This is a genomic window from Streptomyces sp. NPDC016851 (assembly GCF_055562795.1).
The window spans coordinates 57,672-173,014 of the sequence record NZ_JBVHEP010000007.1; the positions used below are offsets into that span (position 1 = coordinate 57,672).

Consider the following 115,343-nt stretch of genomic DNA (forward strand, 5'->3'; position numbering starts at 1 on the left):
GCGACGAGGGGAGCCCAGGTCACCGGACCGGTGGGCGCCCCCGAACCCGGGCCGCCCACCGGTCCGTTCCCCGTCGCGGTCAGCCCTGGGTCAGAGTGACGGCCTGCCCCTGGGTGGCGTGGAAGCGGGGCAACGGGAGGCCGCTGAAGGTGCGCAGCTCCATCAGGGTGGCCTCGACGTGGGCCGCGCCGGGCACGAGCGCGCCGGGCATGGGGCGGCCCGTGTTCACCCAGCGGTGCACCGCGCCGTCGCACACGGCCCGGGTGCCGCCGATGCCGTGACGGGTCGTCGAGACGCCCTGGCTCACGGAGGAGCTGACGAAGACCGGGCCGCTGGAGCTCTGGCAGCGGTAGGTGCCGGAGAGGGTGACGGTGCCGTCGGCGGCGATCCGGCCCACCGAGTCGACCGTCACGGCCTCGTACGGGGTGGGCGCGGCGGTGGCGGGCGTCGCGGCGGTGCCGGTGAGCAGGAGCAGCACGGCACCGGCCGCCGCGCCGAGAAGGGGACGTAGACGCATGGGGGGAACCTCCCGAAAGGAGTGGAATTGCGGCTTCCACTCGTACCGGGCCTCCGGCCCGGCGCCCGTGACCCTCACCCCTTCGGTGGCGAGTCCGCACCGGGCGTCGTGGAACCGTCCGGGGAATGTCCGGGGCCTGTCACGCTTCGCCCCATGCCGTTCCGATGAGTTCCCGACGGGAGGATGGTCTGTCCGTAAGAGCCGTACGAACCGTTCGGACGGCCCTACCGACGTGGAGGTGCGCCATGTGTGCCCACCAGCCCCTGTGCCCCGCGACCGACTCCCCCGCCGCGCACGTCGTCGCCGCCCACCCCGAGCAGGGGTGGAGCCTGCTGTGCGACGGGGCGATCGTCTTCGACGACACCGGCGAACTGCTGCCGGACGGACGCGTGCTGGAGCCCCGCCGGGTGGCGGTGGAACGGCTGACCGTCGCGGCCTGACCGGAAGGCCGCCCCGCCCTACGGCAGTACCGCGAAGCCGTCCAGTTCCACCAGTGCCTCCTCGTCCCACAGCCGGACGACCTCGACGACGGCCATGGCCGGGTAGTCGCGGCCGGCCAGTTCGCGCCACAGGCGGCCCAGTTCACGCGCGTGCGCGCGGTACGCCTCGACCTCCGTGGCGTAGACGGTGACGCGGGCGAGGTCCGACGGGGTGCCGCCGGCCGCCGCGAGGGCGGACAGCAGGTTGGTGAGGGCCTTCTCGAACTGTTCCGGCAGGGTCGCGCCGACTACTTTGCCGTCGCCGTCGAGGGCGGTCTGCCCCGCCAGGAACACCACACGGGAGCCGGAGGCGACGACGGCGTGCGAGAAGCCGGCCGGCGGGGACAGCTCGGGCGGGTTGACGCGCTCGGTGGTCACTCGGCCCCCTTCCGGGCGTACAACTCCTTGGCGATGATGCCGCGTTGCACCTCGCTGGCGCCCTCGTAGATGCGAGGGGCGCGCACCTCCCGGTAGAGGTGTTCGAGCAGGTGACCGCGTTGCAGCGCGCGGGCGCCGTGCAGCTGGACGGCCGTGTCGACGACGTACTGCGCGGTCTCGGTGGCGAGCAGTTTCGCCATGGCGGACCGCTGGGGCACGTCCGGGGCGCCCTCGTCGTAGGCCGTCGCCGCCGCGTAGACCATCAGCCGGGCCGCCTCCGTGCGCAGGGCCATCTCGGCGACCTGGTGGGAGACGGCCTGCAGGTCCCGCAGCTTGCCGCCGAAGGCGTCCCGCCCGGCGGTGTGCGCGAGGGTCGCGTCGAGCGCCGCGCCGGCCATGCCGACGGCGAAGGCGCCGACGCTGGGGCGGAACAGGTTGAGCGTCCCCATGGCGACCCGGAATCCCCGGTCCACCTCGCCGAGCACGTCGTCGGCCGTCACCGGCACGGCGTCGAAGTCGAGGGCGCCGATGGGATGCGGGGAGAGCATGTCGAGCCCGGCGCCGGTCAGCCCCGGACGGTCGGCCGGCACGAGGAACGCCGTGACGCCACGCGCCCCCGCACCCGGGGTGGTCCGCGCGAAGACGGTGTAGAAGTCGGCCTCGGGCGCGTTGGAGATCCAGCACTTCGCACCGGTGAGACGCCAGCGGGCGGAGCCGTCGGGGTCGGCGGCGAGTTCGGCCGGAGCCGGTACGCCGTGGACCGAGCGCCCGGATCCCGGAGATCCGCCGGCAGGGGCCCGCATCCCCCGGGCACTGCCGTCGGGTGCCGCCGGGCCCGGTGAGCCACCGCCACCGGTCCGGGAGCCTTGAGCACCATCGGGCCCGGCCTGCTCCCGAGCACCGTCGGACGCGGCCCGCCCCCGGAAACGACCGTCGGCCGAAGCCCAAGCGCTCCCGCCGGAGGCCACCGCACCGCCGGAAGGCGCCCCGCCCGCGAAACCGCCGTCGACCACCGCCCCAGCACCGCCACCGGCGACCGGACGGCCCCGTGAGCCGGCACCGGACGCCTCTCCCGGTGAACCACCACCGGCTGCCGCCCCCAGCGAGCCGTCCCGCTCCGCGCGCAGGTCCAGCGCCGCCGCGTCCGACCCCGCCCCCGGCTCGCTCAGCGCGAACGCCGCCACCGCGCTGCCGTCAGCGACGCGGGGAAGCCAGCGGGCGCGTTGGCTCTGCGTGCCGTGGGCGTGGACCGGGTGGGCGCCCAGGCCCTGGAGGGCCAGGGCCGTTTCGGCTTCCGTGCAGGCGTAGGCGAGGGACTCGCGCATCAGGCACAGCTCGAGCGCGCCGGAGGTGAAGAGGCGGCCGAGCAGTCCGAGTCCGCCGAGTTCGGCGAGCAGGGCCCGGTTCACCCGGCCCGGATCGCCCTTCTCGGCCAGCGGGCGCAGCCGCTCCGCGGCGAGGGCGCGCAGCTCGGCGCACCAGGCGAGTTGTGCCGGTTCGAGCGAGAATGCGGTCATCGCCGGTCCCTTCTCCGCCACGCCTGCCTCCCGGCCGGGCCACTCCGAGGCTATCGCGGACCGTTGACTGCCGTCACCAACACGATACGCTCCTGGGGCGAGCCCACCACGCCAAGGGGGCGAATCGTATGAATCCACGGGGTACGGCCCACGTCGACACCTTCGCCCGTGACCATCTGCCACCCCCGGACCAATGGCCCGAGCTCCGTTTCGATCTGCCGGAGCTGCGCTACCCCGCACGGCTCAACTGCGCCGCCGAACTGCTCAGCGGCCCGCCCGGCGACCGCCCGGCGTTCCTCACCCCGGCCGGAAAGCCGTGGACGTACGCCGATCTTCGCGCCCGCGTCGACCGCATCGCGCACCTGCTCACCGGCGAACTCGGCGTCGTCCCCGGCAACCGCGTCCTGCTGCGCGGCCCCACCACACCGTGGCTCGCGGCCTGCTGGCTGGCCGTGCTGAAGGCGGGGGCCGTCGCGGTCACCGTGCTCGCCCAGCAGCGCCCGCACGAGCTGAGCACGATGTGCGAGATCGCCCGGGTCCGGCACGCGCTGTGCGACATCCGGGCCGTCGACGACCTCGCCAAGGCCGAGATCCCGGACCTGCGGATCACGGTCTACGGCGGTGACGCCCCGGACGACCTCCTCAACCGCCCGGCACCCGGCACCCCGTACGAGGCCGTCGACACGGCGGCCGACGACGTCGCGCTGATCGCCTTCACCTCCGGCACCACCGGCCGCCCCAAGGGCTGCATGCACCTCCACCGGGACGTCCTGGCCATCGCCGACACCTTCTCCCGGCACGTGCTGCGGCCGCGCCCCGACGACGTGTTCACGGGCAGCCCCCCGCTCGGCTTCACCTTCGGCCTCGGCGGGCTGGTGGTCTTCCCACTGCGGGCCGGGGCGAGTGCGCTGCTGCTCGAACAGGCCGGTCCGAAACAGTTACTGCCGGCCATCGCCCGGCACCGGGTATCCGTGCTGTTCACGGCCCCCACGGCGTACCGCGCGATGCTCGACGAGCTCGACGGGCACGACGTCTCGTCCCTGCGCCGCTGCGTCTCGGCGGGAGAGAACCTGCCGGCGGCCACCTGGGAGACCTGGCGCGGACGCACCGGCCTGCGTCTGATCAACGGCATCGGCGCCACCGAACTGCTGCACATCTTCATCTCGGCCGCCGACGAACGGATCCGGCCCGGCACGACGGGCGTGCCCGTGCCGGGCTGGCAGGCGCGTGTGCAGGACGAGCACGGCGAGCCGGTGCCCGACGGGGAGCCGGGGCTGCTCGCGGTGCGCGGACCGGTCGGCTGCCGCTACCTCGCCGACCCGCGGCAGCGGGAGTACGTACGCGGCGGCTGGAACGTCACCGGCGACACCTACGTCCGCGAACCCGACGGCTACTTCCGGTACGTCGCCCGCGCCGACGACGTGATCATCTCGGCCGGGTACAACATCGCCGGGCCGGAGGTCGAGGAGGCGCTGCTGCGGCACCCGGACGTGGTGGAGGCGGCGGTCGTGGGACGGCCCGACGAGGCCCGCGGGCAGGTCGTGGTCGCCTTCGCCGTACTCAAGGAGGGCGCGGAACGGGACGCCGGAGCGCTGCGCGCCTTCGTGAAGAGCGAGCTGGCGCCGTACAAGTGCCCGCGTGAGATCGTCTTCCTGGACGCGCTGCCGCGCACGGCCACCGGCAAGCTGCAGCGGTTCAGGCTGCGCACGGGAGAGCTCCTCCCGGGCGGCGGCACCGAAGACGACCGGGAGTGAACCGTACGACCTAAGATGATCAACGTGTCCGACCAGCATGCACCACGGTCTCTCATCGTCACGCTCTACGGCGCGTACGGCCGCTTCGCGACGGGTCCCGTGCCCGTCGCCGAACTGATCCGGCTGCTCGCCGCGGTCGGGGTCGACGCCCCGTCCGTACGCTCCTCGGTGTCGCGGCTGAAGAGACGCGGACTGCTCGTGCCCGCCCGCACCGCCCAGGGCGCGGCCGGGTACGAACTGTCCCCGGACGCCCGCCAGTTGCTCGACGACGGCGACCGGCGCATCTACGCCACGGCCCCTCCCGAGGACGAGGGCTGGGTACTCGCCGTCTTCTCCGTGCCGGAGTCGGAGCGGCAGAAGCGGCACGTGCTGCGCTCCCGGCTGGCCGGCCTCGGTTTCGGTACGGCCGCGCCGGGCGTGTGGATCGCACCCGCGCGGCTGTACGAGGAGACCCGGCACACTCTCCAGCGGCTGCGGCTGGACGCGTACGTCGACTTCTTCCGCGGCGACCACCTCGGCTTCGCCCCGACCGCTCAGGCCGTCGCCCGCTGGTGGGACCTGGCCGCCATCGCCAAGGAGCACGAGGCGTTCCTCGACCGCCACGAACGCGTGCTGCGCGCCTGGGAGAAACGCGAGGACACCCCGCCGGAGGAGGCCTACCGCGACTACCTCCTCGCCCTGGACTCCTGGCGCCACCTCCCCTACATCGACCCGGGCCTGCCGTCCGAACTGCTCCCGGAGGACTGGCCGGGCACCCGCTCGGCGGCGGTGTTCCAGGGCCTGCACGAACGGTTGCGGGACGCGGGCGCCGAGTTCGTGGGGCTGCTCAGCGTCCCAGAGTGAGGCGCGGCTTGGGCGCGTCCGTGCGGCCCGTCCGGGGGCGGCGGCTGCCCGCGCGGTACGGGGCCGGCCAGTCGGCTCCGGGGCCCGTGTAGCCCTGTTCGGCCGCCGCGTGCAGCGTCCAGTGCGGGTCGTAGAGGTGGGGGCGGGCCAGGGCGCACAGGTCGGTGCGGCCCGCCAGGATCAGGGAGTTGACGTCGTCCCAGGAGGAGATCGCGCCGACCGCGATCACCGGGATGCCGGTGGTGTGGCGGATCCGGTCGGCGAACGGCGTCTGGTACGAGCGCCCGAACTCGGGCCGTTCGTCCGCCACGACCTGCCCGGTCGACACGTCGATCGCGTCGGCGCCGTGCGCGGCGAAGGCCCGGGCGATCTCGACGGCGTCCTCGGCCGTGGTCCCGCCGTCGGCCCAGTCGGTGGCGGAGATCCGGACGGTCATGGGCCGCTCCCCGGGCCAGACGTTGCGTACGGCGTCGAACACCTCCAGCGGGAAGCGGAGCCGCTTGTCCAGCGAGCCGCCGTAGGCGTCGGTGCGGCGGTTGGTCAGCGGGGAGAGGAAGCCCGAGAGCAGATAGCCGTGGGCGCAGTGCAGTTCGAGCAGGTCGAATCCGGCGCGGGCGGCGCGGCAGGCGGCGGCCGCGAACTGCTCGCGGATGTCGGTGAGCTGGGCGCGCGACAGCTCGCGCGGAGTCTGGCTGAACGGCTTGTACGGGAGCGCGGAGGCGGCCACGAGCGGCCAGTTGCCCTCCTCCAGAGGCTCGTCCATGCCCTCCCACATCACCTTCGTGGAGCCCTTGCGGCCGCTGTGGCCGAGCTGCACGCCGATCGCCGTGCCGGGCGCCCGCTCGTGCACGAAGTTCGTGATCCGCTTCCAGGCCTCGGCCTGCCGGCCGGTGTAGAGGCCGGCGCAGCCGGGCGTGATCCTGCCCTCCTCGCTGACGCACACCATCTCGGTCATCACCAGCCCGGCCCCGCCCATCGCCCGCGCGCCCAGGTGGACGAGGTGGAAGTCGCCGGGGACGCCGTCGACCGCCGAGTACATGTCCATGGGCGAGACGACGACCCGGTTGCGCAGGGTCAGGCCGCGCAGCCGGAACGGGGTGAACATCGGGGGCGTGCCGGGCCGGCAGCCGAAGTCGCGCTCCACCGCCTCGGTGAAGCGGGCGTCGCGCAGCCGCAGGTTGTCGTGGGTGACGCGGCGGCTGCGGGTGAGCAGGTTGAAGGCGAACTGGCGGGACGGCTGGTCGAGGTACAGGGCGAGGTTCTCGAACCATTCCAGGCTGGCCCGGGCCGCGCGCTGCGTGGAGGCGACGACGGGCCGCCGCTCCGCCTCGTAGGCGGTCAGGGCCTCGTCCAGGGTGTCCTGTTCCTCCAGGCAGGCGGCGAGGGCCAGGGCGTCCTCGACGGCGAGCTTGGTGCCGGAGCCGATGGAGAAGTGGGCGGTGTGCGCGGCGTCGCCGAGGAGGACGACGTTGCCGTGCGACCAGCGGTCGTTGACGACCGTGCGGAAGGTCGTCCAGGTGGAGTTGTTCGACGTCAGGGGGCGGCCGCGGAGTGCCTCCGCGAAGATCTTGGCGCAGCGTTCGATGGACTCGGCTTCGCCGAGCTCGTCGAATCCGGCCGCGTGCCAGACCTCTTCGCGCATCTCGATGATCACGGTGGAGGCGTCGGGCGCGTAAGGGTAGCCGTGGAGCTGCATCACGCCGTGTTCGGTCTCGGCGATCTCGAAGCGGAAGGAGTCGAACGGGAAGTCGGCGGCGAGCCAGATGTAACGGCAGCGGTGGGTGGTGACGTGGGGGCGGAAGACGTCCGCGTGGGCCTCGCGGGTGCTGCTGTGGATGCCGTCCGCGGCGATGACCAGGTCGTGGGTTCGCGGGAGGTCGTGCGGGGCCTCGGTGTGGAAACGGAGGTCGACGCCGAGGTCGCGGCAGCGGGTGTGGAGGATCTCCAGGAGGCGTTTTCTGCCGAGTGCGGCGAATCCGTGGCCGCCCGAGGTGTGCCGTACGCCTCGGTGGACGATGTCGATGTCGTCCCAGCGGATGAAGTGTCTCCGGAGGGCCTCGTAGACGTGGGGGTCCGCGTGTTCTATGCCGCCGAGGGTTTCGTCGGAGAGGACGACTCCGAAGCCGAAGGTGTCGTCGGGGGCGTTGCGTTCCCAGACGGTGATGTCGCGGGTGGGGTCGAGGCGTTTGAGGAGGGCGGCGGCGTAGAGGCCGCCGGGGCCTCCGCCGATGATGGCCACGCGGAGGGGGTGGCTCTTGTCGTCGGGCGGCTGCGGGTGCGTTGTGGCTTGTCGCGCAGTTCCCCGCGCCCCTGAGGGCATTGCCGTCACCGTCCGCTCCATTTGGGAGGGCGCTTCTCCGTGAACGCGGCGTGGAACTCTGCGTAGTCCTCGCCTGTCATCAGGAGGGCCTGGGTCGAGGCGTCGAGTTCCACCGAGGCTGCGAGGGGCATGTCCAGTTCTGCCGTGAGGAGGGCCTTGGTCTGGGCGTAGGCCAGGGCCGGGCCGTTGGCCAGGCGGTGGGCCAGTTGGTGTGCTGCCTCGTCGGTCCGGCCCTCCTCCGTCAGTTCGCTGATCAGGCCGATGCGCTCCGCCTCGGGGGCGCGGACCGGGTCGCCCAGCATCAGGAGGCGGGTGGCGTGGCCGAGTCCCACGACTCTGGGCAGGAGGTAGGCCGCGCCCATGTCGCCGCCGGAGAGGCCGACGCGGGTGAAGAGGAAGGCGAAGCGGGCCGTGGGGTCGGCCACGCGGAAGTCGGCGGCCAGGGCCAGGACCGCTCCGGCGCCGGCCGCCACACCCTGGATCGCCGCGATCACGGGGAAGGGGCACTCCCGGAGGGCGCGGACCACCTGGCCGGTCATCCGGTTGAAGTCGAGGAGCTGGGCGGTGTCCATGGACAGCGTGGCGCCGATGATCTCGTCGACGTCGCCGCCGGAGCAGAAGCCGCGGCCCTCGCCGGCCAGCACCAGGGCCCGCACGGACCGCTCCCGGGACAGCTCCGCGAGCAGGTCGCGCAGGTCGGCGTAGGCGCCGAAGGTGAGCGCGTTGAGCTTCTCGGGGCGGGCCAGGGTGACGGTGGCGACGCCGTCGGCCACGTCGACGCGCAGGTGCTCCCAGCTCGGGGTGCGGGCGGCGGAGCCGGTGAAGGGACTCATGACGTGCGGCCTCCTCGGGCGGGCACTGCCTCACTGAGCTCTACCCCATGAAGTTATCACTCATCCGTGACTGTCGTCATGAGTGCGCGATAGGCCGTCCGGGTAGGACTTCCTGGGGAGCCGGGCGTGACCCGGGCAGGTCACATCCGTCACAGATCGTCCACACCGGCGTAACGGCGGGAGCAGCTGTGCGCGGCACCCCGTTCACCTGGGTAAGCCGTGCGGCAAGGGGGCCGCAGGGTTCCCGGCAGTGCCCCTCGGAGGCCACGGAAGAGTGGCCCCGTACCATTCATAAGGTTGAAAGCAGGATGTCCTGCTCCATGAACGGACCCGCCTTGTACGAACTCCCCTCAGCCCCCGCCTCCTGGCGCGTCGCGCTGCCGCACACCGCCGCGGCGGTGCCCGTGGCCCGTGCCCTGGTCCGTACGGCGCTGGCCGAGCTGGAGCACGCGGCCGACCGCGACACCGCGGAGCTGCTCACGGCGGAGCTGGTGGCGAACGCCGTGGAGCACACCTCCGGCGAGACGCCGATAGAGCTGGTGGTGGAGTTGATGCCGTCGGGCTGCCAGGTGGAGGTGCACGACACCGACCCGAAGCCGCCCGGCGACCTGACGTGCCCGTCCGGCGGGATGCCCGATCCCTGGCAGGAGCACGGGCGCGGCCTGCTGCTGATCCGCGCCCTGAGCTCGTCGTGCGGGCACCGGCCGACCGAGTCCGGCAAGGCGGTCTGGTTCAGGCTGCCGGTGATACCGGCACAGCGGCGCCCGTCGGCCTGACGCGCCTCAGCCGAGGGTCGCGACCAGCACCGCCTTGATGGTGTGCAGCCGGTTCTCCGCCTCGTCGAAGACCACGGAGTGCGCCGACTCGAAGACCTCGTCCGACACCTCCAGGTACTCCAGGCCGTGGGCGGCGTGGATCTCCTGGCCGACCTTGGTGCCGAGGTCGTGGAAGGCGGGCAGGCAGTGCAGGAACTTCACGTCCGGGTTACCGGTGGCGCGCAGGACGTCCATGGTCACGGCGTACGGGGCGAGGGCGGTGATGCGCTCGGCCCAGACCTCCTTCGGCTCGCCCATGGAGACCCAGACGTCGGTGGCGACGAAGTCGGCGCCCCGGACGCCCTCGTCCACGGTCTCGGTGAGGGTGATGCGGGCGCCGCTGGTCTCGGCGAGCGCACGGGCCCGGTCGACGACCTCCTCGGCCGGCCAGTACTCCTTCGGGGCGACGAGACGCACGTCCATGCCGAGCAGGGCGCCGGTGACCAGGTAGGAGTTGCCCATGTTGAAGCGGGCGTCGCCCAGGTAGGCGAAGGTGATCCCGGTCAGCGGCTTGGCGCAGTGCTCGGTCATGGTGAGCACGTCGGCGAGCATCTGGGTGGGGTGCCAGTCGTCGGTGAGCCCGTTGTAGACCGGCACGCCGGCGTGCGCCGCCAGCTCCTCCACCTTCTGCTGGCTGTCGCCCCGGTACTCGATCCCGTCGTACATCCGGCCCAGCACCCGCGCGGTGTCCCGCACCGACTCCTTGTGGCCGATCTGCGAGCCGGACGGGTCGAGGTACGTCGTCGAGGCGCCCTGGTCGGCGGCCGCGACCTCGAAGGCACAGCGGGTGCGGGTGGAGGTCTTCTCGAAGATCAGCGCGATGTTCCGGCCCCGCAGGTACTGCGTCTCGGTCCCGGCCTTCTTGGCGGCCTTCAGCTCGGCGGCCAGCTCGACCAGAGAGCGGAACTCCTCCTCGGTGAAGTCCAGCTCCTTGATGAAGTGACGGCCGGCGAGGGCGGTCGGGACTGTCGCCATGGGGAGCTCCAGGGATACGGCGGGACGGGGACGGGCAGGACTACTGGAATACTATACGAAACTCAGCATGCCTATACGGCAGGTGTCCGCACGGCAGTGGGTGCTATACGGCCTCCCGTTCGACCGGGCAGCTCATGCACCGCGGCCCGCCCCTGCCCCGCCCCAGCTCGCTGCCCGGGATCTCTATCACTTCGATGCCCTGTTTGCGCAGGTGGGTGTTGGTGGTGGCGTTCCGCTCGTAGGCGACCACCACGCCGGGTTCGACGGCCAGGACATTGCAGCCGTCGTCCCACTGCTCGCGTTCGGCCGCGTGCACGTCCTGGGTGGCGGTCAGCACCCGAATCTCGTTCAGGCCGAGCGCGGCGGCGATCGCGCGGTGCATGTGCTCCGGCGGATGGTCGGTGACCTTCAGCTCCTTCTCGCCGACGCCCGGTTCGATGGTGTACGAGCGAAGCATGCCGAGCCCCGCGTACTGGGTGAAGGTGTCGCCGTCGACCATCGTCATCACGGTGTCGAGGTGCATGAAGGCACGGCGCTTGGGCATGTCGAGGGCCACGATCGTCTCGGCGGAACCGGCGGCGAACAGCTTGTGCGCGAGCATCTCCACGGCCTGGGGCGTGGTGCGCTCGCTCATGCCGATGAGCACCGCCCCGTTGCCGATGACCAGGACGTCCCCGCCCTCGATGGTGGACGGGTAGTCGGCCTGCCCCTCGGACCAGAGGTGGAAGGTCTCGTCGCGGAACAGCGGGTGGTGCCGGTAGATCGCCTCGAAGTGCACGGTCTCGCGCTGCCGGGCGGGCCAGCGCATCGCGTTGATGGAGACGCCGTCGTAGATCCACGCGGAGGTGTCACGGGTGAAGAGGTGATTCGGCAGGGGGTCCAGCAGGAAGTCGTCCAGTTCCATGACGTGGAAGCGCACGGAGGTCGGCTCCGGGTGCACGTCGAGGAACTCGCGCTTGGTCATGCCGCCGACCAGGAGCTCGGCCAGCTCCGCCCCGGGCAGGTTCTCGAAGGCGGCTCTCAGGTGGTCGGTGGCCAGTGGGCCGTACTCCTTCTCGTCGAAGACCCGGTCCAGGACGAGGGCCCTGGCCGCCGGGGACTCGAGGGCCTCGGCCAGCAGGTCACCGAAGAGGTGGACGGCGACCCCCCGGTCGCGCAGCACGTCGGCGAACCCGTCGTGCTCGGCGCGGGCCCTGCGCACCCACAGCACGTCGTCGAAGAGCAGCGAGGTCTTGTTGCTGGGGGTGAGCCTTTTGAGCTCGAGATCGGGCCGGTGCAGGATGACGCGGCGCAGCCGCCCGGCCTCGGAGTGGACGTGGTAAGCCATGTCTCCATCCTGACCATCGGAGCGCCCCTTGACGCGCTGCTCGCGCGTTTCGGCGAACTCTTGTTTGCGTCTGCCTGACGACAACCAGCCCGGGCCGGGACGTCCCCGCTCGTCCCCCGGTCAGCCGCTGGGCAGCGGCTGGAGCAGCTCCGGCCGGGCCAGCATGCGCCGCGTCTCCCGGCCGGGGTCGAGCGCGGCCCGGGCGACGATCCAGCCGGCCAGGACGTGCGGCTCGGCGGGGTCGGCGGCGAGCTGTCCGGCGTACCGGGCGAGCGCGGCGGTCGCGTCCCCGGCGGCGAGGTGCTCGTCGGCGGTGCGCGGGGCGGCGGGGCGGGTGGCGAAGGCGTGGGTGCGGACGTCGGGCCAGGATGTGCGGTCGGGGCGGAAGCGGGGGCCGTCCGGCGGTATCTCCACCGCGGGGTCGACGTTGCGCAACCGCCACTCGGTGCGGTGCAGCGCGGCGGCCGTACGGGCCCGGTTGAGGGCGGCGTGTGGGACCGGCTCGCGCAGCCAGCCGTCCAGGGTGCGGGCGAGCCCCGACACGAGGGCCCGGCCCTGGACGGTCAGCCGGCCGCTGCTCAGCAGGGTGCGCACGGCCAGGCGGCTCTGCAGCCGGCGCAGGGCGAAGAAGTAGGCAGCCCGCTCGACCCCCTCGCCTCCCTGCGCACCGGCCAGCCGGTCCCGCCAGAAACCCGCGACGCCGGTGAAGGCGTACGCGCCGTGCAGCAGGCCGGTGAGGTGGCGCGGGTCGGTGCGCCAGGGGGCGTAGTAGCGCTCGGCCCGGTCGTCCTCCAGCAGCGGGAACAGGTGCAGGAGGGCGGCCAGTTTGCTGTGCTGGAGCTCGTGCACCAGCGTTTCGGCGAGGGCGAGCGCGGAGGCCGGACGGACGATGAGCATGCCGCCGAAGGAGTCACCGCTGGAGGCCGACACCTGCACGAAGGGGGGCGGGGGCGGGCCGGCGGAGGTGCGCCCGAAGGGCACGATCGCCCGGATCATGGCGGGGTCGACCCGCCCGGGGCCCGGTGTGCCCGGACGTGCCAGGATCCGCGCGGCCTCGCCGAACAACCGCTGCCATTCCTGTGCCTCGTCCTCGTCGAGCCGGGCGGGGGGCAGGTGGTCGTCGAGATCGCGGTAGGGGTCGAGGTCTTCGAGGACGACGGTGACGGGGGTCCCACCGCCGGGGCCGGTGTGGGTGAGGGTGCGCAGCGGGAGCCAGGTGCCCCCTTCGGCGTCGGCACGCTGTTTCAGCGGACGGCAGGTCACCCGCACCGAGCCGGTCGTGCGGCCCGGTCCGGTGACCGTCAGCTCTCCCCCGGCCGTCCTGGCCCGGCCGACCGACAGGCCCTCCTCGGCGTCGGGGAGCTGGACCATGCCGAGACCGGGCAGGGGCAGCCGCCCGTTGGTCAGGGGGACGTCGAGTGCCGTCTCCGTGCCCGCGTGCAAGGAGGCCGAGAGGGCCAGCGCGCTCAGGTGGCCCGTCTCCGCCCACAGGGGCGGACCGCTCGCCGTGCCGTGCACCCGGCGCAGCATGTGGGACATCCAGCCGCCGGTCGCCGGAGCCAGCAGCAGGCGTTCGACCGGCTCGGGCGACTTCTCGGCCGCCTCCTTGAGCACCCGCCAGGCCTCGGCGACCGGGGTGAGGGGGGTGGGCAGGGCGCGGAGGTCGTCGAGGAGGGTGCGCAGGAGCAGCAACCGCCGGGCGCGCTCCGCCCGTTCGAGGAAGGCGACGGCCGCCGCCGAGCCGCCGCCGGCGGCCAGCTCCGCGAAGAGCCGGTCCGGCATGCGGAGTGGAGCGAGGTGCTGCTCGCTGGTCATCGTCGCGGGCCTCCGGTCGGGTTGGCGGACATGCGGGGGCCCCGGTGCGCGTGCGGGTGTCGCACCGGGGCTCTGGCGTCGGGACGCGGTCGGCGGCTAGTCGGCTCGGGCGCCGCCCGGCCCCTCGCCGCTCCTCATACTGCTCCGGGCACGCAGCACTTCGGTCAGCAAGCGCGTGGTGGGGGGCAGGGTGGGGAGACCGTCCACGGCGCTCAGGGGCAGCGCCGCGAGATCCGCCAGATCGGACTCCCAGACATCGGTCTCCGCGGTGGCGACGACCGGTTCAGGTGCGGCGGCTCCGGCGTGGTGCAGAGCGGGTGGCTGGTCCAAGATGCTCCCCCTTCTCGCACGGTGGCACGCGATGCCCCGTGTCTTTCCATCATGGCCAATACCCCCCGGGGCGAAAACCGTACGATCACGCCACTGATCACCGCCGGTCGCGCCGACCCTCCGAAGTGGCCGCCAACTCGGCGAGCGCCGCAGCGAGTTCGGCCTTCAGTTTCGGGTCGTCGTCGATGGACACCACGGCGTCGAACAGGTCCCACAGTGCCTCCGGATTCCGCCGGGCGAGCCCGCCGAGGATGTTGACGACGTCGGTGCGTGCCTTGCTGTGACGGCGCAGTACGCCTGCGACACCGGGGTCCAGCGCGGCGACGACCGTCTGTCGCTCGTCGGGGTCGTACATCAGGGGGTAGGCGATGAGGGCCTCCACCGCCCGCTGCAACGCCGTGAGGGGGCGCGACGCGGCGGGCGGTCCGGCCGGGGGCAGGGTCTCGGTGCGGTCGGGGCCCTGGAGCCGGATCTCGGGGTGCTGAAGAGTACGGCCCTCTTCCCTGAGGGAGGCGATGCGCGCCCGAACGGCCGGAAACAGTTCCTCCGGATCGGGCGGCGCGGGCAGAACCTCCGCCCGGTCGGCCAGCAGACCGAGCAGGACGTCGGAGAACAGGCCGGTGCCACGGACGGGGTCGTTGGCCGCCGCCCTGCCCCGGCCGGCGGCGAGCAGCACGATCTGCCGGTGCGCGTGGTTGGGCCGGTCCACGGGCAGGGCGTCGGCGGGCAGCGCCTCCTGGAACGCCAGGTCCTCCTCGAAGGTCTCGCAGGCGTCCACGATCCACATCTGCTCGCGCAGACCGGGCACGGCGTCGCCCGCGTACCGGGCGAGCGCGGAGTCCAGGTCGATGCCCACCTTGTCGGTGACGCCCGCGTCCGCGCAGAACAGCCGGAGCCGCCCGGCCCGGTCCAGCACCCCGTGCCCGCCCCACCACACCCACAGCATGTCCCCCTGGGCCGGGGACAGTTCGCGGACGAGCACCCGGCGCAGGGTCGCCTGGTCCGCGCGCTGGAAGGGGACTTGTGGGTCGTAGGACGGCAAGGGCGCAAGGTGGAGCCGCAGTTGGGACTCCGGCACCCCGGCGTCCCGCAGCAGTCGCCAGAACCGTACGGCGTCCCGGGCGGGGCCGGGCAGCCGCCAGGCGTCCCCGGCCTCGTACGCCTCGATCCCGACGACCAGGGCATGCACGCGGGCCGGGTCGATGGACGGCATCCGCCCGGTCACGGCAGGTGGTCCGCGATGTGGCGGTACACGGCGGGGTTCGTCCAGTAGGCGCTGTGCGCGGCGGGGAACGGCTGACCGCTGTCGACGGGGACGTCGGTGACGCGGCCCGGGAAGAGTTCAGCCCCGAGATAGCCGAGCAGGTCGCGCGGGTCGTACAGGTTCAGCCAGGCGGGGACGTGCGGCGGCAGGGGCGCGGGGTGTTCGAGGGAGGGCAGGGAGCCCGACTCGTAGAGGAAGGGCCCCTGGGAGCCGGCCGTCACCAGGAGCCCGACCTGCGGTAGCGGGGCGGAGATCAGCGTGTCCAGGGCGATGATGCCGCCGAGGCTGTGGCCGACCACGACGACGGGCGGCTCCAGGCCGGCGACGAGGGTGCGCAGGCCGTCCCGGAAGGCCGCGCCCCGGCTCAGGTAGCGCAGGATGTCACCGGCGGCGGGGTGGGCTGCCTCGGTGAGGACACGCCGGCGGCGCTCGACGGCCCGCGCGGCCATGGCCCCGGCCGACCTCAGCAGGTAGGAGCGCAGGCCCCGCTCGCTGCCCCGGGTCGGTGCGCCGAGGGCCTCGGCGATCCGGTCGGTGACGGCGTCCCGCGTCTCACCGACCGGCACCAGCGGGGAGTCGGCGTCGAGGGCGTCGGCGATGAGGCGGGCGGTCAGGGAGCGGGCGGCGAGAACGGCGAGGTCCGCCGGGCCGAGGGCGTCGGCGGCGGGGCCGAGCAGGGGGTGGGCGGCCAGGTCGGTGGCGGCGCGGGCCAGTCCGGGGCCCACCTCGGCTCCTGGTTCGTCGCCTCGGGCTGCGAGGGCGGTGAGCAGCGACCGTATGCGCTGCTGCGGCGGTACGGTGCCGGGCGGGCGTTCGGCGACCGGGCCGGATGCGGCGGCGGCCGAGGCCAGTTCGGCGTACGGGTCGTCGTAGAGGACGGCCCACGCAACGGTCGTCTCGTCGCTCTGGTCCGGGCCGGCCGGGCCCGCACCGGGACCGCGCGTGGTGCCGGACAGGGGCGGCAGGCTCGCGCCGCCGGCCGCGAGGGTGGCACCGTGTGCCGCTCCCCAGTCGTAGGGCACGATGTCCAGCCCGCCCTGCTGTGCGGCCAGCCCGGCCGTCACCCGCCCCACCAGGGCGGAGAGGGCCGGTTCACGCACCCCGGTTCCGTGAACGAAGACGACCGCCGTCATGCGCCCCCCGTGACACGAACACCCTTGCGGTGTCAACCGCCCACTATGGCAAGGAAGTTGGAGCCAGGCAAACAGACGCGGCCCGTGTCACATGGGCATGGGAGCGATGTCGCACTCGATGCGGCGGCGCTGGCGGGCGGCCTGGAGCCAGGGGTGGTTGTTGCGCAGCACCGCGGCGAAGCCCTCCACCGCCTTGTGCTGGAGCGCGTCCGCCTCGTCGGCCCGCCCGAGTCCCCGCAGGTCGAGGGAGAGGTTGGCGGTGCAGGAGAGAGTGAGCGGGTGTTCCACGCCCGCCACCTCGGTCAGCAGCGGCAGATTGGCGGAATCGATCGCGTGCGCCTGCTCGAATTTGAGCCGGGCGTACGCGGTGTTGGCCCGGCCGATGCCGACGGTGAGGGTGATGACGTGGTGCGCCCCCACCGTGTCACCGAGCCGGCGCACGACGTCGTCCTCCAGCTCCTGCGCGGTGTCCAGGTCACCCTGGGCCCGCTTGGTGGCGGCCAGATTCGCCCGGGCCACCAGCGTGTGCGCGTGGTCCGGCCCGAGGAGCCGCACCAGCCTGTCCACGGTGGACTCCGCGATGCGCTGGGAGTCCTCCAGGCGCCCGGACAGACGCCGGTCGACACAGACGTTGGTCGCCGTGGTCAGCGAGTCGAGGTGCTCGTCGCCGTAGCGGGCCTTGAAACTGAGCAGGGTCTCCTCGGCGAGCTTGGCGCCCTCGGCGAGGTCTCCGTCCCGGCGGAGGCAGACGGCGAGGTCACGGGCGATACGCAGGGTCAGGTGGTGTTTCTCGCCGAGCGCGGTGAGCGCCCTGCGGTAGACGTCCTCCTGCCATTCGCGTGCCTCGGGGTACCGGCCCGCCTCCCGCTTGTCGATGGCGACGCAGTGCAGGGTGTTGAGCGTGAAGAAGCTGGAGTCGCCGAGCAGCATGTCGCGCTGGCGGGCGGTCTCCTCGTCCAGTGGCAGCGCCTCCCTGAACTCCCCGCACAGTCTCAGGTCGACCGCCCAGCTGTGAGCACCCCGCAAGGCGGCCTGGTCTTCCGGGCCGAACAGCGAACGGGCCAGTTCGGTGGCCTCCTTGCCCAGGTCCCGCGCCTCCTGGAACCGGCCCTGGTAGCGGCGGGCGTCGGACATCTGGCACAGGGAGTCGATGAGTTCCTCCGGCTCGACCTGCACCCGCCGGGAGACCTCCAGCGCCTTCTCGGTGAGCGGGATCGACTCGGCGATCTGGCCCACCTGGCGCAGCAGGAACGCGAGACCCTTGGTCATGCGGATGACATAGATGTCCTCCTCGCCGGAGGCGGCGAGCCAGGCGCTCCAAGCCTGCCGGCTGAAGGCCGCGGCGCCTTGGTGGTCGCCCCAGTAGTAGAGGAACCACATGGTGTCGTCGACCAGGTCACGCACATAGGAGTCGGTGCTGGTCACCGCCTGGGAGGCGAGCACGTGGGGCAGCAGCGCCTGGTAGTCGCGCCATTCCTGGGAGGATCCGAAGGGGCCCCGGTTGGCGGCGGACAGCAACTGGTGGGCGGCGTCCCGCATCCGCTCGCGTTCCTCCTCGCTCAGCTTGGCGAGGAGCACGGTCTGGAGCAGGCGGTGCATCTGCAGGGTGCCCGCACGCGGGTCGACCCTGATCAGGGAGAACTGGCTGAGGTCGCGGATGGCCCGGTTCAGTTTGATCGGCTCGCGCAGCATCGGGTCGATCTCGGGCGTGATGTTGACGCCTCGGCTGCTGCGCAGGATGGACCTCGGGATCGGCTCGGGAGCCATGCTGGCGCAGATGTCGAGGAGCTGACGGGCGCCCGGGTTGTTCTCCTTGATGCGCTCCAGGGAGATGTCCCAGGCGGCCGCGACGGAGACCGGGTAGTCGGGGCTCTGCTCGATCTCGAGGATCTCCGGGCTGCGCTGGGCGAGCAGTTCGAGGTACTCGTCGACCTCCATGCCGGTGACACCGAGCCAGGCGCCCGCTTGCTCCACGGCGAGCGGGAGGTCGCCGAGGGCTTCGGCCAGCCGGTCGGCGTCCTCGCGGGGCAGGTCCTTGGCGCGCTTCTGGAGCAGTTCGATGGACTCGTCGCGCTCGAAGACGTTCACCGGCAGGGAGGTCGCCACCCGTTCCCAGCCCCGGTTCCGGGAGGTGACGATGACCTTGCCCGGCCCGTTGTGCGGGAAGTAGCCGCGCACGGCCTCGATGTCCTCGGCGTTGTCGAAGACCAGCAGCCAGTTGTCGTACGGCGTCCCGGTGCGCAGGGCCTCCAGTACGGCCGGCACGGCGGTGTTGGCCGCGGCGGCGCCCAGGCTGTCCTGGTCGGCCGGTGCGACGCCCAGCTGGGAGGCGAGGGAGGACAGCGCCGCCAGGATGAGGCTCTCGCGTTCGGCGGGGATCCAGCAGATGATCCGGTAGTCGCGCTGGTGGGTGTAGATGTACTCCAGCGCCAGCTGGGACTTGCCCACACCACCGAGGCCGTGCAGGGCGTTGGGCAGCACGGCTGCGGTGTCCTGCGCGGCGAGCTGCTCCTCCACGGCCCTCAGCAGCGCCTGGCGGCCGACGAACGAGGTGTTACGCATGGGGACGTTCACCAGTAGGGCCGGCGTCGCGGTCGTGGTGCTCTGCATGAGCGGCTCTGCCTCCGGGGTCTCTTGTCGATGCACGCCGGCCGTCTCAGACGGCGCGGACTCTCCAGTCAGATCGGAAATTCCCGAATCCGGGTCACTGCCCGCTGGGCTGGATGGAGGCGTATCGTCCGGATTATTCACCTTTGGGGGTGGCTGGGCGGACGTACGGTTCTCCACCCGCGCGGAAGCGGCGGGCGGGTTCCTGGACAGATTCGGTTCGATGCGCCGGGCCCGCTCGGAGTAGGGCCCCGACAGGGCTCGCATCACGGCCAGTTCGCTGCGCGCCCAGCCGCGTTCGGCGGGGTCGGGCAGCCGGGTCCGCAGCGGGTCGTGCAGGGCGGCACGCAGGGCGACGCCCTGCTCCCCCGCGGCGGGCAGCTCGCCCACCACGCTGACGGTATGGGCGAGTTGGCTGCGCGTGGTGGTCGCGAGCAGCGCCTCCCGGACGCCCTCGGCGAATTCGGGGCGCCCCTCCCCTCCGCCCTCCCAGTCGATCAGCCCGCCCATGAGGATCTCGGCGAGGTGGTCCGGACCGGTCTCGGGCATGACGCGCCGCCGCAGCTGCTCGACGAGGTCGAAGTCGAAGGGAATGGCGGCGAGTTGGGCGGCGAGCCGACGGGCGGAGGGGGTGGCCAGGCTGAAGAAGCGCCGTACGGCGGCGGTGGCGGCGCGCGGGAGGCGCGGGGCGCGCAGACCGGGAGCGGGCGCGCCCTTGCTCAGGGCGCCCGCGAGCACCACGGGCAGCGAACGCCGGACGCCGCGCCCGCCGGTGACCAGGTCGGACCAGGCGGCGAGGGAGGCGGGTTTCAGGGAGAGCACCGGGACGGCGACGGAGCCGTCGCCCGCTTCGGGCAGGGGCCGCATCGGGTCGGGGCCTCCGGGTGGCGCCCAGTGCCCGAGGCTGCCGTTGGGAGCTCCGAACCCGCCGGCCTCCAGGACGGCCGGGTACGGGTAGAGCGAGGAGCGGTGGCGCAGATGCGGCGGCAGCAGGTGGACGAGGGCGGTGGGGCCGGAGTGCGCGAGCCGGCCGAGGAGTTCGTCGGCGGCGGGGGCGGCCCAGCCGTGGGCGAGTCCGTCGGTGACGACGAGGAAGATCCGGCTGCCCCGGCCGTCGAGCAGTTCGGCGGGGTCGGCGACGGCCCGTCCCGTGGTCCAGCGCAGGGTGGCGGTGCCGGTGCGGGGCACGGTCGCCCGGAGTGTGCGCACGCTCCGGAAGGCCCCGCTGTGTTCGGCTGCGCGGGCCAGGCGTGCGGCGCTCTCCTCCCAGATCCGCATCGTCGGCGCGTCGTCGAGCAGCAGCACCAGGTCGAAGGCGGAGACGCGGGCGGGCCGCAGAAACGGCATCCACAGCCCGTCGGCGAGGCCCTGCTCGGCCGTGGTCTCCTCGTCCAGCTCCATGCTGTCCCGGGACGGGATGCGGCGGGCCAGATGGTGCAGGGCGCGCGCGAGCAGGGCCGTGACGCGGCCGGGGCCGGACGGGTCGGGTGCGGCCTGGGGCAGCAGCGGCGGCCCGAGGCGCAGCGTGAAGCGGCCTTCGGGGTGGGGTAAGAAACGGCTGACGGCCGGGGCTGCGGCCCCGTCGGTGGAAGGGAGCGACGCGTCGGGGGCGCGGCTCGCCGGGGGCGGCTGGGGAGGAAGGTCCTTGCCGGCCGCGGGCAGACCGCGGAGTGCGTCGTCGTCGGCGGCCGCGGGCGAACCGAGGAGCGCGTCGTCGTCGTCGGCCGGCGGCCGGGCCGGCGGTTCGGCGCCGGCGTCCTGCGGGCGGGCCTCCTGCTCGGCCGGGGCCGGTGCCTGCGGAGCCGCGCTGCCGGGGCCCGCGTACCGGCTCCAGTGCGCGGCGAGCCATACCGCGTCGGCGAACTCCTGCCAGCGCGGTACAAAGGGTTCGGGAGCGGCCGGGACCCGGTCTCCGCGCTCGCTCGCACGCGCGAGCGGCTCGGGGGACACCGAAGGAGGCGGCGACGATCCCGATGCGGGATCCCCGTCGCCCGGTCCGGATGCACGCTCCCGGGTCATCAGCGGCCCTTCGCGAGGTCGCGGAGCAGCAGTTCGACGAGCTTACGCCCGTCACCGTCAGCCTGAAAACCACCCGCGGTAGTCATCTGGACAGCGTTGAGCAACTGGTCGAGGGAGTGGACGCCGCCCGCCTGGACCCGCTGAACGAACAGGTCGACGAGGTCTTCGGTGCCTCGCGGCCGGAGCCCCAAGTGTCCTTCCACCATGGCCAGTAGTTGCTCCCGGGTGGGGGTGTGCATCTCCATCGGCAGGCAGCGGCGGCGGAAGGCGGCGGGAAACTCCCGCTCCCCGTTGCTGGTGATCACCACGACCGGGAACTCCCGGCACTCGACGCGTCCGTCGCGCACCACGGCCCGGCCTCCCGGATCGCTGGTGTGCACGCTCGCCGCCTCGGCGGCGTCGCGCACCAGCTCGGGAACCTCATAGCTTCCATTCTCCAGAACGTGCAACAGGTCGTTCGGCAGGTCGATGTCGCTCTTGTCGAGTTCGTCGACGAGAAGCACCCGGGGCCGTTCGTAGGGCAGCAGGGCGGTACCCAGCGGCCCCAGTGTAATGAACTCGCCTATAACCGGCGCAAGTTGACGATCTTTTGACATGGTCGTGGGGTTGACGGTCTGTTCGCCTTCTTCGAACACCGGCTCCGCCCGTGCCGCGTCACGCAGTCCCGCCTGCCAGGCGGCGATGGCCTGGGCCCGGCCCATGGCGTCGTGGACGTACAGGCCGTCACGCAGGCTGGTACGGCTCACGATGTTCCATTCGAGTACCCGGCCGAGGCCCAACTCACGCGAGATCAGGTAGGCGAGCGTCGACTTGCCGACGCCGGGAGGGCCGGTGATCAGCAGGGGGCGGCGCAGCAGCAGGGCGGCGTTGACCGTGTCGATCTGCTCCTCGTCGAGCTGCGGTGTGAGGCCGCCGGGCCCCAGACGGCGCAGCGCGGCCTCGGCGTCGTCCGGGGGCGGGGTCTCGACGGGACCGCCGCGGAACCTCCGCCAGGGCGGCGGGTCCGGCAGCACGGGTGGGGCGTCCTGCGGGCGCCCGGTGGCGTGGAAGACCTTCCAGTCGTCCGGTGCCGTCCGTTCCTGTGCGCTCATGCCGAAGCCTCCTAGCTCAGCTGGCGAGATCGCCGGGGTCGGTGGTCTGGATGTCGACGACTCGGGTGGGGTCGTCCCACAGGAATCCGACGTTCCGGGCCAGATACTGGACCGCGTCCTCCGCGCCGCTCTCGGCGTTCCGGCGCATGCGGTGAATGACGGAAGGAAGCTGGACGGGCAGCGTGACGGCCGCGAAGACCGCGGTCACCACTTCGCGCCTCTCCTCCATGAACACACCTCTGCGGTCCCAGACGGCCAGCCCGATCCCCTCCGCGATCGCCGCTTTGAGTGCCTCCAGGGCCGACGCCCCGGTCGGCGCGTCCAACAGCACTGCCGTACTCCTTGATTCCCCGGCGAGCGCGATCTGCCACGCGCGCAGCCGCCGGGCGTCCGCTTCTCTCCAGGCGTGCACCGAGATCCCATGGTGCTTCAGAGCCGCCCAGCGCCGCTTCCACTGCTGCCGGACCACGGCGTTGTCCGTACGCATGCGTTCGAGGCTGCGTAGGTGTACCCCGTACCGCAGGCCGAGCGGAGTGGGCTCACCGTCGCCGATGGCGAACGTCAACCCCGCCACATCGTGGTTCAGCAGGTCGTACGGAAGGATGAACTCTATGTACGCAGGCGGCTCCTGGAGTCCGCCCGAGTCCGGTTCGCGCGGCACCAGCCAGAGTCGGGTGCCGCTGCGGAGCGCTCTGTCGACCGCTCGGCCGAGGTCGTCCAAGGGGATCGTGTCCGGCTCGCCGGGGCGTGGGTCCCACCGGCCCGGGGTGGCGTTCGTCCAGGTGCGTACGACCACGTCCGTGCTGCCGTCCCGGGCCGGTTCGACGGCGACGACGAGGGTGCGGGGGATGTCGGGCGACCACACCACCGCGACGCGTCTCTCCCGGCGCCTCGCCAGCTCCGCGGTCAGGCCCTCACGTCCGGCCCAGTCGTCGACCCACGCCTTCAGCGCGAGGCGGTGTTCGAGGGTCCGGGCGAGCCGGGCCGCGTGATCGAGGAGGACGACGACGGGCGGCAGGCCGTCCTCCTGCGCGTTCCATTCGAGAAGGTGCGTGAAGAGCTGCTCGGGGGTGAGTCCGTCGGGGAGGTCGACGCCGACGAGCTCCTCGGCCAGACCGTCCCGTAATCGTGCGGCGGGCAGGTCGCCGCGGGTGAGTGCGACGCGGGCGCTCTTCTCGTCCTCCTTGGACAACGGCCCGGCCAGGGCGGGGGCGGGAGCGATCAGCCGTGCGAGTTCGTCTCCGGCCGAGGCCCCTTCGAGGATGCGGACCACTCCGACAAGTACGTGTTCCCCGCCCGCCACGCTCAGCGCGGCGGTCACCAGAGTCGCCACGTCCTCACGGAGCCTGACGCCGCGTACGTCGACCTGCCGGCCGAGCTGCCCTCCCAGCAGACCGGCGAACTGCACCCGGCTCGGCGCGTCTTCCACGCAGCCCAGCTCGCAGAGGACCTCGGTGAGCTGTAACAGCAGCTCGAAGTCCGGCTGATGTCCGCCATCGCCGCCCGGCTCGCCGGGCGTCGCACCTGTCCGCACCGACTTTCCCCCTGAGTCGGTTCACCTGCCTGACCGACCAGCGAAGTTAGCACGGCAACCAGCGGTTAACCAGGGACAGTTGGGGTCCGGATCACGACTTCCGGCCAGGTCGCGCCGCGGTGGCGCATCCCGGCCGGAAATCGGCTCCACGGCTCACAGCCTCGGGTCCACCGGCTCCGACTCCAGCGCCAGCACCCCGAACACCGCCTCGTGCACCCGCCACAGCGGCTCGCCCTCGGCCAGCCGGTCCAGTGCCTCCAGGCCGAGCGCGTACTCGCGGATCGCAAGGGACCGCTTGTGGTTGAGGAACCGCGAGCGCAGGCGGGCCAGGTTCTCCGGGCGCGTGTACTCCGGGCCGTAGATGATCCGCAGGTACTCGCGGCCGCGGCACTTGATGCCGGGCTGCACCAGGCGGCCCTGGCCGTCGCGGACCAGTGCGCCGACCGGCTTGACGACCATGCCCTCGCCGCCGCGGCCGGTCATCTCCAGCCACCAGTCGACACCGGCCCGGACGGACTCGGGATCGCCCGTGTCGACGTACAGCCGCCGGGTGGTCTGGAGCAGGCCGCTGCCGTCGTGCTCGACGAGCCGGTCGAGCAGGGTGAGCTGCTCGTCGTGCGGCAGTCCGGCGAGGCTGCGGCCCTGGACCGCGAGGATCTGGAACGGTGCCAGGCGGACGCCGCCCAGGCCGTCCGTGGTCCAGCAGTAGCGGCGGTAGGCCTCCGTGAACGCGGCGGCGTCGGCGGACCGTTCCCGGGTGCGGGACAGCAGTCCGGTCACGTCGACACCCCGTGCCGCCGCGCCCTCCAGCGCGGCCAGCGCGCCCGGGAGCACCGCGCCGGACGCGGCACCCACGGCGGCGTACTGCGACCGCAGCAGACCCGACGCCTTCAGGGACCAGGGCATCAGCTCGGCGTCGAGCAGCAGCCAGTCCGTCTCGAGGTGGTCCCAGAGGCCGGCCTCGCCGATCGCCGCGCGCAGCCGGTCGAGGATCTCCTCGGTGAGGGCGCCGTCGTCGAGGAACGGGCGGCCGGTGCGGGTGTACAGGGACCCGGTGGGGCCGTCCACGCCGAAGCGCTTGCGGGCCGTCTCCGCGTCCCGGCACACCAGGGCCACCGCACGCGAGCCCATGTGCTTCTCCTCGCACACGACCCGGGCGGCACCGTCCGCCGCGTACTGCGCGAAGGCCTCGGCCGGGTGCTCCAGGTAGCCGTCGACGTGGCTCGTGGCCGTCGGGGCCATCGTCGGCGGGAGGTACGGCAGCAGCCGCGGGTCCACCGCGAAGCGGCTCATGACCTCCAGGGCGGCGGCCGCGTTCTCCTCACGGACGGAGATCCGGCCCTGGTGCCGGGTCTCCACGACCCGGCGGCCCTGCACGTCCGCCAGGTCCAGCGGGCGCCCGTCCTGCCCGCCGGGGGCCTCGGAGCGCAGCGGCCTGGCCGGCTCGTACCAGACCCGCTCGGCGGGGACGTCGACCAGCTCGCGCTCCGGCCAGCGCAGCGCGGTGAGCTTGCCGCCGAAGACGGCGCCGGTGTCCAGGCAGATGGTGTTGTTGAGCCAGGTGGCCTCCGGGACCGGGGTGTGGCCGTAGACGACGGCCGCCCGGCCCCGGTACTCCTCCGCCCACGGATAGCGCACCGGCAGGCCGAACTCGTCGGTCTCCCCGGTCGTGTCGCCGTACAGGGCGTGGCTGCGGACCCGGCCGGAGGTGCGGCCGTGGTACCGCTCGGGCAGCCCGGCGTGGCAGACGACCAGCCGGCCGCCGTCGAGGACGTAGTGGCTGACGAGGCCGTCGATGAACTCCCGTACCTCGGCGGCGAACTCCCCGCTCTCGCCCGCCATCTGCTCGATGGTCTCGGCGAGGCCGTGGGTGTCCTGGACCTTGCGGCCGCGCAGGTAACGGCCGTACTTGTTCTCGTGGTTGCCGGGCACGCACAGGGCGTTGCCCGACTTCACCATCGCCATCACGCGGCGCAGCACGCCCGGGCTGTCGGGGCCGCGGTCGACCAGGTCGCCGACGAAGACGGCCGTCCGGCCCTCCGGGTGGACGCCGTCCGTGTAGCCCAACTTGTCCAGCAGCGACTCGAGTTCGGCGGAGCAGCCGTGGATGTCGCCGATGATGTCGAAGGGGCCGGTGAGGTGGGTCAGGTCGTTGAAGCGCTTCTCGGTGACGACGGTGGCGTGCTCGACGTCCTCCACGCCCCGCAGGACGTGCACCTTGCGGAAGCCCTCGCGCTCCAGCTGCCTGAGGGAGCGGCGGAGTTCGCGGATGTGGCGCTGGATGACCCGGCGAGGCATGTCCGCGCGGTCGGTGCGGGCCGCGTTGCGCTCGGCGCACACGTTCTCGGGCACGTCGAGCACGATGGCTATCGGCAGGACGTCGTACCGCCGGGCCAGGTCGATCAGCTGACGGCGCGCGTCCGACTGCACGCTGGTCGCGTCCACGACCGTGCGGCGGCCTGCCGCGAGGCGCTTGCCCGCGATGTAGTGCAGGACGTCGAAGGCGTCCTTCGTGGCGCTCTGGTCGTTCTCGTCGTCCGAGACGAGACCGCGGCAGAAGTCGGACGAGATGATCTCGGTCGGCTTGAAGTGCCTGCGCGCGAACGTGGACTTGCCGGAGCCGGAGGCGCCGACGAGGACCACCAGGGAGAGGTCGGTGACGGGCAGAACGCGCCCCTCGCGTACGTCGGTCATGCCGCCTTCGCCTCCTTCGGGGTGGTCAGTGTGAACACGGCCATCTGGGTGGGCGGTCCCACCTCCGGGTCGTCCGGGCCGACGGGTATGAACTCGGCCCCGTAGCCGTGCCGTTCGGCCACCGCCTCCGCCCAGGCCCGGAACTCCGAGCGGGTCCACTCGAAGCGGTGGTCGCCGTGCCGGACGTGGCCGGCCGGGAGGCTCTCCCAGCGCACGTTGTACTCGACGTTCGGGGTCGTCACGAGGACCGTCCGGGGCCGTGCGGCACCGAACACGGCGTACTCCAGGGCCGGCAGCCGGGGCAGGTCGAGGTGCTCGATCACCTCGCTGAGCACGGCGGCGTCGTACCCCTTGAGCCGCTGGTCGGTGTAGGCGAGCGAGCCCTGGAGGAGCTTGACGCGCGCGGCCTGCCGCTCCCCCATGCGGTCCAGCTTCAGCCGCCGGGAGGCGATGGTGAGCGCGCGCATCGACACGTCCAGTCCCACGATCTCCGTGAACGCCGGGTCCTTGAGCAGCGCCTGCACCAACTGGCCCTGGCCGCAGCCGAGATCGAGCACCCGGGCGGCCCCCGACGCCTTGAGGGCGGCGGTGATCGCCTCCCGGCGCTGCACGGCCAGCGGGGTCGGCCGCTCCTCCGTCTCGGTCTCCGCCTCGACCGCGTTGTCGATCTCCTCGACCTCGCTGTCGTCGGCCTCGGCCAGCCGCACCAGCTCCAGCCGCTCCGTCGCCTGCCGGGTCAGCGACCGGCGGCGCGAGAGGTAGCGGCTGGTGATCAGCTTCTGCTCCGGGTGGCCGGGCAGCCAGCCCTCCCCGGCGCGCAGCAGCTTGTCCACCTCGTCGGAGGCGACCCAGTAGTGCTTGGCGTCGTCCAGGACCGGGAGCAGGACGTACAGGTGGCGCAGGGCCTCGGCGAGGGTGCGGTCCGCGGACTCCAGTTCGAGCCGGACGTAGCGCGAGTCGCCCCACTGCGGGAACTCGGTGTCCAGCGGCACGGGCTCGGCCGTGACCGTCCAGCCCAGCGGCTCGAAGAGCCGTCGGACGAGGGCAGGGCCGCCGCGGGCGGGGAGCGCCGGCACCTCGATGCGCAACGGCCGGGGTACGCCGGGCAGTTCGGGCCTCGCGTTGCAGACGCCCTTCATCGCGCTGGAGAACACTCCGCTCAGCGCCACGGCGAGGAGGGAGGAGGCGGCGTACGGGCGGTCGTTGACGTACTGCGCGAGTGCCGCGTCCGGGGCGCCGCCCCGGCCCTTGCCCTTGCCGCGCCGGACCAGGGCCACCGCGTCGACCTCCAGCAGCAGCGCCGCCGTGCAGCGCTGGTCGTCCGCCTCGGGGTAGAGGACGTGGGCCGTGCCGTAGGACGTGGAGAACGCCTGCGCCTTCTCGGGATGCTTGTGCAGCAGGAAGCCGAGATCGGTGGCGGGACGCTCTGGGGTGCCGGTGGTCGTGATGGTCAGGAACACGGTGGGTCGACCTTTGATCAGTGGTCTGAACTGCGGATACGCCCCACCGTACAGAGCCGGCACCGGCGGCACCCGGGAATTTTCGCTAGCCTCACGATCGACCGGGCGTTCGAGGGGGATTCGGGGAGAGCGCCCACGCACGCGGAGATGCGGAGGCCTCACGTGACAGACGCCGGGACCAGCGGGGGACAGATCGACACCGGCAAACCCCACTCGGCACGCATGTACGACTACTACCTCGGCGGGAAGGACAACTACCCGGTCGACGCGGAAGCCGCCGAGCAGGTGATATCCCTCTTCCCCGCCACCAGGGAAATGGCGCGGACCAACCGCCTGTTCATGCACCGCGCCTCCCGGCTGCTGGCCGGGCGAGGCGTCCGGCAGTTCCTCGACATCGGAACCGGCATTCCGACCGAGCCGAACCTCCACCAGATCGTCCAGGGGATCGTCCCGCGGGCCCGGGTCGTGTACGCGGACAACGATCCGATCGTCCTCCGGCACGCCCAGGCCCTGCTGCACAGCACGCCGGAGGGAAAGACCGCCTACGTCCACGGCGACGTACGGGAACCGGGAAAGATCATCGCGGCGGCACGGGAGACCCTGGACTTCACCCGGCCGATCGCGCTGTCCCTCGTGGCCCTGCTGCACCTGGTGGGCGACGAGGACGAGCCCGTCCGGATCGTCCGCGAGCTGCTCGAACCCCTGCCGTCCGGAAGCTACTTGACGCTCTCGCACGCCACGGGCGACTTCGACCCGGAGACCTGGGAGCGCGTCGTCGAGGTGTACCGCAAGGGCGGGACGACGGCGCAGGTGCGTACCCGTGACGAGTTCGCGGCGTTCTTCACGGGCCTTGAGCTGGTGGAGCCCGGGGTGGTGCTGGCCGCTCGGTGGCATCCCGAGCTCGGTGAACAGCGCGGGGGCGGCGACGGGGACGACGAGATCCCCCTCTATGTGGGGGTGGGCCGCAAGCCGTGACGGACAGCTGTCCGGCGGATCGCGCTCCACGTCGATCCGCCGGACGTTCGTCCTGCGTACGGGTCCTACGACAGCTGGGACTGCACCTGCGACGAGATCAGCTCCAGGTGGTCGAGGTCGTCCAGGTCGAGGACCTGGAGGTAGATGCGGCTCGCGCCGACCTCGGCGTAGCGGCCGATCTTGTCGACGACCTCGGCCGGGGAACCGGCCAGGCCGTTGAGCTTCAGCTCGTCGACCTCGCGGCCGATCGCGGCAGCCCGGCGGGCGACCTCCTGGTCGTCCCGGCCGACGCACACGACGAGGGCGTTGGAGTAGGTCAGGTCGTCGCCCTTGCGGCCGGCCTCCTCGGCGGCGGCACGCACCCGGCCGAACTGGCGCTCACTGTCCTCGACGGAGGCGAACGGCATGTTGAACTCGTCGGCGTGCTTGGCGGCCAGCCGCGGGGTGCGGGTCGGGCCGTGGCCGCCGACGAGCACGGGGATCTTCTTCTGCGCGGGCTTGGGCAGTGCGGGAGAGTCCGTGAGGTCGTAGTAGGTGCCGTGGAAGTCGTAGGTCTTGCCGAGCTCCGTCGACCACAGGCCGGTGACGATCTCCAGCTGTTCCTCGAGGCGGGCGAACTTCTCCTTGGGGAACGGGATGCCGTAGGCCTTGTGCTCCTCCTCGAACCAGCCCGTGCCGAGGCCGAGTTCGATCCGGCCGCCGGACATCTGGTCGACCTGCGCGACCTGGATGGCGAGCACGCCGGGGAGGCGGAACGTGCCGGCGGTCATCAAGGTGCCGAGCCGGATGCGCTTGGTCTCGCGGGCGAGTCCGGCCAGCGTGATCCAGGCGTCGGTGGGGCCGGGCAGGCCGTCCACGGAGCCCATGCGGAGGTAGTGGTCGGAACGGAAAAATGCGTCGAAGCCGAGCTCTTCCGTGGCCTTGGCCACGGTGAGCAGAGTGTCGTAGGTGGCCCCCTGCTGGGGCTCGGTGAAGATGCGAAGGTCCATGCTTCCCATCCTGCACGCCCGGTCGTGGGACGACGCGATCGGACCCCCGTGCCGCCCGGTCCCCGGTCGGGTGAAATTACGTCAATACCGCGAGTCCCGCGTGACCGGGCCAGTGACCGGCCCCGTTGATGATCGTTGGCTCGGGCGGAGCCGGAGCCCCCGGCTTCCGCACCGGCCGTGCGCGCCGGGGCGTCACCCGCGTCGGCCTCCCCGGGGGGCCAGGGGCCGAGGAGGCCGTCATGTCCGAAGAGACCGTGCCGCAGCAGGGCGGGACCGGACAGCCGAAAGGGCTGTTGCAGCAGATGGAGGAGCTGATGGCGGCGTTGAACGCGGACCTGTCGGCACTGGACGCGGACCTCCAGGCGGCGGGGGACACCGACCGGAGGTCGAGCGAGGAGGAGCAGGTCGGCTGAGGCCCGCGGGGAGCGGGCCGGGGTCCGCCTTCGGCGGCCGCTACCCCGCCTCCCGCTCCGGTAACGCCTGTTCCCGGTCCGCGAGTCTGCGGAGCATTTCCAGGACGCGGTCCCGGGACTCGTCCGCCGCGTCGATGGCCTCCATGCACTGCCAGTACGTGCCCTCGTCGTCCGCGGCGCAGGCGAGGCCCACGAGGGCGATGCCGACCTCGCCGAGGAGGCCGCCGAGGTACATCAGGGTGTGGCGGGCGTCGCCCAACTCGGTGAGCTGGCCCGCCCGCAGCTCACCGGGGGCCAGTTCGGGCGGGTCGAGGACACCGCAGCCGCGGCCCGCCAGCTCCGTCAACCCCAGTGCCTCGCCCCGCAGTTCGGGCGGCCCCGCGACCGCGAGGCGGCTTCCTATCGCCTGTGCGAGGGCCTGCGCCTGCCACACCTCGGCCAGGATCCCCGGCACGTCGCCGCCCGCGGCCAGGGACCGCCTGCTCGTCACGATGAGCCGCACCGCGTCCATGCGCTGCCCCCGTCCTGTCCGACGCGCTCCGCGCGTCCGTCCGCCCGACTCCCTTGTTCACTACCCAGAGTGAAGGGGTGTGAGACGAAAAGCCAGAGGAAGACGGAAATCTGCGGACAACAATTCGGATTCGGGCCGCATTTTGATTACGCAGCGTACAAGTGGACTGTGGGACTCCTAGATCGGGAACCTCCGTTCGTTCCGGTCGATCTTCGCGTCCAGCGCGGCCAGCGGGTCGATGCCGAGCACCTCGCACAGCTGGAGCAGGTACGCGAGCACGTCGGCGACCTCGTCCGTGACCCGGTGCGCGGTGTCCGGATCGGTCATGACACCGGCCGACTCCTCGGGCGTCAGCCACTGGAAGATCTCGACCAGTTCGGACGCCTCCACGCTGAGCGCGGCGACCAGGTTCTTGGGGGTGTGGTACTGCTGCCAGTTCCGCGCGGCCGCGAACTCGGCCAGCCGGCGTTGCAGTTTCGCCACGTCGAGAGGTTCTGTCACGGCTCCAGGTGTACCACCGTGACCCCGTCGGTCCCGGCGGCCCACGACACGTCGCTCACCGCGCCGACCAGCCGGATGTGACCGCGCTCGCACATACGGACCGCGAGCCGCAGCAGTTCCCGCCGTTGCCGTACGTCCAGGTTCCGGTCGAAGCCGTCGGCGAGGACGGTGAGTGTCTGGAGCGCGGCGGGCACCTCGCTGGCGGGGTCGATCTCCAGCACGCCGGGGCCGGTGAGCAGCACCAACGCCAGCGCGATGTACCGCAGTTCGCCGTCACCGAGGCGCCGCAGCCCGGTCCGGACGCCGTCGCCCCGGTCGAGCACGGCCCGCACGGTCCCGTCGGCCGGCACCTCGGCGAGCACGTCCGCCACCGGCCCCGCGCAGCCGGCCCGTACCGCGGCGACGAACTGCGCGTGCCGGTGCCCGCACTCGGCGCGGGTGCGCGACAGCACGTCGGCGAGGTTCCCGCAGTCGCTCAGGAGCCGCCCGGAGCCGGCCGGTACGGGGCCGCGCATCCGGCCGGGGCCGGGATCGCAGGCGAAGGCGGAGCGCAGGGCGACGACCATCTGCTCGGCGGCGGCCAGCACGCTGCGCTGCCCGGGTGTCCGGCCGGCCACGCGCAGCGGCAGCAGGGCGGTGCCGAGCCGGTCGTCCGGCAGCGGGCCACGGGTCACCGGCGTCGGCCCGGCCGTGTGCCAGGCGGCCTGCACGGCCCGCTTCCCGGGGTCGCGCAGGGCGGTCTCCAGCAGCACCAGTCCGCCGGCCGTCAACCGCTCGCCGGCGACGCGCAGGTGAGGCTCGGCCTGCACGGCGACATCGAGCCGGACCGGGCCGGCGGGCCCGTCGGCCGTGCAGCCGATGCGGAAGCCGCGGCGGCGCTGCGCGTCGGGCCGGGCCCGCTCCGGGACACAGGCGGCAGGGTCCGGGAACGCCTCGCCGAGCGTCGCCCCTCCCCCGAGCCGGGCGAGCGCCTCGTACGCCCGCAGCGCGCTGGACTTGCCGCAGCCGCTGGGACCGGCGAGGAGGGTGAGCGGTCCGAGCGGGAGTGCGGCGCGGCGGTGGCCGGCGAAGGCGGAGAGCCGCAGCTCGGTGATGCGCGGCCGCACGAGTGAGGCGAGAGGAGCGGGGGGCGTGGGAGCGGGGGGCTGGGTCATGTCCGGACCGTAGGACTCCGCTCGCGGGACGAACCGTTCCGTCTCTCAGGGCTTCCTACGATCGGGCGACCCGCCCCTCAGGGGACACACCACACGCCCGGCGACATCACACCCCGGGAACCCCGATCCCCTCCATCAGCCCCGTCACCTCGGTCCCGGCCGGCGTCAGCAGGAACACGTTGCGGTCCACCCGGTGCATTCCGCTCGCCAGGCCGAAGACGACGCCGGTGCTGAAGTCGAGGACGCGCTTGGCGACGTCCGTCTCGGCGCCGGTCAGGTCGAGCAGCACCGGCACGCCCGCCATCAGGGTTTCGGCGACGTCACGGGCGTCGGCGAAGACGTTCACGCGCAGGACGACGAAGCGGCGCCGCGCCTCGGTCTCGGCCTCGGGTATGGACCGGTGGCCGACGGACGACGGCCAGGCGTCCCGGCCCCGCAGCGGCACGACCTGGGCGAGCCCCTCCCACTGTTCGTCGGTGACATCGTGGCTGTTCACCGGCATGCTCCGTCCTGGCTCGCGCTGGCTGTCTCCATCGGCCAATTCTTGCGCACGGTCACCCGTTCGGCCCAACTGCGACACGCTCCGCCACCTCGATGCACCTCACAACGTCCGGAATGGGGCTGTGTGACGGGCGTAACTCCTCGTGATCAAGCAATGTGACACCTGCGTAACGGGACATTCGTACCGTCGAGGCATGACCACGACGCCAGGGCCGCAGCAGGGGACGGATCAGGTACGCACCGTCTGCTCGTACTGCGGGGTGGGCTGCGGTCTCGTGCTCGACGTCGGCATGGGGCCGGACGGGCGGCGCACGGTCCTGAAGGCGTCCGGCGACAAGGCGCACCCGGCGAACGCGGGCCGGCTGTGCACCAAGGGCGCGACCACCGCCGACATGCTCGCCGCGCCCGGGCGGCTGACCACCGCGCTGGTCCGCGACGACCGGGGCGAGGAGCCGCTGCCCTCGCCCGTCGCCGACGCGATCGCCGAGACCGCCGCGCGGCTGCGGGCGATCGTCGACGCGCACGGGCCGGATTCGGTCGCCTTCTACGTGTCCGGGCAGATGAGCATGGAGGCGCAGTACCTGGCGAACAAGCTGGCCAAGGGGTTCGTGCGGACGAACGCGATCGAGTCGAACTCGCGGCTGTGCATGGCGAGCGCGGGCACCGGCTACAAGCTGTCGCTGGGCGCGGACGGGCCGCCCGGCTCGTACGAGGACTTCGATCAGGCGGACGTCTTCCTCGTCATCGGCTCCAACATGGCCGACTGCCATCCGATCCTCTACCTGCGGATGATGGAACGGGTCAAGGCGGGCGCCAAGCTGATCGTCGTCGATCCGCGGCGGACCGCGACCGCCTCCAAGGCCGACCTGTTCCTCCAGGTCCGGCCGGGGACCGACCTCGCGCTGCTGAACGGCCTGCTGCACCTGCTGCACGAGGAGGGGCACACCGACCCGGAGTTCGTCGCGGCCCACACCGAGGGCTGGGAGGCCCTGCCCGGGTTCCTCGCCGACTACAGCCCGGCTGCGGTCGCGGAGATCACGGGGCTCGCCGAGGACGACATCCGCCGGGCCGCCCGGCTGATCGGCGAGGCCGGCAAGCAGTGGATGAGCTGCTGGACCATGGGTCTGAACCAGTCCACGCACGGCACCTGGAACACCAACGCCCTGGTCAACCTGCATCTGGCGACGGGTGCGATCTGCCGTCCGGGCGCCGGGCCGTTCTCGCTCACCGGGCAGCCCAACGCCATGGGCGGGCGCGAGATGGGCTACATGGGCCCGGGGCTGCCGGGGCAGCGGTCGGTGCTCGTGGACGAGGAGCGGGCGTTCACCGAGGAGGTGTGGGAGCTGCCGCCGGGGACGCTGCGGGCCGACGGGGTCGGGCAGGGCACCGTCGAGATGTTCCGGAAGATGGCCGACGGGGAGATCAAGGCCTGCTGGATCATCTGCACCAACCCCGTCGCCTCGGTCGCCAACCGCCGTACGGTCATCGAGGGCCTGGAGGCCGCCGAGTTCGTCGTCACGCAGGACGTGTTCGCGGACACCGAGACCAACGCGTACGCCGATGTCGTCCTGCCCGGCGCGATGTGGACCGAGGCGGAGGGCGTCTTCGTCAACAGCGAGCGCAACCTCACGCTGACCTCGGCCGCCGCGGACCCGCCCGGGGAGGCGATGGCCGACTGGCGGATCATCGCGGAGGTCGCGTGCGCGATGGGGTACGAGAAGGGGTTCTCGTACGACAGCGCCGAGCAGGTCTTCGAGGAGATCCGGCGGTTCCACAATCCGAAGACGCAGTGGGATCTGCGCGGTGTCTCCTACGAGCGGCTGCGGCGGACGCCCGTGCAGTGGCCGGCGGCGCGGGAGGACGGTCCGGAGCGCAATCCCGTCCGGTACGTGGGTGAGGACGGGCTGCGGTTCCCGACGGCGAGCGGTCGTGCCGTCTTCTTCGCCCGGCCGCATCTGCCCGCCGCCGAGATGCCGGACGACGACTATCCGTTCGTCCTCAACACCGGGCGGGTGCAGCACCAGTGGCACACGCTCACCAAGACCGGGAAGGTCGCCAAGCTCAACAAGCTGAACGCCGGGCCCTTCGTGGAGCTCCATCCGCAGGACGCGGAGGCGCTCGGGGTCGCGGAGGGCGATCTGGTCGAGGTCGCCTCGCGGCGCGGGCGGGCCGTGCTGCCGGCGGTGGTGACGGACCGGGTGCGGCCGGGCTGCTGTTTCGCGCCCTTCCACTGGAACGACCTGTTCGGCGAGTACCTGAGCATCAACGCGGTGACGAGCGACGCGGTCGATCCGCTGTCGTTCCAGCCCGAGTTCAAGGTGTGCGCGGTGTCGCTGGCGAAGGTGGCGACACCGTTGCGAGAGGCGTCCGCGCAAGAGGCCGCGAGTGCCGTGGGCGAGAAACCGGGCGGGGCTCTGACGCCGACGGCCGTCACCCCCGCCGGGACCGACCCCTTCGGCCTCCAGCCCTCCCCTCCCCCGGTCCTGTCCGCGCAGGAACGCCAGTACCTCACCGGCTTCCTCGCCGGGCTCGGCTCGGGCGCCCCGGGCGTTCCGGTGCTCCCGCCCGACGCGCCCTTCGCCCCCGAGCACGCCCTGTGGGTCAACGGGGTCCTCGCCGGCATGTACTCGCGCTCGGCGCCACCGGCCGCCCCCGGGACGGAGCCGTCCGGTCGTGAGGTCGTGGTGCTGTGGGCCTCGCAGACGGGGAACGCCGAGGAGTTCGCCGCCGCCACCGCCGAGCGGCTGACCGCGACCGGGCACCGTACGACCCTCGTCGGCATGGACGAGGCGGACGTCACCGCGCTCGCCCGCACGGCGGACCTGCTCTTCATCACCAGCACCTTCGGGGACGGCGACGCGCCCGACAACGGCACCGGCCTGTGGGACGCGCTCTCCGGCGAAGGGGCCCCGCGGCTGGAGGGGGTGCGGTACGCCGTGCTGGCCTTCGGCGACTCCTCCTACGACGACTTCTGCGGGCACGGGCGCCGGCTGGACGCACGGCTCGACGAGCTGGGCGGGGTGCGGCTGGCTCCGCGCACGGACTGCGAGCCGGACTACGGGGACTCCGCGGGGGCCTGGCTCGACCACGTGCTCTCGGCGCTGGGCGGTCCGTCCGCCGCGCCGGCCGACTCCCCCGCCTCGCGCCCTGAACCGGCACCGAGGCCGAAACCGAAGCCCGCCGCCAGCATCGCCCGGCTCGTCGGCAACCGGCTGCTCAGCGGGCCGGGCGCGGTCAAGGAGGTCCGGCGGTTCACCTTCGACACCAGCGGGACGGACCTGGCGTACGAGGCCGGGGACGCGCTCGGCGTGCGGCCGGTCAACGCGCCGGACCTCGTGACGGAGTGGCTGGCGGTGACCGGGCTGGACGGCGGGACGGCCGTCGAGGTGGCCGGTGCCGGCCAGGTGCCGTTCGCCGAGGCGCTCAGCCGGCACCTCGACATCACGAAGATCACCCCGGACCTGCTGCGGTTCGTCGCCGAACGCGCCCGGGACAAGCACGAGTTGCGCAGGCTGCTGCGGCCCGACAACAAGGACGGGCTGGCGCAGTGGTGCTGGGGACGGCAGGCCGTGGACGTGATCGCCGAGTACGCGGTGCGGGCGGGCGCCGAGGAGTGGGCCGGGGTGCTGCGCAAGCTCCAGCCTCGGCAGTACTCCATATCGTCCAGCCCGCTGGTCGACCCGCACCAGGTGTCGCTGACGGTCTCCGTGGTGCGCTACGAGAACCTGCGGGGGCGTCAGCGCGGCGGGGTGTGCTCGCCGTTCCTCGCCGACGCCGGGGCGGACACCGAGGTGCCGGTGTTCGTGCAGCGTTCGCCGCACTTCCGGCCCCCGGCCGACGCGTCGACGCCGATGGTCATGGTCGGCCCCGGCACCGGCATCGCGCCGTTCATCGGTTTCCTCCAGGAGCGGCGGGCCCTCGGGCACCGGGCGCCCAACTGGCTGTTCTTCGGCGAGCAGCACCGCGCGACGGACTTCTACTACGAGGACGAGCTGACGGCTCTGCTCGACGAGGGCACGCTCACTCGTCTGGACACCGCCTTCTCCCGCGACCAGCGCAACAAGGTGTACGTGCAGGACCGGATGCGCGAGCACGGGCCGGAGCTGTGGCACTGGCTGCGCGACGGCGCCCGCTTCTACGTCTGCGGCGACGCCTCCCGCATGGCCAAGGACGTGGACCGGGCCCTGCGGGACATCGCGATGGCACACGGCGGGCTGAGCGAGGGCGAGGCCGCCGCGTACGTGAAACAACTCGCGGCGGACAAGCGGTACGCGCGGGACGTGTACTGAGCGCCCGTCGGGCCCTTACTCGCCTCACACCCGTCTCTTCACCGCCGCCCGGGCGGCGCTCACCGGCGGCGATTAGCGTCCTGCGGCGTGTACTCGGCAGAAACCACGCTTCTGGTGCCCGGCCCGCGCACGCAGTCGGCGCCGGCCGGGCCGCCGTCCCCGGCCCAGTGGCACCGCGTCCTGACCCTGCTCGCCGACATCAGTCTGCTGATCGGCACCCGTGCGGTGTGGGCGACGGCGGCCGGTCACCGGCCGGCCGTGGCCGCGGTGATCTCGGTCTGCTACGCCTCGGTCCTGGCGTGCGGGGTGCTGGCCCTGGCCGTCCGCCGGGAGCGGTCGCTGGCGCGGGTGGACCTGTGCGTACTGGTGACGGGCGTGACACTCACCCTGTGCGCGTGGATCATGCTCCACCACGGCTCCGACGAGGCGCTGCTCACGACCCAGGCGGCGCGGGAAGTGGCCGCGGGGCACCCGGTGTACGGACAGCCGTGGCGCTGGCTCTTCGGCCACGGCGTGGCCCTCACACCGACGGTGACCGGCGGCTACGACCTGACCTACGGGTATCCGCCGCTGGCCCCGCTGCTGGCCGTGCCGCTGCTGTGGCTGGGGCACGGCGGTGCTCCCGCGACGGCGGTGAGCACGGGCGCGCTGGTCACCGGCACGGTCGTGCTGTGGCGGATGCTGCCGGCGCCGTGGCGGTCGGCGGCGACCATGGTGTGCCTGGGGTTCGGGATGCTGCCGTCGTACGCGCGGCTCGGCTACCCGGCGATCGTGGCCCTGGCCCTGCTGGTGCCGGTGGTGGTGCGCTGGCCGCGTATCGGGGCGGGCGGGCGGCTCGGGGCCGCCGGTCTGGCGCGGGCCGCGTGTCTGGGGACGGCGTGCGCGGCGCAGCAACTCCCCTGGTTCCTGGCGCCGTTCCTGCTGGCCGGGATCTACGCCGTGCGGCGCGGCGAACTGGGCGGCCGGGCCGCGGCGCTGGTGGTACTGCGCCTCGCGGGGGCCGCGGCGACCGCGTGGCTGCTGATCAACACCTACTTCGTCGTCAGCGAGCCGGGCCCCTGGCTGACGGGGATCGCCCTGCCGCTGACGCAGGGCGCCGTGCTGCACGGGCAGGGTGTGGTCGGCATCTCGCTGTACCTGACGAACGGCAGCGACCGCCTCGACTGGTACTCCTCCGCGAGCCTGCTGCTGCTCGCCGGCCTGCTCGTGCTGTTCGTGCTCTTCGTACGGCGGCTGGGGCCGGCCGCGACCGTCCTGCCCTGGTGCGCCTTCTATCTGGCGACCCGCTCCCAGGACGGCTACTACCTGCTGATGACGCCGCTGTGGCTGGCGGCGGCCGTCACCGCTCCCGCGTCGGCGTTCGCCGGGGCGTGGCAGCCCCGGGTGCGCCTGCTGTCCGGGCCGCGGCGCCGTCCGGCCCGGATCGCCCTTGCGGTGCTGCTGCTCATGCCCGCGCTGGGCGGCGCCGCCGTCGCGGCGACGGGCACGCCGCCCCTGCGCATGCGGGTCGTCGCGGCCCGCCATTCCACCGCGGCGACCGTCTCCCGCCTCACCCTGCAGGTCAGCAACACGGACGGCACGGCCCTCGCCCCGCACTTCACCCTGACCATGGGCCAGGGCATGGACCCGTACTGGCGGATCGTCCGGGGCCCGCGCACCCTGCCCGCGCATGCCACCGCCCGCTACGAACTGCGGCCGCCGTCGGGCCGGTTCAGGCTGCCCCGGCCGGGTGTCCGGATCCGCCTGCGCGCGTTCACGGCGTCGCCGCAGACCCTGTCGAGCGCCGATGTGCAGCAGGCGCTGCGCCGGTCGGGCTGACACCGCCCGGGGGCCGGGTCAGCCGGTGGTCCGGACGAAGCGCAGGGCGGCGGTGACCGTGGTCCGGCCGCGGATCATGCCGAGCTGGTTCCAGCCCATGCCGAACTGGTCCCGGTCCACGGTGAACTCCGTCTCCAGCGTGAGTCCCGTGGCGCCCCCGTCCGTCAGGCGGGCGGTGAGGGACAGCGGCCTGCTGACGCCGCGCGCGGTGAGCTGGCCGGCGACGTGCACCTGGTCGCCGTCGCGCAGCTCGGCGCTGCGGGCCACGAAGGTGATCTCGGGGTGGTGGTCGGCGTCGAAGAAGTCGGCGGACCTGAGGTGCGTGTCGCGCTTGGCGTTCTTGGTGTCGAGGGAGGCGACGCCGAAGGCCAGGGTGCCGACCGCGGACCCGTCGGGCCGGACCTCACCCGAACCGCCGATCGCGCCGAAGGTGCCCTTCACGGTGACCAGGCCCCACATGGTCTTGTGCTGGATGCCCACGGTCGAGGCGGTCGTGTCGAGCTGCCACAGTCCGGTTTCCACGGCGACGGTCATGATCTTTCTCCACTCGGGTCGGCTTTCAAAACGCGTCTCGTCCAAATTTGGATGACTTCACGCTAGCGGCTCGTCCAAAATTGAACAACCCCTGTTCCAAAATTGGACAACAGGTAGGCTGGATGCATGGCCGACCCCCAGGAGCACCCCGCCGAGCTGCCTGAATGCCCGTTCGCCGAGGGCAGCGGGCTGCTGCCGGCCGAACTGCGCGCCTGGATGCTGGTGCTCGCCGCGACCGGGGCGGTGGAGCAGCGGCTGCGCTCGGTCGTGAAGGAGAAGCTGGACGTCTCGCACGACGAGTTCCTGATCCTGTGCCTGCTCGCGGAGCAGCCCGAGGGCGGCCTGCGCATGACGCGCGTCGCGGAGCTCCTGGGCCGTCCGAAGACCCGCCTCACCTACCAGATCGCCTGCCTCCAGCACGCCGGCCTCGTCACCCGCAGCTCGGTGTGCGGCGACAAGCGCGGCGTCGAGGTCACCCTCACCGACAAGGCCCGCCGCCTCCTGACCGAGGCCTCCGGCCCGCTCGCCGGGACGGTGACCCAGTCCCTCGCCCGTTTCATGGGCCCGGACCAGCGGGAAGCGCTGCGCGCACTGGTGCCGGACCTCGCCGAGGGCTCCCGCACGGAGTCCCCCACGGGCTGAGGCTCTCTCTACACCGTCGTAGAATCCGGGAACACGGGCGCGACGGCGAACGTTGACCCCGATACACCCCACCCATGAGGAGCCACTTCTTGTCCGCCAGACCGACGGACCCTCCGGGACACAGTCCTCGACCATCCCGCCACGAGATCAATGATCGCGGCACACGACGGGATGGTGTTCGGTGAGTGCCGCGAACGCCCTGCTGGGCCTGCTCGCCGTGTTCGTGCTGACCGCCGGCACCGGCTACTTCGTCGCCCAGGAATTCGCCTACGTCTCCGCAGACCGGCTCACGCTCGCGCGCGAGGCCGAAGCCGGGGACAAGAAGGCCGCCCGTGCCCTGCGGGTGCTGGAGCGGCTGTCGTTCATGCTGTCGGGCGCGCAGCTCGGCATCACCGTCACCGGCCTGGTCGTCGGCTTCATCGCCGAGCCCTCGGTGTCCGCGCTGCTCAGACCCGCCCTGTCCGGGCTCGGCCTGCCCGACGCGGCCGTGAGCGGTGTCTCCGTGACGCTGGCCTTCACCCTGGCCACGGTCGTGCAGATGGTGCTGGGCGAGCTGGCCCCGAAGAACCTCGCCATCGCCGTTCCGGAGCGGCTGGCCAAGGCGCTGGCCCCCTCGACGCTGGCGTATCTGAAGGTCGTCGGCCCTGTCGTACGCGTCTTCGACAGCGCCGCGAACAAGCTGCTGCGCACGGCCGGCATCGAACCGGTGGAAGAGCTGCATCACGGCGCCACGCTGGAGGAGCTGGGCCATGTGATCGGCGAGTCGCACGAGCGGGGCGCGCTGCCCAAGGACACCGCCGCGCTGCTGGACCACGCGCTGGAGTTCTCGGAGCGGACCCTCGACGAGGTGATGGTGCCGCGCGCCGACGCCGTCTTCGTCCGCACGGACGCCGGCGCCGACGAGGCGGTCGGCCTGATCGCCGAGCACGGCCACTCCAACTACCCGGTCCTCGGCGACCACCCGGACGACATCGTGGGCGTGCTGGGTGTGCGCGAGCTGATGGCGCTGCCCGCCGCGCGCTTCGCCGGCGCGCCGGCCGGTGAGGTGGCCCGGCGGCCGCTGCTGCTGCCGGACACGCTCGGGCTGCCGGACGCGGTGACGCGTATGCGGGAGCAGGACGACGAGTTCGCGGTCGTCCTCGACGAGCACGGCGGCGTGGCGGGCATCGTCACGTACGAGGACATCGCCGAGGAGCTGGTCGGCGACATCGCCGACGAGTCCGACAAGGTCACCGTGCTCGCCGTCGCGGACGGCGACGGCTGGCTGGTGGACGCCGGCCGCCGGCTGGACGAGGTGGCCGAGGCCACCGGTGTCCGGCTGCCGGAGGACGACGACTACGACACCGTGGCCGGCCTGGTCGTGGACCGGCTCGGCCGCTTCCCGACGGTCGGCGACCGGGTCACGGTCGAGCTGCCCGACGGCGCCCGTGCCGTCATCGACGTCCGCACGCTCGACCGGCACGTGGCCGACCGGGTCCGGATCAGCCCGGTCGTGCAGGCCGTGGAAGCCGAGGAGATGGCGTGAGTTTCCCGATGGCGGTCTTCGTGACCGTGCTGCTGCTGATCGGCAGCGGCTTCTTCGTGGCGGCCGAGTTCGCGCTGGTCGCCGCCAAGCGGCACCGCATGGAGAAGGCGGCGGCCGAGGGGCGGCGCGGCGCCGGGGCGGCCCTGGCCGGCATGCGCGAACTGTCGCTGATGCTGGCCGGCGCCCAGCTGGGCATCACCGTGTGCACGCTGGGCCTGGGCTCGGTGTCCAAGCCGGCGATCTCGCACGAACTCGACCCGCTGCTGCACACGCTGGGCCTGCCCAGTGCCGTGAGCTACGGCGTGGCGTTCGCCGTGGCGATGGTCGTGGTGGTGTTCCTGCACATGGTGGTCGGTGAGATGGCCCCCAAGTCGTGGGCGATCGCCCACCCCGAGCGTTCGGCGATGCTGCTCTCCCCGCCGTTCCGGGCCGTGGTGCGGGCCGTACGGCCGCTGATCCGGCTGCTCGACGCCGTGAGCAACGCGCTGGTACGGCTGTGCCGGGTGGCCCCGCGCGACGAGCTGGCCTCGGTGCACAACCGGGAGCAGCTGACGCACCTGGTGGCGGAGTCCGAGCGGCTGGGCCTGATCAGCGCGACCGACTCGGAGCTGCTGACCCGCTCGCTGACCGAGCCGGAGACGCCGGTCGCGGCGCTGCGGATCCCGGCTGCCGAGCTCACCTGGATCGAGGGCGGCACGGACGTCGATGCACTGCTGCGACTGGCCGCCGCGCACGACCGCACCCGGCTGCTGGTCCGGGAGAACGGCACGGTCCTCGGCTCGGTCCACGCCCGTGACGCCCTGGTCGCCCGGGCCCGGGGGCGGGCCACGACCGCCCGGGAACTGGCCCGTCCGGTGCCCGAGCTGACGGAGGCCACCACGGTCGCCGACGCGATCGAGGTGCTGCGCCGCCGCCGGTCCTCCCTGGCCGTGGTCCGTGACACCGCGGGCCGGCTCACCGGCCTGGTCACCCTGGACGATCTGCTGGCCCGGCTCATGCAGCCGGCCGCGGCGGCCTGACGAAGCGGAATCCGAACCTCCAGCACATCTGCACATGGTTCGCCAGGACGCCGTGGAGCGGCAGGCCGGGCGCCAAGTCACTGTCTCGGCACGAGAACTTGGCGGCGAAGTGCCCGCTTCGGAAATCGGGGCGCAATACACGTGCGTGCCGCAGGGCGACGGAAAGCGTGAAGGAGTGGGCACATTTCGGTGCGTCCACGGTCACGGTGGTGAAGACGGTCGCCGCAGTGCCCGTTTCGGCGCCGGGAGGCGGCTGGATCTTTCCTCCCACCGAGTGCTTTGATCCTGCGCACGGCGGAGCCGTCGGTGCGGAATCTCGGTTCTGGATCCGGCGACCCCCACGCGCGCCGCCATTGCGAGACATTCACGCGAAGGGAAACACCTCCAATGAACCTCACCTCTCGGGTCGACATCGCCGAGCTGTCCGACGCCGACCTGGAGAACATCTCCGGCGGTATGGCGGGCGGTGCCTCCGCGAGCCTCGTGGGCGGCCTCTCCACCGGCCTGGTGGAGCCCCTGACCGCCGAGCTCTGCGGCAGCCTCCAGGGATCCCTGTCGTCGGAGGGCGCCGCGGCCGGCGGCAGCGCGGGCGTTCACACCACGTCACTCTGACGCATCCGCGTAAAGGGCCCCGGGAGGCGATTCCCGGGGCCCTTCGCTGTGCCCGGATGTTTTCCCACGGTCGCAAGTTTGAGGAATTCGCGAAGCTCGTGACGGAATTCTGGACACCACGGGGGTGGGTAACACCGCGGCACGGGATGACGCAGACTTACACGGGCCCCTCAGACCCGGCCGCAAAGCGATAGGACAGACCCTGTGAAACCCGACTCGACCCGGACCGAAGAACTCCCGATCTACGAAAGCCTCATACGCGAACGCGGTGACGTCGTCGAGGAGGCTCGCGTCGTCGCAGAAGAGACGCAGCACCAGATGACCCAGGCCCTGAACGGCCACGCGCCGGTGCAGCAGGAAGCCGGCACCCAGCAGTAGGCGTCACCCGCGGGCATCGCCCGGCCGCGGGACCGCGTCCCCTCTGCCGAAGGCCCACGCCATCCCCGGTTCGGTCACACAGCGGAACACGCGCCGCACGGTCGGCGTGCACAGCGCCGTGACCACCACGGCCGCGACCAGCGTGGCGGCGATCGCGCCCGCAGGCCCGTGGACCCAGGCCGGCTCGTACCAGCCCCCGTACTTGGCGGCCTGCGCGACGAAACCGTGCAGCAGGTAGCCGGACAGCGTGCCCGCGCCCAGGGCGGTGAACCACGTCCGGCGCCCGGGCACCCAGGCGAGGAAGCAGGCGACCAGGACGGCCGAGCAGCCGAAGGCCGCCAGCGTCATCACGGGCCCGTACCAGGACGGGGCCGCCAGTTCCCGGGCGCTGTCGGCGTGGAAGAACCAGGCGTAGTTCATGCGCGGCACCGCCCAGTACGCCACTCCCAGGGCGCATCCGGCCACCGGCACGGCGAGGATCCGCGCCCCGCGCCGGCGCACCAGCCGGAAGTGCTCCGGCCGCAGCAGCAGGCCGAGCACGAAGTACGGCAGGAACTGAAGGGTGCGCTGGAGGTCGAGGTCGTGGCCGACGGAGGGTGAGAGCGTCGCCAGCATCGCGACGGCGAGGGCCGTCGGCAGCGGCCACCGCACATGCCGCCACACGGGCGTCGTCAGCCGCCAGACGAACAGCGCCGCCAGGAACCAGGTCAGATACAGCGGGTCCAGCAGGCTGACCGGGCGGTCGGGGTCCTGGCTGGTCCACCGGGTGAACAGGGTGTACGCCGTCTCGAACACCACGTACGGCACGGCGACACCGGTGACCAGGCGTTTGAGGCGCGCCGGGCTCCCGTCGAAGGTGCGCGAGAAGTAGCCGGAGATGACGATGAACGCCGGCATGTGGAACGCGTAGACGACCATGTAGAGCGCGGTGACGGCCCTGCTGTCCGGCCGCAGCGGCTCCCAGGCGTGTCCCACGGCCACCAGCACGATCGCCAGGTACTTGGCGTTGTCGAAGAACGCGTCCCGCTGCCTCGACGGGCGGGCCACGGCGCCCTGTTCCGTTCCCCTCGGCGCCCGGGTCTCCTCGGCCACCGGGCGGGCCGTCGTCACCGTGTCACTCACGGGCCCTCCCGGAACGACGCGAAGCGGCTGTGCCTCTTCCTGCCCGGGATAAGGGGGTGGCGTCTGCGCAGAACATCGCCCGCACCCTAATCACAGGGCCGTGCCCCGGTTCAACTCGTAACGGGGGTGACTCGCTTCGGTTCATGTCCGGGTATACGTGCCGGGACGGGCGATCGTCTCCGCGAGGGCGATGGTGAAGGGGTGCCGGGGCTCGGTCAGGATCCGCCGGGACGGGCCCTGTTCGACGATCTCGCCGGCGTCGAGCACGGCGATGCGGTGGGCGGCCGACGCCGTGTCCAGGTCGTGGGTGATGAGGACGAGGGCGAGGTCGTCGCGGTCGCGGACCAGTGCGGCGAGCAGGTCGAGGATGGCCCGGCGGGTGACGGTGTCGAGGCCGGAGGTGATCTCGTCGCAGACCAGGACGCGGGGGTGGGCGAGGAGGGCGCGGGCGAGGGCGGCCCGCTGGAGTTCACCGCCGGAGAGTGCGCCGGGGCGGCGGTGGGCCAGTTCCTCCGGCAGGCCGAGCCGGGCCAGGGTGGCCGACGCCTCGTCCGTCGCCGCCCGTTCGCCGGCACCCCGCAGCCGCACCGCCGTGCGGGCCACCTGGGGCAGGACGGGCCGGTGCTCGTCGAAGGCGGCTCGGGCGTCCTGGAAGACGTACTGCACGGCGGCGAGCCGGTCACGGCCGCGGTGGCGCAGGCTGCGCGGGAGCGGCGTGCCGTCGAGCAGGATCTCGCCGTCGTGTTCGCGGTGGAGGCCGGCGAGGCAGCGGGCGAGCGTGGTCTTGCCGCTGCCGGAACGGCCGACCACGGCCAGGCACTCGCCGGGGTGGAGCGCGAGGTGCGGGACGCGCAGGACGGTGTTCCCGCGGTCGTACACGGCGGTCAGGTCCCGTACCTCCAGGGCGGGTTGCCGGGTGTCACCGCTCACCGCGTCCTGTGGCTCCGCCCGCTGTGAGTCGAGCAGCCGTCGGGTCCACTCGTGGCGGGGCGCCGCCCACAGCCGCGCCACGGGCCCCGACTCCACGACCCGTCCCGCGCGCATGACGAGGACCTCGTCGGCCAGCACCCGGACGACGTCCAGGTCGTGGCTGAGCAGGAGGACCGCGATGCCGCGGGCGGCGACCGCCGCCAGCTGGTCGATGATGCGGCTCTTGGTGAGCGCGTCCTGGCCGGTGGTGGGTTCGTCGGCGACGATGACACGCGCGCCGAGCAGCAGGGCCTGGGCGAGGACGACGCGTTGCTGCTGGCCGCCGGAGAGCTGGTGCGGGTAGCGGCGCAGCAGGGCTTCGGCGTCCGGGAGCTGGGCGTCGGACAGGGCCCGCAGGACCAGTTCGCGGGCCGCGCTGCGGCGTTCGCGGCGGGGCATGTGGCGTACCCGGGGGCGGGCGATGTCGTCGAGCAGGGCGCTGACGCGGCGGGCCGGGTTGAGGACGGCGGCGGGATGCTGGGGCACGTACCCGACCGGGCCGTCCGCGGGCCGGCGCACCTCCCCCGTGACCCGGGCACCGGCCGGGTACTCCCCCAGCAGTGCCAGGCCGGTGGTGGTCTTGCCGCTGCCGGAGGCGCCGACCAGGGCGGTCACGCGGCCGGGGAGCACGCGAAGGTTCACGCCGTCGACGATCGGCCGGCCGTCGATCTCCACGCGCAGGTCGCGGATCCCGGCGACGATGTCAGCCGCTTCCGTCTCTTGGTTCACGCGCGCCGTCCCTTCCTTCCGTTGCTCTTCTCCAGCGCGGCGTCGAAGAGCAGGTTGGTGCCCGTCGTGAGGGCGACGATCAGCAGGGCGGGCACGACCACGGCCCAGGGCTGTACGAAGAGGCCGGTGCGGTTGCGGTCCACCATGACCGCCCAGTCGGCGGCGTCCGGGGCGACACCGACACCGAGGAACGCGGCCGTCGACACCAGGTACAGCACACCCGTCAGCCGGATGCCGGCGTCGGCGGCCAGGGTGCGCAGGGCCGAACGCCCGACGTAGCCGACGGCGACCCGCCACCACGTCTCGCCCTGCATGCGCAGCGCCTCCACCGCGGGACGGGCCGCCGCCTCGGCCGCCGCGGCCCGGACGATCCGGGCGGCGTCGGGCACGTTCACCAGCGCGACCAGCAGCGCGAGCCCGGCGGCACCCGGCGAGAACACGGACGCCACCAGCAGGATCAGCAGCAGCGACGGTACGGCGAGCAGCACGTCGAGCGGCCGCATCAGCAGCTCCTCCAGCCGCCGGGCGTGGGTGACCGCGCTGACGAGTCCGACCGGCAGCGCGATCAGGTAGGCGAGGGCCGTAGCGGCGAGCGCGGTGAGCACGACGGTACGGCCGCCGTGCAGCACCTGCCGCCAGACGTCCCGGCCCACGAAGTCGGTGCCGAGCCAGTGGCCGTCGCCGAGGGTGAAGGACGGGGCGCGGGGGCCGGGTTCACCGGCGAACAGGGGTCCCAGGAGGGCGAGGAGCAGCGGCACCGCGACGATGGCGAGGCCGAGGAGGAACCGGCGTGTCACGCTGCCACTCCCGCCCGGGGCGTCAGCCGGTACGCCACCACGTCCGCGCCCAGATTGAGTACGACGGTCAGCACGCCGAACACCACCGCCAGCCCCTGCACGACCGGCACATCGCGCTCGGCGACGGCGTTGAGGAGGACCGTGCCGAGGCCGGGGATCACGAACAGCGCCTCCACGACGATGACCCCGCACAGCAGCCAGTCGACGGTACGGGCGAGTTGCTGGGCGGCCGGGGCGAGGGCGTTGGGCAGGGCGTGGGTGTAGCGGACGCGGGCGCCGGGGACGCCGTAGCGGCGGGCGTGGGCGGCGTAGGGCGAGGCGAGGGCGTCGACCATGCCGGCGCGGACCAGGCGGGACAGGGAGCAGACCGGGCGGGAGAGCAGGACCAGGACGGGGAGGACGAGCACGGCCGGGTGGCCCAGCAGGTCGGTGCCGTAGCCCACCGCCGTGGGCGGCAGCCAGGCCAGTTTCAGCGCGAACACCGTCACCAGCAGCACGCCGAGGGCGAACTCGGGTACGGCGTACACGGCGAGCGTGGCGGAGCTGACCAGCCGGTCGATCAACCGCCCCTCGTGGCGGGCGGCGAGCACCCCGAGCCCGAAGCCGAGCGGGACGAGCAGGGCCAGGGTGAGCGCGGCCAGCAGCAGGCTCGGGCCGAAGCCGTCGGCGATGTACCGGGCCACCGGCCGGCCGGAGGTCAGGGACGTGCCGAAGTCGCCGTGCAGCAGGCCCGTGGCCCAGTCCGCGAGACGTTCGTGGGCGGACCGGTCCAGGTCCATGGTCTCGCGGATCGCGGCGATGCGCGCCGGGTCGGGCTGGTCGCCCGCGAGGGCCACGGCGGCGTCGCCCGGCAGCGCCTCGGTGAGTGCGAAGACCAGCAGCACCACGGCCACGGTCTGCACGGCACCGAGGAGCAGCCGCCGGGCGACGAAGGAGCGCAGACCGCTCACGCCAGCCACACCTTGTCGAAGCGCGCCCAGTCGAGGGTGTTGGCGGGCGCCTTGGTCTCGACTCCCTTGACGTTACGGGCCGTTCCGAGGATCCAGTCGGCGAAGCCCCAGATCAGGAAGCCGCCCTCGGTGTACAGGCGGCGCTGCATCCGCTCGTAGACGGCGGCCCGTCCGGTCTTGTCGCGGGTGGACTGGGCCTGCTGGTAGAGGGCGTCGAAGTCCTTGTGCTGCCACTTGGTGGCGTTGGTGGTGGAGTCGGTGAGCAGCCGCTGGGAGATGTGGGCCTCGATGGGCATGGCGCCGGAGCGGTAGCAGCACAGCGTGCCGCCGTCGAGGATGTCGCTCCAGTAGGAGTCCTTGCTGCCCATCTTCACGTCGATGGTGACCCCGGCCTTGGCCGCCTGGTCGCGGAAGATGCTCGCGGCCTCGGTGAAACCGGCGGCGACGGCCGAGGTGTCCAGGGTGACCTTGAGTTTTTCGGCACCGGCCTGCTTCAGCAGGCGACGGGCGCGGCCGAGGTCCTGCTCGCGCTGCGGCAGGCCGTCGGCGTAGTACTCGTAGCCCTTGCCGAACAGGTCGTTGCCGACCTCGCCCGCGCCGGACAGGGCCCCGTCGACGAGTTCCTTCCGGTCGGCGATGAGGTAGAACGCCTCGCGCACCCGCTTGTCGTCGAAGGGCGGCCGGTCGGTCTTCATGCAGAAGGCCTGCATGGCGCTGCCCTGCAGCCGGACGATCTCGATCTGGCCCCGGCCCTCGTGGGCGCGGGCGGTGGTGGGGTTGAGTTCGTGGGCGTACTCGATCTGGCCGGCGAGGAGTGCGTTGACGCGCGCGGACTCCTCGTTGGCGACGACGAACTCGATCTCGTCGAGGTGCGGGGCGCCGTCCCAGTAGTTCTCGTTGCGGCGGAAGACGGCGGAGCGGCCGGGCGCGAAGGAGACGAAACGGAAGGGGCCGGAGCCGATCGGCTTCTTGTCGAAGTCGGTGCCGTCGGCGTTCTCGGGAACGATGTACGCGCCGAACGCGGCCAGCACGTTGGGGAATTCGCCCGTGGGCCGCTTGAGGACGAACTCGACGGTCCGTTCGCCGGTGGCCCGGCTGGCGTCGAGGTCGATGGGTTCCAGGGACGCCTTGGCGCGGAACGTCTGCTCGGGGTCGGCGATGCGGCGGTAGCTGTAGAGGACGTCCTTGGCGGTGACCGGCCTGCCGTCGTGGAAGGCGGCCTCGCGCAGGGTGACCTGCCAGCGGTCGAGGGTCTTGTTCGACTCCCACTTCGCGGCGAGGCGGGGCTGGGCGGAGAGGTCGGCGCCGTAGTCGGCGAGCTTGTCGTAGAGGGCCTTGGCGCGGGCGACGTCGGCGAACAGGTTGGCCAGGTGCGGGTCGAGGGTCTCACTGGCCCCGCCTCCGGCGAAGGCGGCCCGTAGCCGTCCGCCGCGCTTCGGTGTTCCGCCGCTGCCGCTGTCCGCCTTGCCGTCGGTGCCGCCGCCGCAGCCGACGAGGGCGAGGGCGGCGACGCCGGTGCCGGCGGCGAGGAAGCCGCGGCGGCGCAGGCCGGGGAAGCGTTCGTCGTTCATGACTGGTCCTTCGGGTCAGAGGGTGCGAAGACGCGCGACGACGTGCAGCCGGTCGGCGTCCGTGGTCGTGCCGGGCAACTCGCCCTGCCGCCAAGGGGGTTCGGTGCGCGGGCCGGGGCCGTCGTGGAGTTCGAGCACCTCGAAGCCGTGTGCGGTGAGGAAGTGCCGCAGCTCCTGCGGGAAGAGCAGCCGCCAGGCGGAGCGCTGTTCGGCGGGCGGGGATCCGTCGTCGGTGGTCCAGACGCGGGTGCGGCGCAGGAGCTGGGCGGTACGGTCCACCGTGAGCGTGGTGGTGGACCGGTAGGTCCTGCCCTGCCAGCTGAACGCGTTGACGGCGGACCGGTCGAGCAGGTCGGTGCGGCCCAGGAAGTAGGCACCGTTGCGCATCTCCGCGACGAGCAGGCCGCCCGGTGCGAGGGCTTCGCGGCAGGAGGCGAGGAAGCCGTCGAGCTGGTCGTTGGTGTGGCAGTACAGCAGGGAGCTGTCCAGGCAGACGACGGCGTCGAAGCGGCCGAGGTCGAAGCCGTGCAGGTCGGCCCGGACGTACTGGGGACCGGGGTGGTGGGTGCGGGCGTGGGTGAGCATCGTCTCGGAGAGGTCGGCGCCGGTCACGGTCCGGCCGGCCGCGTGCAGGGCGGCGGCGTCGCGGCCGGTTCCGCAGCCCATGTCGAGGACGCGCGGCCCGGCCCCGTGGCGGCGCAGGCAGTCCTCCGTCCACCGTGCGGCAAGGCGCTCATGGTCGGGGAAACGGGCCTCGTACAGGGCGGGGTTGTCGGTGAGGAGGTTGCCGCTGGTCACGGACTGGTTCACGGCGGTCACGCCTTGGTCCTCTCCCCCGCCGGGGTGGGGACGCCCGGAGCCGGGCTCGCGGGCAGGGCACCGAGCCGGTGCAGCCACGCCACGCCGAGCGCGGAGGCCAGGCCGAGGAGGGCGCAGCACAGCCAGGGCAGCCACGCGGCCCCGTGTTCGCCGGTGTCCATGGCCCAGCCGACGGCGGTGTTGCCCAGGGCGGCGGCGACGCCGGAGACGACGTAGAAGATGCCGAAGTAGGTGCCGGTGAGTCCGGGGCGGCCGAAGCCGGGGATCAGCTCCATCACGAACGGCTGGGCGATCATGAGGCCGACGTAGAGCAGCAGGGCGCCCGCCAGGAGGGGCAGCATGCCCGGTACGAAGGCCGGCGGCAGGAAGGCCAGTCCCGTCACGGCGAGCCCGGCGGCGACCCAACGCCCCCTGCTGCCGCGGGCCTTGAGACTCCTGGTGATCCTCAGTTGCAGCGTCAGGTTGGCCACCGTGCCGACGAGGAAGACGATGCCCGCCGCGCCGTCCCAGCCGGTGGCTTCCCTCGCCCTGTCCGGCAGCAGCAGATACAGCTGGTTCTCCAGGGTGAACATGCCGACCATGGCGAGCGCGAAGGCCAGGAACGCCCGGTTGCCGAGCACCTCCCGCCAGTCCCCGAGGACACCGCTGCCGCTGGGCTCCACCTTCCGCGCGGGCAGGACGAGGGCCTGCGCCACGGTGAGGACGGCGAAGATGCCGGCGGCGGTCAGCGCGGAGGTGCGGAAGTCGACCAGCAGCAGGGCGCTGCCCAGCAGCGGGCCGATCAGGGCGCCGGTGGTGGCGAAGACGTTGAACAGGGCGAACGCCTCGGCCTTGTTCTCCCCCGCCTCCTGGGCGAGATAGGCGCGCACGGCCGGGTTGAACAGGGCCCCGGCGACTCCGCTGAGCACGGAGGCGGCGAGCAGCACCGCCAGCCCGTCGCCGAGCGCGAACAGCGCGAACCCCAGGGTGCGCAGGGCGCATCCGGCGATGATGACGCCACGCGCGCCGAGCCGGTCCGAGGCGGAGCCGCCGATGATGAACAGGCCCTGCTGGCTGAGGTTGCGCACGCCGAGGACGATGCCGACGACCGCCGCCGACAGGCCCAGGTTCTCGGTGAGGTGGGTGGCGAGGTAGGGGATGAGCAGGTAGAAGCCGGTGTTGACGCCGAGCTGGTTGACCAGCAGGAGCCGCACGGCGAGGGGGAAGCGCTTCATCTCATGCCACGTCTTCACGGACCGCCACCTCCTCGACGCCCAGGCCGGGACGGTCGGTCGCGCGTACGACACCGTCGGCGCCGCCGATGCCGGTCCACGGGTCGTGGGCGAGCAGCAGATGCCCGTCGAGGTCGGCCCAGCGGGCCCGGTCGGCCAGGTGGACGGCTGGGGCGAGGCCGAGGCTGCTGGCGGTGAGGCAGCCCAGCATGAGGGCGGTGCCGCTGCCCTCGACGGCCTCGGCGATGCGCAGGGCCGCGTGCACGCCGCCGCACTTGGCGAGCTTGACGTTGACGCCGTGGACCCGTCCGGCGAGGCGGCGGACGTCGTCCAGGCCGACGGCGTCCTCGTCGGCGATGACGGGCAGCGGTGCGCGCTGCGCGAGGGCGGCCAGGGCGTCCGGGGCGCCGGGGGCGACGGGCTGCTCGACGGCCTCCACGCCGAGGGCGGCGAAGCGCGGCAGCAGGGCGTCCGCCTGGGCCACGGACCAGGCGCCGTTGGGGTCGAGGAGCAGCCGGGCCCGGGGGGCGGCGTCGCGGATGACGCGGACGCGCTCGATGTCGTCCTCGGGGTCGGGGGCGCCCGCCTTGACCTTGAGGACCTGGAAGCCGCTCGCGGTGAGCCGGCGGGCCTGGGCGGCCGCGTGGCCGGGGGACGTGATGCCGATGGTGCGGGCGGTGGCGGCGGCGGGCGGTGCGGCGGCTCCGAGGAGGCGGTGCACGGGGACGCCCGCTCGCTTGCCGGCCAGGTCGAGCAGCGCCGACTCGACGGCGGTGGTGACCGCGGGCGGAACGTCACCGTCGAGCCACTCCCCCGCCCGCAGGGCCTCCAGGGCACTCTCCGGATCGGGAAAGCGGCTCAGGTCCACGGCGGTGAGGAGCCGCAGCAGCGTCTCGGTGCCGAGTCCGTAGTACACGCTGGTGACGGCTTCGCCGTGACCGCGCAGTCCGTCGTGCTCGACGGTCAGCCACACGGCGTCGCGTGCGGCCATGGTGGAACGGGAGATGCGCAGCGGCTCGGTGAGTTCGAGGCGTACGGTGCGCAGGCTGGACTTCACGGGCTCTCTTCCTGGGGGGCGGGGGCCTGGAGGGCGGGGGCGGTGAGCGGGTCGCTGACGCGGGTGCAGCGGGCCCAGCCGGCCGCCTCCGCCGCGTGCGGGTGCGGGATCTCGACGGGCCGGGTGGCAGCGGCGGCCGGGTCGAGGCCGTGGGTGGTGGTGAAGTCGTCGTCGTAGACCGTGCCGAGGTAGCGGTGCGGGCCGTCGGGGAAGACGGTGGCGACGACCGCCCCGGGGTGGACGCGGGCGGCCCAGGCGGCGACCCGGGCGGCGGCGCCGGTGCTCCAGCCGCCGCTTACGAAGGCGCCGCGCGCCAGCCTGCGGCAGCTGTCGACGGCCTCGGCGGGGCCGATCCAGTGGACCTCGTCGAAGGCGTCGTAGGCGACGTTGCGCGGGTGGATGCTGCTGCCCAGGCCGCGCATCAGCCGGGGCCGGGCGGGCTGGCCGAAGATGGTGGAGCCGGTGGCGTCGACGCCGATGAGGCGCAGGGCGGGCCAGTGCCGCCGCAGGGGGCCGATGATGCCGCCGCTGTGGCCGCCGGTGCCGACGCTGCACACCAGGATGTCGAGGTGCTCGAGCTGGACGGCGAGTTCGGCGGCCAGGGAGGCGTAGCCGGCGGTGTTGTCGGGGTTGTTGTACTGGTCGGGCCAGTAGGCGCCGGGCAGTTCGGCGAGCAGTTCCCGCAGCCGGGCCAGGCGCGCGGCCTGCCAGCCTCCCTGCGGCGCCGGCCGGTCCACGACCTCCAGCCGCACTCCGTGGGCGCGCAGCAACTGCCGCATGGACGGCTCCAGTTCGCTGTCGCCGACCAGTACGACCGGGTGGCCGAGGGCCTGTCCGGCGAAGGCGAGGCCGATGCCGAGCGTGCCGGAGGTGGACTCCACCACCGGGGCACCGGGCAGCAGTTCGCCGCGGTCGCGGGCGCCCAGCAGCATGGACACGGCGGCGCGGGCCTTCATCCCGCCCGCGGCGAGCCCTTCGAGCTTGGCCCAGAAGCCGGGGTGCGGGCCCGGCAGGTCGGCGGTGATGCGGGCCAGTGGGGTACGGCCGACCAGGGAGAGCAGTTCCCGTCGCGCGGCGGGCCGGAGCGCGGTGGCGGTCATCGTCCGCCTCCCGGACAGGAGCCGTCGTAGCGGTGCAGGACACCGGGGCCGCCGTCGAGCCAGAAGAACGGGTACGGTTCCGCGCACACCGCGCTGACGCCGTGCCCGAGGAAGCGGGGCAGCACGGCGCTCCCGGTCTGGGCGAACATCACCAGCTGCTTGCCGTGCGCCAGCGCGTGGTGCCGCAGGGGTTCGAAGGTGCCGTTGCCCAGGGTCATGCCGGAGACGAGCAGCGCGTCACAGGGACCGGCCGCGGCGAGCGCGTCGGTGACGACCGGCTCGCCCCACTCGGTCTCGCCGCCCTTGAGATCGCAGGGGACGTAGCGCAGGCCGCGCGAACGCAGCGCCTCCAGGAGCGAGTTGACGACGCCCACCACGAGCACCGTGGCGCCGGGCGGCAGGTCGAGCAGGCCGACGACGGCCTCGGCGCGGGCCCGGGACTTCTCCAGCGACGACCCGGCGGGCAGCGGGAGGGTCCTGGCCCCCTGGGCGGGGGTGTGCGGCAGGACGTGCATCAGGTAGGCGTCGAGGGCCGCCACGCGCACCGGCGGCAGCGGGTGCTCCAGCAGTCGCGCCACGTCCGCGCCCACGCAGTCCTCGACGGCGCTGTCCGGGAGCGCCCCGGGCTCGACCGCACAGGAGCCGACGGCCTCGGCCAGGCGCAGGCTGAGCACCTCGTTGCGGTAACCGGTGCCGCGCCCGTCGTGCCGTACGGCCTGCCGGGTGGTGAAGGCGACGGCGATGCGCTGGGTGGCCGGATCAGGTCCGAGGGCGCCCGCGCGCACCCGGTCCACGAGGTCGTCGTACGAGACTGCGGGGGTCGCGGTGGTCATCGGATCACCAGCCCGGCGCGCAGCCCGTCCAGCAGGCTCTCGACGCGCTCGCGTGCCCCGAGTCCGTCGGCGTCCCCGGCCATGACGTGTCCGAGGTACTCGTTGTTGCTGCCCGCCGCCTTCACGGCCCTGCCCGGCTCGGCGAGTTGGGCCTCCAGCACCCCGGGCAGGTCCCGTACGCCGCTGCCGTCCAGCGCTTCGAGGGTGCCGGAGGCCTCCGGCACCAGGAAGCCGATCGCGGCGCTGCGCAGACCGGTGTCGACGCGCCGCAGGTCGGGGGCGCGGCCCAGGGCGACGTCCACGAAGGCGGCGGCGAGGTCGATTCCGGTGACGTGGCGTATGAGTTCGGTGATGCGGTTCCCGGCGGGCCGGGGGTTGACCTCGACCACGCGCGGACCGGCGGAGCTGAGCTTGATCTCCGTGTGCGCCACGACCCCGTCGGTCAGGCCCAGGGCCTTGAGCGCGGCGAGGGCGGTGTGTTCGGCGGCCTCGGTGTCGCCGGGCGGCAGGGCGGCGGGGAACATGTGGCCGGTCTCGACGAAGGCGGGTGCGCCGCCGACGCTCTTGTCGGTCACGCCCACCACGTGGACCGCGCCCGCGTGCGACACCGTCTCGACGCTGACCTCGGGGCCGTCCAGCAGTTCCTCCAGCAGCACCACGGGCGTCCGCCGCTGTCCGCGTGCGTTGACCGGGAAGTCGGCCAGGGCCCGGCAGGCGGCGGCGAGTTGGGCCTCGTCGTCCGCCCGGCGCACGTACATGCCCGCGCACAGGTCGACGGGCTTGACGACGAGCGGGTAGCCGATCTCCCGCGCGGCCCGCGCGATGTCGGCCCACTCCTCGCGCACGGCGAAGCGCGGTCCGGGCACCCCGGCGTCGTCGAGGACGCGGCGGGTGGCGTCCTTGCGGCAGGCGTTCTCCACGGCCTCGGGACCGGGGCCGGGCAGGCCGAGGCGTCCCGCGATCCGGGCCACCGTCGGCAGGTAGTAGTCGCAGGAGGTGACGACCCCGTCGAAGCCGAGGACCCCGTGCAGCCGCTCGACCTCGGGCAGCAGTGTCTCGATGTCGTTGGTGTCGGCGGTGATGACGTTGCGGGCGCCGAGCAGCGGATGGGCCGTCCCCTCCGGCGCCGAGCGCAGGTAGTGGTGCAGGTCGCGGGTGAGGAACGTGAACGCGTGCCCGTTCTCCCGGATCGCCCGCGGCAGCAGTCTGCTCATGGACCCGACCCAGCTCTCGACCACCAACAGATGAGCCACAACTCCCCTTTCTTTGCTGCGAGTTCAAGGCGCGCGGGCAGCCCGGCGAGCCCTCCGGGGAGGGTGCCGGGTGTTGCCGCCAGAGACGTTATCGATAATCATTTTCATTGTCACCTGGTTGGGCGAAGATCTTCTGGAGACCCCCTTGACCCGTCCCGCACGCCGCACCCGTCCCGCACGCCGCACCGCACTCTTGTGCGCCCTCGCGGCCGCCACCGCCCTGCTCCCCGCCGCACCCGTCCAGGCGGCCGGACCGCCCTCCCCGCTCCGCTTCACGACCTGCCCCGACTCCGTCCCCCGGCCGGCCGCGCCGGAGCGCGTCGAGTGCGGGCGGCTCAGCGTGCCGCTCGACCGGCACCGCCCCTCGGGGCCGCACATCGAGGTGGCGGTCTCCCGGGTCCGCGCCTCGGGCACGCCCGCCGAACGGCGCGGCATCCTGCTGGTCAACCCGGGCGGCCCGGGCGGCTCAGGGCTCCCGTACGCGGTCACCAAGCGGGCCAAGCTCCCCGAGAGCGTGCGGCGTGCGTACGACGTCGTCGGCTTCGACCCGCGCGGGGTCGGGCGGAGCACCCCCGTCACGTGCGGCCCGATGGGCGGCCTCTTCGACAGTCCGGGCCGCGACCCGATGCCGGCGGGAGCCGGGGCGGAGCGCACGTACCTGGCGTCCCTGCGCGCCCTGGCCGACGACTGCGCCACGCACGCGGGCCGCCTGCTGCCGTACCTGTCCACCGAGCAGACGGCGTACGACATGGACGCGATACGCGCGGCCCTCGGCGAACCGCGGACGAGCTTCCTCGGCGTCTCCTACGGCAGCTACCTCGGCGCCGCCTACGCGGCCCGCTTCCCGCACCGCGTCGGCCGGATGGTGCTCGACAGCGTGGTCGGCCCCGGCGACTGGTACGACTTCGACGTGCTCCAGAGCCGCGCCCTGCTGCGGCAGCGCGGCACCTTCTTCGCCTGGACGGCCGCCCGTGCCGGGCGCTTCGGCCTGGGCGGGACACCGGCCGCGGTGCGGGACTCGTATCTGCGCGTACGCCGGGAGCTCGCCGCGCGGCCGGTGGCGGGCTTCGGCCCGGCGGAGTTCGACCGTGCCGTGTACCGCGCCCTGGGCCGCACGGAGCGCTGGGCGGGCCTCGCGGACGGGCTGCGCGGTTTTCTGACCGACGGCGACCCGGACGGCCTGCGCCCGGCCGGCGCCTTCGACAGCCCCGACTCCCGCACCTACGAGGCGGCCAACCGCGTCGTCAAGTGCGCCGACGGACTCGCCCCCAGCCCCCGCGACATCGTCGCGGACATCCGCCGCACCCGCCGCCTCGATCCGCAGCCGGTGCTGACGGGCATGGAGGCGAGCACCTGCGCCTACTGGCACCACCGGCCCGGCCACCGCACGCCGCTCGGCAGCCCGGACGCGCCGCCGGTCCTCCTCGTCGCCTCCGCGCACGACCCCGTCACGCCGATCGAGGGCGCCCGCCGCCTCCAGCCCCTGCTGCCCGGCTCACGCTTGGTGACCCTCGACGACGACTACTCCCACGGCGTGTTCGCCAGCCGCGGCAACGCCTGCGTGGACGACACCGTGGCGGCGTACCTGGTGCGCGGAGAAGTGCCGTCGGCGAACGTCCGCTGCGCGGGCCCCGGGCTGCCGACGGCCGAGTAGAGCCCGGGGCTCAGGTCTCCTTCCACACCAGCACGGTCAGCACCGCGCCGGCCACGGTCACCGGGGCGGCGGCCTGGTTCAGCAGCCGTATCCGCATGCTCCGTCCGGACGGGAGCCGCTTCGTCAGGGGGACGACCGCGAAGGTGCCGCCGCCGGTCCCGACGATCTCGTGGATCGGGTGGTCGGCGCGGTGCTGGTCGCCCTGGTACTCGGACATGCGCGCCTGGACGACCGCGCCCGCCGGCAGGCCGTCGATGTGCAGGCTGACGCTGCCGCTGAAACGGGCCGGGCCACGGGCGAAGACACTCCCGCCGGTGGCGTGGTCGCCGGTCTCGTCGGCCCACTCCGTGGCGAACTCGACCGAGTCCCAGGCACCGGGCGCGAGCCGATAGCCCTTGGAGACACCGAGGTTGACGTACTGGGGCATGGGGTCCTCTCCTTCCCACAGGCCCGCCGGGAGGGCCAGGGCGTCGGCGACGTCACGGCGGAAGTCGGCCATGTCGAACCCGCGCGGGTCGACCTTCCAGTCGCTCCACTCCAGGTGACCGATCGCGCTCTTGGGGCCCCAGCCGTGCGCGCGGCAGATCGCGGCGGTGGCCTTGACGATGGCGATGTACTGCGCACTCGGCCACGGGTCCTTGCCGTCGCCCTTGTTCTCGCATTCCCAGCCGTAGAAACGGGCGTTGCCGTCGACCGCGCCGGCCGAGCCGTCGTGCTCGTGGGTCGCGGGCGGGTACGTGCCGTACGACTCGCCGATGACGGCGTTGAGCACGTCACCGTCGCCGCCGCCGGCGTGGTTGGCCCGGCCGTTGCCGGTCAGATGGACGACGCCGTCCTTGGTGATGCATCCGGTGGCGAGCGGACCGGGCAGGGCGCTGTGGCCGTGGTAGATCAGCTCGACGACGGCCGTGCCGGGGCCGGTGACGGTGTGATGGATCATCACGCCGTGCACGGGACCCCACGGGCCCTTGTGGTTGCGGTTGTTGGTGCGCCATCCGCCGACCTCGTGAACGGCGCAGCCCTCGGCCTGCAGCGCGGCGACGAGCCGGGCGGCGGTGAGCGGGGTGGCCATGAGTCAGTCCTCCGTTCCGGCGCGTGCGTGCCGGTCTGAAGACGGTGCTGAAGACAGTGCTGAAGGCGGTGCTGAAGACGGTGCTGAAGGCGGTGCGATCGCTGTGCGGGGCGTGTCCGGCCGGGAGCGGGGTCTGTCTGCGGTGCGGGTGTGTCTGCGGTGCGGGGCTGTCTGCGGTGCGCTTCCGTCCCCGCGGCGCGGGTCCGGAGGATCGTTTCGCCGGAGCTGCCGCGCGGACGTCGCCAGGCCCTCACCATTCTCGCGCCGCTCGCGTCGTCGCTCACCTCGCCGTACGCCACGTCCGCAAAATCGGCGGGATTCCGACGCTGCGGCACCAGGAAGGCGGGGGCGCTGTCAGTGGTCCGGCGTAGGGTCCGCTGCCATGAGCATCCCCGCCGTCGAGGAGTCCTGGGCCCGCGTCGACGCCTGGCTGGCCCGGCACGCTCCCCTCTCCCACGCCACGCTGCGCCCGCCCGCGGCGCAGGCCGGCATCGAGGACGCGGAGCGCACGCTCGGCGTGCCGTTCCACCCGGATCTGGTGGCCTCGCTGCGGTGCCACGACGGGGTGGAACCCGACGACGGCGCAGTTCAGTTGTCGTCCTACGGCCCGTTGTGCGGTGTCGCGGACATCGTGCGGAACACGACCTTCCTGCGGAGCCTCGGGGTGGCTGAGGCCGGGCTGCCCCTGACCCTGGGCATCGGCCGGCGGGCCTCGGACGGCCTGTTCCTCGCCTGCCGCCCGGGGCCCCACTACGGACAGGTGGGCCGCCGCTTCGACGACGAGATGCGCTCGTTCGCGCACTGGCCCTCGCTGCGTCATGTTCTGGCCGACCTCGCGGACGCCCTGGAGGGCGGTCGCCCCTTCCTCGACCACGTCCCCGTGGCCGTGGCCGGAAAGCTGGGGTGGGAGGAGGAGCGGACCGTGCCCGCCGAGGCGGTCTCCGCACTGGCGTGGGCCGCCGCGCTCGCCGAGCCGGAGTCGGACCCGCCGGCCCCCCAGCGCCCGGTCTTCCCGGACGCCGCCGGTGGTCCTCCGTCGCCGCCCCGGCAGGAAGGGACGCAGCGGCTCTTCTTCGTCCGTACCCACCGGCCGCGGCCCGCCCCGCTGCCGGACCAGCCGGACGTCGCGTTCGCCGCCGGTCTGACGCCGGCCGAGATGCTGCGCCGGCTCGGCGCGGTCCCCGCCACCGTGCGGCCGCGCGACCGCCGGCAGGCCCAGCGGGCGGCGCAGTCCGCGTGGGCCGCGCACCGGCCCCTGGTCCGGGCGGGCGGGGCCGGCGGCTGGGCGTACACCACGCTGGAGGGCGGCGCCGCGCAGTTCGCCCGGCCGGAGGTGCTGCGTGCCCTGTCCGCCGGCACGCGTGTGGCGGTCCTGACCCGGCACGGCCCGGAGGTCGTGCTCACCTTCGCCGAGGACGGCGTGCCGTGTCCTCAGGAGGACATCCGGCGCGTCATGTCGCCGCGCGAGGGCAACAGCTCCGGCGGACCGGATGCGCGGCGGCTCGGCGTGGACCTCTGGCCCGGCTCGACCGCCGCGTACACCCGCTTCCTGGCCGTACTGCGGCAGGACTTCGGCATCGCCTACGACCCGGACGAGGAGGGCCCGGCGGAGCTGACCAGTGCCCTGCTGCTCCCCCTGCTGGACAACCTCCCCAGGGCGGAGGACTGCGGATTCCCTTCCCAGGTACGGGACTTGGATCTGGCCGGCCTCGTGGAGCGCACACCGCCGCAGCGTCTGCGCGCCGCCGTCGCGGCCCAACTGTCGCGCCTGGCGTCGGAGACGCATCTCGACACCTACCCGGAGGTGGCCGAGGCCCTCGACCGGATCCACCGCGGCCTGCCCGTCGCCTGCGCCCCTGACGGTCCCCTGGACTCGCGCATGCGCACCCTGGCCGCAGAGACCCATGCGACCCGGCGGCTCCTGGCGGACGGCGACAGCGCCCCCGTCTCCCCCAAGGACCTCACCGCGTGGGACGCACGCGCCGGGGCGGCCCACGCGCTGCGCGAGTTCCTCCACCTCCCCCTCCCGGTGGCGGCGGCGACGATCCTCGACCAGCGCGTCTCCCTCCACTGGCACGAGGAACTCACCACCGACCTGGACAGCGCATGACGCACGGGGCGTCTCGCAGGAGTTACTCCGGGACGCGACACCACTCGTTCGCATGGACCGCTCGGCCGTTCGGCTCAGAGGAGCACCACGTCGGGCGGCTGTTGCGGAGCTGCGGGACTAGTTTCCGCCGGGTCGGGACACGCACTGCCGATCGAGGAGCTCATGGCGACACTTACCGAACCGGTCGCTCCGGTACCGGCGGCGGGGCGCCGCGGTCCGGGCCAGGTGATCGTCTCCTGGATGACGACGACGGACCACAAGAAGATCGGGCATCTGTACCTGATCACGTCGTTCGTCTTCTTCCTGATCGCCGGGGCGCTGGCGATGGCCATCCGGGCCGAGCTGGCCCGGCCGGGGATCCAGTGGCTGTCCCACGAGCAGTACAACCAGGCGTTCACCATGCACGGCACGATCATGCTGCTGCTGTTCGCGACGCCGACGTTCGCCGGGTTCGCCAACGCGGTGATGCCGTTGCAGATCGGCTCCCCGGACGTGGCGTTCCCGCGGCTGAACATGTTCTCGTACTGGCTGTTCCTCTTCGGCGGCCTGATCGTGCTCGGCAGTCTGCTCACCCCGCAGGGCGGCGCGGACTTCGGCTGGACCGCCTACACGCCGCTGAGCGGCGGGGAGCGCACCCCCCAGGTCGGCGGGGACCTGTGGCTGATGGGCCTGGCCCTGTCCGGGTTCGGCACCATCCTCGGCGCCGTCAACTTCATCACCACGATCATCTGCATGCGCGCCCCCGGCATGACCATGTTCCGCATGCCGATCTTCACCTGGAACGTGCTGCTCACCTCGGTGCTGGTGCTGCTGGCGTTCCCGGTGCTGGCCGCCGCGCTGCTGGCGTTGGAGGCCGACCGCCGTTTCGGGGCGCAGGTGTTCAACGCGGAGAACGGCGGCGCGATCCTCTGGCAGCATCTGTTCTGGTTCTTCGGCCACCCCGAGGTGTACATCCTGGCCCTGCCGTTCTTCGGCGTGATCAGCGAGATCATCCCCGTCTTCGCCCGTAAGCCGATCTTCGGTTACACGGGCCTGATCGGCGCCACGATCGCCATCGCCGGGCTGTCCGTGGTGGTGTGGGCGCACCACATGTTCGCCACCGGCGCGGTGCTGCTGCCGTTCTTCTCCTTCATGACGTATCTGATCGCCGTACCGACGGGGGTGAAGTTCTTCAACTGGATCGGCACCATGTGGAAGGGCTCGCTGTCCTTCGAGGCGCCGATGCTGTGGGCGGCCGGGTTCCTGGTGACGTTCCTCTTCGGCGGTCTGACCGGGGTCGTCCTCGGCTCGCCGCCCCTGGACTGGCACGTGACCGACTCCTACTTCGTGGTCGCCCACTTCCACTACGTGCTCTTCGGCACGATCGTGTTCGCCATGTTCGGCGGCTTCAGCTTCTGGTGGCCGAAGATGACCGGCACGATGCTGGACAACCGCATCGAGAAGGTCCACTTCTGGACACTGTTCACCGGCTTCCACACGACGTTCCTGGTGCAGCACTGGCTGGGCGCCGAGGGCATGCCCCGCCGGTACGCCGACTACCTGGCCGCGGACGGCTTCACCTGGCTGAACACCGTCTCGTCGATCGGCGCGTTCCTGCTGGGCCTGTCCACGCTGCCGTTCCTGTACAACGTGTGGAAGACCGCCCAGGAGGGCAAGCGGGTCGAGGTCAACGACCCCTGGGGCTACGGGCGTTCCCTGGAGTGGGCGACGTCGTGTCCGCCCCCACGGCACAACTTCGTCACCCTGCCGCGGATCCGCTCCGAGTCCCCCGCCTTCGACCTGCACCATCCCGACGTGGCCCAGCTGGACGAGGCGGAGAACACCGGCCGACGCGATGTCGTCGAGCCCGGCGGGCACAAGGGCCGGCGGACGTGAGACGCGGCGGCCGTGAAGTGCCGTACGGCAACCCGCGGCACGCGCTGGCCGACGAGGCCGAGGGCTATCTCCTCGCGCACCTCCATCTCGATCAGGCACGGCGCGAGGCGGAGGAACTCTGCGCGGGGATGCCGTGGCTGACCACCGCCCAGGCCGAGGAACTCACCGGCCACTACGTCCGCCGACGCCTGGACGTCACCCGTCAGCTGCTCCACGGCACGGTCCGGCGGGCCGAGGAGCTACGGCAGGAGTACGAGAGCCGCTACACCTGCCTCCGGCACGCCCTGCTGCGCCGCCACGCCGCCTGTGCCTGCGCCCTCCTCGCCGGCGCGGGCACCGTGAGCGCCCTGACGGTCCTCCTCACCCGCTGACCAGTTCGTGCTCCGGCGCCGGCTGCCGCGCCGGCACGGCCTTCGTCTCCCACTGGTTGGTGGTCCGTACGTAGCCGTAGATCACCGAGGCCATCGCCAGCAGGAGCAGCGGTCCGAACAGCCACGGACGCGCGGCCATCTCCATCGGCAGATAGCGATAGGACAGCAGCATCGCGGTGAAGACGGCCACTCCGTAGGTGACCAGCTGGATTCCGGAGCGGTCCCAGCCGCGTTCGAGCGAGCGCAGGGCCGCCTCGATCGTGACCGTGAACACCACGCCGGCCACGAGATCCACGCCGTAGTGGTAGCCGAATCCCAGCGTCGCGGTCAGCGTGGCGATCAGCCAGAACGTGCCCGCGTGGCGCAGCACGCGTGGGCCCCTGCGGGAATGGATGAAGATCGCGACGGCCCACGCCGTGTGCAGGCTGGGCATGCAGTTGCGGGGGGTGATCCCGTCGTACAGCACCTCGTGCGGGACGACGTCGGTCGGTGGCGGCAGGTCCGGCCACAGGTTGGCCACCGCCCACTCCAGGCCGCCGGTGCCGGAGGCGCCCGGGCCGTAGGCGAAGACCGGGCCGACGACCGGGAAGATCATGTAGATGCCCGGCCCGAGAAGTCCGATGACCAGGAAGGTCCGCACCAGGTGGTGGCGCGGGAAGCGGCGCTCGGCGGCCACGTTGCGCAGCTGGTAGAGCGCGACGACGACGGCGGCCACCGCCAGTTGGCCGTAGACGGTTTCGAGGGCGATGGCACCGGCCTGGCCGGTGGCCTCGACGATCCGGCCCACCAGCCACGACGGGTTGCCCAGCGCGTGGTCGGCGGTCGCCACGTACGGGTCGAGCACCATCGGGCGGGTCTTCGAGGTGATGATCAGCCAGGTGTCACCGGCCTTGCGGCCGGCCACCAGCAGCAGGCCCAGTCCGACACCCTTCAGCAGCAGGACGCGTTCCGGGCCGGTGCGGCGTGTCACCGCGATGACCCCGCAGCCCAGGATCACCCACAACGCGCCGTTGCCGAAGGGATGGGCATCCCCCAGCTCGGCGCCGACCGCCCAGCGCACCACCAGGAAGACGGCGTCGATGCCGAGTGCCACACCGAAGGCGATGAACCGTTGCCGCCGGGGGAGGACCACCATGGTCAGCGCCATGGCGGCGTACAGCAGGAAGCCCGACTTGGGAGCGACGATCACCTCCTGCACCTGGCAGGTGATCGGCCCGGGCACGCCGATGCGGCGCGCGGCGATCTCCAGCGCGATGAGAAAGCCGAGGCCCACCACACCTGCTGTGGCCCACAGCATCGTCCGGGGTCGAGGCCGGGCGGTGAACGTGATTCCGCGTCTTATGCGCGAGAAAATCCGCGTAGTTATAGATATCAATTGTTTTATTCGATTTGTCAGTTGTAAGGAGGTGGATCGTCACATGACCGAACATGCTATCGGAGCGATGTGCCCGCGGTCCGGCAGTCATGAAGATCCCGGGTAACCCTGAGACATCCCCGACACCTCCCCGATCCATCCCCCATCCGCCCCTGAGATGTGTCAGGAATCTTTGACAGGTGACAGACGGCACTGTCAGCCTTTTCTGACAGGTACGACGGAAAGGGGCCGCGATGCCCGAGGTCCCGCCTCCGGCACCGACGGGCGACGAGTTGCTGAAGGTGCTGTCCGCGCTCGGCAACCCGCACCGCATGCGGATCGTCGCGGCGCTGCTGGAGAGCCGGAACTACGTCAGCGCGCTGGCACGCGAGATCGGGATCAGCCGCCCGCTGCTGCACATGCACCTGCAGCGGCTGGAAGCGGCCGGACTGGTCGTCGGCACGCTCGAACTCGCGGAGGACGGCAAGGCCATGAAGTACTTCGACGTCACGCCGTTCTTCTACGAGTTGACACCCGCCGTCATCGCCCGGGCGTCCGCGACGCTCAGCGAGGCCGAGAAGACCGAGGCCGAGAAAGAGGAAGCGAAGTGAATGGGGAACAGGTGACGCTCGCCGACAGCGCCGACACCGTGAGCGCGCTGGTCGGGGCCGTGGGCGCGGCCGGGATCTTCACTCTGCTGATCGTGATCGTCTGGCAGGTCGCCGCAACCTGGCGGGCCCGGATGCTGGCCGCACGCGAACAGCAGTACAAGGAGCTCGCGGCCAAGTACGCCCGGCTTCTCGAGGACACCGTGGAACTGCAGCGCCGCACCGCCGAGGAACAGCGGCAGACCCTCGACGAGCTGACGCAGACCCGGCTGGCGGTCTCCTCGATGGAGAAGATGATGCGCGAGATCGAATAGCGCCCCGGGGCGCACCGAGAGACGCGTACGGCCGGGAGCGGCAACTCCCGGCCGTACGGAGGAAGAACACACCCTCAGGACACATCCCACCCGTACACCACGGCAGGTCGTCACACCTGCAAGCGCCGTGGTGCGGGCCCCGTGCGCCCTGGTGCCGGTCGTCGAACGGCCGGCGGCGCGCTTCCCTGCGTAAGGAGACTACTCATGCGTGTGCTGTTCCAGCACGTCGCCCGCGCGCCCGGCGGACGCCGCGGCAAGTGGCTGGTCCTGGCGGCCTGGCTGATCCTGGCCGTCGCCCTCGGCCCGCTGGCCGGCAAGCTCGGCGACGTCGAGGAATCCGGGCCCAACGCCTTCCTGCCGCGCGGCGCGGAGTCCGCGCGGGTCAACACGGAACTGGAGAGGTTCCGTACGGACACGGTGATGCCGGCCGTCGTCGTCTACACCGGCGACGGGGCACAAGCCGCGGCGCGGACCGACCGGGACGCCTTCGCGCGGTACGTCCCCACCGGTCAGGACGTCTCGCGGCCGATCCCGTCCGAGGACGGCAAGGCCGTGATGACGATCGTCCCGCTGGACAGCGAGGACGACATCACCGGCAAGGTCGACGAGCTGCGCGAGGTGGCCGGCGCCAACGCCCCGCCCGGCGTGGACGTCGAGGTCGGCGGTCCCGCCGGCTCGCTCACCGACTCGGTGGCGGTCTTCGACGGCCTCGACTCGACTCTGTTGCTGGCCACCGGCCTGGTGGTGGCCGTCCTCCTGCTGCTCACGTACCGCAGCCCGGTCCTGTGGCTGCTGCCCCTGGTGTCGGTGGGCTTCGCGGCCGTCCTCACCCAGGTCGTGACGTACCTGCTCGCGAAGCACGCCGGGCTTCCGGTCGACCCGCAGAGCGCGGGCATCCTCATGGTCCTCGTCTTCGGCGTCGGCACGGACTACGCCCTGCTCCTCATCGCCCGCTACCGCGAGGAACTGCACCGCCACGAGGACCGCCACGAGGCGATGCGGATCGCGCTGCGCCGCTCCGGACCGGCGATCCTGGCCTCCGCCGCCACCGTCGCCATCGGCCTGTCCTGCCTGGCGTTCGCCGACATCAACTCCTCCCGCTCCCTGGGGCTGGTGGGCGCGGTCGGTGTCGTCTGCGGCTTCCTCGCCATGGTCACCGTGCTCCCGGCGCTGCTCGTCATCACCGGCCGCTGGGTGTTCTGGCCCTTCGTCCCGCACCAGGGCACGCCCTTCCGCGAGCAGCGCACCATCTGGTCCCGGATCGGGGCCCGGGTCGCCCTGCGTCCCCGCTGGTCGTGGCTGATGTCGGTCGCCGTCACCGGCGTGCTCGCGCTGAGCGCGACGGGCATCACCATGGGCCTCACCCAGGCGGAGATGTTCCAGGACAAGCCCGAGTCGGTCGTGGCACAGGAAAGGATCTCGGCGCACTATCCTTCCGGCGCCTCCGACCCGGCGGACGTCGTCACCCGCACCGACCGGACCGCCGAGGTCAGGGCCGCCGCGGCCGCGGTGGACGGGGTGGCCCGGGTCGAGGACGACACCGCCCGCACGCCGGACGGTGAACTCACCTCGCTGTCGGTGGTCTTGAAGCAGGCTCCGGACAGCCAGGCCGCCAAGGACACGATCGACTCCCTGCGCGGGGCAGTCCACCAGGTCGACGGCGCCGAGGCCTTGGTCGGCGGCACCACCGCGGAGGCCCTCGACACCCAGCGGGCCGCCGACCGCGACCTGACGACGGTCGTCCCGATCGTGCTCCTCGTCGTCCTGGGCGTCCTGATCCTGCTGCTGCGGGCCCTGATCGCCCCGCTGCTGCTCCTGGTCACGGTCGTGCTGTCGTACTTCGCGGCCCTCGGCGCCTCGAACCTCCTCTTCGAGCACGTCCTGGGCTTCGCGGGCGTCGACTGGTCGATCCCGCTGATGGGCTTCGTGTTCCTGGTGGCCCTCGGCATCGACTACAACATCTTCCTCATGCACCGGGTGAAGGAGGAGGCCGAGAGGCTGGGCCACGACCGCGGCGTCCTGGAGGGCCTGACCAGCACCGGGGGCGTCATCACCTCGGCCGGCGTCGTCCTGGCCGCGACCTTCGCGATCTTCGCGGGCCTGCCGCTGGTGACGATGGCCCAGATGGGCGTCCTGGTCGGCATCGGCGTCCTCCTGGACACCTTCCTCGTCCGTACGGTCCTGGTACCCGCCCTCGCCCTCGACCTGGGCCGCTGGTGGTGGTGGCCGGGCGGCCTCTTCCACGCCCGGCCCACCGCACGGAACGCCGCCGGAAGCGCCCCGTCCCCCACCCCACGGGATCCGACCCGCGTGATGTGAGCCCCCGCGTCCGTCCGAGGAGCCGGTCAGCACAGTCGGCCTACGTGCTGCCCGGCACCCTCGGCGGCCGGTGGATCGGGCCGGTGCTGCGGGTCAGCGGCCGCCCCGTGCCCTGGTTGGCCTGGGCGATGATCTCCGCGGTGATGGAGACGGCCGTCTCCTCGGGCGTGCGGGCTCCGAGGTCGAGGCCGATCGGGGAGCGCAGGCGGGCCAAGTGGTCGTCGGTGACGCCCTCCTCGCGCAGCAGCCGCAGGCGCTCGGCGTGGGTGCGCCGGGAGCCCATGGCCCCCACGTAGGCGACGGGCAGGCCGAGTGCCAGGCGCAGCAGGGGGATGTCGAACTTGGCGTCGTGCGTGAGGACGCAGACGGCGGTGCGCTCGTCCACCTCGGTGTGTTCCAGGTAGCGGTGGGGCCAGTCGGCCACCACCTCGTCCGCGTGCGGGAAGCGTGCGGTCGTGGCGAAGACGGGGCGGGCGTCGCAGACGGTGACGTGGTAGCCGAGGAAGCGGCCGGCCCGGCTCAGGGCGGCGGCGAAGTCGACGGCGCCGAAGACCAGCAGGCGGGGCCGGGACGCATGGACGTGGACGAGGACGGACAGCCGTTCGCGGCAGCCGTCCGCCTCCCCGCCGATGTCGGCGCGGGCGGTGCGGCCGGCCCGCAGCAGGGCCCTGGCGTGTTCGGCCACGGCCCGGTTCGCCGGGCCGTCGTCCACCCGTCCGTGGGCGGCATGGTCACCGCCGAGCACGCTCAGTGTGGAGCCGAGGAGGTGTTCCGGGCCGTCCAGGACCTGTGCCACGGCGACCGGTCTGCCTCGAGTGACCGCTGAGAGGGCGGTGAGCAGGTGCGGCCGGGCCGCGGGGTCGATGCGCTGGACGAAGACGTCGAGTTCGCCGCCGCAGGTCAGGCCGACGGCGAAGGCGTCGTCGTCGGAGTAGCCGAACCAGGCCCGCTGCGGGGCGCCCCGGTCGCGGAGCACCTGTCGGCACAGCTCGTAGACGGCTCCCTCGACGCAGCCGCCGGAGATGCTGCCGACGGCGTTGCCGTCCTCGTCCACCGCGACCGACGTACCGGTCGGCAGCGGGGCGCTGCCGTGCACGCCGACGACGGTGGCGAGGGCGAAGGGGCGGGCCTCGCGGCACCAGCGGTGCAGCGTGTCCGCGATGTTCAGCATGGCGGTCCTCCACAGCGGGACCAGGATCGGCAGGTGAGCGGGCCGCCGCCACGACGCCGGGGAAACGTCATGCGGCGGCGGCCCGGAACCGGAGCCGGAGCAGACCCCGGCCCCGGTCGGCCCGAGGTGCCCGGGTCAGAGCAACGCCTCGGCCGTGATGGGCAGTTCACGGACGCGGCGGCCGGTGGCGTTGAAGACCGCGTTGGCGATGGCGGGCGCCACCCCGATCATCACGAGCTCGCCGAGGCCCTTGACGCCGAGCGGGTCGGCCTCGCGGTCCTCGCCGTCCAGGTAGATCGCCTTGAGGTCGGGGACGTCGGCGTTGACGGGCACGAGGTAGTCGGCGAGGTTGGCGTTGACGATCCGGCCGTCGCGGTGATCGGTGAGGGTGTGCTCCAGCAGGGCCGTGCCGATTCCGCCGACCATGCCGCCGAGGGCCTGGCTGTCGGCGAGCTTGGGGCTGATGATGCGGCCCGCGTCGTACACGCCGAGCACTCGCCGCACCCGCACCAGGCCCAGGGTCGCGTCGACGGCCACTTCGGCGAAGGTCGCGTTGTAGCCGTAGAAGGAGTGCCGCTCCCGGCCCGACGGCGGCGCGAAGGAGCCCTCCGCCTCCAGGTGGGTGCGGTCGTTGCGGGTCAGCAGCCGCCGGTACGTCTCCCCGCGCGTGGGGTCGTTCTTCACGTGCAGTCGGCCGTTGCGTACGACGATGTCGTCGGCCGGTACGCCGTGCAGCGGCGACTCGCGGTCCTCGACGGCCAGTTCGATCGCCTGACGGCGGACCTTGTTGCAGGCGTCGAGGGTGGCGGAGCCGACGCTGGCCATGGTCATCGAACCGCCGTGCGGTGGGGTCGGCGGGTAGAGGGAGTCCCCCAGCCGGAAGGTGACCGTGCGCACGGTCAGTCCGAGGGCGTCGGCGGCGACCTGCGTCTGGGAGGTGTACGTCCCCGGGCCCATGTCGGTGGCGGCGGCCTCGACCAGCGCCGTGCCGTCGGCGTCCAGGCGGGCCCGGGCCTGAGCGGGCATGCGCGCGGTGTCGTAGACGCCGGCGGCCATGCCCAGGCCGATCAGCCAGTCGCCGTCGCGCGTGGAGCGGGGCCTGGGGTTGCGGCGGTCCCAGCCGAACGCGCGGGAACCGACGCTGTAGCACTCGCGCAGGCGGCGAGTGGAGAACGGCAGACCGGACGACTCGTCCTCACTCGGCTCGTTGCGCCGGCGCAGTTCGATCGGGTCGACGCCGAGTTCGTGGGCGAGTTCGTCCATCGCCGACTCGATGACGAAGGACGCCGTCTGGAAGCCGGGGCCGCGCATGTACAGCGGCGTGGGCAGGTCCAGCGGCACCGTCCGGTACGCCTGGCTCACGTGGGGCATGCTGTAGAGCATCTGCCCGGCCGCCAGGATGGCCTCGGTGAACCTCTCGTACGAGGAGGTCTCGGCGTCCAGGTCGTGGACCGCGGCGGCCAGCCGGCCGCGCCGGTCGCTGCCCAGGCGGAGGCGGTAGTCGTACGAGGGCCGGTAACCGGTGCCGAGGTACATCTGCTTGCGGCTGAGGAGCAGCTTGACCGGACGCTTCGTCTCGCGGGCGGCCAGCGCGGCGACGACCACGTGCGGCCAGCAGCGCAGCGCCGTCCCGAACCCGCCGCCGACGAACGGGGAGATGACGCGCACCGCGTCCGTCTCCAGGCCGAACACCGCGGCGAGTTCGGCCTGGGTGCCCACCACCCACTGGGTCTTGTCCCAGACGGTGAGCTTGTCGCCGTTCCAGCGGGCGATGGTGGCGTGCGGCTCCATCGGGTTGTGGTGGTTACGGGCCGTGCGGTACGTCAGGTCCAGCCGTACGGCCGCCGTGCGCAGGGCCGCTTCGGCGTCGCCGCGCGCGTACCGGGTCGGCTCGTCCGGCTGGGCCTCGGTGAGGTCGGTCGAGGGCTGTTCGGCGTCGTAGTCGACCTCGACCAGGCTCGCACCGTGCTGGGCGGCCTCCAGGGTGGTGGCCACGACGACGGCGACCGGCTGGCCGTGGAAGCGGACGCGGTCGTCCTGGAAGACGCGCAGTCGCCGCCCCTCCGGAGGGTTGTTGGACCCGGGGTTGTCGCGGTACGGCAGCTTCGGCGCGTTGCCGTGGTGGATGACCTTCAGCACGCCCTGCAGGGCTTCGGCCGCGCGGGTGTCGATGCCGGTGATGCGGCCACGGCCGACGCTCGCATCGACGATGACGGCGTGCACGGCTCCGTCGACGTCGTGCTCGGCGGCGTACAGGGCCTGGCCCGTGACCTTCAGCCGGCCGTCCACCCGGGACAGCGGCGCGCCCACGGCTGCCTGCGGCTGGGGGCTCACTTGGTACCTCCTACGACGCGCAGCTGGCGTTCGACGGTGCGCTTGAGCAGCTCGACCTTGAACCGGTTGTGCTGAAGGGGACGGGCGCCGTCCGCCGCTTTCGCGGCAGCGGCCGCCCAGAGGGTCCCCGAGGGGCGTTCACCGACGAGGTGGTGCTCGACGGCGGGCAGCTTCCAGGGCACGGTGCCCACTCCCCCGGCGGCGACCTTGGCCTCGCGGATCACCCCGCCGCGTACGTGCAGCGCGACGGCCGCCGACGTCAGGGCGAACTCGTAGGACTGCCGGTCGCGGACCTTCAGATAGCCGGACCTGAGCGGGCGCGGAAGGGCCGGTATCTCCACCCCGGTGATCAACTCGCCTTTGCGCAGTGCCTGTTCGCGTTGCGGTGTGCTGCCGGGTCGCAACAGGAAGTCGGTGAAGGGGACCTGGCGTGCCCCGTCCGGGCCCAGCAGGTGCACCCGGGCCTCCAGGGCGGCGAAGGCCACGGCGGCGTCGGAGGGGTGGGTGGCCACGCAGGCGTCGGAGGTGCCGAGGATGGCGTGGGTGCGGTTGACGCCGTGCAGCGCGGCGCAACCGGAGCCGGGGTCGCGCTTGTTGCAGTCGGCGGTCACGTCACGGAAGTACGTGCAGCGGGTGCGCTGCATGATGTTGCCGCCGATGGTCGCCATGTTCCGCAGCTGCGCCGACGCGCTCAGCTCCAGCGCCTCGGAGACGACGGGATACAGGGTGCGCACCTTGGTGTGGCCGGCGGCCTCGGCCATGGTCACCAGGGCGCCGATGCGCAGCCCCCCGCGCTCGGTGACGGTGATGTCGCGCAGCGGAAGACCGCTGATGTCGACGAGGGCACCGGGGCGTTCGACGGTCTCGCGCATGAGGTCGACCAGGGTGGTGCCCCCGGCGATGTAACGCCCGCCTGTTCGACCGGCGTCGAGGGCCTCACGGGTGTCGGAGACGCGGGTGTAGGAGAAGGGATGCATGGCGGCCGTTCCTCACTTCCGGCCCGCGGTCTGCTCCACCGCGCGCACGATCTTGACGTAGCAGCCGCAGCGGCAGATGTTGCCGCTCATCCACTCCCGTATCTCCTCCGGCGAGCCGGTGTGGCCTTCCTGGATGCAGCCGACGCCGGAGACGATCTGGCCGGGCGTGCAGTAGCCGCACTGGAAGGCGTCCTCGTCGATGAACGCCTGCTGCAACGGGTGCAGCCGGTCGCCTTCGGCCAGGCCCTCGATCGTGGTGACCTCGGCGCCCTCCAGCCTGACGGCCAGCGTCAGGCAGGAGTTGACCCGCTGCCCGTCGACCAGCACCGTGCACGCACCGCAGGCACCGGCGTTGCAGCCCTTCTTGGAGCCGGTCAGGTCCAAGTGCTCGCGCAGCAGGTCCAGCAGCGAGGTCCGGTTGTCGACCGTCACGGTGCGGCGGGTGCCGTTGACGGTCAGAGAAACCCGGCTGGACGGCGGTGCCTCGGCGGCGGTGGCCTCTTCCGGGCCCGTGAGGAGCGTCCCTCCGGCCACGACGGCGCCGCCGACCGCGGCACTGGTGGCGATGAAGGTGCGCCGAGTGGGCGCCGGGGAGGACTCGCCGGCTCCGGTGGGGGGTGGAACGGCGGACTCAGGGAGTTGAGTTGACATACGTACGCCTTCGTATCGCGGACGGATCGGCCGTACACAGCAGCGGGGCGGGAGACTGGATCGTCGTCACCGCGGGGGGATGGGCGACCGCGCGCCTCGGCGGCGGCGACTGGTCACGTGGGGAGTCTCGCACCACCGGCGACGCTCGTGACAGGGAGACTTTTCTCCCCCTTTAGGTGGGCGCCGTGCCTAGCGGGCGACGTAGCCGCCGTCGACGGGGAGCGCGACGCCGAGGACGAAGCTCGCTCCGGGGCTGCACAGCCACAGGACGGCCTGGGCGATTTCCTCGGCCGTACCGAGGCGGTTGATCGGCTGGTTGGCCTCGGCCTCCGCCCGGTCGAGCTCTCCCTTGGCGATCATGTCGCTGACCATCGGGGTGTCGATGGTGCCGGGGCAGACGGCGTTGACGCGGATGCCGCGCGGGGCGTATTCGAGGGCTGCGCTGCTGGTCAGGCCGATGACGCCGTGCTTGGAGGCGTGGTAGGAGGCACGGCCGGGGAGGCCGACCAGACCGCCGAGCGAGGAGCAGTTGACGATGGCGCCGCTGCCCTGGGCGCGCATGTGCCGCAGCTCGTGCTTCATACAGGCCCATACGCCGCGGAGGTTGATGGCGTTGACCCGGTCGAAGCGTTCGGCGGGTTCGTCGGCGGCGTCGCTGGGCGGGATCTGGATGCCCGCGTTGTTGTACGCCATGTCGAGGCGGCCGAAGGTCTCGACCGTGCGGTCGACGGCGGCGGCGACCTGGTCCTCGTCGCTGACGTCGCAGGTGAGGGCGAGGGCGCGGTGGCCGGCGTCGGTGAGTTCCTTCACGGCGGCGTTCAGGGCCGCTTCGTCGATGTCGGTGAGGGCGACGGCGGCTCCGGACGCGGCGAACGCGCGGGCGGTCGCCAGGCCCATACCGGCGCCGGCGCCGGTGACGAGGGCGACCTGGCCGGTGAAGTCGTAGGTGGGATTCACGTCGTGGTCTCCATTCGAGTGCGGACTGCGCGAGGAGGCTGCGCCCGGGTCAGTACTGCGAGGGCGCCCGCGCGGGTTCGTCGCGGCGCCGTGGCGTGGACGCGCTGCTCCGGGCCACGATCCGGCCCTTGCCGGAAGGGCCGTGGACGGCGAGGGCGAGCAGGGGCAGCAGCGTGAGGGCGGCGATGACGGTGCCTACCAGGGGCGGGCCGGTCAGGCCGAGGGAGGAGTCCAGGGCCTGTCCTGCGATCAACGAACCGGCGGCGATGCCGGTGTTGAAGGCGGAGGTGGTCAGAGAGGAGGTGAGGGTGGGGGCGTCACCGGCGAAGCGCATGGCGAGCGCGGTGACGACCGGGTTGACCGTGAAGCCGGCCAGGCCCATGAGGAAGACCAGGAGGGTCGCCGTCACCGGGTTGCCGGACAGCGGGATCATCAGGAACAGGACCAGGGCCGTGGCCGCGGCGGCCGTGAGGGTGGTGACCATCGGACGTCGGTCGCCCAGTCGGCCGCCCGTGGTGGTGCCGCCCAGGGCGCCGACGCCGAAGGCGATGAGGACGAGCGGTACGGCGCCCGCGGGGACGCCCGCGCGGTCGGTCAGCAGCGGCGTGACATAGGTGTACGTCGCCAGGACACCACCCATGATCAGCATCGCGGCGGCGAGCGCCAGCCACAGCCGGACCTGGCGCAGCGCCCGGACCTCGGCCCGGACGGACACCTCGACGCGCTGCTCCCGGGCCGGGATGAAACGGCCGATGAACGCGGCGGCGAGCCCGGAGAGGACGGCCAGGGCCCAGAAGGGGCCGCGCCAGCCGGTGAACTGGCCGGCGAAGGAGCCGATCGGCACGCCGACGACGTTGGCCAGGGTCAGGCCGCCGATCATGACGCCCGTGGCGCGGGTGGCGTTGGGCGGGCCCGCGGCGGTGGTGGCGACGACGAAGCCGACGGCCCAGAACGCTCCGGTGGCCAGGGCCGTGACGACCCGGGCCGCGAGGACGACCGTGAAGGACGTGCTGAGGGCGGCGACCAGGTGTCCGAGGCAGAACACGGACAGGGCCAGGATCAGCGTCCGGCGCTGCGGCAGCCGCAGGGTCGCCAGGGCCATGGTCGGCGAGCCGACGATCATGCCGATGGCGAAGGCGGTGATCAGCAGGCCGGCGTGGGAGACGCCGACTCCGAGGTCACCGGCCAGCTCCGGCAGCAGACCGGCGACGACGAACTCGGTGGTCCCCATCAGGAACGTGCCGGCGGCGAGCACCCAGACGACGAAGGGGAGCTTGCCGGGGGTGGTCCCGGATGCGGAAGGCATGCGTGTGGTGTCTCCTTGCGTGGACGTGGTCTTGCGATGGCGCCCCCTGCGGGGCGGGCGGTGGGGCCGGATCAGGGCGCGGCTTCGATGGTGATCCGTTCGGCCCCGGCGAGCCGGTCGGTGCCGGCGTCGATGTGGCCGAGGATGAGCAGGTCGGCGTTGGCGGAGTCGCCGTCCCGGTAGAAGACGGCCAAATTGCCCCAAGGCGCGTAGTAGGTCAGGTCACCGGCCTTCGGCGCGCGCGGCTCGGGAGCGCCCGAGGTGGTCAGCCTGCGCGGCAGGTCGGCGATCCGCTCCGTCTGGTGGAAGTCCTCCAAGTCCAGGGTGATCGGGAGCAGTTCGGCGAAGTCACGGGCGGCAGGACTGTCGTTCAAGGCGGCGTCGACGGGGCGGCCGTCGAGGGTGACCCGGATGTCCATGGCGGTGTTCCTGTCGGACGGTGTGGTGCGTGCCTCGGCCGTCGGTGTCTGCCGCCGGGCGGAGGATGCGGAGGATGTGTGGTGCGGGGAGGCCGGCGAGGTGTCGCTGCAGGCCGCCGCGGCCAGCAGGACTGTGATGGCCATGGCGGCGCGGGCGAGAGCGCGAAGGGGCGCGGGGTTCACGGGGCCGTCCAGTGACTAGTCGGGCAGGGGCTCGGAGTAGTGCCGGAAGCCGTCCCGCCGCTGGTGGATGCCGTACAGCCGCTGCGCCAGCGCGTCGGGGCTGCTGTGCTCGGCGTCGGGCCGGATGGCCCCGGGGATGATCAGCTGCGCGGCGTGGATGTTCTCCGGGGCGAGCGTGTCGTGCAGCATGCGGGCGTAGGCGCTCTCGGCGGCGAAGGCGATCGAGGTGCCGGCGACCTTCGGGTTGGGGCGTACGGCACTGCCGCCGTTGACGAACAGCAGCGTGCCGCGGCCGAGGGCGCGCATGCCGGGCAGAACGGCGTTCACGCAGGTGACGGGGCCCTTGACGGAGAAGGCGAGCGGGGCGTCGAGGTCGTCGGCGCTCGTGTCGAGGACCGGTTTCATGAAGTCGGCGTGCGGCACCGGGCTGTACTGGAGGATCTCGATGGGCCCCAGGTCGGCCGCGGCCGTGTGCAGGGCCGTGGTCAGGGACTCGGTGTCGAGGACGTCGGCGGTGAAACCCCGGGCCTGGATGTCGTCACGGGCGAGGTCGGCCGTCAGTTCGTCCAGCTTCTGCGCGGTGCGGGCGACGAGGGCGACGGCGTGGCCGGCCGCTCCGAAGCGGCGGGCGGTGGCCAGCCCGAGGCCCGGCCCGGCGCCGACGAGGGCGAAGGTCGTCATGGTGGGTCCTTGCGTGAGGGGGGTGGTTCCGGGTCGGGTTCCGGGGCCGGGGCCGCGTGGCCTGGCATGCGGCCCCGGCCCCGGACCCCGCGGTCAGGGCGTCGGCACCTTTTGGTCAGGGCTTGAGGAGCGCCTTGATCGCGCGGCGTTCGTCCATCGCCCTGTAGCCCTCGGCGACCTGGTCGAGGGGCAGGGTGAGGTCGAAGACCTTGCCCGGGTCGATCCGGCCGGACAGGACGCGGTCGATCAGGTCGGGCAGGAAGCGGCGTACGGGGGCGGGGCCGCCGCGCAGGCCGACATGGGAGAAGAACAGCTCCTCGCCGTCGACGGCCACCTCGTGCGGGACGCCGACGAAGCCGACGTTGCCGCCGGGGCGGGCCGAGTGCAGGGCCTGGCGCATGGACTCGGCGGTGCCGACGCACTCCAGTACGGAGTCCGCGCCGATGCCGCCGGTGAGGTCCTTGACGCGGGCGATGCCTTCGTCGCCGCGTTCGCTGACGACGTCGGTGGCGCCGAACTCGAAGGCGAGCTTCTGGCGCGACTCGTGCCGGCTCATCGCGATGATCCGCTCGGCCCCGAACTCGCGCGCGGCGATGACGCCGCACAGGCCGACCGCGCCGTCGCCGACCACGACGGCCGTGGAGCCGGGCTTCACTTCGGCGGCGTGGGCCGCGTACCAGCCGGTGCCCATCACGTCGGAGACGGCGAGCAGGCTCGGCACGAACCGGCCGTCCGGGTGCTCGTCGGTGGCGACGAGGGTGCCGTGGGCGTTGGGGATGCGCACGTAGTCGGCCTGGCAGCTGCTCATGAACTCGCGGTGCAGACAGGAGGACTGCCAGCCGTTCAGGCAGTTCGCGCAGGTGTTGTCCGAGGTGGCGAAGGAGCCGACCACGAACTGGCCCGGCCTGACGTGGGTGACCTCTCCGCCCACCTCCTCGACGATGCCGACGTACTCGTGCCCCATCGGGTGCGGGTCGCCGATGGGTTCCGCCCCGCGGTAGGGCCACAGGTCCGAGCCGCACACACAGGTGGCGACCGTACGGATCACCGCGTCGGTCGGGTGGAGGATCTTCGGGTCGTCGCGTTTCTCGAAGCGCACGTCGCCGGGGGCGTGGATGACTGCTCCGCGCATGGGTGCTTCCTTCGTGCGGGGATGGGTGTGCTTCAGCCGTGGTCGGAATCGGCCGGATCGATGTCGAGCCTCACACGCGGGAGCAGGTGCGAAAAGCGGAGGAATTCATCCTGGGAAGGGAACATCCTGGGAGGGATTTCTCCCCCCTTTCCCAGGTGGAATCGGTGTCATGCTGGGAAGCATGACCGCCAACGTCCCCCTCAATGAGCTGGGAGAATTCCTCAAGAAACGCCGCTCGGAGCTGAGCCCGCGCGCGGTCGGACTGCCCGAGACCGGCAAACCCCGCCGGGTGCAGGGGCTGCGCCGCGAGGAGGTCGCCCAGCTGGCCAGCATCAGCACCGACTATTACACCCGGCTGGAACAGGGCCGCATGCAGGCGTCGGCACCCGTGCTGGACGTCCTCGCCCGGGTGCTCCACCTGGACGACGACGAGCGCGGCTACCTCTTCCAGCTCGCGGGCAAGACCACCACCCGCACCCGGCGACGCGGCCGGCAGAAGGTCCAGCCGCAGCTTCAGCGGGTCCTGGACGACCTCACCGCCACCCCCGCCATCGTGCAGGGCCGGCGCGGGGACATCCTGGCCTGGAACGCGCTGGCGGCCGCCCTGGTCACCGACTTCTCCCGCATTCCGGAAAAGCACCGCAACTACCCGCGGATCATCTTCACCGATCCGGCCATGCGCACCCTGTACGCCGACTGGGAGACCTCCGCTCACATCGCCGTCGCCCAACTGCGCATGGAGGCCGCGAAGTACCCCGAGGATCCCGGCCTGATCGAGCTGGTCGGCGAACTGTCCCTGCGCGACAAGCAGTTCGCCCGCTGGTGGGGCGATCACCACGTCGCCGCCCGCACCGTCGGCACGAAGACCCTCAACCATCCGGTCGTCGGCGAACTCGTCCTGGACTGGGACACCCTCACCGCCAACACCGACCCCGACCAGAATCTGACGGTCTGGACGGCCATGCCCGGCTCCCCCACCCACGAACGGCTGCGCATCCTGGCCTCCTGGGCCGCCGACCAGGACTTGCCGGCCTCCTCTCCCCTCACCTGACCGCCGCAGGCCACCCCCGGCGAAATCAGTCTCAAAGCTTGCGCACAAATTGCACACATCCTCTCTACATACTGATCTCGATGGTCTAGATTGACCGTGCTTCGGATGTTCGAACACGAGGCGACCGTTAATGATCAATAGGTCCGGAGCTGCGAAAAGCCGACGGTCGCCTCCCCACCACCAGAGGTGGTGGTGATCAATTTCTTGGAGCCCGGGAGGGTGCCTTGGGTGCGGGGAGCACCCGGGGTTCGGGGTGCTCAAGTAGCGCGCGGTATGGGAGGCGGGGGCCTCCCGAGGCGAGGAACAGTGCGAGGCGAACACGTCGAGTTACTGGCGACTTGGGGGGTTCTGTGCAACAGGGGGAACTTGTCGACCCTTTTCCGTCGGCACGGGGGCAGTTGGCGAACGGGGCGATCAACCCGCAGGCGATCGACTGGGAACAGCGGTACCGCCGTACTGTGATCATCAGCGACACCGTGGCCACCGCCTTCGTGGTGGCGGCGATCGGCAACTTCTTCGGGGCCCGGGACGCGGCCAACTGGCATGAGAAGTGGGGCATTCTCGCGTTCGGCACCGAGCTGCTGGTGCTGGGGGCGCTCGCCGTGAGCCGGGCCTGGGCACCGGCCGTACTCGGCCAGGGCGCCGAGGAGTTCCGCCGCCTCGGACGCTCGCTGTTCACGGCGACCGTCGTCCTGGCGCTCGGCGGGATCGCCCTCACCTCGCGCAACATCAAGCTCTGGATCTTCGTCGCGATCCCCGCGATCGCGCTCGTCACCATGACCGCGCGGTATCTGCTGCGCCTCTCGCTGCACAAACAGCGCAAGGAAGGCCGGTGTCTGAGACCGGTGCTCGCCGCCGGGAGCCCGGCCACCGTGCGCGATCTGATCTCCCGGACCCGCAAGTTCCCGCACCTCGGCTGGCGCGTGGACGCGGTGTGCACGACGGACGGTCTCGGGCTCGACGGTGACCACCTGGACGGAGTGCCGGTCGTCGGCCGGCTGGCGGACGTCGCGGGCCACGTCCGCCGCGACGGCTACCGTGTCGTCGCGGTCACACCGGATCCGCACTGGTCACCGGACCGGCTGCAACGGCTGGCGTGGAACCTCGAGGGCAGCGACGCCGAGATGGTCGTGGCCCCCGTGCTGATGGAGGTGGCCGGCCCGCGGCTGCACGTCGACGCGGTGCTCGGGATACCGCTGCTGCGGGTCAGCATGCCGACCTTCACCGGGGGCCGCCGGGTGGTCAAAGGGGTCGTCGACCGGATGGGCGCGGCGATCCTGCTGCTGCTGTTCGCGCCGCTGATGGTGTGCGTCGGGCTGCTCGTTCTGCTGGACAGCCGGGGTGGGGCGTTCTACCGCCAGCGCAGGGTCGGCAAGGACGGCCGCGAGTTCACCATGCTCAAGTTCCGCACGATGGTCGCCGGGGCCGACCGGGCACGTGCCGAGCTGGCCGACCGCAACGAGGGCGCCGGCCCGCTGTTCAAGCTCCGCCGGGATCCGCGGGTGACCCGGGTGGGAGCGGTGCTGCGCCGGTACTCGCTCGACGAGCTCCCGCAGCTCTTCAACGTGGTCACCGGATCGATGTCGCTCGTCGGTCCGCGGCCTCCGCTGCCGGAGGAGTGCGCCGCGTACGCCCCGGACATCCGGCGGCGGTTGCTGGTCAAGCCCGGACTCACCGGTCTGTGGCAGATCAGCGGTCGCAGTGACCTGTCGTGGGAGGAGGCGGTCCGGCTGGACCTGCGCTACGTGGAGGACTGGTCGCTCGCCCTGGACTCGGTGATCTTGTGGAAGACGCTGCGTGCGGTGCTCCACGGGCAGGGCGCCTACTGATGAACGGAGGCCGACGTCCGGAGGGGGCGCGGACCGCGGGCCGAACGGGCCTGCTCGGGGGGACCGCAGACCACAAGGGTCTGCCTGGGGGGAGGGACGGGTCATGAGAGTCAGCGTTTTCGGGCTCGGCTACGTGGGCTGCGTGTCGGCCGCGTGCCTGGCCAGCATGGGCCACGAGGTCATCGGGGTGGACGTCAACCAGGTGAAGGTCGACCTGGTCAACGACGGCAAGGCCCCGGTGGTCGAGGAGCGGATCGGCGAGCTCATCGCCGAGGTCGTGCGCAGTGGAGCGTTGCGCGCCACCGGCGACGTCCGCGAGGCGGTCATGGGCAGCGAGGTGTCGCTGGTCTGTGTGGGCACGCCGTCGGAGCCCAACGGCAGCCTGTGCACGACGTACTTGGAGCGGGTCACCGAGCAGATCGGCGCCGCGCTGGCCGAGCGGGGCGGGCGGCACACGGTGGTGTTCCGCAGCACCATGCTCCCGGGCACCTGCCTGAACCTGCTGGTGCCGATCCTGGAGAAGTACGTCGGCGGCACGGCCGGGGTGGACATCGGGGTCGCGGTCAACCCCGAGTTCCTGCGCGAGGGCACGAGCGTGCGGGACTTCTTCGACCCGCCCAAGACGGTCATCGGCGAGCTCGACCCGGCCAGCGGCGACGCGGTGACGGCGCTGTACGAGGGCTTGCCCGGCGAGGTGTTCCGGGTGCCGGTCCCGACGGCCGAGGCGATCAAGTACGCGGACAACGCGTTCCACGGCCTCAAGATCGGCTTCGCGAACGAGCTGGGCGCGGTGTGCCAGGCGCTCGGGGTGGACTCGCACCAGGTGATGGACGTGTTCCTGGCCGACCGCAAGCTGAACATCAGCCCCGCCTATCTGCGGCCCGGCTTCGCCTTCGGCGGCTCCTGCCTGCCCAAGGACCTGCGCAGCCTGGTCCACGCGGCGCAGCGGGCCGACGTCTCGGTGCCCATCCTCGCCCACGTGCTGCCTTCCAACTCCGACCATCTGCAACGCGCGGTGGACCTGGTCGAGCGCACCGGCAAGCGCCGCATCGGCATGTTCGGGCTGTCCTTCAAGCCCGGCACCGACGACCTGCGCGAGAGCCCGCTCGTCGAGCTGGCGGAGAGGCTCTTCGGCAAGGGGTACGACCTGCGGATCTACGACGCCAACGTGAATCTCTCCCGGCTGATCGGCGCGAACCGCGAGTACATCGAGAACCGGCTGCCGCACCTCGCGCAGCTGCTCGCGGCGTCCGTGGACGAGGTGCTCGACCACGCCGAGGTGTGCCTGGTCGGGACCAGGGATCCGGCCGTGCTGGCGGCGCTGCCCCACAGCGAGGGCCCGGTGCTCGTCGACCTCGTCCACCTTCCCGACGCCGATGCGCGCCGGGCCGAACCGGGGTACGTGGGCCTTGCTTGGTGACAGATCGTTCGACGAAACAGCCGCAGCCGGCCGGTCCGGCCGGCGCGCGCTGATCCTGGTGGAGAACCTGTCGGTGCCGTTCGACCGGCGGGTGTGGCAGGAGTGCACGACGCTGCGCGACGCGGGCTGGACGGTGCACGTCATCTGTCCGCAGGGGAGCAAGCGCGACACGGAGCCGGAGGCGGTGATCGACGGGGTGCGGATCCACCGCTACCCGTTGCGCGCGGCCACCGGAGGGCCGGCCGGCTACCTGCGGGAGTACGGATCGGCGTTGTGGCACACGGCCCGGCTGGCCCGCAAGGTCGGCCCCGTCGACGTGGTCCACGCCTGCAACCCGCCCGACCTGCTGTTCCTGCCGGCGCTGTGGCTGAAGCGGCGCGGGGCGCGGTTCGTCTTCGACCAGCACGACCTGGTACCCGAGTTGTACCTCTCCCGGTTCGGCCGCGGCGAGGACCTGCTCTACCGCGCCGTGTGCGCGCTGGAACGGCGGACCTACCGGGCCGCGGACATCGTCCTCGCCACGAACGAGAGCTACCGGGACGTCGCGCTGCGCCGTGGCGGCCGGCGGCCCGAGGACGTCTTCGTGGTGCGCAGCGCACCCGCGGTCGACCGGTTCCAGCCGGTGCCGCCCGAGCCGGAGTTGAAGCGCGGCAAGCCCCATCTGCTGTGCTACCTCGGCGTGATGGGCCCGCAGGACGGTGTCGACTACGCCCTGCGCGCCCTGGCGAAACTGCGCGACGAGCTCGGGCGGACCGACTGGCATGCCGTGTTCGTCGGCTCCGGCGACGCCTTCGACGCGATGGTGGAACTGTCCCGGCGGCTCGGACTCTCCGAGCAGGTGCAGTTCACGGGGCGCGTTCCGGACGCCGATCTGGTGCGTTACCTGTCCACCGCGGACGTGTGCCTCTCCCCCGACCCGCGTAATCCGCTCAACGACGTGTCGACCATGAACAAGGTCCTGGAGTACATGGCGATGGGCCGGCCGATCGTCTCCTTCGACCTGAAGGAGGCGCGGGTCTCCGCCGGTGACGCCGCCGTGTACGCGCCCGCCGACGACGAGGCGGAGTTCGCCGGGCTCATCGCCATGCTGCTGGACGACCCGGAGAAGCGGGCCCGGATGGGCAAGATCGGCCAGGAGCGGATCAGCGGACCGCTCTCCTGGCGGAACTCGCAGGAGTCGCTGCTCGCCGCCTACGCCGCCGCCTGCCGTGACCGCACCGCGGCGTCGGCGGGCCGTCCGGCCCGCACAGGGAAGAGGCAGCGCCGTTGAGCGATGACACGATACGCCTGGTCACGATCGGGCGGATTCTCCGTCGGCGCGGGCGGCTTCTCGCCGTCCTCGCCGTGGTGGGCGCACTCGTCGGCTACGGCGCCTCGGTGGTGTTTCCGCCGCGCTACACGACGTCGGCGTTGGTGCTGCTGCCGGGGCAGTGGGAGGAGCGCGAGCTGCTGACGCAGGCGGAGATCGCGACCAGTTCGGTGGTGGTCGACCGCGCGGCCGCCGCACTCGGTTGGCCCGGTGTCAGCGGCAGGGAACTGCGGGACCGGGTCAGCGCCGAGACCGCCGACGGGAACATCATCAAGATCTCGGGCACGGCCGACACCCCGGAGCGTGCGCAGCGGCTCTCCGACCAGGTGGCCGAGCAGTTCGTCACCTTCGCCGCGCGACTCGCGGGCGACAACCCCGACCCCGAAGCGGCGGACGCGCCCGAGGAACTGCGCAGGACGGTGGTGCGGACCGACCGCCGCATCACCGACCTGGCCGAGGCGGCCGACCCGGGGCGGACCGTGGAGAGCGTGCAGGCCCGCACCGAGCTCGAGAAGCTGCGTGCCGCGCTGCTGGACGCCATGAAGAAGCTGGACGAGGCCGACCCGGCGACCGGCAAGGCCGGCATGGTCGTCATGGGGCCGGCGGCCCGGCCGACCGGCGAGGCGGCGCCGACGAGGGTGCAGCTCGTCGTCGCCGGGGCGCTGCTGTTCTTCCTGCTCGCGGTCGTCGGCCATCTCACCGCCGCACGGATGAGCCGCCGGCTGCGCACCGCACCGGAGATCGCCGCGGCGCTGGACTCGGCCCTGCTCGGTACCGTCGACGTCCCTGATGAACAGCCCGCGCACCGGCCGGGGGGCGGTGGCCCGCGGGCCCGGATCCGCCGGCTGCTGGGCCTCGACACCCGGTGGGACGTGCCGCCCCCGCAGCCGTCCGGCGGCGAGGCCGGCCGGCGGATCCGCTACCGGCGGGTGTGGGCCCGCCTCCGGGACCAGCTGCCGGACGCACGGCGGCTGCTGGTTGTCGTACCGGACAGCGACGAGGTCGCCGTCCGGGCCGCCGGGCAGCTCGTCGCCGAGGCCGGGAGCGAACCTTCCCCCGGCTCCCCGGACAGGGGATACCCCGTGCCACGGGTGGTGGGAGTTTCGGTGCCCGGGCCGCTGGTGCCGGACCGCGGCACCGAGTCCGGCGCCCTGGTGGTGCTCAGCGCGGGCAGCTGGACCGCGGGGGAGCTCGCCGGCGTCGCCGAGGCGTGTGCGGACGCGGGGCACGAGGTCGTCGGCGTCGTCGTCGCCGGCACGACCCGGGACCGCCCGACGCGGCCGCCCGGCCGTCCTGCCGACGAGGCCGCTCCGGAGCTCGCGGCTCACGGCCACGCGACGGGAGGTGCACGGTGACCACGACCGAGACGTCGGAACCGGCGGCCTCCGCTCCGCTGCTGGATCTGCAGGCGCTGGTGGTGGCGGTGCGCAGGCGGCGCCGCCTGTGGAGCTCCTTGGCGCTGCTGGGGCTGCTGATCGGCGCGGCCGTGGCGGTCCTGCTGCCGCCGCCGCCCAGCGCGGTGGCCAAGGTGCTGGTCGCGCACAAGGAGGACCAGCCGAACGACACCGGAACACTGATCCGCACCGACGTGGAGCTGCTGCACACCACACGGATCGCCGGCCAGGCCCTGCGGGCCCTCGAGTCCCCGGAAAACCCGGAGGACTTCATGCGGGACTACCGGGGCACCGGCCTGTCCAACAACGTGCTGCAGATCGAAGTGACGGGTGACAGCGACGCGGAAGCGGTGGCCCGGGCCAGGGCGCTGGCCGACGCGTTCGTCGCGGACCACGTGCGGCGGATGCGGGAGACCGCGAAGGCCGAGTCCAAGGCCCTCCTCGACCAGCGTGACCGTATGCGGAAGGAACTCGCCGGGGTCAACAAGGCGATCGGCGACGGACCGCCGGAGAGCAGCCCTGAGGCGTCGGCGAGCATGGAGTCGCTCTTCGCCCGCCGGGCCGAACTCACCTCGCGGATCGCCGACTTCGGCCAGCGCGCCGAGGAGGCGCGCATCGGCACGCCCCAACTCGTCGCCGGCACGCAGATCGTGGACGCCCCGCGCGCGATCCGGCACTCCCTGCCCAAGGCCGCTGTCACCGACGCCGGGATCGGACTCGTCCTCGGGCTCGTCCTCGGGCTCGCGGTGGCCGCGGTCGGCTCGGTGGTGGCGGACCGCCCCGTGCTGCGCCGGGACATCGCGGCGAACCTCGGCGCCTCGGTCATCGCGGAGCTGCCCCGCGCCCCCCGCCTGCCGGCGAGGCCGTGGCAGCGCCGCAGGACCCGGGCGGCGCGCGAACGGCTCACCACCTTCCTGGCCCGCACCGTGCGCGGCTCCGCGGAACCGGTGTCCCTGCTGGAACTGGGCTGTGCGCGCACCACGAGCGTCATCGCCGTGGACCTCGCCAGGGCACTGGCGGCCGAGGGGCCGGTGGTCGTCATCGACGGCCTGCCCGGACCGCAGCTCGCCGGCCGCCGCCCGAAGCCGGGAGACCCCGCCGTGGTCGGGGGCGAGCGTGCCGAGGCCGTGCCGGACCAGGAGCTGGGCCTCGGCGTCGGCTCGGTGGCGCCCGGCACGGCGTGGACCGACCTGCAGTACCTCGGCACCCGGACCGTGCTCGTCGTGCGTGCCGGGCACGGCAGCGCCGCCTGGCTGCACACCGTGGCGCGGCAACTCGCGGACCAGCGCATCGCCGTGATCGGCGTGGTGCTGATCGACCCCGATCCGCGGGACCGGACCGACGGCACGCTGTGGGACGGGCCGCACACCGCGCTGCGCGGCCGCGGCGAGCGGCCGGCCCGGCAGAACGGTGGGGGCACCTCCCACGCGGTTCAGGCAGTGGGAGAGGGCCGGCGGCGGACGGAGCGGCTGCCGATGTGGGCGGCAGGGGTCCCGGACAGCAACCAGGAGGCGCGGTAGCACATGTGTGGCATCGCAGGCACGTACCGATGGCCGGACGGGAAGGCCGTGACCGACCGGCTCACCCAGGCCCTCGCCCACCGCGGTCCGGACGGGGCGGGCCGCTACGGCCACGCCGCCGGTGACGGCGACGTACAGCTCGGGCACCGTCGGCTGGCCATCATCGACCTGTCCGAGACCGGCGCCCAGCCGATGGTCTCGGACGGCCTCGCCCTGACGTACAACGGCGAGCTGTACAACGCGCCCGAGCTGCGGGCCGAGCTGGCCGCCGCCGGGGTGCGCTTCCGCGGCACCTCCGACACCGAGGTGCTGCTGGAGGCCTGGCGGCGCTGGGGCACCGACTGCCTGCCCCGGCTGCGCGGCATGTTCGCGTTCGGCGTCTTCGACGAGCGCACCGGTGAACTGGTGCTGGCCCGCGACCAGTTGGGCATCAAGCCACTGTTCCTGCTCCGGCGGGGCGAGGGTCTGGTGTTCGCCTCGGAACTCAAGGCGCTCGCCGCCGTCACCGGCGGGTCGCTCCAGGTCGACCACGCGGCGCTGGTGGCCTCGCTGCTGTACTACTGGGTGCCCGACTCGCGCTGCGCGTTCCGCGAGGCGGAGAAGCTGCCGCCGGGCAGCTGGCTGCGGTGCCGGCCGGACGGCCGGGTGGAGCGGGGCCGGTACTGGAACCTGAAGGACGTCGCCGCCGAGGGCCGGGAGCGGGCGCTGGCCGGCGAGCTGCCGGACATCGCGGCCGTCGTCGAGGAGTCGACCCGGCGCCACCTGCTCTCGGACGTACCCGTGGCGACCTTCCTGTCCGGTGGTCTCGACTCCAGCTATCTGACCGCGCTGGCGGCCCGCGACCGGCCCGGTATCGCCGCTTACACGATCGGGTTCCGCGCCGAGGACGCCAGGTTCGAGGCGATGCCGGACGACCTGCGCTACGCCCGGCAGGTGGCCGAGCGGTTCGGCGTCGACCTGCGGGAGATCGAGATCGCTCCGGACGTGCTCGACCTGCTGCCGCGGATGACGTACCACCTGGACGAGCCGATCGGCGACCCCGCAGCGATCAACACGTACCTGATCTGCTCGGCCGCCCGGGAGGCCGGGGTCAAGGTGATGCTCTCGGGGATGGGCGCCGACGAGCTGTTCGCCGGGTACCGCAAGCACCTGGCCAATCTGCTGGCGCTGCGCTACCAGCGTGTGCCGCGGCCCCTGCGGCGCGGGGTGTCCGCGGCGGTGGACCGGCTGCCGGTCGCCACGTCCCGCCGGGGGTACCGCTCGGTGCGCTTCGCGAAGCGGTTCCTGTCCTTCGCCGACCTTCCGGAGGAGACCGCGTTCCGGCGCAGCTACACCATGTACGACCAGGCCGAGTTGCTCGCCCTGCTCGATCCGGACCTGGCCGGGACGGTCGGGGACGTGCTGACCGAGCATGCGGACACGTACCAGGACAACGACCTCGACGACTTCGTCAACCGCATGTGCCTGACCGACGCCCGGATGTTCCTGCCGGGCCTGAACCTCGCGTACACGGACCGCTCCAGCATGGCCGCGTCGACCGAGGTGCGGGTGCCGTACGTGGACGTCGAGGTGGTCAGGGCGGCGTTCGCCGTGCCCGGTGATCGCAAGATCGTCGGACGGCAGGGCAAGGCCGTCCTCAAGGAGGCGGCCGTCTCGGTCCTGCCCCGGGAGATCGTGTACCGGCCCAAGGGGCTGTTCAGTGCCCCGCTGCGGGCCTGGATGAGCCGGGATCTGGCGCCGCTGGTGCGCGAGGTGGTGAACGACGGCCTGCTCGTCCGTTCCGGGTTCCTGCGCCGCGACGCGCTGGCGCGGATGGTCGCCGAGGACGCGGCCGGGCAGCGGGACTTCTCCAAGCATCTGTGGCATGTGCTGACGCTCGAGTACTGGTACCGAGGCGCGACTTCTGGGGAGTTTGAGTGAAGCAGGTTGTGCAGAACTACAAGAGCGGCGAACTGGCGCTGCTCGACGTGCCGGTGCCGGGGTGCAAGCCGGACGGCGTGCTGGTCCGCAGCGCCTACTCGCTGATATCCACCGGGACCGAGCTCATGAAGGTGTCCGAGGCCGGCATGTCGATGCTCGGCAAGGCCCGCTCCCGGCCGGACCAGGTGGCCAAGGTCGTGCAGAGCGTGGCCACCAACGGGGTGCCCGCCACCTACCGCAAGGTGATGGGCAAGCTGGACTCCTACACGCCGCTGGGCTATTCGCTGTGCGGGGTGGTCGAGCAGGTCGGCGCCGGGATCGACGACGTGAAGGTCGGCGACCTCGTGGCCTGCGCCGGCAACGAGCACGCGCTGCACGCCGAACTGAACTGGGTGCCGAAGAACCTCTACGCCCCGGTGCCGGACGGCCTCGCGCCGCGCCACGCGGCCTTCGGCACCGTCGGGTCGATCGCGCTGCAGGGCGTCCGCCAGGGCGAGTCACAGCTCGGCGAAGTGGCACTCGTCATCGGCCTCGGGCTGATCGGGCAGCTGGTGGTGCAGCTGCTGGCCGCCTCGGGAGTCCGCGTCGTCGGGGCCGACCCCGACCCGGTGCGCTGCGAGCTCGCCGAGCGCCTCGGCGCGGCGGCCTGCGGCGATCCCGCCTCCGCGGCCGTGGAGACCGCCGTCGCCGAACTGACCGGCGGCCACGGCGTGGACCAGGTGTACCTGGCCGCCGGCGGCGGCAGCAACCAGCCCGTCGAACTGGCCGCCCGGCTGAGCCGGGACCGCGGCCGGGTCGTCGACATCGGCAAGTGCAGCCTGGACCTGCCGTGGAACGCGTACTACGAGAAGGAGCTCGACGTCCGGTTCTCCCGCTCTTACGGCCCCGGGCGCTACGACCCGGAGTACGAGCTGGAGGGGCGCGACTACCCGATCGGCTACGTGCGCTGGACCGAGCGCCGCAACCTGGCGTGCTTCCTCGATCTCATGGCCCGCGGCCACGTCGACGTGGAGCCCCTGATCTCCCACATCGCCGACTTCGACGACGCCGTCGAGACGTACCGGAGCCTGAAGGACGGCGAACTGAAGGCCGTGGCGGTGCTGTTCCGCTACCCGGACCAGGCGCCGGAGGCGCCGGCCCCCTCGGTGGCCGTGCCCGCGGTGTCCACTGAAGGCGTGAAGCCCAGTCCGGCCCGGGCCGCCAGGACTCCGGTGCGCCTCGCGTTCGTCGGCGCGGGAAACTACGCGACGTCGATGCTGCTGCCGCACCTGGCGCAGCGCGACGGCGTCGAGTTGTCGACCGTCGTCACCACGACGGCGCTGTCCGGGGCCAACGCGCAGCGGAAGTTCGGCTTCGCCGGGGCGACCACCGACCTCGACGCCGTGCTCGGCGACCCGTCGGTCGACGCGGTGTTCGTCGTCACCCGGCACAGCTCCCACGCCGAACTGACCCGGAAAGCGCTGCTGGCCGGCAAGGCGGTGTTCGTGGAGAAGCCCCTGGCCCTCACCGAGGACGAGCTGGCCGGTGTGCTCGCGGCGGTGGAGGAGTCCGGCAACGACCGGCTGCAGGTGGGCTTCAACCGCCGGTTCGCGCCGCTGCTGCAGGAGGCCAGGAAGCGGTTCGGCCCTCTGACCGGTCCGGCGAGCCTGCGCTACCTGGTCAACGCGGGCCGGCTGGACCACGGCAGCTGGTACCTCCAGCAGGGCACCGAGGGCTCGCGGTTCGCCGGCGAGGGCGGGCACTTCATCGACACGGCGAGCTGGCTGCTCGACGCCGACCCCGTCTCCGTGTACGCGACCGGCACGCCCGGCAACGAGGACCTGCAGGTCGTGCTGCGTTACCCGGGCGGCTCCACCGCCACCATCAGCTACGTCACCACCGGCGCGCCCGGCTTCCCCAAGGAGACGCTGGACCTGGTCGCGGACGGCAAGGTGCTGCGGCTCGACGACTTCGTCCGGGCCTCGGTCCACGGCCCCAAGAAGTGGGTCAGTTCGCGCCTTCCCAAGGCCCGGGACAAGGGCCAGAACGCCGAACTGGCCGCGTTCGTCAAGGCCGTGCGGACAGGCGGGCCGATGCCGGTGCCGCTCCAGTCGCTGGTCGCCACCACGGCGGCCACCCTCGCCGTGCAGGCCGGCCTGGCCGGCGGCGCGCCGGTGACGTTGGAGAGCGCGCGATGACCATGAGCGCGAGCTGGTACCTGCGGCGGCTGTCCCGGATGGGGCCGCGGGAGGTCGGCGGCCGGGTGGGCGACGCGGTGCGCAGGCGACGGTGGCGGTCGGCGCGGCCGACGTGCCCGCGCGTGACCGGCGCCCGGTTCACCGCGGTGCTGCCCGCCGGGGCGATCGCCGCGATCCCGCCGGACGCCGTGAAACGGCTCGTCGCCGAAGCCGACCGGCTGATGGCCGGGCACGCCGAGTTCTTCGGGGTGGTCCGCGACGACCTGGTCCACCCGGACTGGTGGTACGACCCGAAGACCGGGCTCCGGCCTCCGTGGGGCTACGCCTTCGACGTGCCGTACCGGGACGAGGCCACGGTCGGGGACATCAAGCAGATCTGGGAGCTGTCCCGGCACCAGTACCTCACCCAGCTCGCCGGCGCCTACGCGGTCACCGGCGACGAGCGGTACGCCGAGCGCGTGGCCGAGCACCTGCGGTCGTGGTGGGCGGCCAACGCGCCGCTGCGCGGAGTGCACTGGACCAGCGGCATCGAGCTGGGGATCCGGCTGCTGTCGTGGGTGTGGATCCGCCGGCTGCTCGACGGCTGGCCGGGCGCGGCCGGGCTGTTCGAGGACAACCCGGTGGCGCTGAACCAGATCTGGCACCACCAGCGCTGGCTGGCCGCCTTCCCCAGCCGGGGCTCGTCGGCGAACAACCACGTCATCGCCGAGGCCGCCGGGCAGTTCGCAGCGGCCTGCGCGTTCGGGTGGTTCCCCGCCTCGGCGCGCTGGCGAGCCGACGCGCTGCGGACGCTGGAGCGGCACCTGCGCGGCAACACCTTCGGCTCCGGCCTCAACCGCGAGCTGGCCACCGAGTACCACGGACTGGTGCTGGAGCTCGGCCTGGCCGCGGTGGCCGAGGCGGATGCCCGGGGCGTGCCGGTCCCCGCGTCGGTCCGGCTGGTGCTGCTGCGGATGACGGACGCGCTCGCCGCCGTCGTGGACAGCCGGCTGCGGCCGCCGCGCCAGGGAGACGCGGACGACGGGCACGGTCTGGTCGTGGACGGCGCGGGCACCGACCGCTGGGCCTCACTGCTGGCCACCGGGGACGCGGTGTTCGGCCGGCTCGCCTGGTGGCCGGAGGTGACCGGCACCGATGTGCGCACCCCGCTGCTGGCCGCGCTCATCAAGCCCGCCGAACTGTCCGTGACCCGCCCGGCGAGCCGGCCGGCTCACTTCGCGGACGCCGGCATGACCATCCTGCGCGGTCCGGGAGAGATCTGGTGCCGCTGCGACGGTGGTCCGCACGGGTTCCTGTCCATCGCCGCGCACGCCCACGCGGACGCGCTGTCCGTGGAGGTCCGGCACGACGGGGTCGACGTACTCGCCGACCCGGGGACGTACTGCTACCACGGGCAGCCCGAGTGGCGGCAGTACTTCCGGTCCACCCTCGGCCACAACACCCTGCAGCTGGACGGCGGTGACCAGTCCGTCTCCGGCGGTCCGTTCCTGTGGACCCGGCATGCAAAGACCCGCGTCCTGGTCGCGGACACCTCCGATGAGGGGGTGGCCCGCTGGTGCGCCGAGCACGACGGTTACCGGCCCGCCGTGCACCGCCGCCGGGTGGAGCTGACGGCCGCGAGCCGGGAGTTGCGGGTGGTCGACGAGGTCCGCGGCCGACACGGCCCGCGCCGGGAGGTACGCCTGGCGTTCCACCTCGGCCCGGCGATCGCCGCGGACCTGGTGGGGAACCGGGCACAGCTCACCTGGACCCGCGACGGCGAGGACCGCTCCGCGGTGCTCGACCTGCCCGGGCAGCTGACCTGGCGGGCGCATCGCGGCGAGACCGGCCCGCCGCTGGGCTGGTACTCCCCCGGCTTCGGACGCAAGGAACCCACCACCACGCTGGTCGGCACGGGTTTCGCCGACGGCGCGGAGGACTTCACCACCCTGCTCAGGTTCTGCGGCTAGGGGAGGGCGAGCGCGTGGGGATCAGGAGACGGCACGGGGCGTTGGCGGCGGGATCGCTGGCGCTGGCTCTGCTGTCCGCGACGGGCTGTACGAGCGCGCCGAGCGCCGGGTCGGAGCCGACCGTCGCGCCGTCCGCGTCCCGGTCCGTCGCCGTGGCCCGGGTGTGCGCCAAGCCCACTGCCGGTCCGGCGAAGGCGCCGGCGGGCGCGGTGACGGTCGACCCCGCGGTGGCCGGTGACCTGGCCGCGAAGACCAAGAGCAGTCCCCCGCACACCACGTTCTGGCTCCGGCCGGGCAAGCACCGGCTCGACCCGGACCGCTACGCCCAGGTCATCCCCAAGGAGGGCAACCGCTACCTCGGTGCGCCGGGCGCGGTGCTCGACGGCGGGAGGAAGAACCAGTACGCGTTCGGCGGCACCGCCCGCGACGTGACCATCCGCCACCTGACCGTGCAGCGTTTCGTCGCGCCGCACGACGAGGGCGTGGTCAACCACGACTCGGCCGACGGGTGGGTGATCGAGCACGCGACGATCCAGCACAACTCCGGCGCCGGGCTGATGGCCGGTGCCCGCCAGCGGGTCCGTGCCAGCTGTCTGCGCGGCAACGGCCAGTACGGCATGAACGCGTACAAGGGCGAAGGGCGGATCAGCGGCCTGGTGGTCGAGGGCAACGAGATCACGGGCAACAACACCGGCGACTGGGAGCGGCGGCGGCCGGGCTGCGGCTGTACCGGGGGCGTCAAGTTCTGGGCCGTCGACGGTGCCGACGTACGCGGCAACTGGGTGCACGGCAACCGCGGAGCCGGGTTGTGGGCGGACACCAACAACAACGACTTCCGCATCGAGAACAACGTGCTGGAGGCCAACGACGGCGCCGCGCTGATCTACGAGACCAGCTACAACGCGGTCATCCGGAAGAACACGATCCGGCGGAACAACTGGGTCGACGGCCGCAAGGCGGCCGACCGCGGCGACAGCTTCCCGTTCGCGACCGTCTACCTGTCCGAGTCCGGCGGCGAACCACGGGTCAAGGCCCGCACGGACAGGATCGAGATCGCGCAGAACGTGCTGGAGGACAACTGGTCCGGGATCACCCTGTGGGAGAACGCCGACCGGTTCTGCAACAGCCCGGCCAACACCTCCTCCGGTGACTGCACGTTGCTGGTGCGGGACACCGACCGCTGTGCGCGGCCCGCGATCGCCACCGCGCCGCTCTACGCCGACTGCCGCTGGAAGACCCAGCGGGTGGACATCCACCACAACCGCTTCGTGCTGGACCCGTCCGTCGTCAAGTGCGCGGTGAAGTGCGGCCGCATGGCGGTGCTGGCCAACTACGGCACCTATCCGGACTGGTCGCCGTACCAGGGCGAGCGGGTGGCCGAGGCGATCACCCGCAAGCAGCACAACCGCTGGCACGACAACGTCTACGTCGGACCCTGGACCTTCGTCGCCCACGACCCGAGCCGGGAGCTCGACTCCGGGCAGTGGCAGGGCATGCCGTACCGGCAGGACGCGGACAGCACCTTCCGCGCACGGGACGGTGGTTGAGATGGCCGCTGACCACACGCCGAAGATCGTCGGGACAGTCTGGGGGCTGCTGGTCCTCAACACGCTCGGTTCGGCCGGGGCGAAGACCATCGTCCCGCTGCCCCGCTCCCTCATCCAGATGGTCACCATGGGCGCGCTGGTCGCCGCGTTCGCGCTGGCGCTCGCGCTCAATCTCCGGCTGCGCATCCGGCCCAGCGCCTTCCTGTTTCTGCTCACCCTGCTGCTGGTGCCGAGCGTGATGGCCAGCGCGGACCTGGAGTCCGGGTTCGGCGCGCTGTTCCGCTGCGCCCGGCTGGCCCTCTTCGTCGGCACGCTGTGGCTGCTCAGCCGCTGGTGGGACGGCGGCCTGACCTTCGTCCGGCACCACATCCGGATGTACTTCGCGGTGCTCGGCTCGGTGGCCGCCGGCCTGGCCATCTCACCGGGCGCGGCCCTGCCCGAGCTCTACGGCGGGCGGCTGGTCGGCGCGTTGTGGCCGCTCACCCCGCCGCAGATCGGACAGTACGCCGCGGTGATCATCGGGCTCACCGTGCTGCTCGTCCTGGGCCGCAGGACCGACCGGGGCAGCGCGGCCGTGGTCATCGTGCCCTCCCTCGTCCTGCTGGCGTTGACCCACACCCGCACGGCCACGCTCGGTCTGCTCATCGGGCTGGCGCTGGGGATCGGGTCGCTCGTCCTGACCAGCGCCGCCGCCCGCCGGTTCTTCGCCTGGTCGGTGCTGTGCGCCACGGTGGCCGCGGTGGCGTTCAGCTCCGCGCTGCGGGCGTGGTTCCTGCGCGGGCAGAGCCAGGAGAACTTCTCCAACCTCACCGGCCGGGCCAAGGTCTGGGACGCGCTGCTGGCCGCGCCCCGGACGACCTCGGAGCACCTGTTCGGCGCGGGCCTGGGCGACAAGTCGTTCGGCGGGCTGCCGATCGACAACAGCTGGCTGGCCGTCTACCAGGAGCAGGGGATGACCGGAGTCGTGCTCGTGGCGGCGGTCGTCGTCGTGCTGGGCGGCGTGGCGTTGCTGCGGCCGCCGTCGCTGTCGAGGGCCTGCGCGATCTTCCTGATCAGCTACTGCGCGATCGCGTCGTACACCGAGGCCGGGCTCGGCGACGCCTCGCCGTATCTGCTGCACCTGGCCGTGGCCGCCTCACTGCTGGCGGCACCCGCGGCCCCTGCCCCGTCGGCGCCCGAAGTCCCTCGGCGACGCCTCCCGCTGCGATCCCGGAGAACGGAGGTGACCTGAGCATGCACGTCCTCGTGGTGCACAACCGCTACGCCTCGGCACAGCCGAGCGGGGAGAACAAGGTCGTCGACCAGGAGGTGGCGCTGCTCCGCGGAGCCGGTCACCGGGTCGAGGTGTTCGAGCGGCGCAGCGACGACATCGCCGCCCGGTCCCTGCCGGCCAAGGCCGCGCTGCCGCTGCTGGTGCCGTGGAACCCGGCGGTCCGCGCGGAACTCGCCGCCCGGCTGCGCTCCGAGCGGCCGGACGTGGTGCACGTCCACAACGTCTTCCCGCTCCTGTCGCCCGCGGTGCTGGCCGCCTGCGCCGACGCCGGTGTGCCCGCCGTCGCCACGCTGCACAACTACACCCAGGTCTGCCCGCCCGGCACGCTCCAGCGGGACGGCCGGCCGTGCACCGAGTGCGTCGGTGCGACGCCGCTGCCCGCCGTCCGGCACGGCTGTTACCGGAACTCGCGGCTGGCGACGGTGCCGCTCGCGGTCAGCCTGTCGGTCAACCGGCGGCGGTGGTGGTCCGGCGTGGAGCGGTTCTTGTGCATCTCCGCGGCGCAGCGCGACGTCCTGGTACGGGCCGGTATGCCGGCCGAGCGGCTGGCGGTGAAGCACAACTTCGTGCCGGAGCCGGACGTCCGTCGAGAGGACGCGGGTGAGCATCTGCTCTACCTCGGCCGGCTGGCGGAGGCGAAGGGCGTGCGGCTGCTCATGGCCGCGTGGGACGAGGTCGCCGCGGGCGGCGGTGTGGGGGTGCCGCTGGTGATCGCCGGCACGGGGCCGCTGGAGCGAGAGGTGACCGCCTGGGCGGCGGGCCGCGACGACGTGCGCTACGTCGGCCTGCTGGACCCGGCGGAGTGCCGGAAGGCCGTCGCGCGGTCGGTCGCCGTGGTCGCCCCCTCGACGTGGCTGGAGGCGTTCGGCCTGGTGGTCGTGGAGGCGATGGCGGCCGGGGTCCCGGTCGTCGCCGCCGGTCACGGCGCCTTCGTCGAACTCGTCGAGGACGGGGTGACCGGGCTGCTGCACCGGCCGGGCGAGTCCGCCTCGCTCGCGTCCCGCATACGCCGGATCACGGCCGGGGCGGCCCGCAACCGGGAGATGGGCGAGGCGGCCCGGCGCCGTTACGAGCAGGGCTTCAGCCCGGCCGTCGGGCTGGAGCGCCTGGTGGAGGAGTACCGCACCGCGATCGCGGGTCGGTCGGAAGCAATGGGGGACGGAATCAATGGGGGGCAGTAGATGACACGATGCCGACTCTGCGGCTCGGCGGCGCTGGCGAGCGTCGTCGACCTGGGCGCGACACCACCGTGCGAGAGCTTTCTCGCCGTGGACCAACTGGACCGGCCGGAGCCCGCGTACCCGCTGCACCTGCGGGTCTGCACCGACTGCTGGCTGGCGCAGATCCCGCCGCTGATCACGCCGGAGGAGACGTTCAAGGAGTACGCGTACTTCTCCTCGTACTCGACCTCCTGGGTGGAGCACGCGCGCACGTTCGTCGCCGATGCCGTACAGCGGGTGGGACTCGGCACCGAGGGCTCCGACGCCTTCGTGGTCGAGGTCGCGAGCAACGACGGATACCTGCTGAAGCACGTGGTGGACCGGGGGATCCGCTGCCTGGGCATCGAGCCGTCGGTGAACGTCGGGGCCGCGGCGCGCGAGGCGGGCGTGCCCACACTCACGGAGTTCCTGAGCCCGGAGACCGGCTCCGCCGTCCGCGCCGAGCACGGCCCGGCGGACCTGGTCGTGGCCAACAACGTGTACGCGCACATCCCCGACGTGGTCGGCTTCACCCAGGGACTGCGCGCCCTGGTCGCCGACGACGGCTGGGTCTCCATCGAGGTGCAGCACCTGCTGACCCTGATCGAGGAGAACCAGTACGACACGATCTACCACGAGCACTTCCAGTACTACACGGTCGCGTCCGCGACCCGGGCCCTGGCCAGCGGCGGACTCACGCTCGTGGACGTCGAGTTGCTGCCCACGCACGGCGGCTCCGTCCGGCTGTGGGCCCGGCCGGCCGAGGTGGCGGGCGAGCCGACACAGCGGGTGGCCGACGTGCTGGACCGCGAGAAGGCCGCCGGGCTGCGGGAGCTGTCCGGGTACACCGAGTTCTCCGCCCGGGTGGCCAAGGTGCGCCGGGACCTGCTCAAGTTCCTCATCGAGGCGGCCGAGCGCGGCGAGACGGTCGTCGGCTACGGCGCCCCGGGCAAGGGCAACACCCTGCTCAACCACTGCGGCATCAGGCCCGACCTGCTCCCGTACACGGTCGACCGCAACCCCTACAAGCACGGCCGGTTCACCCCGGGCACCCGCATCCCCGTCCTGCCGCCCGAGCAGATCGCCGCCGACAAGCCGGACTACGTCCTCGTCCTGCCGTGGAACCTGCGGGCCGAACTGGTCGAGCAGCTGTCCTTCGTGCACGACTGGGGCGGCCGGCTGGTCTTTCCCATACCGGAACTGAGCATTGTCGAGGTCAAGGCATGAAGGTCGTTCTGTTCTGCGGCGGTTACGGGATGCGGATGCGCAGCGGCGCCGCGGACGACGTGCCCAAGCCGATGGCGATGGTCGGCCCCAGGCCGCTGATCTGGCATGTCATGCGCTACTACGCGCACTTCGGGCACACGGAGTTCATCCTGTGTCTCGGGTACGGGGCGCACCACATCAAGGACTTCTTCCTCAACTACGAGGAGACGACGTCCAACGACTTCGTGCTGCGCGGCGGGCGGACCGAGCTGCTGTCCACCGACATCTCGGACTGGACGATCACGTTCGCCCAGACCGGCATCGAGTCGCCGATCGGGGAACGGCTGCGCCGGGTGCGGCACCACCTGGACGGCGACGAGATGTTCCTCGCCAACTACGCCGACGTACTCACCGACGCCCCGTTGCCGGAGATGATCGACCGGTTCGCCCGGCGCGACGCGGGTGCGTCGATGATGGTGGTGCCGCCGCAGTCCTCGTTCCACTGCGTGGAGCTGGGCGAGGACGGCCTGGTGGGGGGCATCACCGCGGTGAGCGAACTGCCGCTGTGGGAGAACGGCGGCTACTTCGTGCTCCGCCAGGAGGTCTTCGACCACATCCCGGAGGGCGGGGACCTGGTCGCCGACGGATGCGCCCAACTGGCCAAGCGGGGCCGGCTGGTGGCGCACCAGCACCGCGGCTTCTGGAAGCCCACCGACACCGTCAAGGAGCGGGCCGCGCTCGACGAGGCCTACGCCCGGGGCGACCGCCCGTGGGCCGTGTGGGAAAAGGACAGCGCGGCGGTGAGCGCGTGATCCGGCTCGGGGCCGGGCGCCCGGACCGGATCGTCGCGGTGGGCGCGCACTGCGACGACATCGCCATCGGCGCCGGCGGCACGCTGCTGACGCTGTGCCGGGCGCGGCCGGGTGTCCGCGTCGACGCGCTGGTGCTCTCCGGGGGCGGCAGCGAGCGGGAGCAGGAGGAGCAGGCCGCGCTCGCCGCCTTCTGCCCGGGCGCCGACCTGCGGCTGACCGTGCACAAGCTGCCGGACGGCCGGCTGCCGGCGCACTGGGAGGAGGCCAAGGCCGCGGTCGAGGAGCTGCGCGCGCGGACGGAGCCGGACCTCGTGCTGGCCCCGCGTACCGATGACGCCCACCAGGACCACCGCGGCCTGGCGCGGCTGATACCGACCGCGTTCCGCGACCACCTCGTGCTCGGCTACGAGATCGTCAAGTGGGACGGCGACCTCGGCCGTCCGGCGGCGTACCAGCCGCTGTCGCCTCGGACCGCCGAGCAGAAGGTGCGGCTGCTGCAGGAGCACTACCCCTCGCAGCGCCACCGGCCCTGGTACGACCGGGAGGCCTTCCTGGGCCTCGCCCGGATCCGCGGCATCGAATGCCACGAGCGCTACGCCGAGGCGTTCGCCGTCACCAAACTCGTTCTCGACCTGGGGGATTGAACCTTGCGCGTACTGCTCACCGGACACCAGGGCTACCTGGGCACCGTGATGGCCCCGGTCCTCGCGGCCGCCGGACACGACGTCGTCGGCCTCGACGCCGGCCTGTTCGCCGACTGCGTCCTCGGCCCGGCGCCCGCCGACCCGCGGGGGCACCGGGTCGACCTGCGGGACGTCACCGCGGACCACGTGGCCGGCGTCGACGCCGTGATCCACCTGGCCGCCCTCTCCAACGACCCGCTGGGATCGCTGGCGCCCGAGCTCACCTACGACATCAACCACCACGCGTCCGTGCGGCTGGCCCGGCTGGCCCGCGACGCCGGAGTACGGCGCTTCCTGTACGCGTCGACCTGCTCGGTCTACGGCGCCGCCGGCGGCGAGGACTTGGTGGGCGAGGACGCCCCGCTGCGCCCGGTGACGCCGTACGCGGAGTCCAAGGTGCGGGTGGAGGACGACCTGCACGCGCTGGCCGACGGCGACTTCACCCCCGTGTTCATGCGCAACGCCACCGCCTTCGGCCACTCGCCCCGGCTGCGCGCCGACATCGTGCTCAACAACCTGGTGGGCCACGCGCTGCTGTCCGGCGAGGTGCTGGTGCTCTCCGACGGCACCCCGTGGCGCCCGCTGGTGCACGCCGCCGACATCGCCCGGGCCTTCACGGCCGCGCTGACGGCGCCGCGGGAAGCCGTGCACGACCGGGCGTTCAACATCGGCAGCGAGACCAACAACGTCACGGTCGCCGAGATCGCCGGGCAGGTCGCCGAGGCGGTACCCGGGTCCAAGGTGGTGATCACCGGGGAGACCGGGGCGGATCCGCGGTCGTACCGGGTGGACTTCTCCCGGTTCCGCGCCGCGATACCCGGCTTCGACTGCGAGTGGACGGTGAAGCGGGGCGCGCTCGAACTCGCCGACGCGTACCGGAAACACGGGCTGACCCGGGAGGACTTCGACCGGCGCTTCACCCGCCTCGCCGTGCTGCGCGCCGCGTCCGACTCCGGCGCCGTCGACGACACCCTGCGGTGGCGCCCGTGACCGAGCACGGCGAGGAGATGTACGCGCTGGTGGAGCGGCTGTACCCGCTGTGCCGGAGCATCACCGGCGACGGTGTGCGCGCCACCCTGGACATCGTCGGGGAGCACATCCCGCTGCGGGTGCACGAGGTGCCGACCGGGACCCAGGTGCTCGACTGGACCGTGCCGCAGGAGTGGAACATCCGCGACGCGTACATCGCCGACACCGACGGCCACCGGGTCGTCGACTTCGCCGCGTCCAGCCTCCACGTCCTCGGCTACAGCGTGCCGGTGTCGGCGACCCTGCCGCTGGCCGAGCTGCGGGAGCACCTGCACACCCTGCCGGAGCACCCGAGTTGGGTGCCGTACCGCACCAGCTACTACAAGCCGGAGTGGGGCTTCTGCCTGGCCCAGGAGACCCTGGACGCGATGCCGGACGGCGAGTACGAGGTGCGCATCGACTCCACCCTCGCCGACGGCCACCTCACCTACGCCGAGCACGTGGTCCCGGGGCAGGTCCCCGAGGAGGTGATCGTCTCCTGCCACGTCTGCCACCCGTCGCTGGCCAACGACAACCTGGCCGGCATCGCGGTGGCGACGTTCCTGGCCAGGGAGCTGGCGGAGCGGACGCCGTACTACACGTACCGGTTCCTCTTCGCGCCCGGCACCATCGGGGCGATCACCTGGCTCGCCCGCAACGCCGAGCGGGTGGAGCGGGTCAAGCACGGGCTGGTGCTGGCCTGCGCCGGCGACCCGGGCGACCTGACGTACAAGCGGAGCAGGCGCGGCGACGCCGAGATCGACCGCGTGCTGCGGCACGTGCTGGCCGCGTCCGAACGCCCGCACCGCGTCACCGAGTTCACTCCCTACGGCTACGACGAGCGGCAGTTCTGCTCGCCCGGGTTCAACCTGGCCGTGGGCTCGCTCACCCGGACCCCGTACGCCGGCTACCCCGAGTACCACACCTCGGCGGACAACCTGGACTTCGTCTCCCCGAAGGCGATGGCGGACACCCTCGCCGTCTGCCGCGAGGCGTTCGCCGTCCTGGACCGCAACAGGAGGTACCTCAACCTCAGCCCCTACGGCGAACCGCAGCTGGGCCGCCGTGGGCTGTACGACGCGCTCGGCGGCCGCAGCGACACCAAGCAGGCCCAGATGGCCATGCTCTGGGTGCTCAACCTCTCCGACGGCGCGCACAGTCTGCTGGACGTCGCCGAGCGGTCCGGGCTGCCGTTCGACACCGTCGCCGCCGCGGCCGACGCCCTGCGCGGCGCCGGACTGATCAAGGCATGACGCCGATGACCACCGACGGGGAGACGACGACACCGGCCGGGTCCGCCCGGCGGGCCCTCGTCGGCCGGCTGTCCTGGGGACTGGCCGACCAGGCGGCCTCCAGCGTCACCAACTTCGCGGTGGGCGTCTACGTGGCGCGCTCGCTCGGGCTGGCCGCGTTCGGCGTGTTCAGCCTGGCCTGGGTGACCTACGGCGTGGTGCTCAGCGTCTCCCGCGGGCTGGCCACCGACCCGCTCGTGGTGCGCTTCAGCGGCGTCCCGGACGCCTCCTGGCGCGGGGCGGTGGCCAGGTCGTCGGGTACCGCGCTCGGCGTCGGTGCCGCCATCGGCGCGGCGTGCGTGGTGGCCGGGCCGGCTCTCGGCGGCAGCGTGGGGTCCGCGTTCGTCTGCCTCGGCGTCATGCTGCCGGGGCTGCTGCTGCAGGACGCCTGGCGGTACGCGTTCTTCGCCGCCGGCACCGGGCGGAAGGCGTTCGTCAACGACGTGGTGTGGGGCGTCGCGCTCGTCCCGGCCATGGTGGTGGCCGCCCGCGTCGGCAGCGTGGCCGCTTTCGTGCTCGCCTGGGGCGCGTCCGCCGCGGTGGCCGCGGTGTACGGCTGCTTCCAGTCCGGCATCCGGCCCCGGCTGACGGGAGCGCGCGCGTGGCTGAGCGAGCAGCGCGATCTCAGTTACCGGTACCTGGTCGAGAACGTCGGCGTCAGCGGCGCGAGCCAGCTGCGGGCGTACGGGCTCGGCGCGATCGTCGGGGTCGGCGCGGTGGGTGCGGTCCGGGGCGCGGAGCTGCTGCTCGGCCCGTTCCTCGCCGTGCTGATGGGGCTTTCGCTGGTCACCGTCGCGGAGGCGGCACGGGTGCTGCGGCGGGCCCCGCACCGGCTGGCCAGGTTCTGCCTCCTGCTCGGCGCCGGGCAGGCCGCCGCCGCACTGCTGTGGGGCTCGGCGCTGCTGCTGATGCCGGACCGGCTCGGCGAGCTGGTGCTCGGCGACGTCTGGAGCTCTGCCGCGGAGCTCATCGTGCCGGCCACGCTCGGCGTCGCGGGCGCCGGCCTCGGCACCGGCGCGGCGGCCGGGCTGCGCGCGCTCGGCGCGGCCCGGCGCAGCCTGCGCAGCCAGCTGTTCGCCTCCGCCTGTTACGTCACCGGCGGGCTCGGCGGGGCGGCCGTGGCCGGCACGGTCGGCTCGGCCTGGGGCGTCGCCGCCGCGACCGTCTGCAGCTCGGCCGTGTGGTGGCTGCACCTGCGCTCCGCCCTGCGCGAGCGCCACCAAGACCTTTTCCGTGAAGTGAGGACGCCATGACCGCCCGACCCCGGCTGAGCATCGGCCTGCCCGTCTACAACGGCGAGGAGTACCTCGCCGAGGCGCTCGACGCCCTGCTCGGCCAGACCTACGAGGACTTCGAGCTGGTCGTCTCGGACAACGCCTCGATCGACGGCACCCAGGACATCTGCCGCGCGTACGCGGCCCGGGACCCACGCATCCGGTACATCCGCCTCTCGCGGAACATCGGCGCCGCGCCGAACCACAACTACGTGTTCACCGAGTGCCGCGGCGAGCTGTTCAAGTGGGCCTCGCACGACGACCTGTACGCCCGGGACCTGCTGCGGCGCTGTGTGGAGGCGCTGGACGAGCGGCCGGACGTGATCCTCGCGCACTCCGGCCAGGCGGTCATCGACGGCGACGGCCGGGTGAAGGTCCCCTACGAGTACGGGCTCGCCACCGACTCGCCGCACGCGCCGGAGCGCTTCCGCAGCCTGCTGTTCGAACCCGGCGGCGACGACTTCTACGGGGTGATGCGGGCCGACGTGCTGCGCCGCGTGAAACCGCACGACAGCTACCACCACGCGGACCGCACGTTCGTCGCCGAGATCACCCTGCACGGCCCCTTCCACCAGGTGCCGGAACTGCTGTACTTCCGCCGCGACCACCCCACCCGCGCCGAGCGGGCGAACCCGTCCAAGCGCTCCCGGTGCGTCAACCTGGACCCGCGCCGGGCCGGCCCGCTGCACCCGACGCCCCGGCTGCTCGCCGAGTACGTCTGGGGCTTCGCCTCCGCGATCCGGCGGGCGCCGTTGTCGCCGGCGGACCGGCGCGCCTGCCACCGCCACCTGGCCGCGTGGCTGACCAGCCGGGTCCGGCCGGGCGCCGGTGAGCGGGTCGAGGACCGCGCCCCGGTCGACCCGGGCCGGCTCACGGTCTCCGTCGACGCCCTCGTCGCCGGCCGTGAGGGGAGGCGGGCGTGACCGCTGCCCGCATCGGGGTGTTCGGCCTGCTGGGCTCCGGCAACCTCGGCAACGACGGGTCGCTCGAAGCCGTGCTCGGGTACCTCCGCGCCGAGCACCCGGAGGCGGTCGTGGACGCCCTCTGCGGCGGCCCCGAGGTCGTCACGGCCCGGTACGGCATCCCCGCGACGCGGCTGCACTGGTACCGCGGGGAGTACCGGACCGCCTCGCGTGCGGGCGCGATCGCGGCGAAGGGCCTGGGCAAACTCGTCGACGCCTTCCGCACCGCCGCCTGGGTGCGCCGGCACGACGCGGTGATCGTGCCGGGCATGGGTGTCCTGGAGGCCACGCTGCCGCTGCGGCCGTGGGGCTTCCCGTACTCGCTGTTCCTGCTCTGCGCGTCCGGCCGGCTGCTGCGCACCCGGGTCGCCCTGGTCGGCGTCGGCGCCGCCCCGATCCGCGACCGGCCGACCCGGGCCCTGGTGCGCTGGTCGGCGCGGCTGGCCGCGTACCGCTCGTACCGGGACGACCTGTCCCACGACGCGATGCGGGCGATGGGCGTGGACACCGGGCGCGACGAGGTCTACCCGGACCTCGCGTTCGCCCTGCCGGCGCCGCGGACGAGCACGCCCCCGGGGCCCCCGGACTCACCGGGCCCGGTCTGCGTCGGCGTCATGGCGTTCCACGGCGGCAACGACGACCGCGCCCGGGCCGAGGAGATCCACCGGCGCTACCTCGACGGGGTGACCCGCTTCGTCCGCGCGCTGGTCGAGGACGGCAGGCCGGTCCGGCTGCTCACCGGCGACGCGTGCGACGCGCCGGTGGTCACGGCGATCCTCGACGCGGTGGACTCGCCGCTGGTCACCGCTGCCGAGGCGGCCTCGCTGGCCGACCTGATGACGGAGACGGCGGCTGCCGACACCGTGGTGGCGACCCGCTACCACAATCTGGTCTGCGCGCTGAAGGCCGGCACACCGACGCTCGCCCTCAGCTACGCGGCGAAGAGCGACGCGCTCATGGCCCGGATGGGGCTGGACGCGTATCGCCACCCGGCGCGCGAGGTCGACGCCGACCGGCTGCTCGACCAGTTCCGGGCGCTGGAGAAGCGATCGGCCGAGCTGCGACGGACCCTCACCGAGCGGAACCGGGTCACCTCCCGGCAACTCGAGGACCAGTTCGCCGCCTTGACCACGGCCCTGTTCCCGGCGGCCGACCACACCCATACCCACACCCACCCGTATCGGGAGGCTCGATGAAGGCGACCGAAGTCCCGCAGATCGCCGGCGCGTACCTGTTCGAGCCGACGCCGTACGCCGACGAGCGCGGCTTCTTCTGCCGCACCTTCGACGCCGACGTGGTCCGCTCCGTCGGCCTCGATCCGGGCGCCTTCGTCCAGGACAGCCTGTCCCGTTCGGTCCGGGGCGTGCTGCGCGGCCTGCACCTGCGCTCCGGCGCCGGCGAGGCCAAGCTGGTGCGGTGCTCGTACGGAAAGGTCTTCGACGTCGTCGTGGACCTGCGGACGGACTCGCCGACCTACCTGGGCCGGGCCTTCTTCGAGCTGTCCGGCGACACGCAGGCGACCCTCTACATCCCGGCGGGGTGCGCGCACGGCTTCCAGGCGCTGACCGAAACCGCCGACACCTCGTACCGGATCGACCGCCCGCACGATCCGGCCGAGGACGTGACGATCGCCCACGACGACCCGGAGCTCGCCATCCCCTGGCCGCTGCCGGTCACATCGATGTCCCAGCGGGACCTGGAGGCGCCGAGCCTCGCCGAGGTCCTGAAGCAGAGGGAAAGCTGAGGTCCGCGTGGACACCGAACACACCGTAGAGACCGAGGAGTTCGTCCTGCCGCGGTCGCGGAGGGCGAACGAGCGGCTGCACGCCATGATCCCCGGGGGCGCCCACACCTACGCCAAGGGCGACGACCAGTACCCGGAGCACCTGGCCCCGGTCATCAGCCACGGCCACGGTGCCCATGTGTGGGACATCGACGGCAACCGCTACATCGAGTACGGCTCCGGCCTGCGCTCGGTCAGCCTCGGCCACGCCCATCCCCGCGTGCTCGAGGCGGTGCGGCGGGAACTCGACCGGGGCTCCAACTTCGTCCGCCCGTCCATCGTCGAGGTCGAGGCCGCGGAACGCTTCCTGGCCACGGTGCCGACCGCCGAGATGGTGAAGTTCGCGAAGAACGGCTCCGACGCCACCACCGCCGCGGTGCGCCTCGCCCGCGCCGCGACCGGCCGCCCGCGCGTGGCCCTCTGCGCCGACCATCCGTTCTTCTCCGTCGACGACTGGTTCATCGGCACCACGCCGATGTCCGCCGGCATCCCGGCGTCGACCACCGACCTCACCGTGTCGTTCCCCTACGGAGACCTGGCCGCCACGGAGGAGCTGCTCACCCGCCACCGGGACGAGATCGCCTGCCTGATCCTCGAACCCGCCACCCACACCGAGCCGCCGCCCGGGTACCTCGCCGGCCTGCGCGAGCTGGCCGACCGGCACGGCTGCGTACTGGTCTTCGACGAGATGATCACCGGCTTCCGCTGGTCCGAGGCGGGCGCCCAGGGCCTGTACGGCGTCGTCCCCGACCTGTCCACGTTCGGCAAGGCGCTGGGCAACGGCTTCGCCGTCTCCGCGCTGGCCGGGCGCCGCGACCTGATGGAACGCGGCGGCCTGCGGCACTCGGGCGACCGGGTGTTCCTGCTGTCCACCACGCACGGCGCGGAAACGCACTCCCTGGCCGCCGCGATGGCCGTGCAGACCACTTACTCCGAGGAGGGCATCGCCGCACGACTGCACACCCTCGGCGAGCGGCTGGCCGCCGGGGTCCGCGAGGCCGCGGCCGGGATGGGCGTCGGCGACCACATCGTGGTCCGGGGCCGGGCCAGCAACCTGGTCTTCGCCACCCTCGACGAGAACGGGCAGCCGTCGCAGCGGTACCGCACCCTGTTCCTGCGCCGGCTCCTCGCGGGCGGGGTGCTCGCCCCGTCGTTCGTGGTGAGCAGCGCGCTCAGCGACGCCGACATCGACCACACCGTCGACGTGGTGGCGCAGGCGTGCGCGGTGTACCGCAAGGCACTGGACGCCGCCGACCCCACGCCGTGGCTGGCCGGACGCCCGGTGAAGCCGGTGTTCCGCCGCCTGGCGTGACGTGACGTCAGCGGGGCCGCGGCCGACGGGTGTCGGCCACCTGATCGACCAGCCACGCGGTCGCCGGTACCACCGCCAGCGCGGTGCACCAGCCGCCGAGGACATCGGTCGGGTAGTGCGCGCCCAGGGCGACCTGCGCCCATCCCATGGCGGCCCCGGCGACCAGCGCCGCGGCGAGCATGAGCAGCGTGCCGGCCGTCCTGCCGAGGCCGAACCGGCCGGCCGCCAACAGCGCCACCACGACGGCGAGCGCGGTGAGGAAGGCGGTGTGCCCGCTCGGGTAGGACAGGTTGGCGTCGCCGTGGATGGTGCGCCCCACCAGGGGCTTGAGCACCGTAGTCGTCGCCACGCTCCCACCGGCGCCGCCCACGGCGAGCACGGCCGCGCGAGGCCACCGAACCAGCAGACAGCCCGCCACGACGGCCACGACCAGCGCCGCCGCCCCCACGGGCTCCCCCAGGAAGTCCGTGGCCAGAGCGACGTACCGCCAGGGCGGCCCGACACTGTCCGCCGTCGGCCGGACGACCCACCTGTCCACCCTGCCGGGCTCGCTGTGCCCGGCGACCAGGACCCCGAGCACGAGGACCACCAGCGCGGCGAGGGCCGCGACGGTCCCGAGCGACGTGCGCAGCACCAGGGGCAGCACCGGGGACTTCCGCGGCAGTGCTTCGTGTCGCAGTCCCATGTCCCCCGCCGCCACCGCGCTGCCGCGCCCCCGCCAGTCCCTGCCTGCCACCCTAACCAGCAATGCGCTCCGGTGAACCGTCGTTACGGTGAAGGCCGCCCTCACCCACGACGCGCACACCCGTCGTCTCCCCCGGGCGAACGGTCAGGGGGCCCGCGACCCGGATGCCGACCGGGGTGTCGTGGCCTTCGACGGTCACGGTGACCATGGCGTCGTGGCCGTAGTACGAGACGTCGGTCACCGTGCCCCTGACCGTGCCCTCGGAGTCCACGTCGGTCAGGAGGAGCTGTTCCGGCCGGAGCAGGACCGTGCCGGCGCGCAGGCCGGCAGGAGGGTCGGCGAGGGGTACGGGGCCCAGGGCGGTCCTCGCTGTGCCGTCGGCGTCGACGGTGGCGGGCAGCAGGACGGCGTCGCCGACGAAGTCGGCGATCCAGGGGTCCGCGGGATGGCCGTAGAGGTGCTGCGGGGTGTCGCACTGGGCGACCCGGCCGTCCCGTACGACGGCGACGAGGTCCGCGGTGGACAGGGCCTCCTGCTGGTCGTGGGTGACGAGGACCGCCGTGGCGCCGGTCGCCCGCAACGCGGCCCGTACGTCCGACCGCACTCCCGTCCGCAGCGCGCTGTCCAGGGCGTTGAACGGCTCGTCCAGGAGCACGAGTTGGGGGCGGGGGGCGAGCGCGCGGGCGAGGGCGACGCGTTGTTGCTGGCCGCCGGAGAGTTCGTGCGGCATGCGGTCGCCGTGTCCGGCGAGGCCGACCAGGTCCAGCATCTCCTCGGTGCGGCGTCGTCGTTCGGCCCGGTCGGTGCCGGTCAGTCCGAAGGCGACGTTGCGGGCGACGTCCAGGTGCGGGAAGAGGGCGCCCTCCTGGGGCACGATGCCGATGCGGCGGCGCTCCGGCGGCAGGTGGACGCCGGGGCCGACGAGGGTGCGGTCGCCGAGGCGGACGGTGCCCGCGTCGGCGTGCAGGAATCCGGCGACGATCCGCAGCAGGGTGGTCTTGCCGCAGCCGGAGGGGCCCAGGACGGCGGCCAACGCGCCCGCGGGGACGGTGAGTGCGAGCCCGCGCAGGACCGGCTCCCCGGCTCCGTAGGACTTGGTGAGCCCTTCGACGTGCAGTTCGTTCATGTCCGGTGCCTGCCTAGGAGGTACGAGGGGACGGCGGCCAGCAGGATCAGCGCGGCGGCGTAGGGGGCGGCGGCCGCGAAGGATCCCGCGCCGGTCTCCGTCCACAGCCGGGTGGCGAGGGTGTCCATGCCGGTGGGGCGCAGCAGGAGGGTCGCGGGGAGTTCCTTCATGCACACCACGAAGGTGAGCGCGGCACCGGCGGCCACGCCGGGTGCGGCCAGGGGCACGGTGACCTCGCGCAGCACCTGCCACGGCCGTCGTCCCAGTGAGCGGGCCACGTCCTCCAGGACCGGCGGCGCCTGGAGCACGGCCGCCCGGGTGGCGGCCACCGCGACGGGCAGGAAGAGGACCGCGTACGCGCCGACCAGCAGCGGGAGTTGCTGGTAGAGCGGGTAGGCGTAGCGCACGGCGAAGAAGACCAGCGCGAGGGCGACGGTGATGCCGGGCAGCGCGTGGCCGGCGTAGGCCGCCTGTTCCAGCAGCCCTGCGCCGCGCCCCCGGTGCCGGGCGGCGATCACCCCGACCGGCAGGGCGAGGAACGTGGTGAGACCGGCGCCCGCCGCCGCGACCCCGAACGTGGCCCACGCGGTCTGGGCGAGCCCGCCCAGGTCCCAGGTGGCCGAGCTGCCGACGGCCAGCCAGTACCCGAGGGTGCCCAGCGGGAAGGCGACGGCGACGGCCGTCACCGTGCCGCACCACAGCAGGGCGAAGGGCCGCCACCGGCCGAGGTCGACCGGGACGGCCGGGCGGGCGGTGCCCGTTCCCGTCCTGGCGTGGCCGGCCCGGCCGCGCGTACGGGCTTCGGCAGCGACCAGCGCGATCGTCATCGCCACGAGGACGACGCTGAGCGCGGCGGCCGGAGTGCGGTCGAAGGAGGCGCGGTAGGAGGTGTGGATGGCCCGGGTGAAGGTGTCGTACCGCATCAGGGAGACCGCGCCGAAGTCGGAGAGCACGTACAGCGCGACGAGGAGGGCGCCGCCCGCCGCGGCCGGTCGCAGCTGCGGCAGGGTGACGCGGAGGAAGGTGCCGAGCGGGCCGTGGCCGAGGGAGCGCGCGGCCTCCTCCTGCGCCGGGTCGATGCCGCGCAGCGTCGCGGCGGCCGGCAGATACACGTACGGGAAGCTGACCAGTGTGAGCGCGAGGGCGGCGCCGCCGAAACCGGCGAGGTCCGGTTCGGCCGACAGCCAGGCGAAGGCGGCGACATAGCTGGGCACGGCGAGCGGCAGCGTGGCCAGCACCGACCACGCGCGGCCGCCGGGCAGTCGCGTGCGGACGGTGAGATAGGCCAGTGAGACACCCAGGAGCAGACAGGCGGTCACCACCACGGCGGTCAGTCCGAGGCTGCGTCCGAGGAGGTCCAGGGTGCGTTGGTCGGCGACGACGTCCCAGGCGAAGGCCGGGCCGCGTTCCAGGGCGCGGACGGCGAGGTAGCCGAGTGGCAGCAGGGCGAACAAGGCGGCCACGCAGGCGGGGACGAGCAGGATCAGGGGCGGTCTGCGACCGGCCGTGCCGAATCGTCCCGCCAGGTGCCTCCCTCGTCCGCGACCCCTGTCCGGCCCGTGTTCGGGCGCGCGCCCGACCGGGGCGGCGAGGGCTCCGGTCGGGCGCGCGGAAGACGGCGATGTGGGCACGGCGGGCTAGACCAGTCCGACTTCCTGGAGCATGGCCAGCGTCTCCTGCAGGGACTCCAGCTTGCCGAGGTCGATGTCGGGGGACTCCAGGGAATCGAACGGCGGCAGGCCCTCGACCGTGCTGGTGACCCCCGCGGCCAGCGGGTACTCCTTGGTCTCGTCGGCGAAGTAGGTCTGCGCCTCCTTCGACAGCAGGTAGTCCACCGCCTTCTGGGCGGTCGCGCTCTGCCCGCTGTCCTTGAGGATGCCGGCGCCGGCGACGTTGATCAGCGCGCCGGGGTCCTTGCCGGGCAGGAACTTGAGCTCGGCGTCGACCTTGTCCTCGCCCTTCTCGGCGACCCGCTCGTACCAGTAGTAGTGGTTGACCAGGCCGAGCTCGACCTCGCCGGCCTCGACCGCGTCCAGGGTCGCCAGGTTGTGGGCGTACGTCTTGGCACCGTTCGCCTTCAGGTCCTTCAGCCACTTGCGGGTGATGTCGTCGCCCTTCAGGACCCGCATGCCGGTGACGAACGCCTGGAAGGAGGCGTTGGTGGGCGCGAACCCGACCTTGCCCTTCCACTCCGGCTCGACGACGTCGAAGACACTGTCCGGAACCTTGCCCTCGGTCACCTTGTCCGGGTTGTACGCGATGACGCGGACGCGCCCCGAGAGGCCGACCCAGTCGCCGCCGGAGCCGCGGTAGGAGTCGTCCACCTCGTCGAGAGTCGTCTGCGGGAGCTTCTGCAGCATGCCTTCCTTGGACAGGGCGCCCAGCGCGCCGGCGTCCTGGGAGAAGAACAGCCCGGCCTTGGTGCGGTCGCCCTCCTCGAGGATCTGGGCGGCGAGTTCCGCGCTGTCGCCGTAACGCACCTCGACCTCGGTACCGACAGCCTCCTCCAACTTGTCCAGAAGTGGCTTGACGAGCTTCTCGTTGCGGCCGGAGTAGATGACGAGGGAGGAGTCCCCGCCCTGACTCTCACTGTTCTTGTCCTCGGAGCCGCACGCGGCGAGGGCGGGAAGCAGGAGACCGGCCGTGAGCAGCGCGGTGATCTGACGAGCCGTGGGGCGTCGCATGGTGGGTGCCTTCCTGCGGGGCTCGCCTGCACGCCGCCGGTGCTGTCGGTGGAGAGCGAGGGGCGAAGCGATCCTGTGACTTTTCTGTGGCTTGTTTTCGGCCCTGCTATGAATAAGGTAAACCTTGCCTAACAGTCAAGGGTTGCCAAAGCGGACGTTGCCGCGGAAAGGGCGCGCCCCGTGATCCACTCCTCTGTGCCCCTCCCGGCTCCGCTCCCGGTTCCCCGTCCGACCGGCCCCTCCGGGGCCGCCGTCCACCCGGCCGTGCCCGCCCTGCCGCTCCCGCGGCCGCATGCAGTGCCGTTCGCACGCGAACTCGCGGCACACGGTGACCGCGTCGCGCTCCTCACGTCAGAGGGGCGGTTGTCGTATCGCGAGCTGGCCGAGCGGGTGGCCCTCACCGCCGAGCGTCTCGGGCCCGTACGGCGGCTGGTGCTGCTGGCCGGTGCCAACCGCACCGACGCGCTCGTCACACACCTGGCCGCCCTGTCCGCCGGCCACCCCGTCCTGCTCGTCCCGGGCGACAGCGAGAGCACGATCCGCTCCTTGACCGAGGCGTACGCCCCCGACGTCGTGGCCCGCCCGCACACCGACGGGACCTGGGCCCTCGACGAACGGCACCCCACGAGCGCCCACACCCTTCACCCGGACCTGGCCCTGCTGTTGAGCACGTCCGGCTCGACCGGCTCACCCAAGCTGGTACGGCTCTCCCACGACAACCTCCAGGCCAACGCCGAATCCATCGCCACCTACCTCGGTATCGACGACACCGACCGGGCCGCCACCACGCTGCCCATGCACTACTGCTACGGCCTGTCCGTCATCCACAGCCACCTGCTGCGCGGCGCCGGGCTCGTCCTCACCGAACGGTCGGTGTCCGACGCCGCCTTCTGGGACGAGTTCCGCGCCGCCCGCGGCACCTCGCTGGCCGGAGTGCCGTACACCTTCGACCTGCTCGACCGGGTCGAGTTCGCACGCATGCACCTGCCGCACCTGCGCCGCGTCACCCAGGCCGGGGGGCGCCTCGCGCCGGAACGCGTCGCCCGCTACGCCGAGTCGGGCCGCCGTTCGGGCTGGCAGCTGTTCGTGATGTACGGCCAGACCGAGGCGACGGCCCGCATGGCCTACCTCCCGCCCGAGCTCGCCGCCGAGCGCCCCGAGGCCATCGGTGTGCCGATACCCGGCGGCTCGTTCCGGCTGGACCCCGTCGACGGACACGGTCCGGGTGCCGGGGAACTGGTCTACTCGGGGCCGAACGTGATGCTCGGTTACGCCGAGAGCCCGGCCGACCTCTCCCTCGGCCGCACCGTCGAGGACCTGCGCACCGGGGACCTCGCCCGCCGTGCTTCCGACGGGCTGTACGAGATCATCGGCCGCCGCAGCCGCTTCGTGAAGATCCTCGGCCTGCGGATCGACCCGCAGCGCGTCGAGACCCTGTTGGAGGCACACGGCGTCGCCGCGTACTGCGCGGGGGACGGTGAGGCTCTGGCCGTGACCGCGCTCGGGGACGCGAGCGCGCAAGGCCGCATCCGGCGGCTGACAGCGCGGGAGTGCGGGCTCCCGCCCCACGCCGTACGAGTCCGCGCCCTGGCCGAACTCCCCCGCCTGGCCTCGGGCAAACCCGACTACGAGGCCGTACGACAACTGACGCGCCCCACCGCCGAGGCGACGCCCGACCCCGCTGAGGATCTGGTCTGCCTCTACGCGCAGATCCTCGACCGCGTCGACGTCACCGAGGACAGCAGCTTCGTCAGCCTGGGCGGCGACTCCCTGTCCTACGTCGAGATGTCCCTGCGCCTGGAGGAGGCGCTCGGCCACCTGCCGGCCGACTGGCACACGAGAACCATCCGCGAACTGCGACCCCTGACCGGGCCCGGGGCCCGGACGCCGGACGAACGGGACGGGTCGGTGCCGCGGCGGGGCCGGGGAATCCGAAGCGCGCTGCGCACCTGGACCAGCCCCGACTCCTGGCGAACCCGCCGCACCCTGGAAACCGGCGTCGTCCTGCGCGCCGCCGGAATCGTCCTCATCGTCGGCTCACACGTCCGGATCTTCGACATCAAGGGCTTCGCCCACATCCTCCTCGGCGTGGCGGGCTACAACTTCGCCCGCTTTCTCCTGACAGACGCCACACGCCGGGAACGCGTACGGCGCCTGTGGCGCAGCATCGCCCGCATAGCCGTGCCGAGCATGGTGTGGATCACCGGCGCCGTTCTCCTGACCGACTTCTATGATCCCGCCAACGCCCTGCTGCTCAACACCCTCCTCGACCAGGGGAACGATCGCTTCGACTGGGCCTACTGGTTCGTGGAGGCCCTCGTCTACTTCCTGATCGCCCTGACTCTCCTCATGGCCGTACCGCTGCTGGACCGGCTGGAGCGGCGGTACGCGTTCGGCGTGCCGCTGGCCCTCATGGCCATCGGCCTGGCCGGCCGCTACGACCTGCTCGGCCTGGCGTCCGTCCGACCCCAGCTGAGCCCCTCGGTGGTCTTCTGGCTCTTCGCACTGGGGTGGGCGGCCGCCCGGGCGGACACCGTGCGGCAACGGGCGCTGCTGACCGCGTCACTGCTGCTCACCGTGCCCGGCCTGTTCGAGGACCAGCCCCTGCGCACGGCCCTCGTGATCGCCGGGCTGGGGCTGCTGATCTGGGTGCCGACCCTGCCCAGCCTCGGCCCGCTCAGCACGCTCGCGGGCGTCCTGGCCAGCAGTTCCCTGTACATCTACCTGACGCACTACCAGGTCTACCCCTACCTCCAGGAGGACTTCCCCGTCACCGCTCTGGTCGCCTCCCTGGTGATCGGCGTGGGCTACGCGACGGTCGTGACCCGGACCGCGCGGACGATCCGGTGGCTGTGACCACGACCGTCAGTCGGGGCCGCTCCAGTCGAACGGGAAATGCTTGCTGGACTTGCCGCTGCGGTCCCAGGTGAAGCCGAAGGCGCCTGCCTGGTCGGTTGTGGCGCGGCCCCACGTGGCGACCTGGCCCGGGGCGGCGTGGTGGGACCGGCCAGAGCCTCCGCCCGGGCGTGACCTGGACGCTCCACGATCCCAGCTCCTCGTCGATCTCCACGATGACGGGGGCGACTTCCATGCCGGCCACCTCGACGGGGGCCATCCCGGCGAACTCCTTCGGCCAGCCCCCACCTCACCGCTGAAGATCGTGCCGAGCGCGGCGCGCTGCTGGTCACTCAGCGCGCTCGTCGACGAAGAAGGCCGCATACGATGGTGACCAAGCGGCGGCGGCCTGCCTTGCGGATCTTGGTGGGTGAGGTCGAAGGACTTCTGGGCTGTCACCCGCGCCCGAAGTGCCGCCCCGGATCCGCCACGCCACCTACCCAAAAACGTCGCCGTCGGTATCGGTCGCCGCCAGCACCGCGACCCGGGTCCGGGTGGGGTCGAGTACGGCGAAAGCCACGTCCGACGTGTCGTGGTGGAACCAGTCCGTGAACGCCATGAACCGCAGCCACCGGTGATCCGCGGTCTGCCGCACCGCTTCCAGGAACGGTACGTCGGCGGGCAGCCCCATGAGCGCGTACAGACTCCCCCAGGCATACAGCCGCGCGTACGCCCCGCCCTGTCCCCGGCCGTTCACCCCGCCGTTGTACGAAGCCGAGAACAGCTCGTTGAGCACATCGTCCGGCGTCGTCGTGCAGGCAACCGCACTGCCCCGGTGGTTGCCTTCGCCTGCCAGACAGCGCAGAGGCAGTTCCTTGAGGAAGGACATGCCGAAGTCGTCCGGGCTGAGCGGGCTCGGCAGTGTGAAGAACCGCGCCTCGGGCTCACGGGCCCATCCGCCGGCCGTGTACGGCAGGGCAGCCGCTTCCGCCCGTCCCTCGTCGCGTGTGTCACCGGCCCCGCGGCCGGCGACCGCACCGCTGACGCTCGACGGAACCTCTGGGAAACGCGACCGGAGCTGCTTCGAAGTCTTGACCGGCCCCAGCCCTCGGGCCCGCACCATGAACCGATGCTCGACGTCCAGTCGCGTCCTGGGCAGCCGAGCCAGCGGGTGTCCCAGCTCACCCAGCCTTTCGGCGTACGCGTCCAGGGTGCGCCGGCCGGCCCCTGAGCCGATCAGCGCCAACTCTCCGAGCAGACAGGCCCGCAGCTCCACCGCCGGACCCTGAATTCCGTCCGGCAACTCGCCGAACAGAGGCTCGAGATCCCGCATCTGCTGAGTCTTCACCAGCTTTGCGGCCACCGAGCGCAGCAACCGATCGACTTCCCCACGATCCGTGGCTTCGAGGGGCAGCAGCCGACCCACGATGTCCACGGCGAACGTCACACAGTCCCGCGAGCGCGTGTCGGCGAGGGCCTCGGCGATCCGCCCGACGGCCCGCGCCCCAGGGACGCCGCCGGGCCCCTCGCCGGACACCCGCCGACACAACTGCTCCGCCGCTTCGTACAGTTCCTCCGGCCGGAGCTCGGCGAGATCCCGCAACTCTGGTCCGGTCCGCTCCCAGAGA

At 72.6% G+C, this 115,343-nt stretch carries 92 protein-coding genes and 1 pseudogene; 43 read left to right on the plus strand and 50 right to left on the minus strand.

The genetic code is table 11. The annotated features are described in order from the left end of the window. Positions 1–79: 79 nt before the first annotated feature. Complete coding sequence (locus ACZ3I3_RS13400; RefSeq protein ID WP_467364611.1) at positions 80–517, minus strand: DUF6299 family protein; 438 nt, start codon at positions 515–517, stop codon at positions 80–82. 245 nt (positions 518–762) lie between these two features. Here ACZ3I3_RS13400 and ACZ3I3_RS13405 point away from each other — a divergent pair, with 245 nt between their 5' ends. Continuing rightward, positions 763–957, plus strand: coding sequence for a DUF5999 family protein (locus ACZ3I3_RS13405; protein ID WP_467364613.1), 195 nt, complete (start codon positions 763–765; stop codon positions 955–957). Between the two features lie 18 nt (positions 958–975). Here ACZ3I3_RS13405 and ACZ3I3_RS13410 read toward each other — a convergent pair whose 3' ends face one another. From ACZ3I3_RS13410 to ACZ3I3_RS13420, 3 genes and pseudogenes are all read right to left on the minus strand, one after another. Continuing rightward, complete coding sequence (locus ACZ3I3_RS13410) at positions 976–1,374, minus strand: RidA family protein (protein ID WP_467364614.1); 399 nt, start codon at positions 1,372–1,374, stop codon at positions 976–978. Further along, complete coding sequence (locus tag ACZ3I3_RS13415) at positions 1,371–2,543, minus strand: acyl-CoA dehydrogenase family protein (RefSeq protein WP_467364984.1); 1,173 nt, start codon at positions 2,541–2,543, stop codon at positions 1,371–1,373. Before ACZ3I3_RS13415 ends, ACZ3I3_RS13410 begins: the two co-directional genes overlap by 4 nt. Positions 2,544–2,624: 81 nt before the next feature. Then, a pseudogene (locus ACZ3I3_RS13420) lies at positions 2,625–2,891 on the minus strand (acyl-CoA dehydrogenase); the annotation flags it as partial. A 128-nt stretch (positions 2,892–3,019) separates the two neighbouring features. Between ACZ3I3_RS13420 and ACZ3I3_RS13425 the strand changes: the two are divergent. Both ACZ3I3_RS13425 and ACZ3I3_RS13430 read left to right on the plus strand, forming a co-directional pair. Beyond that, the gene (locus ACZ3I3_RS13425; RefSeq protein ID WP_467364616.1) at positions 3,020–4,645 is read left to right on the plus strand and encodes an AMP-binding protein; all 1,626 of its coding nucleotides are present in this window, start codon (positions 3,020–3,022) and stop codon (positions 4,643–4,645) included. A gap of 15 nt (positions 4,646–4,660) precedes the next feature. Then, positions 4,661–5,488: a PaaX family transcriptional regulator gene (locus tag ACZ3I3_RS13430; protein WP_467364618.1), complete on the plus strand. Its 828-nt coding sequence runs from the start codon at positions 4,661–4,663 to the stop codon at positions 5,486–5,488. Here ACZ3I3_RS13430 and ACZ3I3_RS13435 read toward each other — a convergent pair. Together ACZ3I3_RS13435 and ACZ3I3_RS13440 are read right to left on the minus strand one after the other, a co-directional pair. Continuing rightward, positions 5,472–7,829, minus strand: a complete 2,358-nt coding sequence (locus tag ACZ3I3_RS13435; protein WP_467364620.1) for a bifunctional salicylyl-CoA 5-hydroxylase/oxidoreductase — start codon at positions 7,827–7,829, stop codon at positions 5,472–5,474. The two genes, ACZ3I3_RS13430 and ACZ3I3_RS13435, sit on opposite strands and share 17 nt — an antisense overlap. Then, the gene (locus ACZ3I3_RS13440; RefSeq protein ID WP_467364622.1) at positions 7,814–8,641 is read right to left on the minus strand and encodes an enoyl-CoA hydratase family protein; all 828 of its coding nucleotides are present in this window, start codon (positions 8,639–8,641) and stop codon (positions 7,814–7,816) included. Before ACZ3I3_RS13440 ends, ACZ3I3_RS13435 begins: the two co-directional genes overlap by 16 nt. Before the next feature lie 308 nt (positions 8,642–8,949). On the opposite strand from ACZ3I3_RS13440, the gene ACZ3I3_RS13445 reads away from it, so the two are divergent. Beyond that, a complete protein-coding gene (locus ACZ3I3_RS13445; protein ID WP_467364623.1) occupies positions 8,950–9,417 on the plus strand; it encodes an ATP-binding protein in 468 nt (155 codons plus the stop codon). Between the two features lie 6 nt (positions 9,418–9,423). Here ACZ3I3_RS13445 and argF read toward each other — a convergent pair whose 3' ends face one another. The 11 genes from argF to ACZ3I3_RS13500 all read right to left on the minus strand — a co-directional run bounded on the left by argF (position 9,424) and on the right by ACZ3I3_RS13500 (position 27,705). Further along, positions 9,424–10,431 (minus strand): ornithine carbamoyltransferase, encoded by a 1,008-nt coding sequence (argF, locus tag ACZ3I3_RS13450; RefSeq protein WP_467364625.1) that lies wholly within the window; start codon positions 10,429–10,431, stop codon positions 9,424–9,426. Positions 10,432–10,534: 103 nt separating this feature from the next. Next, the gene (locus tag ACZ3I3_RS13455) at positions 10,535–11,758 is read right to left on the minus strand and encodes an arginine deiminase (RefSeq protein ID WP_467364627.1); all 1,224 of its coding nucleotides are present in this window, start codon (positions 11,756–11,758) and stop codon (positions 10,535–10,537) included. Between the two features lie 120 nt (positions 11,759–11,878). Next, a complete protein-coding gene (locus tag ACZ3I3_RS13460) occupies positions 11,879–13,573 on the minus strand; it encodes an HEXXH motif domain-containing protein (RefSeq protein ID WP_467364629.1) in 1,695 nt (564 codons plus the stop codon). Between the two features lie 96 nt (positions 13,574–13,669). Beyond that, entirely contained in the window at positions 13,670–13,903 is a 234-nt protein-coding gene (locus tag ACZ3I3_RS13465) for a hypothetical protein (protein WP_467364631.1), read from the minus strand. Between the two features lie 97 nt (positions 13,904–14,000). Then, positions 14,001–15,128, minus strand: coding sequence for an effector-associated domain 2-containing protein (locus tag ACZ3I3_RS13470; protein ID WP_467364633.1), 1,128 nt, complete (start codon positions 15,126–15,128; stop codon positions 14,001–14,003). After that, positions 15,125–16,267, minus strand: coding sequence for an alpha/beta fold hydrolase (locus ACZ3I3_RS13475; protein ID WP_467364635.1), 1,143 nt, complete (start codon positions 16,265–16,267; stop codon positions 15,125–15,127). The genes ACZ3I3_RS13470 and ACZ3I3_RS13475 overlap by 4 nt, the downstream gene beginning before the upstream one ends. 120 nt (positions 16,268–16,387) lie before the next feature. Further along, a complete protein-coding gene (fxsT, locus tag ACZ3I3_RS13480) occupies positions 16,388–20,857 on the minus strand; it encodes an FxSxx-COOH system tetratricopeptide repeat protein (RefSeq protein ID WP_467364637.1) in 4,470 nt (1,489 codons plus the stop codon). 68 nt (positions 20,858–20,925) lie between these two features. Then, positions 20,926–22,017, minus strand: coding sequence for an AAA family ATPase (locus tag ACZ3I3_RS13485; protein ID WP_467364639.1), 1,092 nt, complete (start codon positions 22,015–22,017; stop codon positions 20,926–20,928). Positions 22,018–22,033: 16 nt separating this feature from the next. Beyond that, complete coding sequence (locus ACZ3I3_RS13490) at positions 22,034–23,551, minus strand: VMAP-C domain-containing protein (protein ID WP_467364641.1); 1,518 nt, start codon at positions 23,549–23,551, stop codon at positions 22,034–22,036. 153 nt (positions 23,552–23,704) lie between these two features. After that, entirely contained in the window at positions 23,705–26,245 is a 2,541-nt protein-coding gene (locus ACZ3I3_RS13495; RefSeq protein WP_467364643.1) for a polynucleotide kinase-phosphatase, read from the minus strand. Further along, entirely contained in the window at positions 26,242–27,705 is a 1,464-nt protein-coding gene (locus ACZ3I3_RS13500) for a 3' terminal RNA ribose 2'-O-methyltransferase Hen1 (protein ID WP_467364645.1), read from the minus strand. Before ACZ3I3_RS13500 ends, ACZ3I3_RS13495 begins: the two co-directional genes overlap by 4 nt. A 147-nt stretch (positions 27,706–27,852) precedes the next feature. Here ACZ3I3_RS13500 and ACZ3I3_RS13505 point away from each other — a divergent pair, with 147 nt between their 5' ends. Beyond that, complete coding sequence (locus tag ACZ3I3_RS13505; RefSeq protein WP_467364647.1) at positions 27,853–28,680, plus strand: SAM-dependent methyltransferase; 828 nt, start codon at positions 27,853–27,855, stop codon at positions 28,678–28,680. Positions 28,681–28,745: 65 nt separating this feature from the next. Here the strand turns inward: ACZ3I3_RS13505 and ACZ3I3_RS13510 are convergent, their stop codons facing one another. Continuing rightward, positions 28,746–29,669: an LLM class F420-dependent oxidoreductase gene (locus tag ACZ3I3_RS13510; protein ID WP_467364649.1), complete on the minus strand. Its 924-nt coding sequence runs from the start codon at positions 29,667–29,669 to the stop codon at positions 28,746–28,748. 239 nt (positions 29,670–29,908) lie between these two features. On the opposite strand from ACZ3I3_RS13510, the gene ACZ3I3_RS13515 reads away from it, so the two are divergent. Further along, positions 29,909–30,082 (plus strand): hypothetical protein, encoded by a 174-nt coding sequence (locus tag ACZ3I3_RS13515; RefSeq protein ID WP_346137488.1) that lies wholly within the window; start codon positions 29,909–29,911, stop codon positions 30,080–30,082. A 40-nt stretch (positions 30,083–30,122) separates the two neighbouring features. Here the strand turns inward: ACZ3I3_RS13515 and ACZ3I3_RS13520 are convergent, their stop codons facing one another. From ACZ3I3_RS13520 to ACZ3I3_RS13535, 4 genes are all read right to left on the minus strand, one after another. Continuing rightward, positions 30,123–30,593, minus strand: a complete 471-nt coding sequence (locus ACZ3I3_RS13520) for a DUF6099 family protein (protein ID WP_086604552.1) — start codon at positions 30,591–30,593, stop codon at positions 30,123–30,125. Between the two features lie 177 nt (positions 30,594–30,770). Continuing rightward, entirely contained in the window at positions 30,771–31,094 is a 324-nt protein-coding gene (locus ACZ3I3_RS13525; protein WP_467364651.1) for a nucleotide pyrophosphohydrolase, read from the minus strand. Beyond that, positions 31,091–32,248 carry an AAA family ATPase gene (locus ACZ3I3_RS13530; protein ID WP_467364653.1) on the minus strand — a complete coding sequence of 386 codons (1,158 nt, stop codon included), beginning with the start codon at positions 32,246–32,248 and terminating at the stop codon, positions 31,091–31,093. The genes ACZ3I3_RS13525 and ACZ3I3_RS13530 overlap by 4 nt, the downstream gene beginning before the upstream one ends. A gap of 106 nt (positions 32,249–32,354) precedes the next feature. Then, complete coding sequence (locus ACZ3I3_RS13535; RefSeq protein ID WP_356923426.1) at positions 32,355–32,750, minus strand: cell division protein SepF; 396 nt, start codon at positions 32,748–32,750, stop codon at positions 32,355–32,357. A 193-nt stretch (positions 32,751–32,943) separates the two neighbouring features. Here ACZ3I3_RS13535 and ACZ3I3_RS13540 point away from each other — a divergent pair, with 193 nt between their 5' ends. Both ACZ3I3_RS13540 and ACZ3I3_RS13545 read left to right on the plus strand, forming a co-directional pair. Then, positions 32,944–37,038: a molybdopterin-dependent oxidoreductase gene (locus tag ACZ3I3_RS13540; RefSeq protein WP_467364656.1), complete on the plus strand. Its 4,095-nt coding sequence runs from the start codon at positions 32,944–32,946 to the stop codon at positions 37,036–37,038. A 111-nt stretch (positions 37,039–37,149) separates the two neighbouring features. After that, positions 37,150–38,856: a hypothetical protein gene (locus ACZ3I3_RS13545; RefSeq protein WP_467364985.1), complete on the plus strand. Its 1,707-nt coding sequence runs from the start codon at positions 37,150–37,152 to the stop codon at positions 38,854–38,856. An 18-nt stretch (positions 38,857–38,874) separates the two neighbouring features. Here ACZ3I3_RS13545 and ACZ3I3_RS13550 read toward each other — a convergent pair whose 3' ends face one another. Then, complete coding sequence (locus tag ACZ3I3_RS13550; RefSeq protein WP_467364658.1) at positions 38,875–39,390, minus strand: YceI family protein; 516 nt, start codon at positions 39,388–39,390, stop codon at positions 38,875–38,877. Between the two features lie 126 nt (positions 39,391–39,516). Between ACZ3I3_RS13550 and ACZ3I3_RS13555 the strand changes: the two genes are divergently transcribed. From ACZ3I3_RS13555 to ACZ3I3_RS13575, 5 genes are all read left to right on the plus strand, one after another. Beyond that, positions 39,517–40,032 carry a MarR family winged helix-turn-helix transcriptional regulator gene (locus tag ACZ3I3_RS13555; protein ID WP_467364660.1) on the plus strand — a complete coding sequence of 172 codons (516 nt, stop codon included), beginning with the start codon at positions 39,517–39,519 and terminating at the stop codon, positions 40,030–40,032. A gap of 181 nt (positions 40,033–40,213) precedes the next feature. Continuing rightward, complete coding sequence (locus tag ACZ3I3_RS13560) at positions 40,214–41,557, plus strand: hemolysin family protein (RefSeq protein ID WP_467364661.1); 1,344 nt, start codon at positions 40,214–40,216, stop codon at positions 41,555–41,557. Beyond that, complete coding sequence (locus tag ACZ3I3_RS13565; RefSeq protein WP_467364663.1) at positions 41,554–42,576, plus strand: hemolysin family protein; 1,023 nt, start codon at positions 41,554–41,556, stop codon at positions 42,574–42,576. The genes ACZ3I3_RS13560 and ACZ3I3_RS13565 overlap by 4 nt, the downstream gene beginning before the upstream one ends. A gap of 387 nt (positions 42,577–42,963) precedes the next feature. Next, positions 42,964–43,188, plus strand: coding sequence for a hypothetical protein (locus ACZ3I3_RS13570; protein ID WP_356923432.1), 225 nt, complete (start codon positions 42,964–42,966; stop codon positions 43,186–43,188). 204 nt (positions 43,189–43,392) lie between these two features. Next, positions 43,393–43,566 (plus strand): hypothetical protein, encoded by a 174-nt coding sequence (locus tag ACZ3I3_RS13575; RefSeq protein ID WP_356923433.1) that lies wholly within the window; start codon positions 43,393–43,395, stop codon positions 43,564–43,566. A 3-nt stretch (positions 43,567–43,569) separates the two neighbouring features. Here ACZ3I3_RS13575 and ACZ3I3_RS13580 read toward each other — a convergent pair whose 3' ends face one another. The 11 genes from ACZ3I3_RS13580 to ACZ3I3_RS13630 all read right to left on the minus strand — a co-directional run bounded on the left by ACZ3I3_RS13580 (position 43,570) and on the right by ACZ3I3_RS13630 (position 55,977). Next, positions 43,570–44,688 (minus strand): acyltransferase family protein, encoded by a 1,119-nt coding sequence (locus tag ACZ3I3_RS13580; RefSeq protein WP_467364667.1) that lies wholly within the window; start codon positions 44,686–44,688, stop codon positions 43,570–43,572. A 141-nt stretch (positions 44,689–44,829) separates the two neighbouring features. After that, positions 44,830–46,386, minus strand: coding sequence for an ABC transporter ATP-binding protein (locus ACZ3I3_RS13585; RefSeq protein WP_467364669.1), 1,557 nt, complete (start codon positions 46,384–46,386; stop codon positions 44,830–44,832). Then, positions 46,383–47,183 carry an ABC transporter permease subunit gene (locus tag ACZ3I3_RS13590; protein WP_467364671.1) on the minus strand — a complete coding sequence of 267 codons (801 nt, stop codon included), beginning with the start codon at positions 47,181–47,183 and terminating at the stop codon, positions 46,383–46,385. The genes ACZ3I3_RS13585 and ACZ3I3_RS13590 overlap by 4 nt, the downstream gene beginning before the upstream one ends. Next, positions 47,180–48,133, minus strand: coding sequence for an ABC transporter permease (locus ACZ3I3_RS13595; RefSeq protein WP_467364673.1), 954 nt, complete (start codon positions 48,131–48,133; stop codon positions 47,180–47,182). Before ACZ3I3_RS13595 ends, ACZ3I3_RS13590 begins: the two co-directional genes overlap by 4 nt. Continuing rightward, the gene (locus tag ACZ3I3_RS13600) at positions 48,130–49,704 is read right to left on the minus strand and encodes an ABC transporter substrate-binding protein (protein ID WP_467364675.1); all 1,575 of its coding nucleotides are present in this window, start codon (positions 49,702–49,704) and stop codon (positions 48,130–48,132) included. Before ACZ3I3_RS13600 ends, ACZ3I3_RS13595 begins: the two co-directional genes overlap by 4 nt. Before the next feature lie 15 nt (positions 49,705–49,719). After that, positions 49,720–50,502, minus strand: coding sequence for a class I SAM-dependent DNA methyltransferase (locus tag ACZ3I3_RS13605; RefSeq protein ID WP_467364987.1), 783 nt, complete (start codon positions 50,500–50,502; stop codon positions 49,720–49,722). A gap of 17 nt (positions 50,503–50,519) precedes the next feature. Further along, positions 50,520–51,755 carry an MFS transporter gene (locus tag ACZ3I3_RS13610; protein ID WP_467364677.1) on the minus strand — a complete coding sequence of 412 codons (1,236 nt, stop codon included), beginning with the start codon at positions 51,753–51,755 and terminating at the stop codon, positions 50,520–50,522. Next, positions 51,739–52,791, minus strand: a complete 1,053-nt coding sequence (locus ACZ3I3_RS13615; protein ID WP_467364679.1) for a mandelate racemase/muconate lactonizing enzyme family protein — start codon at positions 52,789–52,791, stop codon at positions 51,739–51,741. The genes ACZ3I3_RS13610 and ACZ3I3_RS13615 overlap by 17 nt, the downstream gene beginning before the upstream one ends. Beyond that, positions 52,788–53,891 (minus strand): PLP-dependent cysteine synthase family protein, encoded by a 1,104-nt coding sequence (locus ACZ3I3_RS13620; RefSeq protein WP_467364680.1) that lies wholly within the window; start codon positions 53,889–53,891, stop codon positions 52,788–52,790. Before ACZ3I3_RS13620 ends, ACZ3I3_RS13615 begins: the two co-directional genes overlap by 4 nt. After that, a complete protein-coding gene (locus tag ACZ3I3_RS13625) occupies positions 53,888–54,724 on the minus strand; it encodes a Rossmann-like domain-containing protein (protein WP_467364682.1) in 837 nt (278 codons plus the stop codon). The genes ACZ3I3_RS13620 and ACZ3I3_RS13625 overlap by 4 nt, the downstream gene beginning before the upstream one ends. Beyond that, a complete protein-coding gene (locus tag ACZ3I3_RS13630) occupies positions 54,721–55,977 on the minus strand; it encodes an ATP-grasp domain-containing protein (RefSeq protein ID WP_467364684.1) in 1,257 nt (418 codons plus the stop codon). Before ACZ3I3_RS13630 ends, ACZ3I3_RS13625 begins: the two co-directional genes overlap by 4 nt. Before the next feature lie 145 nt (positions 55,978–56,122). Between ACZ3I3_RS13630 and ACZ3I3_RS13635 the strand changes: the two genes are divergently transcribed. Next, entirely contained in the window at positions 56,123–57,631 is a 1,509-nt protein-coding gene (locus tag ACZ3I3_RS13635; protein ID WP_467364686.1) for an alpha/beta hydrolase, read from the plus strand. A gap of 10 nt (positions 57,632–57,641) precedes the next feature. Here the strand turns inward: ACZ3I3_RS13635 and ACZ3I3_RS13640 are convergent, their stop codons facing one another. Continuing rightward, complete coding sequence (locus ACZ3I3_RS13640) at positions 57,642–58,703, minus strand: N-acetylmuramoyl-L-alanine amidase (protein ID WP_467364688.1); 1,062 nt, start codon at positions 58,701–58,703, stop codon at positions 57,642–57,644. Positions 58,704–59,085: 382 nt separating this feature from the next. Here ACZ3I3_RS13640 and ACZ3I3_RS13645 point away from each other — a divergent pair, with 382 nt between their 5' ends. From ACZ3I3_RS13645 to ACZ3I3_RS13655, 3 genes are all read left to right on the plus strand, one after another. After that, positions 59,086–60,813 (plus strand): SMI1/KNR4 family protein, encoded by a 1,728-nt coding sequence (locus tag ACZ3I3_RS13645; protein WP_467364690.1) that lies wholly within the window; start codon positions 59,086–59,088, stop codon positions 60,811–60,813. 162 nt (positions 60,814–60,975) lie between these two features. Further along, a complete protein-coding gene (gene ctaD / locus ACZ3I3_RS13650) occupies positions 60,976–62,688 on the plus strand; it encodes an aa3-type cytochrome oxidase subunit I (protein ID WP_467364692.1) in 1,713 nt (570 codons plus the stop codon). After that, positions 62,685–63,059, plus strand: a complete 375-nt coding sequence (locus ACZ3I3_RS13655) for a hypothetical protein (RefSeq protein ID WP_467364694.1) — start codon at positions 62,685–62,687, stop codon at positions 63,057–63,059. The genes ctaD and ACZ3I3_RS13655 overlap by 4 nt, the downstream gene beginning before the upstream one ends. Here ACZ3I3_RS13655 and ACZ3I3_RS13660 read toward each other — a convergent pair. Next, entirely contained in the window at positions 63,049–64,356 is a 1,308-nt protein-coding gene (locus tag ACZ3I3_RS13660; protein ID WP_467364696.1) for a phosphatase PAP2 family protein, read from the minus strand. The two genes, ACZ3I3_RS13655 and ACZ3I3_RS13660, sit on opposite strands and share 11 nt — an antisense overlap. A gap of 311 nt (positions 64,357–64,667) precedes the next feature. On the opposite strand from ACZ3I3_RS13660, the gene ACZ3I3_RS13665 reads away from it, so the two are divergent. From ACZ3I3_RS13665 to ACZ3I3_RS13675, 3 genes are all read left to right on the plus strand, one after another. After that, positions 64,668–65,024 carry an ArsR/SmtB family transcription factor gene (locus ACZ3I3_RS13665; protein WP_467364698.1) on the plus strand — a complete coding sequence of 119 codons (357 nt, stop codon included), beginning with the start codon at positions 64,668–64,670 and terminating at the stop codon, positions 65,022–65,024. Next, complete coding sequence (locus tag ACZ3I3_RS13670) at positions 65,021–65,335, plus strand: hypothetical protein (RefSeq protein ID WP_467364700.1); 315 nt, start codon at positions 65,021–65,023, stop codon at positions 65,333–65,335. The genes ACZ3I3_RS13665 and ACZ3I3_RS13670 overlap by 4 nt, the downstream gene beginning before the upstream one ends. A gap of 204 nt (positions 65,336–65,539) precedes the next feature. Beyond that, positions 65,540–67,654 (plus strand): MMPL family transporter, encoded by a 2,115-nt coding sequence (locus tag ACZ3I3_RS13675; protein ID WP_467364702.1) that lies wholly within the window; start codon positions 65,540–65,542, stop codon positions 67,652–67,654. Between the two features lie 40 nt (positions 67,655–67,694). Here ACZ3I3_RS13675 and ACZ3I3_RS13680 read toward each other — a convergent pair whose 3' ends face one another. From ACZ3I3_RS13680 to ACZ3I3_RS13720, 9 genes are all read right to left on the minus strand, one after another. Beyond that, positions 67,695–68,825, minus strand: coding sequence for an XdhC family protein (locus ACZ3I3_RS13680; RefSeq protein WP_467364704.1), 1,131 nt, complete (start codon positions 68,823–68,825; stop codon positions 67,695–67,697). Between the two features lie 135 nt (positions 68,826–68,960). Then, positions 68,961–71,159, minus strand: a complete 2,199-nt coding sequence (locus ACZ3I3_RS13685) for a xanthine dehydrogenase family protein molybdopterin-binding subunit (RefSeq protein ID WP_467364705.1) — start codon at positions 71,157–71,159, stop codon at positions 68,961–68,963. Then, positions 71,156–72,136 (minus strand): FAD binding domain-containing protein, encoded by a 981-nt coding sequence (locus ACZ3I3_RS13690; protein ID WP_467364707.1) that lies wholly within the window; start codon positions 72,134–72,136, stop codon positions 71,156–71,158. The genes ACZ3I3_RS13685 and ACZ3I3_RS13690 overlap by 4 nt, the downstream gene beginning before the upstream one ends. A gap of 12 nt (positions 72,137–72,148) precedes the next feature. Then, positions 72,149–72,787 carry a (2Fe-2S)-binding protein gene (locus ACZ3I3_RS13695; protein ID WP_467364709.1) on the minus strand — a complete coding sequence of 213 codons (639 nt, stop codon included), beginning with the start codon at positions 72,785–72,787 and terminating at the stop codon, positions 72,149–72,151. A 189-nt stretch (positions 72,788–72,976) separates the two neighbouring features. Then, positions 72,977–73,744, minus strand: coding sequence for a glucose 1-dehydrogenase (locus ACZ3I3_RS13700; protein ID WP_399413372.1), 768 nt, complete (start codon positions 73,742–73,744; stop codon positions 72,977–72,979). A gap of 49 nt (positions 73,745–73,793) precedes the next feature. Then, positions 73,794–75,050 (minus strand): MFS transporter, encoded by a 1,257-nt coding sequence (locus tag ACZ3I3_RS13705; protein ID WP_467364711.1) that lies wholly within the window; start codon positions 75,048–75,050, stop codon positions 73,794–73,796. 71 nt (positions 75,051–75,121) lie between these two features. Next, positions 75,122–75,613 carry a cyclophilin-like fold protein gene (locus ACZ3I3_RS13710; RefSeq protein ID WP_467364713.1) on the minus strand — a complete coding sequence of 164 codons (492 nt, stop codon included), beginning with the start codon at positions 75,611–75,613 and terminating at the stop codon, positions 75,122–75,124. A gap of 54 nt (positions 75,614–75,667) precedes the next feature. Continuing rightward, positions 75,668–76,333, minus strand: a complete 666-nt coding sequence (locus ACZ3I3_RS13715) for an SDR family NAD(P)-dependent oxidoreductase (protein WP_467364715.1) — start codon at positions 76,331–76,333, stop codon at positions 75,668–75,670. 115 nt (positions 76,334–76,448) lie between these two features. After that, complete coding sequence (locus tag ACZ3I3_RS13720; protein WP_467364717.1) at positions 76,449–77,465, minus strand: zinc-dependent alcohol dehydrogenase family protein; 1,017 nt, start codon at positions 77,463–77,465, stop codon at positions 76,449–76,451. A gap of 169 nt (positions 77,466–77,634) precedes the next feature. Here ACZ3I3_RS13720 and ACZ3I3_RS13725 point away from each other — a divergent pair, with 169 nt between their 5' ends. From ACZ3I3_RS13725 to ACZ3I3_RS13830, 22 genes are all read left to right on the plus strand, one after another. Further along, on the plus strand, positions 77,635–78,516 hold the full coding sequence (locus ACZ3I3_RS13725; RefSeq protein ID WP_467364719.1) for a helix-turn-helix domain-containing protein: 882 nt from the start codon (positions 77,635–77,637) through the stop codon (positions 78,514–78,516). A gap of 350 nt (positions 78,517–78,866) precedes the next feature. After that, the gene (locus ACZ3I3_RS13730; RefSeq protein ID WP_467364721.1) at positions 78,867–80,345 is read left to right on the plus strand and encodes a sugar transferase; all 1,479 of its coding nucleotides are present in this window, start codon (positions 78,867–78,869) and stop codon (positions 80,343–80,345) included. Positions 80,346–80,448: 103 nt separating this feature from the next. Then, on the plus strand, positions 80,449–81,765 hold the full coding sequence (locus ACZ3I3_RS13735; RefSeq protein ID WP_467364723.1) for a nucleotide sugar dehydrogenase: 1,317 nt from the start codon (positions 80,449–80,451) through the stop codon (positions 81,763–81,765). Further along, entirely contained in the window at positions 81,755–83,035 is a 1,281-nt protein-coding gene (locus ACZ3I3_RS13740; protein ID WP_467364725.1) for a glycosyltransferase family 4 protein, read from the plus strand. Before ACZ3I3_RS13735 ends, ACZ3I3_RS13740 begins: the two co-directional genes overlap by 11 nt. Then, on the plus strand, positions 83,032–84,429 hold the full coding sequence (locus ACZ3I3_RS13745) for a Wzz/FepE/Etk N-terminal domain-containing protein (protein ID WP_467364727.1): 1,398 nt from the start codon (positions 83,032–83,034) through the stop codon (positions 84,427–84,429). Before ACZ3I3_RS13740 ends, ACZ3I3_RS13745 begins: the two co-directional genes overlap by 4 nt. Further along, positions 84,426–85,988 carry a Wzz/FepE/Etk N-terminal domain-containing protein gene (locus ACZ3I3_RS13750; protein WP_467364729.1) on the plus strand — a complete coding sequence of 521 codons (1,563 nt, stop codon included), beginning with the start codon at positions 84,426–84,428 and terminating at the stop codon, positions 85,986–85,988. The genes ACZ3I3_RS13745 and ACZ3I3_RS13750 overlap by 4 nt, the downstream gene beginning before the upstream one ends. Positions 85,989–85,991: 3 nt before the next feature. After that, a complete protein-coding gene (gene asnB, locus ACZ3I3_RS13755) occupies positions 85,992–87,908 on the plus strand; it encodes an asparagine synthase (glutamine-hydrolyzing) (RefSeq protein ID WP_467364731.1) in 1,917 nt (638 codons plus the stop codon). Next, the gene (locus tag ACZ3I3_RS13760; protein WP_467364733.1) at positions 87,905–90,085 is read left to right on the plus strand and encodes a bi-domain-containing oxidoreductase; all 2,181 of its coding nucleotides are present in this window, start codon (positions 87,905–87,907) and stop codon (positions 90,083–90,085) included. The genes asnB and ACZ3I3_RS13760 overlap by 4 nt, the downstream gene beginning before the upstream one ends. After that, a complete protein-coding gene (locus ACZ3I3_RS13765; protein WP_467364735.1) occupies positions 90,082–92,034 on the plus strand; it encodes a heparinase II/III family protein in 1,953 nt (650 codons plus the stop codon). The genes ACZ3I3_RS13760 and ACZ3I3_RS13765 overlap by 4 nt, the downstream gene beginning before the upstream one ends. Before the next feature lie 14 nt (positions 92,035–92,048). Continuing rightward, the gene (locus tag ACZ3I3_RS13770; RefSeq protein ID WP_467364737.1) at positions 92,049–93,581 is read left to right on the plus strand and encodes a right-handed parallel beta-helix repeat-containing protein; all 1,533 of its coding nucleotides are present in this window, start codon (positions 92,049–92,051) and stop codon (positions 93,579–93,581) included. Between the two features lies 1 nt (position 93,582). Continuing rightward, positions 93,583–94,812, plus strand: a complete 1,230-nt coding sequence (locus tag ACZ3I3_RS13775; protein ID WP_467364739.1) for an O-antigen ligase domain-containing protein — start codon at positions 93,583–93,585, stop codon at positions 94,810–94,812. Between the two features lie 2 nt (positions 94,813–94,814). Then, positions 94,815–96,035, plus strand: coding sequence for a glycosyltransferase (locus ACZ3I3_RS13780; protein WP_467364741.1), 1,221 nt, complete (start codon positions 94,815–94,817; stop codon positions 96,033–96,035). Next, a complete protein-coding gene (locus ACZ3I3_RS13785; RefSeq protein WP_467364743.1) occupies positions 96,036–97,280 on the plus strand; it encodes a class I SAM-dependent methyltransferase in 1,245 nt (414 codons plus the stop codon). Then, complete coding sequence (locus tag ACZ3I3_RS13790) at positions 97,277–98,071, plus strand: glycosyltransferase family protein (RefSeq protein ID WP_467364745.1); 795 nt, start codon at positions 97,277–97,279, stop codon at positions 98,069–98,071. Before ACZ3I3_RS13785 ends, ACZ3I3_RS13790 begins: the two co-directional genes overlap by 4 nt. Then, entirely contained in the window at positions 98,068–98,715 is a 648-nt protein-coding gene (locus tag ACZ3I3_RS13795; RefSeq protein ID WP_467364747.1) for a PIG-L deacetylase family protein, read from the plus strand. Before ACZ3I3_RS13790 ends, ACZ3I3_RS13795 begins: the two co-directional genes overlap by 4 nt. Positions 98,716–98,718: 3 nt before the next feature. Then, positions 98,719–99,744, plus strand: a complete 1,026-nt coding sequence (locus ACZ3I3_RS13800) for an NAD-dependent epimerase/dehydratase family protein (protein ID WP_467364749.1) — start codon at positions 98,719–98,721, stop codon at positions 99,742–99,744. Then, positions 99,732–101,015: a DUF4910 domain-containing protein gene (locus ACZ3I3_RS13805; protein ID WP_467364751.1), complete on the plus strand. Its 1,284-nt coding sequence runs from the start codon at positions 99,732–99,734 to the stop codon at positions 101,013–101,015. The genes ACZ3I3_RS13800 and ACZ3I3_RS13805 overlap by 13 nt, the downstream gene beginning before the upstream one ends. Next, complete coding sequence (locus ACZ3I3_RS13810; protein WP_467364753.1) at positions 101,012–102,307, plus strand: hypothetical protein; 1,296 nt, start codon at positions 101,012–101,014, stop codon at positions 102,305–102,307. The genes ACZ3I3_RS13805 and ACZ3I3_RS13810 overlap by 4 nt, the downstream gene beginning before the upstream one ends. Beyond that, positions 102,304–103,251, plus strand: coding sequence for a glycosyltransferase family 2 protein (locus ACZ3I3_RS13815; RefSeq protein ID WP_467364755.1), 948 nt, complete (start codon positions 102,304–102,306; stop codon positions 103,249–103,251). Before ACZ3I3_RS13810 ends, ACZ3I3_RS13815 begins: the two co-directional genes overlap by 4 nt. Then, positions 103,248–104,486: a polysaccharide pyruvyl transferase family protein gene (locus ACZ3I3_RS13820; protein WP_467364757.1), complete on the plus strand. Its 1,239-nt coding sequence runs from the start codon at positions 103,248–103,250 to the stop codon at positions 104,484–104,486. Before ACZ3I3_RS13815 ends, ACZ3I3_RS13820 begins: the two co-directional genes overlap by 4 nt. Then, positions 104,483–105,034, plus strand: coding sequence for a dTDP-4-dehydrorhamnose 3,5-epimerase family protein (locus tag ACZ3I3_RS13825; protein WP_467364759.1), 552 nt, complete (start codon positions 104,483–104,485; stop codon positions 105,032–105,034). Before ACZ3I3_RS13820 ends, ACZ3I3_RS13825 begins: the two co-directional genes overlap by 4 nt. A gap of 7 nt (positions 105,035–105,041) precedes the next feature. Beyond that, entirely contained in the window at positions 105,042–106,385 is a 1,344-nt protein-coding gene (locus ACZ3I3_RS13830; RefSeq protein WP_467364761.1) for a glutamate-1-semialdehyde 2,1-aminomutase, read from the plus strand. A gap of 7 nt (positions 106,386–106,392) precedes the next feature. Here the strand turns inward: ACZ3I3_RS13830 and ACZ3I3_RS13835 are convergent, their stop codons facing one another. From ACZ3I3_RS13835 to ACZ3I3_RS13850, 4 genes are all read right to left on the minus strand, one after another. Further along, positions 106,393–107,070, minus strand: coding sequence for a phosphatase PAP2 family protein (locus ACZ3I3_RS13835; protein WP_467364763.1), 678 nt, complete (start codon positions 107,068–107,070; stop codon positions 106,393–106,395). A 52-nt stretch (positions 107,071–107,122) separates the two neighbouring features. Beyond that, the gene (locus tag ACZ3I3_RS13840) at positions 107,123–108,196 is read right to left on the minus strand and encodes an ABC transporter ATP-binding protein (RefSeq protein WP_467364765.1); all 1,074 of its coding nucleotides are present in this window, start codon (positions 108,194–108,196) and stop codon (positions 107,123–107,125) included. Further along, positions 108,193–109,659, minus strand: coding sequence for an ABC transporter permease (locus ACZ3I3_RS13845; RefSeq protein ID WP_467364767.1), 1,467 nt, complete (start codon positions 109,657–109,659; stop codon positions 108,193–108,195). Before ACZ3I3_RS13845 ends, ACZ3I3_RS13840 begins: the two co-directional genes overlap by 4 nt. A gap of 174 nt (positions 109,660–109,833) precedes the next feature. Continuing rightward, positions 109,834–110,880, minus strand: coding sequence for an iron ABC transporter substrate-binding protein (locus tag ACZ3I3_RS13850; RefSeq protein ID WP_467364769.1), 1,047 nt, complete (start codon positions 110,878–110,880; stop codon positions 109,834–109,836). 180 nt (positions 110,881–111,060) lie between these two features. Here ACZ3I3_RS13850 and ACZ3I3_RS13855 point away from each other — a divergent pair, with 180 nt between their 5' ends. Continuing rightward, complete coding sequence (locus ACZ3I3_RS13855) at positions 111,061–113,736, plus strand: AMP-binding protein (protein WP_467364771.1); 2,676 nt, start codon at positions 111,061–111,063, stop codon at positions 113,734–113,736. Between the two features lie 475 nt (positions 113,737–114,211). Here ACZ3I3_RS13855 and ACZ3I3_RS13860 read toward each other — a convergent pair whose 3' ends face one another. Beyond that, positions 114,212–115,318: a DUF6183 family protein gene (locus tag ACZ3I3_RS13860; protein ID WP_467364772.1), complete on the minus strand. Its 1,107-nt coding sequence runs from the start codon at positions 115,316–115,318 to the stop codon at positions 114,212–114,214. Positions 115,319–115,343 lie beyond the last annotated feature (25 nt).

Coding starts and splice junctions, on each gene's coding strand:
- ACZ3I3_RS13530 (WP_467364653.1), bottom strand. CDS start 32,248: ATGACCCAGCCCCCCGCTCCCACGCCCCCCGCTCCTCTCGCCTCACTC.
- ACZ3I3_RS13840 (WP_467364765.1), bottom strand. CDS start 108,196: ATGAACGAACTGCACGTCGAAGGGCTCACCAAGTCCTACGGAGCCGGG.
- ACZ3I3_RS13495 (WP_467364643.1), bottom strand. CDS start 26,245: ATGACCGACGTACGCGAGGGGCGCGTTCTGCCCGTCACCGACCTCTCC.
- ACZ3I3_RS13425 (WP_467364616.1), top strand. CDS start 3,020: ATGAATCCACGGGGTACGGCCCACGTCGACACCTTCGCCCGTGACCAT.
- ACZ3I3_RS13455 (WP_467364627.1), bottom strand. CDS start 11,758: ATGGCTTACCACGTCCACTCCGAGGCCGGGCGGCTGCGCCGCGTCATC.
- ACZ3I3_RS13520 (WP_086604552.1), bottom strand. CDS start 30,593: ATGGACGCGGTGCGGCTCATCGTGACGAGCAGGCGGTCCCTGGCCGCG.
- ACZ3I3_RS13810 (WP_467364753.1), top strand. CDS start 101,012: ATGACGCCGATGACCACCGACGGGGAGACGACGACACCGGCCGGGTCC.
- ACZ3I3_RS13675 (WP_467364702.1), top strand. CDS start 65,540: ATGCGTGTGCTGTTCCAGCACGTCGCCCGCGCGCCCGGCGGACGCCGC.
- ACZ3I3_RS13735 (WP_467364723.1), top strand. CDS start 80,449: ATGAGAGTCAGCGTTTTCGGGCTCGGCTACGTGGGCTGCGTGTCGGCC.
- ACZ3I3_RS13620 (WP_467364680.1), bottom strand. CDS start 53,891: ATGACCGCCACCGCGCTCCGGCCCGCCGCGCGACGGGAACTGCTCTCC.
- ACZ3I3_RS13555 (WP_467364660.1), top strand. CDS start 39,517: ATGGCCGACCCCCAGGAGCACCCCGCCGAGCTGCCTGAATGCCCGTTC.
- ACZ3I3_RS13440 (WP_467364622.1), bottom strand. CDS start 8,641: ATGAGTCCCTTCACCGGCTCCGCCGCCCGCACCCCGAGCTGGGAGCAC.
- ACZ3I3_RS13640 (WP_467364688.1), bottom strand. CDS start 58,703: ATGGCCACCCCGCTCACCGCCGCCCGGCTCGTCGCCGCGCTGCAGGCC.
- ACZ3I3_RS13780 (WP_467364741.1), top strand. CDS start 94,815: ATGCACGTCCTCGTGGTGCACAACCGCTACGCCTCGGCACAGCCGAGC.
- ACZ3I3_RS13485 (WP_467364639.1), bottom strand. CDS start 22,017: ATGAGCGCACAGGAACGGACGGCACCGGACGACTGGAAGGTCTTCCAC.
- ACZ3I3_RS13690 (WP_467364707.1), bottom strand. CDS start 72,136: ATGCATCCCTTCTCCTACACCCGCGTCTCCGACACCCGTGAGGCCCTC.
- ACZ3I3_RS13505 (WP_467364647.1), top strand. CDS start 27,853: ATGCGGAGGCCTCACGTGACAGACGCCGGGACCAGCGGGGGACAGATC.
- ACZ3I3_RS13430 (WP_467364618.1), top strand. CDS start 4,661: ATGATCAACGTGTCCGACCAGCATGCACCACGGTCTCTCATCGTCACG.
- ACZ3I3_RS13720 (WP_467364717.1), bottom strand. CDS start 77,465: ATGCGCGGAGCAGTCATCCACGCCCCCGGCGACGTGCGCTTCGAGAAA.
- ACZ3I3_RS13850 (WP_467364769.1), bottom strand. CDS start 110,880: ATGCGACGCCCCACGGCTCGTCAGATCACCGCGCTGCTCACGGCCGGT.
- ACZ3I3_RS13570 (WP_356923432.1), top strand. CDS start 42,964: ATGAACCTCACCTCTCGGGTCGACATCGCCGAGCTGTCCGACGCCGAC.
- ctaD (WP_467364692.1), top strand. CDS start 60,976: ATGGCGACACTTACCGAACCGGTCGCTCCGGTACCGGCGGCGGGGCGC.
- ACZ3I3_RS13790 (WP_467364745.1), top strand. CDS start 97,277: ATGAAGGTCGTTCTGTTCTGCGGCGGTTACGGGATGCGGATGCGCAGC.
- ACZ3I3_RS13435 (WP_467364620.1), bottom strand. CDS start 7,829: ATGGAGCGGACGGTGACGGCAATGCCCTCAGGGGCGCGGGGAACTGCG.
- ACZ3I3_RS13825 (WP_467364759.1), top strand. CDS start 104,483: ATGAAGGCGACCGAAGTCCCGCAGATCGCCGGCGCGTACCTGTTCGAG.
- ACZ3I3_RS13815 (WP_467364755.1), top strand. CDS start 102,304: ATGACCGCCCGACCCCGGCTGAGCATCGGCCTGCCCGTCTACAACGGC.
- ACZ3I3_RS13660 (WP_467364696.1), bottom strand. CDS start 64,356: ATGCTGTGGGCCACAGCAGGTGTGGTGGGCCTCGGCTTTCTCATCGCG.
- ACZ3I3_RS13710 (WP_467364713.1), bottom strand. CDS start 75,613: ATGGCCATCACAGTCCTGCTGGCCGCGGCGGCCTGCAGCGACACCTCG.
- ACZ3I3_RS13445 (WP_467364623.1), top strand. CDS start 8,950: ATGTCCTGCTCCATGAACGGACCCGCCTTGTACGAACTCCCCTCAGCC.
- ACZ3I3_RS13405 (WP_467364613.1), top strand. CDS start 763: ATGTGTGCCCACCAGCCCCTGTGCCCCGCGACCGACTCCCCCGCCGCG.
- asnB (WP_467364731.1), top strand. CDS start 85,992: ATGTGTGGCATCGCAGGCACGTACCGATGGCCGGACGGGAAGGCCGTG.
- ACZ3I3_RS13625 (WP_467364682.1), bottom strand. CDS start 54,724: ATGACCACCGCGACCCCCGCAGTCTCGTACGACGACCTCGTGGACCGG.
- ACZ3I3_RS13460 (WP_467364629.1), bottom strand. CDS start 13,573: ATGACCAGCGAGCAGCACCTCGCTCCACTCCGCATGCCGGACCGGCTC.
- ACZ3I3_RS13540 (WP_467364656.1), top strand. CDS start 32,944: ATGACCACGACGCCAGGGCCGCAGCAGGGGACGGATCAGGTACGCACC.
- ACZ3I3_RS13725 (WP_467364719.1), top strand. CDS start 77,635: ATGCTGGGAAGCATGACCGCCAACGTCCCCCTCAATGAGCTGGGAGAA.
- ACZ3I3_RS13775 (WP_467364739.1), top strand. CDS start 93,583: ATGGCCGCTGACCACACGCCGAAGATCGTCGGGACAGTCTGGGGGCTG.
- ACZ3I3_RS13715 (WP_467364715.1), bottom strand. CDS start 76,333: ATGACGACCTTCGCCCTCGTCGGCGCCGGGCCGGGCCTCGGGCTGGCC.
- ACZ3I3_RS13600 (WP_467364675.1), bottom strand. CDS start 49,704: ATGAACGACGAACGCTTCCCCGGCCTGCGCCGCCGCGGCTTCCTCGCC.
- ACZ3I3_RS13785 (WP_467364743.1), top strand. CDS start 96,036: ATGACACGATGCCGACTCTGCGGCTCGGCGGCGCTGGCGAGCGTCGTC.
- ACZ3I3_RS13645 (WP_467364690.1), top strand. CDS start 59,086: ATGAGCATCCCCGCCGTCGAGGAGTCCTGGGCCCGCGTCGACGCCTGG.
- ACZ3I3_RS13510 (WP_467364649.1), bottom strand. CDS start 29,669: ATGGACCTTCGCATCTTCACCGAGCCCCAGCAGGGGGCCACCTACGAC.
- ACZ3I3_RS13535 (WP_356923426.1), bottom strand. CDS start 32,750: ATGCCGGTGAACAGCCACGATGTCACCGACGAACAGTGGGAGGGGCTC.
- ACZ3I3_RS13515 (WP_346137488.1), top strand. CDS start 29,909: ATGTCCGAAGAGACCGTGCCGCAGCAGGGCGGGACCGGACAGCCGAAA.
- ACZ3I3_RS13765 (WP_467364735.1), top strand. CDS start 90,082: ATGACCATGAGCGCGAGCTGGTACCTGCGGCGGCTGTCCCGGATGGGG.
- ACZ3I3_RS13835 (WP_467364763.1), bottom strand. CDS start 107,070: ATGGGACTGCGACACGAAGCACTGCCGCGGAAGTCCCCGGTGCTGCCC.
- ACZ3I3_RS13665 (WP_467364698.1), top strand. CDS start 64,668: ATGCCCGAGGTCCCGCCTCCGGCACCGACGGGCGACGAGTTGCTGAAG.
- ACZ3I3_RS13550 (WP_467364658.1), bottom strand. CDS start 39,390: ATGACCGTCGCCGTGGAAACCGGACTGTGGCAGCTCGACACGACCGCC.
- ACZ3I3_RS13680 (WP_467364704.1), bottom strand. CDS start 68,825: ATGCTGAACATCGCGGACACGCTGCACCGCTGGTGCCGCGAGGCCCGC.
- ACZ3I3_RS13400 (WP_467364611.1), bottom strand. CDS start 517: ATGCGTCTACGTCCCCTTCTCGGCGCGGCGGCCGGTGCCGTGCTGCTC.
- argF (WP_467364625.1), bottom strand. CDS start 10,431: ATGGCGACAGTCCCGACCGCCCTCGCCGGCCGTCACTTCATCAAGGAG.
- ACZ3I3_RS13705 (WP_467364711.1), bottom strand. CDS start 75,050: ATGCCTTCCGCATCCGGGACCACCCCCGGCAAGCTCCCCTTCGTCGTC.
- ACZ3I3_RS13695 (WP_467364709.1), bottom strand. CDS start 72,787: ATGTCAACTCAACTCCCTGAGTCCGCCGTTCCACCCCCCACCGGAGCC.